The sequence below is a fragment of the Candidatus Cloacimonadota bacterium genome (genome assembly GCA_034722995.1).
Classification (GTDB): domain Bacteria; phylum Cloacimonadota; class Cloacimonadia; order JGIOTU-2; family JGIOTU-2; genus JAGMCF01.
In genome coordinates this window covers 1-98,301 of the sequence record JAYEOL010000075.1, presented here as the reverse complement: position 1 = coordinate 98,301, position 98,301 = coordinate 1, and the positions used below count along the sequence as shown (strand labels likewise).

The window sequence follows — 98,301 nt, the reverse complement described above, 5'->3', positions numbered from 1 at the left end:
TGTGATTATTGAATCTGTTGAAATTGTAAGTGAAGGATAATATTAATATACTGTGAAATGATATAATATTAAAAAACAGGAACTTTTTGTAGATTTTTTATTTTTTCTCTTGACATCATATATTTGTTTTGTAAGGAAATATATTAAATTTTCATTATAATGAAACAAATAAATTAGTAATGATGAAACAATGCGGTATTTTATACATTTGTATATTTTTATAACTTATTTTTTTTGTAGTAAAATGATAACTAATTATGATAAGAAAGTTAGACTGCAGGGTGTAGTCCAACTGAAGTGTATCCGTAATTGAGAGTTAGGGATATAACAATAAAATCTGATGGAAATTATTAGAAATGAGTGTAACCTAAAGTTGGGAATATATTTGTCTCAACTACGGATACACTCCTATATAATATAGTTAGCACCAATTCTTTGAAAGGACAGACATATGAAAAAAATATTGACAATCTTGCTTACGGTATTAACTGTAACCGTAACCACAACCTTCGGACAAATAACAACAACTAAAGTCGCACCAAAAGCTGAACAGGTGGACAACACACCATACGACAGTACCCAGAATTTTTTAGGGAAAGATGTTTACAAATATATTGGACAAGAACTTTACTTGAAAGGTAAAGCCGAAAGCAGTCGCAAATATGGTTATAGAGGCTTCTTAATTGACTACACAAAAAGCAGTTCGACAAACAAAACAAATGTTTATAAATGTTGCGATAGTTATAATTCAAAATATGATGAATTAGCTGGAAAATATTTTAAAGTTCTTGCTGTTCATAAACACCCAAAGGCTAAAGAGAGCTGGTATTTTGGTAAGAAATACTATCTGGAATTACAAGAAAAAGAAAGTGGAGACAAAGTATATTTTGAGTACGATAGCCAATATGAACATCTCTTTCCATTCATTGTGGTTGGATTTTTCGAAAAGCAGAAAAAACTTGTTGTTGGACAAGAATTTGTATTTAAGGATATAGTATTAAAAAGCAGCACTGACATTGAAACCGGAAAACCTATTACAACAAAAACAGGTCAAAAATGGAAATGCACAGATTTGACTATAGAAGAAGAATATTATAACCTCTCCCTTATAATTCAAAATTCATTTGGTGAAAAGACAGACATTTCCTACAATTGTGTTTTTAAGGCTGGTGCAATTAAAAGATGTACGTTTTCACCAGCAGAAGTTGATGAAAACAGAAAGAAATTTGGCGATGAAAACTTCGATAGAATACTTCAAGGAAAAGTAAAAATAGGTATGACCAAAAAAATGTGTCGACTTTCTTGGGGTGAGCCAAATAGCATTAATGAAACAATTACATCAGGAAAAAAGACAGAACAATGGGTTTACTCTGACAACTATTTGTATTTTGACAATGGAATATTGACTGCAATACAATAAGAAGAATTGGTGCTAACTATAGCTAAAATCAGGCGGGCTGAAAGTAGTAAAATGAAACGAATTAAAAAACACAAACTAAACGGAAAGCTGAAAGTTCAGTGCAGAAAAATGCCCGTCAGCTTTTAGCAAGAACATTGAGAATCATGATAAGAATACATAACAAATCGTTGTACCTGTCATTTTTCCACTACAATCCAAAAAGAAGGTGAACCAAATGTTAGGTACATTTTTATAAGTAGGTTAAAATGGATAACTTCCAAAAAATAATTTCTATTATCCTCTCAAAAGAGGACAAACCACATTCATTATATCATTATTCAAATCAAGCTGGATTAATGGGGATTTTAAAAAGTAAAAAAATATGGGCAACTAATATTCTTTATTTTAACGATTCAATGGAATTCAAATATGCATCACAACTAATCAGAAGGGAATTTAGACAAATATTTAGTTCAAATGATAAGAATAAAAATGCATTTTATGATTTGATTGATCGTTCTAATATCCTAAAAGAATATGAAGTTTACGTTAGCTCATTTTCCAGAGAAAAAGATTTATTAAGCCAATGGAGAGCATATTGCCCAAAAAATGATGGTTATAGTATTGGTTTTAAATTTGATGAACTATCAAAATACAGCACCCAATTAAGTCAATCAATTTTATTACCTTGCGTTTATAACCAAAAAGATAAAAAAAATATAATAGATAATTTAAAGCAATTTGTTTTATCAGAGCTTATAAATATTTTAGAATTGAATAAAAATTCTAAATCGCAAATTGAAGATAAGTTAGAATCACTATCAAATACATATACAAAAATGTTTTTATTGGTTGTCTCTGTATTAAAGGATGACTCTTTCTCTGAAGAAAAAGAATGGAGAATTATTTACTTTAAAAGCAAGAAGGAAGATTCTACATTAATAAATTTTCGTGCAGGTACATCAACTATAATTCCGTATGTTGAATTGGAACTAAAAACCAAATTCAGATTTTTCCCATTAAGCGAAATAATCATTGGACCTAACCAATACAAACAATTAGCAAGGGAATCCTTGAAAATATATTTAAATTCATTGAATCTAAAATGCAAGATAACTTCTTCAAGAGTGCCATACAGGGTAATTTAAATTTGCCTAACCAATCGCTTCAACGGAAATTAAACGTGTTCCGGTTTTTGCAATTGCATCAAACCGGGCGGGGTTGGTGGCAGGTCAAAATCAGTGGACGCAGTGTTTAATTACGCTGAGCTCGAACTTATTGCTACATTGTCAAATTAAATATCGTTGTGTAGTATTTTTGACTAAATGAAAGGTGAGAATAATGTTTAAAAACAAATTAATGTTTTCATTGGTTCTGTTGTTTCTTTTTTCAACTTTACTTTTTTCCCAACAAACTAAGGAAACTCAATTAATCACAACAACGATGGGGTATCATCCCGCCATTGGTGTAGAAAATTTTGGTATGTCACTAGCCATGCTGAATGGATTTAGCGGTTTTGGCTTTTATTTTAATATTTTCGGTATTGGAAATATTGCCTCCTCAAGTGCATATAGTTATGCATTTCTAGGAGATGAACTTATTAATACATATAATGATGAGTCTTGGGGGGCAATGTCCTACGGCATTACATACAAAATAAGTAAAAAACTGTATGCATATGCAGGTTATTGTAATGGAATGAAATGGATATTAGATGGAGCAACATATTATGACGAATTCCATATTTTAGATCCAACAGGCTATTATGATGTTGAATACTCTTACACAGAAAGCAAACCTGGAATTGACTTAGGAATTTATTATGAAGTAAAAAATTGGAGTGGATTTATACCTTTATTTATTGTAGGAGGGTTCAATACATCTATGTCTACAGTTGTAATTGGAGCTTCAATTGGTTTTAGTATTCCTATACCAAAATAAATGTAAAATGTTACCTAACCATATAATCAGTTCATATATTACGCAGTATTTCTTTACCATTGCTGGTTCAATTTTTTTTAAATTGAACCATATGTTTGTAATGAGTGGTTTACCCCGTTAGTCCCGTTTAGAGACAAAGTCTCTAACGGGATTAGATAAAAAATTATTAATCAAGCAACATCTGTAATATTTACTATTAACTAACGGGGTGAACCAGCAAAATATTTAATTTCCACCTTAATAATTCTCCACAAACAATTCAAAATATTCTCTCGGGTGGGCACAAACAGGACATTCTTCCGGTGCTTCAATAGATTCAACAATATGCCCACAATTCCTGCATTTCCAGAATACCTTACCGTCTTTTTTGAATACAGTATGTTCTTTTACATTCTTGAGTAACTTTCTATATCTTTCCTCGTGTCTTTTTTCAACAAGAGCAACTAATCGGAATGTATTTGCAATTTCAGTGAAACCCTCTTCTTCAGCAACTTTTGCAAAAGAAGGATATAAATCTGTCCATTCCTCATTTTCACCATTTGCTGCGTATTCTAAATTTTTCAAAGTATCAGAATATCCAACAGGATAACCTGCATTAATTTCAACTACATTTTCATTTAAACCATTTTTGATAAGTTGCTTCATGAAAAGCTTAGCGTGTTCTTTTTCATTATCAGCAGTTTCCATGAAAATTTCTTCAATCTGCCTGAATCCTTCTTTTCTTGCAACAGAAGCGTAATAGGTATAACGCATTCTTGCTTGGGATTCACCAGCAAAGGACTTCATTAAATTTTCTGCTGTTTTTGTTCCTTTTAGATTTTTCATATTTTTCTCCTACATTTTTTGCCACGAACAGGCACGAACGTACACGAACTTATCATTTTATTTTGAATCAAAATCTTTCTTCTATCTCAAAGAAATCTCGCAAAAAAATGTTCGTGTCTGTTCGTGTTAGTTTGTGGCTATTTAATTAACTTTTCCACAAACCGTGAATGTTACAATACTCTCTCGCTGAGATTTCTTTACCTTCAACATAAAATTCGGCTTCTGGCTTATCTCCGGGATTTAAGAACTGCTTGTAAGATTTTCCATCAACAAGTAGCTCAATCCATTCAATATAATGTTTTTCTTCCATTGGATGAGCAGTATTTTCACCAACTTTTACGATTACTTTTCCATCCTCTTTTTTTATGAATGGCACATGTTTTTCAACAGATGAATCTTCAGTTTTTTCTTCCATAAGTTTCATCGGTTTACCACAGCAGACGAGTTCTCCTTTACCACCGTGAAGCACTTCTACAATATTTCCACAAATTTCGCATTTGTACACTTCCATTCTTTTTGCCATCTTTACCTCCAATTATTTTAGCCACCCAGATTAAATAGCTTCGCATTTAACAGGGCAAGCAAAAAATACACGAAAATTCACAAAAAAATATAAGAATATTAATTTAATTCTTTATTTTAGTTATATCTGGACAAAGTCTCTTTTAGTAATCCCATAATATTCTTCTTTGAATATAATTTTTTTTCGTGTTTTTTCGTGCCTGCACTGTTAGATGCGTGCTATCTAATTTGGTGATTTCGTGGCTTATTTTAATTATTTCTTATTTAAAGTTTTTTATGACACAACCACCAGTCATAACATTCATACTGTTTTGGTCGTTCTTCAGCAGTTTTCATATCTGTTGCCGGTGAAATTATTACTCTATCTCCAATCAATTCATTTTCAGGCCAACCAGCAGGTAATGCAACTCCATTATTATCAGCAGTTTGGAGCGCCTTTACAGCCCTTACAATTTCATCCATATTTCTACCAATTTCTTGGGGATAATAGAGAATAAGTCTTACTTTACCATTGGGGTCGCCTATAAATACAGCACGAACTGTGTTAGTGCCTTTACCAGGATGTAGCATTCCAAACTTTGATGCTATTTCATCATTGGCAGCAATAATTGGAAATTCAATTTGAACATCAAGATTTTCTTTAATCCACTGTATCCATTTGATATGAGAAAAAACCTGGTCTATTGACATTCCGATTAGTTTGCAATCAAGTTTTTTAAACTCATCATATCTTTTTTGAAATGCAACAAATTCAGTTGTACAAACAGGTGTAAAATCAGCAGGATGACTGAATAAAACGAACCATTTATCTTTGAAATCTTCCGGGATATTCATTATCCCCTGAGTTGTTTGAACTTTAATTTTGGGGAAATCATCCCCAAGTAACGGCATACTACTTTTTACTTCTTCCATTTTTCCTCCAATTATTTTAGCCACAAAAACACCCAATTAGATAATGAATATCTAACAGAGCAGGCACGAAAATTCACAAAATAAATAGTCACAAGCTACTTCGTAGCGTCATTTGTAGTCAGTACCTAATGACCTAATGCCTTAATGACAGCGAACGAAGTGAGCATTATGACAGAGAAGCGTTATGACGGCTTTAGCCATTATGACAGCAAAGCGTTATGACTTCTGCTATGATGTGGCTCATTACAATCCTTTATATTTTTCAGAAATTTCATCTGCCAATTTTTCAAGCGACTTGAAAGCCTCTTCCTTAGGATATCCCTTTACTAATACTGTAGAAAGAAGTTCTACTTTAAGATTAGAAAGCATTCCAGTGATTTGTTCCACCATTCTTCCACCCCAACTGTAAGAACCGATTATTGATGCAAATTTTGTTTTTGGTCTAAGTGCATTTGCAAGATATGTTGCACTTACAATAGCAGGATGAGGACCAACTAAAACTGTGGGCGAAGCAATCACAATCGTTGCAGCATCAACAAGCGATATTGCTAGTTCCCCTATGTCAGTCTTTGTTAAATTGAAGGGCTTTACTGTTATCCCTTTTTCAATTAGAGAATTCACAAGATAATTTACCATTTTTTCTACACTTCCATGCATTGAGACATAAGGAATAATTACTTCATTTTTGACATCATCGGAAATCCAGTCCTTATATGCATCAATGATGAATTCCGGTTTATCATAAATTGGTCCGTGACTTGGAGCGACAGTTTCAATATCTAAATTGCTGATTTTTTCAATATGCTTTTTGATATTATTTCTGAAAGGCATCATAATTTCTGCATAATAGCGTTTTGCAGATTCATAAACTTTTTCTATATCTTTCACAAAGAGGTCGCTAACAGCAAGGTGCGAGCCAAAAAAATCACAGGTGAACAATATTTTATCTTCTATCAAATAAGTTAACATTGTTTCAGGCCAATGAACCCAAGGAGCAAGTATAAATTTAAGAGTTTTGTTACCAAGTGAAATAGTATCTCCATCATTTATCACAATAAACTTTTCTTCTGAAATTGTCAGTAAATCTATAAGCATATTTTTACATTTTTGATTGGTTACAACTTTTGCATTTGGATAAAGTTCCAATATTTTTGGTATTGTCCCAGAATGGTCTTGTTCTGCATGATTTGCAACTATATAATCAATGTTTTTTACATTCAATTTTTGAAGATTTTCTATAAGAATATTTTCTTTATAAGGGTCAACAGTATCAATCAATACAATCTTTTCCGAACCATTTATTAAATATGAATTATAACTTGTGCCATCTGGTAGAGGGATGAGTTCATCAAATACTCTTCTATCCCAGTCAATTGCACCGACAGAAAATATTTCCGACTTTACTTTTCTTACAGCCATTTTTACTCCTCCTGTAATTCAAACATATCTTTGCCAACTCCGCATATCGGACAAACCCAATCATCTGGAATATCTTCAAATGCTGTTCCCGGTTTTATTCCTGAATCAGGGTCTCCGACTTCTGGGTCATAAACATAACCACAAACTGTGCATACATACTTCTTCCCTCCCGATATATCGGGAGGATTTTCGCTTCGCTTCAACATTTTATTTTTCTCCTTATTAGTTTCTATTATTTTATGAGTTCTGCAAAATAACTCTTTTGACCTCACCCTTGCCCTCTCCTGCAGGAGAGGGAATTCCCCTTCTCCTTGTCGGTCTCGGCGCCCAGACGGATAGGAGAAGGGGTTAGGGGTTGAGGTTGCGAAAACAATTTCTGTAAAATTAACTGAAAAAACTCAAAAATGATCAATTTTGCAGATTTCTTGTTTCTATTATTTTATTATTAATATATGTTGGTGCTGTTTTTGGTGCCTTACCTTTTTTAACTTTATGATAATAATCATAAGTCATTGGTTTCTTATCATTGAGAATGTCAGCATCAATAACTTTTCCAATAAAAACTGTATGAGTTCCTATATCTAAATTATTTATAAGCTCACATTCTAAATAAGCAACTGTATAATCAATAACAATTGGAGAATTGGTGATACCGATCTTATAGTTCACATCTTTGAATTTGTCTATATCTTTGCCTGATTTAAATCCAAAATGTCCGATGAATTTCATTGTTGCATCTTCTGATAAAATTGAAATAGTAAAGACCTTGCTTTCATTGATAAATTTGTGAGTGAAATTTTGCTTGTTTATGCTAATGGCAAATGTAGGTGGCTCTGAAGTTATCTGAAAAACTGTATTTGCTATCTGACCGTTGAATTTATCATCTGATTTTGAACTAATTACATATAAGCCATAACTAATCTTGTGTAATGTCTTTTGGTTCATTTTACTTCTTCTCCTTTTTGCTTTCTTTTTGCAAACATTCTTTACATATCCCTTTAAAATAGCCATGCAATTCTGTTATTTTATGTCCGTCAATATATCCTTTTTTAAAATATGGGCATTCAATATCTATATCGTAAATTTTTCCACATTTTTCACACAAAAAATGATGATGCGGTTTTGTCTTTCTATCATATCTTATTTCTGTTCCTGTTATAACTAATGGCAAAACGAGACCTTTTTCAACAAATAAATTAAGAGCGTTGTAAACAGTTGTTTTCGATACAGTGGGTATATCCTTTACGACTTCATTATATATCATATTAATAGTTGGATGATTGTTATTTTCTTCAAGATATTTCAAGATTCTCAATCTTTCATAAGTTGGCTTAATTTCAGCCGACTCTAAAATATCCTTTCCGACAAAGGTGCCCGCCTGCCAAAGCGAAGCGGCGGGCAGGGATTCTTGCGATAATTTTTTCATATTTGAAACCATTACAGATTTATAATTAAAATATAAAAGGAATTAAAACAATGTCAAATTTTTTATTTGAAAACCTTACCTGTTTCTTTATACCACCAAACAAGGTCAAGATGGCTCATTGGAATTTTTACATCTTCAGAAAATTTTTTCATTCTTTCTTCAATTTCAAGATATTTTTTCTTTGATAACACTTTTGGAATTTCATCAATTAGTTTTAATAATTTCAAGTTTTTCAATATATGTCTATCAAGAATTGCTAAATCCTCTCCGAACCCGATATTTCTAAGAAAATGACTTGCTTCTTTGTAACCAAACCCTTTTATATTCCGAGCTAACCATTCTCTCCTAACCAAAGTATCAATATCACTTTTTAGAAATTTTAGTGATTTTATATATTTTTTTCTTGCTTCAATAATGTATCTTGATTTGTTATTTTGAAACCTGACTCCATTTAATTCTTTTGCAATTTGGTTTTTATCACCATTGAATAGCAGATTTTTTTCTATAAGACTTTTTACAGCCTTCCAGCAAGATTTTGCTTTTGATTGAGGAGTTAAAATACAAAAAACAAGTTCAGCAAAAATGTCTGCATCATTTCCATTTATCCACACTTCTGAAAATTCATTTAGTCGTGCTTCAATTTTGTCTTTTATTCCCCAATAGATTTGTTTTAGTTTTTCTAAATTATTATTCTTCATTTTTAATTATTTGAATTTCTTTGTCTTTTAAGAATCTCCATTTCCCTTCTTCTAAATTTCCTAATTGAATCTTTCCGACTTGAGTTCTTTTAAGGAATTTGACTTCGCTTCCAACCGCTTTTATCATTCTTCTGATTTGTCTATTTCTACCTTCATATATTGTTATTCGCAATTTGGTTAAATCGTTAGATTGATTGTAACTTTTGGTAAACACTTTTGCTGGTAAAGTCTTACTGTCTTCTAATATTATACCGGCTCGCAATTTATTTATCTGGGATTGCGACAGTTTGCCTTTTACTTTAACAAGATAAACTTTTGGGATTTTGTTTTTTGGGTGAATTATTTGATTTGCTAAATCACCATCATTAGTCAATATTAATAAGCCACACGATGATTTGTCTAATCTGCCAATAGAAAAGATTCTCACTGAAAATTTTGGAAGTAATTCAAAAATTGTCTTTCTTTTAAATGGGTCTGATGCTGTAACCAAGTATCCTTGAGGTTTATTCAACATAAGATAGATTTTCTGTTTTGATATTTTGAGCAATTCGTCTTTAAAAGTAACTCTGTCTTTCTGTATATCAATGTCAGTAGATAAGTCTTTGAGAATTTTTCCATTTAGTTTGATTCTACCATCAAGAACAAATTTTTCACATGCACGTCTTGAACCCAATCCTGCTTGAGCTAAGAATCTATTGATTCGCATTATGATTTTTGTTTACTTGGCTACCATTGTTCAACTGAGTTTCCTAAAATGATATCGCATAAATCATAGATAATCTCACGGCATGCATCTTCTTCAGTTAAATTTTCTGTACCACTTTCATTTTCTGGAATATTTTCAGGATTGCCGTAAATAGCACTTAAGGATAAATTTTTATTCTGCCAGATTGTTGAATTCTTCGTCATATCTTTAACCTCAATTGAAAAGTGAATTGTAATCTGCCATTCCGTGGGCTCTTCCTGTATATCATAGGAAAAAACAGCTTTATCATAAGATAAAACAGAACCATTTACATCCATATCAGCACCGTCAGCCATAACTTTTAGGCGGTTATCTGCGATGAATTTCTCAGTTAAATATGTAGTAATCAATTCAGGAAGGTCATATTGTTCCGAGTTATTTTCAAACTCTGAAATCATAACTGTTTTAAGATGAGGATTAGCACGAGTATAAAATGAATAATGACCGCATTCAGGTAAGTATAAAATTATTCCGATTAAAGGAATTAATAATAACTTTTTCATTTAAAATCTCCAAAATTAAAAAAGTGTTTGTTTATTTGTTTGTCAAGATTAGTAAAAATATTGACTAAAAAGATACTTATAATTTATTTGATTTTTTGTCTAGGCTTCCCGATCCGTTCAGGCTCGATGCCTGACCGAGACCAATGAAATCGGGGCGACTGATTGGAGGATAGATGGAACAAGATAAGATATTAACTATACAGGAAGTAGCCAGCATGCTGAAGGTATCTCCTGAAACCGTATTGAATTTGCTTTCTCAAAAAGAAATTAAAGGTATAAAGATTGGGAATCAATGGCGGTTTATGAGAAGTGATATTGAACAGTGGCAGACCGTCCAGGGAAAACCAAATATTGAAAAGATTGCACTTGAAAATGTAGTTAGTCGTTTCTTTTCTTTTATGAATAGTGATTTTATTTTGATGGACCTAAAGGCAGAGAACAGGTTTGAGGTTTTAGCCGAAATGGCTGAATTTGCTAAGAAAAACAAAGTTTGCACAAAACAAAGCTGGCTTTTTGATATGCTAAGTAAAAGGGAAAGATTGATTTCAACCGGTATTGGAAATGGTATTGCATTTCTTCATCCACGCAGAGTTTTTTCTGGAAAAATTAGTTTCTCTGGTGTTTTATTAGGAATATCCAGAAAAGGGGTTGACTTTAGAGCAATGGATAATTGTCCAGTTAATCTTTTTATACTTATATTAATGAAGTCTGAGCAGCAACATCTTTTTGTTCTTTCATATTTAAGCCAGTTGTTTCGGGAAGAGTCCCTTAGAGAAAAGATTATAAAAGCAAAAAACAAAAAGACAATTCTTGAGTTGTTAACATTAAAGAATAGATAATTCATTTTAGTTTTTACACTATTTTGAATTAAAAAGTAAAAATAATTACATAGATTTCTTTAATATTTGAAAAAATAGTTATATATTTTAAGCTAATTGAGTTATTAATTTCTAAACATAAAAATGGTGGGCCCAAGAGGGCTCGAACCTCTCACCGCCCGGTTATGAGCCGGGAGCTCTACCAGATGAGCTATGGGCCCTATCCTCCAACTTCGAGACGGAGTCCCCGACTATGTCGGAGTCTGGCGGATAAAGTTTTTAAAAACTTTTATTAGTTATCTCTGTCAAGTTTTAATAGAAAAAATGGATAAATTTAAATTAGTTTCTGACTATAAACCCAAAGGTGACCAATCTAATGCAATTTCTGAATTAACAGAAGGAATACTAAAGAACCGAAAACATCAAACTCTTTTGGGAGTTACCGGCTCGGGCAAAACTTTCACAATAGCGAATGTTATCAAGAATGTTAATCGTCCTACTTTAATCTTATCACATAACAAGACACTGGCAGCTCAACTCTATGGAGAGATGAAACAGCTTTTTCCTGAAAATGCTGTTGAATATTTTGTAAGCTATTATGATTACTACCAGCCCGAAGCCTATTTGCCAATAACTGATACTTATATTGAGAAAGATGCTGATATAAATGAACAGATAGATAAATTGCGTCTTCGTGCAACAATGTCTCTGATGGAACGAAGAGATGTAATTATCGTTGCAAGTGTTTCTTGTATATATGGATTGGGCATTCCGGAAGATTATCGCGAATCTTTAATAGATTTGTATGTAGGAGAGGATATTGAGAGGGATAATCTTCTACGAAAATTAGTAGATATTTACTATTCCCGTAATGATTTTGAGTTTCAAAGAGGAACTTTTAGAGTTCGTGGTGATGTTGTAGAAATATATCCTGCATATCTGGAAAATTCAATTCGGGTAGAATTCTCATATAATCGGATTAGTTCACTCAATCGTATAAATCCTCTTACTGGGGAAATTCTGGCAGAATTAGGAAAATATTCTGTTTATCCTGCAAAACATTTTATTACATCTCCTCAGAAACTTGAAACTGCTCTTGATAGCATAAAAAAAGAACTAAAAGAAAGAATCAAATGGTTTAAATCAAGAAATATGTTATTGGAGGCTCAGAGGATAGAGCAACGTACAAATTTTGATTTGGAAATGCTTAAGGAGGTAGGATATGTATCTGGAATAGAAAATTATTCCAGGCATCTTTCTGGTCGGAAACCCGGGCAAAGACCGTATTGCCTTCTTGATTATTTTCCTGATGATTATCTTATGATTATTGACGAATCCCATGCATCTATTCCGCAGATTCATGCAATGTATGGTGGAGATTATTCCAGAAAAAAAAGTCTGATAGATAATGGATTCCGCCTGCCATCTGCTTATGATAATCGTCCTTTAAAATTTGATGAGTTTGAGGAAATGATTGATCAAGTAATTTTTATGTCTGCAACTCCAGCCGAGTATGAATTGGAAAAATGCAATGGCGTATTTGTTGAGCAAGTTGTACGGCCTACCGGACTTATAGACCCAGAAGTGATTCTTAAAACTGCCCGATTCCAGGTTGATGACCTTATTGGTCAAATCCAGAAACTTGTCACAAAACATCAACGAGTATTAGTAACAACATTGACCAAAAAAATGGCGGAAGACCTAACTGAATATATTGCTCAAACCGGGCAGAAAGTAAAATATCTTCATAGTGATATTCAAACTTTAGATAGGACACAACTTATTCGGGAGCTAAGACTGGGCGAGATTGATGTGCTGGTTGGCGTTAATCTTTTACGAGAAGGACTTGACCTGCCAGAAGTTGCACTCGTAGCAATTTTAGATGCTGATAAAGCCGGTTTCTTGCGCTCCGAAAGGTCGCTTATTCAGACCGCTGGAAGGGCAGCCAGAAATATTGATGGTAAGGTTATTTTATATGCTGATGAGGTTTCTAAAGCTATGAAAAAAGCAATCTCAGAAACTAATCGTCGTAGAGATATACAAAAGAAATATAATGTTGAGCATAATATAACTCCTGCATCAATTCGGAAAACTATTGACAGTATTATGTTTTCTACCGCAGTTGCAAACCAAAAAAAGGAAGAGAAAATAAAAAAGCTTGATTTCAAGCAGTATATCAATATAAATAATCGTGATGATGCTATTAAATTGCTTACAAATGAGATGAAAAGATTGGCAAAAGAATTAAGGTTTGAAGAAGCTGCCGAGATACGGGATAGAATTTTGGAATTGAAAGAAATGTGAATAAAATGGCTGAAGCCGTCATAAATGGTCATTAGCTCCTGCGGAGCGTCATTAAATAGTATTATGTTAGAACCAAATATACCAAAAACAAAGTGAGCAAAAATGACACGAACAAAGCGTAATAAAAAGTCATAAGCTACTTCCCCGCGTCCGCTGGGATAGCATCATATAATTCGCCAATTGGCGAATCGTCATAAATTGTCATTATGAGTTAGTGCCGCACAGTAATGACCTTATGACAGCGAACGGAGTGAGCGAATGACAGCGACTCGTCTGGGCGCCTGTCTCCCGATACATCGGGAGCCAAGACTGGCCGTAGCCTGAAGCGTTATGACTAATGACTTTTTTAAAGGAGTTTTATGACTGATAGAATTACAACCCCAGAATTACTTGAAGAAGATATTAAGTATGACACTACACTTCGTCCCAAAAGTTTGAAAGATTTTGTTGGCCAGGATAAGATTAAAGAGATTCTTTCAATAACAATTGAAGCAGGTAAGTTGCGTGATGAAGCAATTGACCATGTCCTTTTTTATGGTCCACCTGGACTCGGTAAGACGACTTTATCATATATCATTGCTAATGAATTAAATACGGATATTAAAACAAGTTCAGGACCAGCTATAGATAGGCCAACTGATTTGGCAGGAATTCTTACAAATCTTGGTAAACAGGATGTTCTTTTTATAGACGAAATCCATCGTCTTAATCATATTGTTGAGGAGTATCTTTATCCTGCTATGGAGGACTTTAATTTAGAAATTATTATTGACCAGGGCCCGAGTGCGAGGTCTTTACGACTTAATTTAGAGCCATTTACATTAATTGGTGCAACAACTCGTGCTGGTTTAATAACTTCACCACTTAGAAGCAGGTTCGGACTTACACTTCGTCTGGATTATTATGATGTTGGAGATATTTATAAGATTGTTATACGTTCATCCCGAATTTTAAAAGTTGAAATTGATGAGAATGGAGCAATGGAAATTGCAAGACGCTCTCGGGGAACTCCTCGTATTGCGAACCGTCTTTTAAGAAGAGTCCGTGATTATGCTCAAATAAAAGCTGATGGAAAGGTTACAAAAGATATTGCTCACAAGGCTCTGAAAATGCTTGATGTAGATGAACTGGGACTGGATGATATGGATAAAAAATTGATTACAACTATTATTAGAAATTACAGTGGAGGTCCTGTTGGTTTAAAAACTCTGTCAATGGCAGTTGGGGAAGACCCGGGTACAATAGAGGAGATTTACGAGCCATATTTGGTACAACAAGGTTTTTTGAAACGAACATTACGAGGAAGAGAAGTTACTAATCTTGCATACAAACACTTTGGGTTGGAAAAATCTGGTAAAAATGTTACAAAACAAAGATCTTTTTTTGATGGTTAGCTTGGTCTATAAAAATAAATTTTACTCTTTTAGTTGTACTCGGTTCTATAATGAATTATTTTATCTTTTTCTCGTATAATCTATATTTTTTGTAAATATGCCCACCAACTTTTGTATCAAATTGATTTATCAAATCATTATCTTCCAAATTCCAGGATAGTTCGCACCATTTATATCCACGTTTTATTCCGGCTTGTTCGGTTTTGTAATAAAGCAAAGCAGGCAGTCCTAATCTGCGGTATTCTTTTTTAAAACCAAATACAAGTGCCCTCGTGCCTTTAACTTTTTTTTTGTAATATAAGAATTTGAGCATTCCTGTAATGCCAATTTTTCCATTTAATTTTTTTATAATATAATTAAAATCTGGAAGTGTTATTGCTATACCTGCTGGATTTCCTTTATAATATGCAAACCAGATTAAGTTTGGGTCAGCAATAGTTTTTAGTTCCTTTACCATTAAATCAAATTCCTTATCAGTCATAGGGGAGAAGCCCCAGTTTTTTATCCAGCATTCATTATATAATTTTTTTATTAATCCGGATTCTTCTTCAATATTTTTCATATTAAGACATCTTGTGGAGATATTCGGATTTTGCAACAATCTTTTAACAGTAATTTCAATTTGCCTGGAAGGTTTATCATCATTTGCTTTATAGAATGCTAACAAATCTTTTGCTTTTTTAAAGCCATATCTTTCTGCAAGCTCAATATAATAAGGAGGATTATACGGCATCATTAAAACAGGTGGAGAATCATAAGCGTCCAGAAGAAAACCGCATTCACCATTCTGGGAAGGGCTAAGGGGTCCACGCATATTGTTCATGCCATTATTTTTTAGCCAATTATATGCTGTGTCAAACAAAGTAGAAGCTACTTCATAATTGTTGATTACTTCAAAAAAGCCAAAAGCACCCATCTTTTCATTCCAAAGCTTGTTGTAGTTATTATCAATTATAGCAGCGATTCTTCCAGCTACCTGACTATCTTTTTCAGCTATAAAGACCTCACATTTCGCATGTTCCCAGAATGGATGTTGTTTATCATCTAACTTAAATAATATATCTTTTTTTAGCGGAGGCACCCAATTTTTGTTTTCTTTATATATTAAATAGAATGGGAGATTAACAAATTCTTTCCAATCTTTTTTTGTTTCTACTTTTTTTATATTAATCATTTTAATTCCCTTTTATTTCTATAGAATATAATACACCAATTATTTCTTCATTTATTATAATTGGCATGAATGTAAATTTTCCAATTCCACCTTCAATTAAAGGGGATGTTATTATTTTTTCTTCTTTGTCAATTAGAATTCTTTTTAAGGCATTATCAAAATCTATGTTTTTTTTCATCTTATATGAATAACCAGTAGTACTGTTTTCTAAGGGCCATCCATTTATTACATTACCATTTTTATCAGCGAGCTGTACAGCATAAACCTGAGGATTTAGCTGATAAATTTCTGTTAATATTTTTCTAATATTTTCCGAATTATTATCAAGAATTGCGTCAATCAATGTATCTTTTATAGTATAACTTCGTAAAGTAGAAAGCAAGTATACATCTGTTGATTTCTTTTTTGGACTTCTCCAAATATTTCTTGTTAATGTTATCCACCATTTTGTCCCTGCGAAAGCGGGGATTGAAATTGAGTACCATGTGGAAAGTTGTTCTATTTTGGCATATTTCTTTATAGAACTTGTAATATAATAGTCTACATCATTTTCCATCATTTTTTTAAAAAGTGTCTTCAACGCTATAATTGGATAAGATTTCTCACCATATGTAAAATCCCGACCAATTTTATTATAATCCGAATTATATAATATTGTCTTATTTTCATTAATTATACAAAGTGAATATGGTAAGGAGAAGAAAGATTTTTTTTCAATGGGTTTAAAAAGGCTTTTACTATCTAAAAATACAGAAATAATATTTGTAAGATTTTGGTTTTCATCGTTTAGAGGGATTAATAAACACAGATACTTATTCTTATTTTCTAAAATATTAGGTAGAATTTGAATATTTTTGTTTTTTCTAAATAATTTAATCATTTCGTTGTTGAGGTAGGCCTTATTTATCTCAGAGGTATCAAATTCTTCAGGAAGTGTTTTAATGACCTTGCCATCAATATCTTGTAATACAAGAGCAAATATTTCATTGTATTTTGATTTTAGATTTTCAAAGATGTTTTTGTTAACATTATCCTGATTTTTACAGCTGTTTGAAAGAACTTCAATAAGAGAACCTATGCGACTTTTTGTAAGTATTGCAGTTTTTTTAGTATAATCCTGTTGAACAACTCTTTGCTCTTTCTCAAATTTTGAAGCACAGGAAACAATTACTAAAAATATACAGATAATTAGTATATTAAAAAGTTTATTTATCATTGATTTCATATTTGCCAGATGATATTGTATTGTCAATTTTTCTACTACTAAGAAGCCGCATAATTTCAGTCGCCGCCTCTTCAATGGATTTAGCAGTAACATCAACTATATGCCATTTATTTTGAGTATACAACTTCATACAATTTTTAATTTCTAACCTAATTTTTTCTAAATCAGTGTATTCTGCGAGTTCAATATATGGATATCGTGAGGCACGGACTTTTCGGATAGTTTTTAAGCGATCAGGAGAAACATAAAGTCCAATTATGTTCTTTGGATTAATTTCAAAGAGTTCTTTTGGAGTTTCTATGCCGTGAATTATCGGAACATTGGCAACCAAATAATCTCTATATGCGAGGTAAATACTTATGGGAGTTTTTGATGTCCGACTGGGTCCTACCAGAACCAGTTCTGCACTGGAAATATCTTCAATTTTTCGTCCATCATCGTGTTTGACAGCAAAGTCAATACATTCAATCCGTTGAAAATAGTCTTTATCCAGATGTTTGAATAAACCGGGTATTGCCATTGGTGAAATTTCAAGATAATCAGTAAGGCGGTTCAATAAAGGACCTAAAACATCAATTGTAGGCACAGCAGATTTTCTCCCTTCATCATTAATAATATTGCACAACTCAGGTGAAACTAAAGTATATGCAATGATACCATTTACTGCCATTGCTTCAGATACTACATATTTAACCTCTGTTTCTGTACGAACATATCTTAATGTATGAAGAGTAACATCAGTAGTTTTAAATTGACTGAGAGCTGCTTTTACAACCATTTCGCAGGTAGAAGCAGTTGCATCTGAAACAACAAAAATATGCCTTTTCTTTCTGTTATGTTTATTATCAGTAGAAAACATTTTTAAATTTATCTATCTAATAAATTTTATAAATTGCTCATGTTTCACAGAGGTGTAAATTATTTGGCTACGGCTCCCGATAAATCGGGAGACGAGTTGAATAAATCATAATTAACTTTTTATAATATCTCATGCGAAGTTTGAGTAAGATTAATTTAATTTCTTCCCGACAAGTCGGGACTAATTAGGTATTCAAGTTTCATAGGAATGGAAGTTATCTGGCTACGGCTCCCGATAAATCGGGAGACGAGTTGAATAAATCATATCTAACTTTTTGTTATATCTTCTGCAAAATTTGAGTAACTTGAATTGTCATTGAAGTAGGTGCATTCACTTTTTAATGGGCATTGTAGACATAAAGGTTTTTTTTTACATATATCCTTGCCTAATTTTACTAATAAGGCATGAAATTCATTAAAAAGTTTTTCATCTTTACCAAGGGCGAAACCTGCGGATGGATTAAGATTCTCCATGAAAAAATTTTGTGAAGCTTTGTAGGATGCTTTCTTATCTAAAAATCCTAATCTATTAAATATTCTTTTTGTATAAGCATCAATCACAAATATCGGTCTGTCAAAAGCATATAACAAAATAGAATCAGCGGTTTCTGCACCAATTCCTTTAATATCAAGAAGCATTTCTCTGAACCTGTTGGTTGTAATATGTTGAGGAGTTAGCAAATGATTTTTTATGAAGAAATCAGCAATAGTTTTTAATCTTTTTGATTTTTGATTATAATATCCAGAAGAACGAATTATATTTGCTAATTTTTGATTATCAACTTTTATTATATTATTGAAATTAATCAGATTATTCGTTTTTAATCTATCTATAGATTTTTCAACATTTCTCCAATTTGTATTTTGAGTAAGAATTGCGCCGATAATTATCTCTTCTTTTGAATCACCTGGCCACCAATGCTGCTGTCCGAATTTTTTTAACAACAGATTATAAATAGTCAGAAGGTTGGGCGCAGGATTATCTTTCATTAAATATGTTTTTTAGAGTTTCAAGTGCTTCAATATAACCTTGAACACCCATTCCAGCAATTACTTTTTTACAAGCGAGTCCAGTTATACTTGAGCGACGAAATTCTTCTCTATGATAGATGTCTGAAAGATGCACCTCCATAGCAGGAATACTTATTGATTTTAGACAATCATAGATAGCAATACTGGTATGTGAATAAGCTGCTGGATTAATTACAATTCCATCTGCCCAGTCTGAATTTGCTTGAATAAAATTGATGATTTCTCCTTCGCTATTGTTCTGAAAGAATCTTCCAGCCCATCCCTGTTCAACAAGCCATTGATATATTATTGCAGTTAAATCAGCCAGACTCTCTTTGCCATAAATGCGCATCTCTTCTCTGCCTAAGAAATTGAGATTCGGACCATTCACAATCAAAATTTTTCTTTTCATAGTTATCTGGTTTGATGCAAGAAATTTTATGTCAAGATTTATAAAATTTCTTGACTTGCTTTTTACTTATTATGAAAAAAGTGAACCAATTTGTTATTTAAATAACATTTAATTTAAAGAGAGTGAGAAAGGCTATGATTAAGGTTCAAAATCTAACAAAAGATTATGGCCAGCTTAGAGCTGTGGATAATATTTCATTTACGATTCCAAAAGGTGAGATAGTTGGATTTTTAGGTCCCAATGGAGCGGGAAAAACAACTACTCTGAAAATTATGACTTGCTTTATGCCACCCAATTCTGGTAATGTTTATATTGATGATTTGAATATATATCAAAGTTCAATTGAGATAAGAAAGAAGATAGGTTATTTGCCCGAAGGCTGTCCATTGTATGGCGAAATGAATGTTGTTGACTTTCTCAAATTTGTAGCAGAATTGAGAGATATAGATAAAGATATTATTCTTAAAAGAGTAAGGGAAATGATTCAAACTTGTGGACTTCAAGATGTAGTGCATAAGGAGATAGGCGAACTATCAAAAGGATATAGGCAAAGGGTTGGTTTGGCTGCGGCAATGATTCATAACCCTAAAATCCTTATCTTAGATGAACCAACAACAGGACTGGATCCGAATCAAATTGTTGAGATTCGTGAACTTATAAAAAGATTGGGAAGAGAAAAAACAGTACTTATCTCTACTCATATTCTAAGAGAGGTTGAAGCTACTTGTGATAGAGTAATAATTATAGATAAAGGGAAGATTGTTGCTGATGGACCCCTTGCTGAAATTCAGAACTCTTTCCATAATCAGAATAGAGTGTATTTTGAGATTCAAGCAGATACGAAAATGCTCATTGATGAATTTGAATCATTGCCAAATATTGATAGTATTCAGCTTTATAGTAAAGAGGACAGTTTATACAAATTTTATGTAAATTTCTCAAAGGACATAGACATACGACCAGATTTGTATAATTTTATTAAGTCAAAGGATTGGACATTGTTTGAGATGAGAGTAGAACAGCGCAGTTTAGAAGATATCTTCAGACAGCTTACAGAAAAAGGGGAGGAGACTAATTAGTGTCCATCCGTAAAGTGCTGTTTCGAGTTGTAAGGAGCTTGCGACGACGACTCGAGATGGCTTGACTACACACTTTATTTCGACTCGTCGTTCCCCCGATATGGTCATTCTTCCCTACGGGGTAAACTTACGAGTCGAAAAATCCGAGTTTACGGACAGACTCTAAATAATAATAAAAAAGTTTGTGCGAGTTTGTGTTTGTTCGTGGCAAAATAATCCATAGGTGGAGGAAACAAATGAGTAATATATCAGCAATTTACAAAAAAGAGATAAGAGCATACTTTTATTCACCTGTTGCATATATATTGATTGCTTTGTTTCTTTTGATAACAGGTTGGTTTTTTGGAACGAATCTTTTTCTGGTAAATGAAGCTACAATGAGAAATATTTTTTCAGTAGTGCCTTTGATATTTATATTTTTTATTCCAGCAGTTACTATGAGAACCATCGCAGAAGAGAAACGGTCTGGAACAATTGAACTTCTTTGCACCACACCTGTAACAGAAACTCAAATTGTACTTGGTAAATTCTTTGCAGCAATAGTATTGTTATGTGCAGCAATTTTGTCTACATTAGTTTATGTTATTACTCTGGCAATACTTGGTTCTCCTGATGGAGGTATCATTTTAGCAGGATATATAGGACTTATACTAATGGGAGCTGCATATTCCGCTATTGGGATTTTTAGCAGCACTATTTCTCAAAACCAAATTGTTGCGTTTATTATTTCATTTTTTATTATAATAATTCTTTTTCTTTTAGATAAATTTTTATATTTTATTCCAATATGGTTGGGTTCTATTTTACAATATATAAGTATAGATTTTCATTTTCAGAATATTGCAAAGGGTGTAATTGATTCACGAGATATTATTTACTACCTGTCTGTAATTTTTATATTCTTATTTTTTGCTTGCAAATCACTATATAAAAGGAAATATCGTTAATGGAGACTGAGTATGACAAATATTAATAAAAATCGTGTTAAAGATTTTGCACAAGGCAAACCGGGAAGAATTATATTAATTATAGCAATAGTAGTTGTTTTGAATTTGATTGCTGTGCATCTTTTTACTCGTGTGGATATTACAAGAGATAAGAGATATTCAATTTCAGGTTATAGTAAAAATTTAGTAAAAAATTTGGATGACAAATTTACGATAAAAGCCTTTTTTACAAACAATATTCCTTACCCATATAACACATTAGCGAGAGATGTAAGAGATAAATTAGAAGAATATAAAGCTTTTTCAAATAGATATTTTCAATTTGAATTTGTTTCCGCTGGTGACAAAACGAAATTTGTTCAAGATGCAAGAAGTTTTGGCATTCCAGAGGTTCAAGTAAATGCTATTGAAAAAGATGAAATGGTTGTCAAAAGAGTTGTAATGGGTTTAGTTTTGCTTTATGAAGACAGAACAGAAGTTATCCCAGTTGTGCAAAGCACGGAAAATCTTGAATATGAAATTTCTTCAAAAATAAATAAACTGATACATAAAGAATTACCAATCATTGGATTTTTACAGGGACATGGTGAACTCTCTTTCGAGAATGAATTAAGAAATATTCAAAAACAACTTCAAGAGAATTATCAGCTTAAACCTATTAATTTAGATGAAGATGAGTATGCCCTAAACGATCTCTCTGTATTGGTTGTTCCTGGTCCAAAAGAAGTTATTGCTGATGGTGAAAAATATCTTATTGACCAGTTTATTATGCAAGGAAATCATGTAATTTTTCTTATTGACAATATTAATGCTGACCCAAATACTTCAAAAGCGGAATTTTATAATAATGATATGAACGAATGGTTCAAGGGCTATGGATTTAATGTTGAGAGAAATCTTGTTTTTGATTCAAGAGCTGCAAATATTCAGGTTAGACAGCAGTTTGGAAGAGGTTATCAAATAAGTTTTATGAAATACCCATTCCTTATTAATGTTGAAAATTTCAATAAAAATAATATGATAGTTAAAGATTTGAATGCGATAACGCTTATTTTTGCAAGTTCAATAAATACATCTTTTGCAGAAGAAGATAGTATAGAAGTGATTTCTCTTGCAAAATCATCTAAACGGGCGGGAATACAGAAAGGCAGATTAAATATTGCGATACAACCACCAATTCCTCAATCACAGTATAATAAGCAAGACATTCCTTTAGCTTCGTTATTATTAGGTAAGTTCAGAAGTTATTTCAGAAATCAAGAACTGCCTGACACCTTAGATACCTCATTGTATTTAGAAAAAGGTTTGGATAGCAGGATTTTAGTGGTTGGAGATGCAGATTTTATCAGAGATGATTATTTGAACAAAACCAATGCATTGTTCTTTACAAATTCAATAGACTGGTTGGCGCAAGAGTCAGGACTTATAGAAATTCGCTCAAAAAATATTATAACCCGTGAATTAAAAGAAATCTCTGGAGGTGCAAAAAATACTGTTAAATGGATAGCAGTCTTGTTGCCATCCATATTAGTAGTTCTTATTGGTTTTGTTGCCTGGAGGATTAAAAAGATTAGATATGCGAGAATAGGGAGATATTTCTAATGAAAAAACAGACGCTTTGGCTTATTTTCATTTTAATAATATTAGTACTAATTTATCTATTTGGCAAGGGATTTAGTCCAAAATTAGAAAAAGCAGAAAAAAGTGGATTTGCAGAATTTGACACACTGGGTATTACAAAAATTTGTATTAATTCTTCTGAGACAGAAAAAGATGTTACCTTAGAAAAAGTAGATGATAAATGGTTTGTAAAAAAACCTATTGATTATTTTGCTGATAAAAAAACGATGGAAAGAGTTATTGAACAAATTAATGATTTGAAATTTGAAGGTATAGTCTCAGTAAATCCGGAAAAACAAAGTAAATTTCAGGTAGATTCTACTGGAACACAAATTCAGATATTTAAAGATGATAATATAGTTTTAGATTTTATTATTGGCAAAACTGACCAGAATTATTCTCATACATTTTTACGGGAATCTGAATTTGATAAAGTATATTCTGTTGCAGGAAATCTATCTTACATTTTTAATAAAAAGGTTAATCAATGGCGAGATAAAGTTATTGTAGATATTCCCAAAAATGAGATAGATTATATTGAAGTAAGTTATAGTGATACAACCATTTATTTTACATTTGTTGATACAGTTTGGTATGTTAGACAAGATGATAAAGAGATTGAGGTTCAGCCTTCAAAGTTATCATCAATTGTAAATGCCTTCTCGCCAATGCGAACTACCAAATTTCAAGATGAGCCAGTTGAACTAAATTGGAATAAGCCAGATGAAACTGTTGTTGTTACTCTTGTTGATGGAACTGGATACAATATAAAATTCATCAAAAAGGACGATAGAGAAGTTTATATAAAGACAAGCAATAGGGATAATATCTTTATTTCATCTTCATATATGATGAGAAGATTTCATAAGAAGTTACAGGATTTCGAGTAATTTTAGTTTTGAAAATCCACCGATTAAATTGGGGGAAACCTTTGCAAAGATTGATAATATAGAAGACCTTCGAGGTTTACGACACCCCGAAGGTCTTATTTTTTGCTGTATAATAATTTAATTTTAATTCAACAACACCCCACCCCATTCAATGACTGTTGTTCCTTCTCGGACAAAATCGTTTATTTGAGGAGAAGGCAATTCTTCAAAATTTTTGCAACCTTGAAAGAAGAATCGCATTCTAAAAATTGTCTTTGGTTTAGGATTAATTTTTAGCTCTACATAATAATCAATTTGTTCATTAAAAAGTGGATAAATTTTATAATAGTTGTAATCTTTTAAGATATTTAACCAATAATCCAGAAATTCATTTATTTCTTTTTGGTTTAAACCGACTTTTAAGAGTAAACTATTCAGTTTATTCTTTAGATTTTTTTGTGAAATACACCAGCCAGAAGATAGTTCAGGCATTATCTTTATAGAAGCTTCATAAAAGAGATAATCATACTTGCTATCTATTCTACCAGATTTTTCTACAAACACATCCCAACCAGAATTGTATTCTGGAATGCTTTTAGTAATTCTTGTTCCATTTTTTAAAATCAGTTTAACCTGGAACTTGCGCTCCTCTTCTGGATAGATATATATTGCTGGTTTGCGGTCTTCCATCGGTTTCAAAAACAAAGTATCAAGATTACATGAATCTTTCCCATTGCAATAAAAACCAAGTGTGGCAACAATTTTATCTGGAAACCCTAAGCTTGTATCAATTTTGCTTGCATAAATTAAATGTGGACCAGTTCGTACATTCTCAAATGTATAATTTCCGCAAGTATCAGAAAAAACACTATCGATATTTTCATATTCTTTTCCATCAATCTTTTTTAATATAACAACTGCGCTGTCTGCTGGCACTTGGGTTTCAGATACAAAAACATTACCTATTATTGTACCATTTTCAAATACTTTATTAAGAAATATATCTTCAAGTTTGTATATACTTTCACCTTCATAAAAAAAATTATAAATGGGACTAATATATGATACATTAGATTCATCGGAATTAATATATTTGCAGGCATATATTCGCAAATAACCATTTTCTACATCATTAAAACAAAAATATCCTTTATTATTAGTATAGGTGCTTTTATAAACAATTGGTGCTGGAGGGCATACGATTTTTTTTAACCATACTTTTGCTCCCCCTGCAGGATTTCCAGAATCTGCACAGAAAACTCTACCAGTTATACTGGCTTTTTCACTACTTGTCGGACTGGTGCAACTTACAATAAAAACTGAAAAGATAAGAAATATTGCTAATGATATATTAGTATTTCTCATAATTGTTTGCCTTCCTTTTTGCTTTATTCTAATTCAGCAGCATCCCACCCCATTCAATTACAGTTGTTCCTTCTCGTTTAAAATTTTTGATTTGTGGGGAAGGTAACGCTTCAAACTTATCACAGCCTTGAAAGAAGAACCAAATTCTAAAGATTGTTTGGGGCTGAGGGGTTATATCTAATTCTACAAATTCATCTAACTGCTGATTAACAACAGGAAAGATTTTATAATATTTGTAAACTTGCAGTCTATTTAACCAATAATCTAAAAATTCATTCGTTTCATTTTGGGTTAAACCCGTTTTTGAGAGTAAATTATTCAGTTCATTCTTTAGATTTTTTTGAAGTATGCACCAGCCAGAAGATAGTTCAGGCATTATCTTTATAGAAGCTTCATAAAAGAGATAATCATACTTGCTATTTATTCTACCAGATTTTTCTACAAACACATCCCAACCAGAATTGTATTCTGGAATGCTTTTAGTAATTCTTGTTCCATTTTTTAAAATTAGTTTAACCTGAAATTGGGAATCTTCTTCTGGATAGATGTAGATGGCAGGTTTTTCTACAGCAACACATGTCAAAAACAATGTATCAAGATTACAGGTATCTTTCCCATTGGAAAAGCAGGGTTTAGAAGCACTAACGGGGAAGCCCCAACTTGTATCAATAGCACTTGCATAAATATGATAAGTTCCTGTTCTTACATTTTCAAATAAGAAATTTCCATTACTATTGGAGAGAACACTATCAATTTTTGTAAATGTACACTCTTCGAGTCTCCATAGGTTTACCAAAGCACTGTCTGCTGGCAATTGAATCGTATTTATTACCAAATTACCTTTTATCTTACCTTCATTAAGCATTGGAATTAGAAAAATATCTTCAACCGTATATGTTGTTTCCTCATCAGTAAGATTTATTAAATTAGAAAGTTGGCTGATATATGTTAAATTTTGCTCCCCAGAATTACTATACTTACACGCATAAAGTTCATAAAGTCCCTTTTCTATATTATTGAATGTAAAATATCCCAGGCTACTTGTATAAGTGCTATCATAAAAGGAAAAAACATTTGACATCCCGTGTCCAAAATTTTTTCTTAAAATAACTTTTGCACCAATAGCAGGATTTCCAGAATCTGTATAGAAAATTCTACCGGTTATACTGGCTTTTTCACTACTTGTCGGACTGGTGCAACTTACAATTAAGCATGAAAAGATAATTATTGCTAATAGTGATTTAATATATTTCATTATGTTCTCCCACATTAAACATTTCTATTGCACAATTAAATTAATCTCTTTTGGGAGTATTTTTATGTCAATGTTTTTTCTGTCCTTCAAATCAGGAATTTCACCATCCAAATAAACAGGTAAATCTTCATCTGATTTTACAATAATTTCTTTTCCTTTTAGCATAGTAACCATTGGATAATTTATATGTTTTGCTTTAACAGCTTTTGGAAGCAATTTTATAATTTCTTTTCTTGATATTTTATCTATAATACAGAAGTCAAAGAGACCATCATCAATTTTTGCATCAGGAGTGAGATGAAATTTGCCACCACAACATTTACCATTTCCAACAGAAACAAAAAGTTTATCACCTTTGATTGAAATGTCGTTTATTTGTATTTCCACGGGATAGCTTTTACATTTTATAAGGGTTTTCATTATTGCTTTCATATATCCAGCAGAACCATCAAAAGTTTTGCTTTCTGAGTAAGTTATCGCTACCTGAGCATCAAACCCAATTCCAAGTGTATTTATAAAATAGTAATCTTCAATTTGACCAATATCAACTTTCTTTGTAACTCGTCTTCTCAGTAGTTTTACCTGCTTTTCTATCTTTTTTGGATAATCAATATTTTTTATAAAGTCATTACCGCCGCCAACAGTGATAATTCCAGGTTTTATCTCTTCAGGATTATTTGATTTCATTATTCCATTTAATACTTCATTAATTGTGCCATCCCCTCCAGCAGCAACAATATATTCAAATCCTTTATTTGCGCTCTCTAAAGCGATGTTTATAGCTTGTTTTGGAGAATCAGTAATTGCCATTTCAAATTGCATTTTGTGTTTATTGAAAAATTTTTTAATTTTGCGGATGGAACGAAATGCCTTTCCTTTTCCTGCAAATGGATTTAGGATAATTTTATACATATTTTTCTAAAGTTCTAAATCCTAATTTCTAAATTCTAATGATCCGCCAGCTCCGAAACGGAGTAGCGATAAATCGGGACTGGCGTACAAATATCAAATGCAAAAACCTTTATTTTCTCTATAATAATCAAAAAAGTTGATTTTTGTCATTTAGAATTTGGCATTTATTTGACATTAGAAATTAGGATTTAGGATTTATTTGTATTATTCTTCATAAAATTTTATCTTACGGTATTTCTGATAGCGATGTTCAATTAGTTCTTCTGGATTAAATTTTAGCAGTTTCTCTAAATGCAGATGGATTGCAGTTTTCAATGAATTTGCAGTTTTTTCAATATCAGTATGTGCACCTTGTTCAGGTTCGGAAATTATTTCATCAATTAAGCCTAACTTTAACAAGTCAAATGCGGAAATTTTTAGAGCTTCAGCAGCTTCTCTGGATTTTTTAGGGTCTTTCCATAAAATTGACGCACAACCTTCTGGTGAAATTACAGAATATATTGCGTTTTCCAGCATTAAGATTTTATCTGCAACACCAATTCCCAATGCACCACCTGACCCGCCTTCTCCTGTAATAATACTAATAATAGGTACTTTTAAGTCAGACATTTCACGAAGATTTTTTGCAATGGCTTCTGCCTGTCCACGCTCTTCTGCTCCAATGCCCGGATATGCTCCTGGTGTATCAATCAAATTTATTATTGGGCGATTGAATTTTTCTGCCTGCTTCATCAAACGAAGTGCTTTTCTATAACCTTCTGGATGAGCCATACCAAAATGACGATAGATATTCTCTTTCGTATTTTTCCCTTTTTGCTGTCCAATTACTGTAACTGGAATTCCTTCAAAAAGGGCGATTCCACCTACCATTGCCTTGTCATCAGCAAAGAATCTGTCTCCGTGAAGTTCAATAAAATCGTCAAAAATCAGGTTGATAAAATCAAGTGTAGTAGGACGCTGAATATGTCTTGCCAATGTTACGGTCTCCATAATTGAATATCTTGGAGAAGAAGGCTTTATTACATCTTTAGAAATAGGTGAAAGTTTTGCCCCAGACGAGAGATGGATATTAAGAATTTTCTCAAGGATGCTTTTCAGACTAATCCGATTGCAGATAATATCTATCATTCCGTGCTTGAGTAAGAATTCTGAGCGCTGAAATCCTTCTGGCAATTTCTCTCCAATAGTTTGTTGAATTACACGAGGACCTGCAAATCCAATAAGTGCATTGGGTTCAGCAATGATAATATCACCCAAAAAGGCAAAGGAAGCACTTACACCCCCGGTAGTAGGATGAGTAAGTATAGAGATAAACAGTAAACCTGCATTATTTAGTCGTTTTAAAGCTGCACTTGTTTTTGCCATCTGCATTAGTGAGATAACCCCTTCCTGCATTCTTGCACCGCCAGATGCGGAGATAATTATTAACGGAATATTCTTATTTAATGCGAGCTCTACAGCTCGAGTGACCTTTTCACCAACAGCCGCTCCCATACTTCCCATCATAAAATTTTGGTCTAATACTGCGATTACTACAGAATATTTCCCAATTTTAGCCATTCCAACTTTTACAGCAGATTTAGATTTGCTTTTCTTATGGGCGATTTTTAACTTCTCTTGATAGCGCGCAAAATTCAACGGGTCTATGGTCCTAATTTTTTTAAAATATTCTTTGAAACTTCTACCTTTTATTAGAAATTTAATCCTTTCATTTGTAGTAAGGCTTAAGTGATAATTGCATTCTGGACATACAAATTGTTTTTTTGCATAAAAATTGATAAAATGAGTGGTTTTGCAATTCGGACATTTTATAAATAATTTTCGCATAATTTTACCTCAGATTAGTTGAATCAGTTGAATCGGTTGAATCGGTTCAACCAGTTCAACCAGTTCAACCAGTTCAACCAGTTCAACCAGTTTACCAATTCACTAATTCACTAAAAATATTCTCCAATAAAATTAGTTGTAATATTTGATTTAATAAATTCAGAATGATTCAGAATCATTTTATGAAAGTCAATAGTAGTATGTATTCCTTCTATTACAAATTCATGCAAAGCTCTTTTCATTCTTTCAATGGCATCAATTCTAGTATCTCCCCAGGTAATCAATTTAGCAATTAGAGAATCATAATACGGCAGAATTTCCCAGCCTGTATAGCAAGCAGAATCTACACGCACACCAAATCCACCTGGTGGGATATATTGTGTAATTCTACCGGGACTGGAGCGGAAATCGTTTTTCCAATCTTCTGCATTTATACGGCATTCAATCGCATGACCTTGATGTCTTATATCATTTTGACTTATTTCTAATTCCTGACCTCCAGAAATTGCAATTTGCTTTTTGACCAAGTCAATGTTTGTAATCATCTCTGTGACAGGATGCTCAACTTGAATTCTGGTGTTCATTTCCATAAAATAGAATTTATTTGTATCAACATCATAAAGAAATTCCACAGTACCGGCAGAATGGTAGCCTACGTTTTTAGCGGCTTTAACAGCTGTTTCGCAGATATGTCGTCTGGTTTTTTCAGTGAGAATTGGACAAGGTGATTCCTCCAGCAACTTCTGATGATTTCGTTGAATAGAGCATTCTCTTTCAAAAAGATGGACAGTATTTCCTTTTTTATCAGCCAGAATTTGCACTTCAATATGCCGAGCATTAGAAATGAATTTTTCAAGATAGAGCTCTCCAGAACCGAATGCTTTTTCTGATTCGTGAGCAGCGTTTTGGATACTTCGTTCAAGTTCATTTTCCTGATTTACAATTCTCATACCCCTGCCTCCGCCGCCAGCAGATGCTTTAATCATAACTGGATAACCAATCTTATCAGCCGTTTCTTTAGCGTTTGATATATTTTCCAGAATTCCTTTTGAACCGGGAGTAACTGGAACACCAGCTTTAGTCATCAGTTTTCTAGCAGTTGCTTTGTCACCCATTTTCCGCATTGAATCAGGACTTGGTCCAATAAAGATAAGGTCTAATGCCTGACAGGCTTCAGCAAAATCAGCATTTTCTGCAAGAAATCCGTATCCGGGATGAATAGCATCAGCACCACTGGCTTCTGCTGCACCGAGAATATTCTGATAGAAGAGATAACTTTTTTTTGAAGGTGCTTCACCTATACACACACTTTCATCAGCAAATTTTCTATGAAGACTATCCTTATCTGCTTTTGAATAGACTGCCACAGTTTTTATACCCATTTCTCTAGCAGCGCGGATAATGCGTAATGCAATCTCGCCGCGATTGGCAACTATTATTTTTTTAATCATAATTTTAATAGTGAATTAATAAATTAGTTTACCAGTTCAACCAGTTTAACCAGTTCAACCAGTTTAACCAGTTCAACCAGTTTAACCAGTTTAACTTACTTTAACTTTGAATAGAGTTTGGTCATACTCAACCATTTTACCGTTTTCTGCCAATATTTCTTCAATTATACCACCCACTTCAGATTCAATCTCGTTCATTGATTTCATTGCCTCAACAATGCAGAGCGTGTCACCCTTTTTTATCTGTGAACCAATATCTACAAACGGCTCACTATCTGGTGAAGGGGCACGGTAGAAAGTGCCTACAATAGGTGTTTTTATCTCAGCAATATTGTTCTCTTCTTTTTTCTTTTCCTGTGTTTTTTTTTCTTCTTTAATTTCTATTTCTTCCGGCTTTTTTTCAATTTGTGCAAGGGTCTCGGCTTCCTTCTCGCTTACAGTTTTAACGGTAGTCTCTTCTAAATTTTTTCCTCGTTGGATTTCATAACTCTCTCCACTCCGATTTATAATCAATTTAGTTATATCATACTTTTTCATCTCTTCAAAAATTTCTCTTAGATGCGAGACTGAAATAATGCTTTTATCTTTTGAACCTATCATTGAGCCTCCTGAATAAATCTTTTAAACACAAAGAGCACAAAGGAAATATTTTTCCTAATGAAAAATTCATTTCGCTTTCCTTTATATTTCTACCAACAAAAATTATCGTTTTTAGCAAAGCTATTTATACCTAATTACATCAAGACAGAGTTCAATATCTTACTTCGATAATTTGGATTGTTGCTGTCCATAAGGAATACCAGAAAATCATTTAACTTACCTTCATTGAAAACTGAAAGAATGATTTTCTTTTGACGCGGTAAGAATTCATTTCTGGCTAAACAACTTTTTATTTCTTGTTCAGACATTTTATTATGACAAAAGCCTTTAAATTTTGCTGATGTTAAACCAAGTATAGAAAAATGATTAACCACTCTATTTACAATTTTGGTTTCAGCTAGATTGACGAATAGCATCATTTTTACAATTCCATCCTTTATGTCGGAAATACTTGGAAATAAAGAATTTTTACTATGCTTCTTCTCAATTAAGAACAGCTTATCATTTTTAATTATCACTTCATCTACAGTAAGATAATATAAACCACCAAGATAATTTTTAATTATTATTTTTGCTTTCTTTCCTATTACTTTCTCTTTGGGTTGAGTAGTTTGAAATTCCCTATTTTGGGCTTCAGTTGCTAAACTACGGGATAGGTCTTTAAATTGTTTTACACCGCTTTTCAAAATTTTAATTCTTTTGTCAATTCCTTCGCTACTATGCATTTTTACTTTTAATCGTTTGGAAATGATTTTGTAATTATTTTTACATTTTTGAGCAATCTTTAATGAATTATCTAATTGGGATAAATTCCAATGTAATGCGCTTGATTTGTAATTAATGAGGGCATCTAATTGTTCTTTTAGATACTGATAATCTAATACTTGATTCGTAATTTTGTTCTCATAATTCAGGTTTTTCTCAGCCTTATGGTAATAGCCAAGAAGCACATATACATTAAGCAGACTCATTAAGGAAACAGTATCCCATTGGAGGAAATCTCTATCTCCATCAAATCCTTCATCTTTAATAAATGGGATTATTGTAACTCTGATTTGCTGACTCATTGTGTCATAAACTCTTCCATACGGATAACTACGAGTCCTTTTAGGTGAAACCCATTGGCTTATACCGAAACGGTTATCCCGATAATTTAATACAGCTGTTTTTGCCAATTTACCGTCTATAAAATCATCCATGTTAAATTCTTTTAATTTTGGTAAAAGAGTTGGTGTAAATTTCAAATTCTCAAGCCTTGCTATGATTTTCAAATATCCTCCAAATGTAACTGTTTTGCTTGATTATTAATTCTTCTTTCTGCATACTTAATGTATTTCTCTTGGGTATCTATTCCTATGTGCTTCCTACCCAAAAGTTCAGCTGCTAAATTAGTTTGGCCACTTCCTGTAAAAATATCAATCACGGTGTCCCATTTATATGAATAGTATTTTATAACTCGTTTGGCTAATTCTAAAGGGAAAGGACAGGGATGTATATTTTCTTGTGGAGCAACTGGTCTGATTCTCCAGATATTTTTACTCTTCTTATCTTGATAATCAGACAAATCTATTTTATTTTCTTCTTTTTCCTTTCTTGTCCGAAAGTAATAGATATTATTTTGTTCTTTCTTTTCTGCAGGCTTTTGGAAAACAAAAACATATTCTACAACTAAGCTGGGATAATAATATCCGGGATAGGGATGTTGCATTAAAACACCGCTTCGTCTGTCCCGAGCAATTTCTTTTTCCCATATAATATCTTCTTTAAATATCCAACCAATATTTTCCATCCAACTCACAAAATGAAACGGTAAGGCAATTCGTTTCCCATTCCATGCGATTGGTGAAATATTTACTACATTATGTCCACCAGGTTTAACAATACGATAAAGTTCCTTAAATCTATCAATAAGGAAATTTTTGTAGTATTCATAAGAAACTTCTTTTCGTTCCCAATACTTTATTTCCCCACTTAATTTTTTGATTTGGTCTTCATAATTTATAGCATTAAGATAAGGTGGAGAAGTAAAAGCTAATATTATTTCATTATCAGGCATAGTTTGCATTACATCAAGACAATCACCTATAATCAATTCTCCATTTCTTACTTTTTTAATCTGCATTTTTGTTTTATCTTTATAAAAACGCTTACCAATTTCTAATGCCGATACTATTTGTAACGCCTTTGCTTCTCCTATACCATTAAACTGAGTTAACTCACTTACTTTTATTTCTTTACCCATATTTTCCCTAAGAAATTTAATCACCTCTTTGCTTAAGTCAAAAACATTTTTCCCTTTACTGCCATGTCCCAAAATAATAGCCAACAAATCCTCAGTCCCAACCATTTTAGGACTATCGCTAGCTAATAACTTTTCTCTAGGTCTAATCCCGTTAGATCCACCAGCTGGCGGACTAACGGGACTAATATTTTTACTCATTTAACATCCAATAATTAGCTTTACTTCTTTTTATTGCCATTCGGATTTTGCCGTTTTACTTTGATATAGCCTTTATTCCTCTTTTGCCGTCACTAATTCTAACGGCATCCTTGCAAGGACATACAAATATTTTACCATCGCCCATAGAATGAGTGCCTACAGTCTTTAGAATCAGGTCTATTAGTGGCTTTACTATCTCATCTTTAACTATAAATTCCAGTTTGGTAAAAGGTAAGATTCTTATTTTTCTTGCCTTATCCACCCATTCCTGCTCTTTGTAATAGCCTTTTTGTTTACCACACCCTCTTACAGAGGTTTCGGTTACTCCCCACACATCAAAATTAAGTAATGCCTCATAAAGGGGTGCAACTTTTTTGGTTGGTATTATACACTCTAACTTTTTCATATCTACCTCCTTGGTTGTCACTTTAGTTATTACCAATTATTTTTTTAGATTTTCTGGGGAAAATATTTCGTCCTTAAAATCTTATTCCATCAAGCTTTTGAATAACTTATTTCCCTACTTTGAATCCAATATCTCGTTTGACTTTTTCCGGAGGTGTCATCATTTGTCTTATTGCTTCAAAAACAATCTTGAATTGGTAGTCATATTTTTTCTCCATTTCTTCAATTTTGGCTAAGATATCCTTGTGTGAAGAAATCAATTTGCGTAGTCTCACGAAAGTTCGCATTATCTGGATATTAACTTTAATAGCACGCTTACTTTTCAAAACGCTGGAAAGCATTGCAACACCCTGCTCTGTGAAAGCCATAGGAAAATAACGAGTTCCTCCCCAACTTGAGGTGCCAAAATTACACCTCAAGTTATTAAATTCTTCCTTAGTTAATACAAACATAAAATCTTTTGGGAAACGCTCTATGTTTCTGCGAACTGCTCTTTTCAGTTGTTTGGTTTCCACTTCATATAATTCCGCAAGGTCGCTATCCAGCATTACCTTCTTACCTCGTAAAAAGAATATTTTCTTCTCTATTATTTCAATGGGGATAATAGAATTTTGTGCTTCCATAATCTACACTTTATAAATTATTTTGACTTTAACCATAAATCTTATTCTGTTTTTTCTCTTTTTTGTAACTTCAAATATTTTTTACAATCTCTGGCAGTTTTGCAATAGCTTTATCAATTTTGAAACGCCCTTTTCCCAGGAATCTATGAAACGAGACCTCCCTAACCTTTTAATTAATCATCAACACGACCTTAGAGTAATGACCCAATCCATTTTCTTCTACAGTATTCCTAAAAGGAATCACGAACTATTTTCACCATGCTTACAATAATTACAAAGAATTCAAGTCTGCCAAGAAACATACCCAGTATCTCCGTCCAAAGCACCAAAGGCGGCGAATAAGCTGTTGTTACACCAACAGAAAGGCCCACGGTGCCTAATGCCGAAGCAAATTCGAACAGAGATTCCCTGAGCCCGTATCCATGCGCAGCAAGAATTCCTGAACCTACGATGAACACAGCAAGATAGAGAAATACAAAAGTGGCAACTCGCCGTATCCGTCCATCGTTGATAAAGTCTTTCCGTTCTCCTTGCCAGATATAGTTCTCAACGGCGGTCGTCCTGGGCAGAAACGGGCGGTGTATTTCCCACAAAAGTGATTTGAAGAGCAGATAGACGCGGTATTGTTTGATACCGCCGGCCGTCGAGCACGTTCCACCACCAATGAGCATAAGAACCATCAATACAAGGAATCCTATAGAGTTCCAGTTGCCGTAACCTGTAGTTGTAAACCCTGTGGTTGTTAATGCCGTGATGGTCTCAAAAATAGCTACACGAACGCTCTTACCCATTGAAGGATAGATCCCCCTACAAACCAGCAGAAACAAGCTAAGAGCACAAACAGGAATCAAAACGGTCATGAGGTGCACTTCGCCATTACGATAGACAGCCTTTAACTTCCCGTGCAGGAGCAGATAGGCCGTCAGGAAGTTCAGGTTACCGAGAAGCATTAATAGTATGGTCACAGATTCAATAGCAACCGAGTCCCAGTGACCAATGCTTTCAGCTTGGGTTGAAAAACCACCAGTGGAAAGCGCAGCAAACGCATGGTTGACTGCATCAAACGGAGCCATCCCAGCCAACCAGTATGCCAAGATGCCTACCAATACATATCCACTATAGATTGCTATAACGAGTTTGGCTGATTCGCGGACATGTGGGACGAGCTGCTCACTCCTGCCTTCAGCTGCTGAGAGTCCCGGACCTACTGGTCCAGCAATGGCAGCAAGCATAATGATAGCCAAACCAGCACCACCCGCAAGTTGCATAATGCTACGCCAAAGCAGAATTATGTGTGTTGTTCTGGTAACATCAACCACGGAAAGTCCGGTGGTTGTCCAGCCACTGACAGACTCAAAGACAGCTTGAGTGAAACTTAATCTATGAATAACTATAAAGGGCAAGGCTGAAAATAAGATTACCACAACCCAACTTAACAGTACTATGACGCCACCTTCCTGCACTGTCAGGATTACAGGTTTGGACTGCTGAAAGCTTTTCCACATCCCGATGCCAATCCCAATGAGTATAATGGCAGGAAGAATGAATCCCAAGCTGTGTGCCCACTCACCGGGATAGGCTAAAAGAGCCAGAAGAGGAGTAAGCATCAAAAAGCCACACAGGAGAAGAATTAGTCCTGTGTAAGAGAATATTGCCCGATAGCGTTGCTTCAGACTGACATTGGCTCGCAAGTTCATCTCTCCATTACTTCATATTCCCGGTAAGTGCCTTAAGCACCTGTCCGAGGTTTTCCGGCAATGAGATGACAATAAGGTGATCCCCATCCTGGAGCACAGTGGTTCCTCTGGGTATAATCGCTTGTCCCTCGCGCAGGATAGATGCTACAAGGGAATTCTCCGGCAATGCAATATCGATAAGTGGCTGTCCAACCACGGGGGAGGTCTCTTTCAGCACGACCTCCGTGATATTTACCTTCCCTTCGCTGGCAGGGATCAGGTTGGTGATTTCTTCAAAACCGGCTCTTTGTTCTATCAGGCTCGACAGAATGCGCGTCGTAGAAAAAGCGGCTGTAATTCCCAGCTGTCGGAAGACCTCTTCATTGTCAGGATCGTTGACCAATGCCAGCGTCCGCTGGACACGGAAGCGCAGGTCCGCCAGTTGGCAAATTTCGAGGTTATCCTGATCATTGGGGGTTACCGCCAGCACGGCATCCGCAGCGTCAGCTCCCGCTTCCTCCAGGATTTGAGAATCGCTCCCGTCACCATATACAACAGTTACCTTTAGACGCCGCGCCAGCCAGGTGCACTCATCCTGATCGCGGTTTATCACAGTGACTTTGTAACCTTTAGAAAGGAAGGTGCGGCAAAGGAAGTAAACCACCTTTCCTCCGCCTACAATGAGAATATTCATTGTCGGCCCCCTTTCTCCGTGATGACTGACAATTTCATAAGCGATTCCAAGAGTACATCGCCCGCAATCAACGTTGGGCAAATGGTCTCTATGCCGAAGTCTCGGTAAATCTTCTCTCGTTTCGTTTCAAACACTCGTGCCATAACCCGCGGTACACGGAAGAGCTTTTTAGCAACCTGGGCAACCATCAAGTTGATGTTGTCCTCCCGTGTTGCGGCAATGACCAGATCTGCTTTATCTATCTTAGCCTGCTTCAGCACGGCGAGTTCCGTGGCATCTCCTTCGACCCGAAATCCACTGTATTCGGCGGAAAGCGCATCAAAGGCAGACTCATTGATGTCAACGATCACTATACTGTGACCCTCACTACTCAGTCTGTTGGCAAGATATGAGCCCAAACGCCCACAACCCACAATGACTATGAAGAGCTTCTGATTAGGTGACATTTATCTCTCCTTCCTCTTTTCTTCTTTCCTTTTGTCTCCCCCGAGAATTATGTCTCCCTCTGGTTTCCAACTTGTGGAACGGTCAAGGTTTTTTATTGCAGGTTCGTATATGGGGTCGAGCGTTAGAGCTGTCCGATAGTTCTTCTGGGCTTCAAGAACATCCCCTTGAATCTCCATAAGTGCACCAAGCAGGTTGAATGCCTCTGGGCGCGCGGGGTCCAAGGAAATAGCCTCCCGCACATGCTCCGTGGCAGCATCAAAATGCCTGTCTCCAACGCACCTCTTGGCAAGTTCAATATGTGATGTATAATCGGACACTTTTTGCTCGTCGATTTTATCTCTGTCGAGCACTTGCGATACCAATTTCCGAATCTCCCTTGGAGCAAATGGCTTCTGTATAAAGTCCACCGCACCAAGTTTCATAGCCTCTACTGCTGATTCAATAGTGCCATAAGCGGTAATGATGATGACACGGATGTCAGGTCGAATCTCCCGGACATTGCGAAGCACTTCCATGCCATTCATCCCCGGCATTTTGAGATCCAAAAGAATCAATCCAAATTCCTTTTCCTTGAGCTTGGTAAGTGCTTCCTCTCCATTCACCGCGGTGTCTGTTTCCAGTTCCATAGATACAAGTGACTGTGCTATAGTCAGACGAATATTTTTTTCATCATCCACTATTAGAACTGATTTGTTTTTCATACAATCCTCCATTTTGATGTTATTTTGCAACCGGGAGCGTAAAGGTAAAGGTACTTCCTTCTCCTGGGATTGAGTCTACCCAAATGATACCTCCATGAGCGCGGACAATCTCTCTGCAAATAGCCAATCCAAGCCCACTGCCTTCAACTTCCCTGTCGCTTTTGACACGCACAAACTTATTAAAAATTTTGGATTGGTATTCATATGGAATACCAGAACCATCATCGTTGACCGAAATGTGAACATGGGGACCAATCTGTTCAGCGAAAAGTCGAATATGCCCTCCGCTATCAGTATAACGCAATGCATTAGAAATTAGATTGGTTAAAACCCATGTTATTTTGTTGGGATCTACCTTCACATAAGGCAACCCTTCCGGGACTTCAAAAGAAAGTTCAACCGATTTTTCGTCTGCCTGGGACTTCAAAACCGCAACAGCCTTTTCAAACAGTATAGGGACGAGAACACGGTTGAATTCTATATCCATCTTGCCTGCTTCAATTCTGGAGAGGTCCAATAGGTCGTTAACAAGGGCTTTAAGTCGCTGCAAATCCTCGTGGGCAGCCGAAAGAAGTTGTTGCTCTCTTTCGTTAATCTTCTCCATAGCGGTTTCCTGAAGGAGATCAATACTCATACCAATGCTCATCAAGGGGGTCCGCAGCTCATGAGATGCTGACATAACGAACTCGCTCTTAAGGCGGTCAAGCTCTTTGAGCCTGGTAACATCACGTAAGAGTAACACTACCCCCAGCATAGAGCCATCCTTTGCAAGCACAGGAGTAATTGAAAATTGGTAATGGTATTGTCTTTCACCTTGTTGCACTATGAAGACATTCTTGCCTTCCTCAATGGGAGGGGACTGGCCAGATTGGACCGTTTGCTTCACATAGTTAAAGAGTTGGTCACTCTTGACCACCTCCAGAAAATGCCCACCCTGCGCCTTATCAGGCTCGATACCAAAGACTTCAGCTGCTGTTGGATTGATGCCAGTTACCTTGAATTCGGCGTCCACAACTACGATGCCGTCATCTATGCTCTGGATGATAGCCTCACTCTTTCGCTTTTCCGCTACAATCTGTTTTATGTTTAGACGATGGTATGCCTTCAGTTTCCGCGCCATCGCATTAAACTCACCAGCAAGACGCCCAAGTTCGTCAGAGGAACTGGTAGAGATTTCAACATCGTAGTTGCCCTCAGCGATCTTTTGTGTCGCCTCCATAATCTGCCGAAGTGGTCTCACAAAAAGATTTGACAACAGCAGACTAAATCCCAATCCTATGCATAGGGCAACAATACCGATTATGACCATAGACAAGGTGGATGTCGTGGAAATGTTCCGCGCGTAGTCACTGGCTTTGAACATCGTCTCTTGGTTAATCTCCCGCAGGCGAACACACGCATCTCGGACCGACTTGAACGACGGGAGGACAGTTTCATGATAGAATGCAGATGTCCTTTCTGGAGTGGTTTGATAGACCCGTCTGAGCTCGGAGAAATTAACCAGATAGGACGAGTATACTCTTTCAATAGTGTTGATAATTTTGTCTTCATCCTCAATGGTAATATTATCTTTTGCCCGAGCAAACCACTGTAAAAACAGGCTTTCGTTTTTCCTGTACTGGTTCAACCCCTCATCTTCGTAACCGAGGCTAAAAAGGAGTACCCCGCTATCCTGCCGCTCAATAGCATCTATCATATTCTCAGCCGCCAGAATACTCTTATAGTTTTCCTTCAGGATGGCATCGCTGGCCCTGCCCAAACCGAGCAGATTGACAAACGCCCATATGAAAACCACAATCATCAGAACGAGAGTCATTCCATACCCGATGAGAATCTTTTTGCGAAGTGTCCAAAACATGGCTACCTATCCTTTAATTTCGTATTCAATTCCGTAATCCGCCTATTAGCAGATGATACCGTTATTCCCAAATATCCTTCATTTCTTCCCATTGTCTTTTGAAATATTCTATCCTACCCTTTATTTTTTGCAATCTCTTGTAAATCAATTTTGCTATGTCTTTTTTATCTTAAGAGTGAAAGAATTTTTTCAAATTCTTCTTTCGGTATTAAAATACCTCTGCTCAGAATTTTTTTTATGTATTGATAACATATTGGTTCTCCTTTTTTTTACTAAGGTGCTTTGTTGTTTCTAAAATTCTTTTATTATTTCTGGCGCTTTCGCAATTGCATTTTTAATCTTGCCTACATCTTTTCCACCAGCCATTGCCATATCTGGTCTACCGCCACCTTTGCCGCCAATCAGTTCTGCCACCTTATTCACAATTTTTCCTGCATGAAATTGCTTTTGTAAGTTTGGAGTTACTATGCAAATAAGGGATGCTTTATCGTCAATGTTTGCACCCAAAATGCCAATTCCTCGGTTGATTTTATCCTTTAAATAATCTGCTGATTGACGCAACAGCTGATTGTCTTTAACTTTTACTTCTCCAGCTACAATTTTTATTTTATCAATTAATTTCGCATTTTCAATAAGTTTGTCCACTGTTCTTTTTATGTGGTCCATTTCAAATTTCTCAAGTTGTTTTTTCAACTCTTTATTTTCCGAGGCCATTTTTTTGGTTTTTTTTATAATATCATTTATTGAACAATTAAATTGTGATTGAATTTCATTCAGTATTGTTTCTTCTTTTTTAGAATAATTGTATGCGTGTTTTCCGGTTAGAGCTTCTATTCGGCGTACACCGGCGGAGATAGAACTTTCAGATAAAATTCTGAATAATCCAATTTCTCCAGTATTTTTGCAATGAATTCCACCACAGAGTTCTATAGAATAATTGTCTATTTCAATTACTCTTACTCTTTTTTCATATTTCTCACCGAAAAGAGCCATTGCTCCTTGTTTCCTGGCATTTTCAATGGCATCATAATAGATATTTACAGGCAGACTTTCCCGAATTTTCTCATTAACAATTTTTTCTACCATATCAAGCTCATTTTTATCAATTGCTTTGAAGTGTGTAAAGTCAAAACGCAATCTGTCAGGAGGAACTAACGAGCCTTTTTGGTGAAGATGTGTTCCTAAAATTTCTCTTAAAGCAGCATGAAGAAGATGGGTGGCTGTATGATTTCTTGCAATGTCCTTTCTTCGTTTAACATCTATCTTTGCAGTAACTTCTTTGTCATTGATTTTCCCTGACACCAATCTACCAATATGAATAGAAATATCATTCTCTTTTTGCACATCATAGATTTCAATATTGCATTCATCGTTGAAAATTATGCCTATATCAGCAAGCTGTCCGCCTGATTCTGCATAAAATGGGGTTTGGCATAGAACTAATTTTATATTATTTTTGCTATCCAAAGAATATTTTGAAATATAGGTTTGGCATTCATTTTTTTCATACCCCACAAACTCTGTTTTTTCGGATGTGAAGAATTCGTTCCATTTGATATTATTAGTAACAAGATTGAATATAGCTGATTTTTGAGATTGCACTCGTTGTTTACCCATTTCAATGTTAAAACCTTTTTCCTCTATCAGAAGTCCCTTTTCGTCTGCCATAATTCTTGTTAAATCCATCGGGAAGCCATAAGTATCATACAATTTGAAAACATCTTTGCCAGAGATTATTTTCTTAGGTTTTAGCCTTTCTGTGATTTCATTGAATTTTATAATTCCATTGTCTAAAGTCAGATTAAAACGTTCCTCTTCAGATTTGATTACTAATATTATGTGCTCTCTTTTTTCAATCAGTTCTGGATAATGGTCTCCCATAGTTTCAATAATATCATCAACAAGTTGATAAAGGGAGGGTTTATGTAGATTTATCAGTCTGCCAAATCTTGCAGCTCTTCGTAAGATGCGACGAATAACATAACCTCTTCCTTCATTAGACGGAAGAACTCCATCAGCAATTGCAAAAGTAAGTGCCCTGATATGGTCAGCAATTACTTGAAATGCTGGTTTGTTCTCTTCAAATTTTGTATCAGATAGAGTTTCAAGATGTTTAATAATTGGCATAAAAAGGTCAGTTTCATAATTAGAGGATTTGTTTTGGAGGATAGCAACAAGTCGTTCAAATCCTGCGCCAGTATCCACATGCTTTTTGGGAAGCTCTACTAATTTGCCATTTTCAAGACGGTTATATTGGATAAAAACAAGATTCCAGATTTCAACAAATCTTCCACATCCACCATTTATCTTGCATTTATGATTTTCATCTTCAATTCTTTGGCAATGTTGTAAACCTCTGTCATAATGAATTTCTGAGCAAGGACCGCAAGGTCCAGTTTCTGCCATTTCCCAGAAATTGTACTTATCACCAAACTTTAAAATTTTATCTTTGTCAATATCAGTGACTTCCTGCCAGAGTTGGAATGATTCGTCATCGTTGTTATGCACTGTAGCATAAAGTTTATCTTTTGGAATCTGCCAGACTTCTGTAAGAAGTTCCCAAGCCCATTTGATAGCTTCAACTTTATAGTAGTCACCAAACGACCAATTGCCCAGCATTTCAAAAAATGTATGATGATAGTCATCTTTTCCCACTTCTTCCAGGTCATTATGCTTTCCTCCAGCACGCAGACATTTTTGACTATTCACTACGCGAACATAGTCCCTTTTTCCTTTTCCCAGAAACACATCCTTGAACTGATTCATACCAGCATTAGTAAAGAGCAAGGTAGGGTCATTAATAGGAATTAGTGGTGCTGATGGAACTACTTCGTGACCTTTATCTGCAAAAAATTTGATAAACTGCTTTCTAATTTCGTTACTTAAAAGCATATGCAATAATATCCTTTCTTTATAAAGAAGAACTAATTTAGCGTTTTTGATGTCAAGAAAAATGGAATTTTCCGGATATGTGTAAAAAGTTTGACAAGAAAAAAACAATAAAAGAAGTTATCCTGTTCTGGTTAACTTTGTTAAGTGGTGTTACCTTGACACTACATGCTTACTGAATAGTGTTTATCCTTAACGGGCCAGTAACTCAGTGGTAGAGTATCGCCCTTTTAAGGCGAGAGTCGAAGGTTCGAATCCTTCCTGGCTCACCATTTTGCGACCCCATCGTCTAGGGGTTAGGACTCAGGATTTTCATTCCTGCAACAGGGGTTCAATTCCCCTTGGGGTCGCCATCTTATTTTTAATATAAATCTAATTAAAACTTTATAAATGATTACTTAATTTTCACAATTTTTATAAATTTCTTGATTAAAATTTTCCACATCTTAAATCTTTAACCAAAAATAAAATAGTAAAAATGAGCAACAAAAATGCACGAAAAAAAGTTAAGATTTTTTTCTATTATGTATGAAGAAAGTATTTTCGTGTGGTCTTGTGCTAAATCTGCCAATAGGCAGATAAAGGAGGAGTAGTGAAAATGTCAAAACTGATCAATGTAATTTTTATAATAATTGTTGTCCTAATCTTATCTTGTTCGCAAAATGCGACTGCTAAAAGGAGTGAGGTTAAAGATATGGGAATAACAATCTCTGTCTGGGGATTTCATTACCTGGATAGAGAAAGCAAATCTATGTGTAAATATCTTAAAAATGATTTTCCCGAAGTGGCAGACAAACTTCCTAATGTTGTTGTAATTGGTTCAAAAGATGCTATGAAGGTACTTGGAAAAACTAAAATAGTAGAATTGGATAAAGAGATTGTTTTGAGTCTTGCTAAAAAGATTGGAGCGGACATTAGTATTTGGGGACAGATTTCTCAGATTGGGTCAACATTATTTAATGTTAATTTCTTTGTTTTAGATACGCAGACAGAAGATATTGAATTTGAAAGATTACAAGTTGAAAAGAAAAAACAGAAAAGACTTGAATCAGTAAATCTCATTCTGGACAAGGCAATTGAATTGAAAAAATCTGCTGAAACCAAGGCTATGGATATTGCTCTTAACTTCTACAATTCTGAACAATATGAAGATGCAAAAAAGGCATTTTTAGATGTTCTTAAACTTAATCCCAACGAAAAGACTGCATACGCCTATCTTGCACGAATATCAGCTATTAATGAAGATTATGACTCAGCAATATCTTATTACAAACAAGCATTAGATATTGAACCGGACTTTATTGAAGCCCTTGAAGGATTAGCATGGACTTATAAAACTAATGGTGATTGTGAAATGGCTTTAGAAACATATAGAAGATTGGCTGAAATTGATACTGAAAATATTGATTATATGTTTTATGCTGGTGAAATTTGTCAACCATTAGATGATTTTGAGGGAGCAGTTGAAGCCTTCAAAATTGTTCTGGAATGTGATTCTACTTGTATTAAGGCATGCCACGCCTTAGGAATTTTATATTTTGATAATAATCTTTACGATAAGGCAATTACTTATTTGAAGAGAGTATTAGATGCAGATGTAGAGGAAGGGGAGATTGAGAAAAAATTAGCTATTGCCTATCAAAAAACGGGGCGGATAGAAGAAAGCATACAGCAAAATTTAGAAATATTAGAAAAGGATTCTACTCGTACTGCACCATATCTAAATTTAGCAGCAGCTTATGTTACTCAACAAAGATTTGATGATGCTCTGGAATCATTAAAGAAATATATTGGTTTAGAACCAGATTCTCCAGTAGGATATAATAGAATATCAGACATTTATAGGCAAATAAAGGATTACGATAAAGCAATTGCAAATGCCCAAAAATCTGCTGAGATTGCTCCTGATAAACCAGAACCTTATATGCTCCTTGCTGAAATAGATAATGAAAGAGGTTATAGTCATTATCAAAAATTCATTGAGTACGACAAGAAAGCTAAGGATCCTGATTTGAGCTCTGAATATACTGAAAATAATAGATTAAGAAGCTTTCATAAAAAGCAGTCACAAGCATTCTTTGTTTTAGCAAAGGATTATTATGTCAAAGCCAACACATTAGCTACAAATTATTTTATGAAAGAGAGATTGAAGGAAAAATTAGCAACTGTTGAACTTCTTATTGAAGAAACCAAGATTGATACATTTTGGGAAGATTAATAGGTATATGAACCCAAACTTCAGCTTAATGCTGACTAAAAAGTTTCGTCTATTTTCCGTTCTTCCCGCCTTCCATAGTTCATCCTTCGCAGTAGCATTGCTACGGAGAATGGATGTTACGGCGGACAGGCGTAGTCCCGATGATCACCGATTTAATCGGGGAGGGACGAAGGATGAATATGATGCAAAATAAATTATCATTCCAACAAATCATATTCAGTTTACAAAGATTTTGGGCTGAAAATGGATGTATTATTCGTCAACCCCATGATGTTGAAATGGGTGCGGGAACATTTCATCCCGCCACTTTTTTTGCCTCTCTATCTAACAAACCCATAAGAGTCGCTTATGTTCAGCCTACTCGTCGTCCTAAAGATGGGCGCTATGGAGAGAATCCTAACAGATTACAATACTATTATCAGTTTCAGGTTCTGGTTAAGCCATCACCAGATGATATTCAGAAATTATACTTAAAAAGTTTAGAAGCTATTGGAACTCCAATTAAGGAACACGATATCCGCTTTGTGGAAGATGATTGGGAGTCGCCAACACTTGGTGCAGTAGGGCTCGGCTGGGAAGTCTGGCTGGATGGTATGGAGATCTCACAATTTACATATTTCCAGCAGATAGCAGGCATTGAATTAAAATCTATTCCTGTGGAACTAACTTATGGTCTGGAGCGACTGGCAATGTATATTCAACAGGTAGACAATTTCAAAGATATTGCCTGGAATGAAAATGTGAAATATGGCGAGATTTATACACAAAATGAAAAAGAATTCTCTGAGTTTAATTTCAATGCAGCAAATCTTGAGTTGCTTTTTACAAGTTTTGATAAATACGAAGATGAAGCTCAGCGTCAAATAGAGATTGGACTTATATATCCTGGATACGAGTATTTACTAAAATGTTCACATATTTTTAATTTATTAGACGCTCGTGGAGCAATTAGTGTTACTGAAAGAGCAATTTATATTAAAAGAATAAGAAATCTGGCAAAAAGGTGTGCGAAAGTGTTTCTGGAAAATGGAAATTTGAAATCCGTTGAAGCAAAGCGGAAATCACGACAAGTCGGGGAAACTTGATTTCCTACTTTCCATTATTCAGTTTCAAGTATCAAGCATTATTCAGCTTTTATATTATACAATAAATCAGAGAGGAAAAAAGAATGAAAATAAAAGACAAGCAAAAAATCTTCACTGAAATCGTAGAAAAATATAAGACAGTCTTCGGTGAAAAACTGGTTTCTATTCATATCTACGGAAGTGCTGTAACTCAAGATTTTAATCCGAAATTATCCGATATAAATGTTGCTATCATCTTAGAGAACTTGAGGTTAAGTAATCTTATTTTAGCAAAGGATGTTATTAAGAGACTTAGAAAAAAAGATGTTTACACTCCACTTTTCCTTTCAACACAATATATTGAAAGTTCTCTGGACACTTTCCCAATTGAATTTCTGAATATAAAATCTTCACACAAAACTGTCTATGGAGAAGATTATTTTGAAAAGCTGAAAATAAACTCTGAACATCTACGGCTGCAAGCAGAAAGAGAATTGAAAGGTAAGCTGCTTATTCTTCGTTTGGCTTTTCTGGAAAGCATTGGAAATTTAAGAGTGATAAGAAGTTTAATTTCCAGTTCATTTTCAAGTTTCATTCCTGTAATGAAAGCGATTATATCTATAAAGAATCAGGAAATTCCAGAGAGAACTATTAATGTAATAAAAAAAGCTTCTGATATTCTTAATATTGATTTCACAGTTTTCCTGCAAGCATTTGACATCAAGAATAGAAAAGTAAAAATGAAGGGCGAACAACTGGTAAAATTTTTTGAAAGATATATTCAAGTAGTTGACCAAGTTTCTGAGATTGTAGATAAACTATAAAATACCTACAACTTACCCCAAGATATTGAATGACTCCGAATTTTTTGGTAAAGGAACAGCCAAAGATTAAGAAAATATTAAAGATTTTACTTCTTATATTTTTGATTTACATCTTCTTTCTCAGTATTGCAATGATGGGGGAGGGATTCAAGGGATTTAAGGGTTTATCAGAAGGGTTGATACAAAATGTCAGTAATCCTATTATGGGATTAGTTGTGGGGATTTTGGCTACAAGTATCTTGCAAAGTTCATCAACCACAACTTCTATCGTGATAGGTTTAGTAGCAAGTGGTATTTTAGGTCCCCATTCAATCCGCATTGCTATTCCTATAATTATGGGAGCGAATATTGGCACAACCATCACAAATACTATAGTTTCTCTCGCCCATATTTCCCGTTCTGATGAATTTCAAAATGCCTTTAGAGCTGCAACTGTTCACGATTTTTTCAACATTATAGCAGTTGTTATCCTTTTACCTCTGGAAATATGCTTTCATATAATTGAAAAGAGTTCTGTGGCTCTTGCTAATTTTGTAGTTTCTGCAAATCTGAAAGGAGCAGAGTTCAAAAGTCCTGTAGCAACAATAACTAAACCTGTTGTCCATCTTTTGTTTAATTCCAAATATCCTGATGAAACAGCCGGGTTTTTCCAGAAGCTGTTTTCTCCACAATTTTCAAAATTTGTTGCTCTGGCAATTGCATTAGTCTGTCTGTTTATTGCTTTGAAATATCTGGTAAAACTAATGCGTCTGCTTGTGGTGGACAAAGTAGAACGGTTTTTCAGCCAAACTATCTTTCGTAATGGCCTTTTAGCATTGCTGTTAGGCTTGATATTAACTGCAATTGTGCAGAGCAGTTCTATAACAACTTCTTTGGTTGTGCCTCTTGCTGGGGCTGGAATGTTGACTATTTATCAGGTTTTGCCATATACGGTTGGAGCCAATATTGGAACTACGGTTACCACCTTATTGGCAGCATTGGCAACTGGCAGCATGCCGGCTTTGGTAGTTGCACTTTCTCATCTCTGTTTTAATGTATTTGGAATGGTAATTATTATGCCTGTCAAGCCAGTTCGTCACATTCCTATTAGGGCATCAGTAATGTTATCAAAAATAATTATAAAGAATAAACTGTATCCTATTCTTTTTATTTTGATTGTTTTTTTTGCAATTCCAATTTTTATTTTGTTAATAACTAAATAATGATAATAATGAGCAAGAAAATATTAATTATATCCCGATTAACCACCTTTGATAAATATGATGAGAAGTTTGATATTGAATTCTGGTCAAAATTAGGAGTTGAAAAAAAGTTTATAGCTGCTTGGAAAATGACCAGAGAGGTTAATTTAATAAGAGGTAAGAATGGAACACAATCCAGATTTCAAAGATCTTTTTCGCTTATTAGAAAAAGAGGAAGTTGAGTATCTTATTGGGATAATTTTATATTAATCAACTAAAAGTGTATATAATACAGGATATTACACTGTATTCTTTACATAAAGGGTAGAAAAAATGAATTCCTATAAAACTTTAGGCAAAGTAAGTGCCAATTTAATTTGTAAACTTTATGAAGAGAATAAGCCTATTTTTAAAATTGATGATGTGCAGAGGATTCTTGGTAAAGGATATAATGAAGTTACAGATTTATTAAGTGAATTAGTCAGAAGAGGTATAGTTACTCGCATGAAACCAGGTAAATTTTTGATTATTCCTCAAGAATTAGGGAACACAGTGCAATATATTGGCAATTGGTACGTGGCAGCCAAAGAGGTGGTTAATTCTCCTGACTATTATATTGCTTTTTACAGTGCTATGAATTATTGGGGGATGTTGACTCAACCATTAGTTAAAATATTTGTAGCTACTCCCCAGCGGCAGGTTGTTCCTCAAGAAATGAAGAATAAATTAATTCTCGTTTTTATTAAGAATAAGTTTAACTGGGGAGTTAAAGAGGTATGGGCTACCAGAGATAAAAAGGTGAGAATTTCTGATTTAGAAAAGACCATTATTGATGCTTTAGCTCATCCTCAATATTGTGGAGGAATTACTGAGATTGCCAAAGGAATCTGGCTAACTAAAAATAAAATTGATTATACCAAATTAAGCAACTATGTTAATAAATGTAATAAGAATGTAATAGCTAAACGACTGGGGTATATATTAGAAATTCTTGATATAGAACAACAGTATTTGAAAGATGAGTTAAAGAAATATGTAAAAAATCACTATGACTTATTTGATCCTATCTTACCAAAGAAAGGAATAGATAAGAATCATTGGCGATTAATCGATAATGTAGGTCAAAAACAAATACTTGATCTAATCTGGCATTAGTTAGTTTATGATAAATTATTCTCAAATTCAAAGATTAGCCTTAAAAAAAGGTGTTTCTGAAGAAATAATTGAAAAAGATTATTTCATAGAACTTGTGCTATTTTATATAGTTAGAAATGAGTATTTTAAAAGAAGACTTATTTTTCGTGGAGGTACCGCCTTAAAAAAAGTTTATTTTCGTGACTACAGATTTTCAGAAGATTTAGATTTTTTAGTGCAGGACAAAGGAAATCTTGCGGAGTATGAACAAAGACTTAAGCAACTTCTGACAAAAATTAGTTCCGATTATCCTTTTCATCTGACTATACATTCAGAGACAAGCAAAGATAGGCTGCAATTATATATTAGTTATGATATTGTTCCTGAAATTAAGGCAGTGAAGGAGTTAAAAATAGATATTTTAAGAGATGATTTTAGCCCCTCGTTTAAAAGAAAGAGAATTTTATTTACTTATCAAGAATTTAAGCAAGAAAAGGTAGCGCTTAATACTTATATTCTGGAATCTGTAGTAAGTGACAAAATATCCAGAATTTTAGATGTAACTAACGAACCGCGTGACATTTATGACCTATGGTATCTTTTGAAGTTGAATATTAATGTTGCGAAAATAAAAGAAGAGCTTAAAAGAAGATTTGGTTATGATATTTATCTCCCTAATCTTTTATATGAAATCAACAAGGTTGCTTATATAAAAAATTGGCAGATAAAATTAAAGAGACAAATTGGTAACTTACCAGATTATAAGAAGGTGATTAAAGAATTGGAAGGGTTGATTGAAAAAAAGTTAAAACGTCTTTGAAGAGATGAAGGCCTCTTTGTTAGAGTTGCATCAAGAGAAAAAGCGAGAACAACTTAAAACAATAAGAGCGTGCCTTCAGAGCAAGTGAAAAATATAAATATAATAATAGGAGTGAAAACATAAGTAAGAAGGTAAAAAATGCTTAAAGAAATATTACGACTTTTTAAAAAAAGCGATCTATTTATGGAAGCTCATCAGGATGCATCTAAGATGCTTAAAAGAGCTAATCAAATGTTTAATAATGCTTATGCAAGATTACGAGGTCGTCAAATTCCCCATCCAGATGTTAACATATTTGATGAAGAACAAAAGGTGGATAAAACCGAAAGAGCAATTCGCAAGAAAGTGCTTACACATCTCTCACTTTCAAGTACTGTGGACACGCCTGGTGGGATTATTCTTATTGGTATAGTTATAGATTTTGAACGAATTGGGGATTACACAACAAATATTGCAGAATTGGCACAGGCTATATCTAAAAAATTAGAAGTTGGAGAATTAGAAGAGGACTTACAGAATATAGAGAAAGAGGTAGCGAATGTTTTTGATATTGTGACTTACTCTTTTAATAATTATGATAAGGATTCTGCTAAAACCGTTGTAAGCAAAAAATTGACCCGACAATGTGATATTCTTCTTAATAGGTTGATGAAGGAGGATTTAGGGCTATCACCACAAACTGCTGTTATTTCCGCGTTATATATTCGTTATTTGAAAAGAATTGCTTCTCATCTTATTAATGTTGCAACAACTTTGGTTCAGCCTTTTGATAAAGTTCGCTTTATGCCAAATATGAAACCTAAAATAAGTTCAAAAGAGTAAATAGGTTTCTATATCTTACCTGAATGGCAAAGAAAGTTATTGTGATTGGCGGAGGTCCAGCTGGTATGATTGCTGCCGGTAGAGCTGCTGAATTGGGTGCGGATGTCATTCTTTTGGAAAAGATGAACAAATTAGGACTAAAACTCTCCTTAACAGGCAAGGGGAAATGCAATCTTACAAATACAGAACCGAATATCTTAACTTTTGTGGAACATTACGGTAAGAATGGAAGGTTTCTTATCAATGCTTTTAGAAAATTCTTTAATAAAGACTTGATTAAATTCTTTTCAACTTTAGATTTAAAACTTAAAGAAGAATCTGGCGGAAGGATTTATCCTTCTTCACATAATTCGTGGTTAGTAGTTGATGCTTTAAAAAAGTATCTTAAAATAAATCATGTCCAAATAAAATTAGAATATCCTGTTAAAGAATTGCTTCATTACAAAAATGAGATAGGTGGAATCATTTCTGATAAAGGGAATATTTTTGCAGATGCAGTCATAGTTGCAACAGGTGGTGCATCATATCCTCAAACAGGCTCAACTGGAGATGGATATAAACTTGCCCGAAAAACAGGTCATAAAGTTACATCAATATATCCATCATTGGTCCCACTTGAGATTAAATTCCCATTTATCCACGAGCAAATCGGGGAGGGAACAACAAAGGAATTATCGGGATTAAAATTGAAAAATGTATCTGTCTCTATTTTCAATAAAGAGAAAAAATCGGCAGAAGAATTCGGAGAGTTCTTTTTCACTGACTTTGGTGTTGACGGCTCAGTTGTTCTTAAACTAAGCAGAAAAATCAAAAAAGAAATAATTGCAAATGAACTAAAGTTATTTGTTGATTTCAAACCAGGTCTAACTTTTGAACAATTGCATAATCGTATCTTACGAGAGATTAAGAATAATGGGAGTGTATGTTTTAATGAGTTAATGAAATTACTTCTACCACAAAAATTTATAAAAACATTTATTAATTCATCAGAAATTGACAAAGATAAAAGGATAGCAGAAATTACAAAGAATGAACGGGAAAAGATAGTTAATCTTTTAAAAGGTTTTGAATTTACCGTAACTAAGACAAGACCTCTTTCTGAAGCCATTATTACATCTGGAGGAGTAGAATTAAATCAGATATATCAGAAGACAATGGAATCCAAAATTGTTTCTGGTCTATATTTTGCAGGTGAGGTATTGGATATTGATGGAGATACGGGTGGATATAATTTGCAAGCTGCTTTTTCAACAGGATATTTAGCTGGGGAATCAGCTGCAAAAGGAATAATTAATAAAGGGATGGGTAGATAAAACCATGAAGAAACAATTATCTAATAATGAAATTAAAAATTTATATAAGACTATATGTAAATATCACAGAAAATATTTAAACCAGTATGAAGTAAAACTTCCAAGATTAACCAATGCTCGAGGGAATTATACCAAAGATGCTCTTGTATTGGTTTATTTGGTTCAGGATTATCCAAATACACGAAAAGTATCAAAAGGAGAACTTACACAATTTATTCGTCAATACTATCCTGAAGTAAATGATGTTCAACAGGCAAGACACCTTGGCGCACAGAAAGGTTGGTTTATCGCAGCAGGTGGTAGAGACAATAGGGATGTAATTCTTTCAAGAGGAGAATATAAACTTATAACTTTAAAGAAACCTTATCCTGCTTTTCATGGGCATAGAATAGAACAAACAGAAGATTGGGAAGAATTAAAAAAACGGTATGGGTATAGATGTGCTACTTGTGGTTTAATTGAAGGCAAGCCCAATATCCATTGGCCAAACACTATTACAAGATTACAAAAAGCTCATATAAATCCAAATTTACCTTTAGAAGCGGGTAATATAATACCACAATGTCAAAAGTGTAATAGGGCAGATAGAAACAATTGGGTTTATGATGAAAGAGGTAGAGTAATAAAGTTATCTAATCCCAATATAATAAAAAGATCTGATAAGGAAATCAGATTGAAGGTTTATAAAATACTATATGAAGAATTTAAAGGGGTAAATCCAAATGAATAGTGAATTAATGAACAAGATTATATTGGGAGATGCTAAAAGTATATTACCAAAAATTGACGATAATTCAATAGACCTTGTTTTAACAGACCCTCCCTATTTCTTGGATAAAATGGATAATAAATGGGACAATGATAAGGTTTCAAAAATAACTGATTATTGTCATACTATCAAATCTCTCCCTCCAGGAATGAAGTTTAATAAAGAGCAAGGAAAAAGATTTTATAAGTGGTATTTTAAAATATCAAAAGATTTATATAGAGTTTTAAAACCCGGCGGATTCTTTTTTTCTTTTTCAAGCCCAAGACTTTATCATAGAATGGTTTCTGCAGTTGATGATGCTGGCTTTTTAATTAGAGATTGCTTTATCTGGCTTTATACGCAAAATCAGCCAAAAGCTATGTCGCTTAATCATTTCATTGATAAATTAGATTGGGATAAGAAAAGTAAAATTGAATTGAAAGAGAGATTAAATGGTTGGAAAACCCCACAAATAAAATCTTGCTTTGAGCCAATTGTAATGGCTCAAAAAAAATATGAGAGAACATTTCTAAACAATATGTTAAAATATAATGTTGGACTCTTAAATACGAATGTAAAAATCGGGAAAAATATGTTTCCCTCAAATGTTATGACTACGCAGAAAATTAGTAAAATCATTAATAAATGTTTCCTTCTACCCAAATCCAGTAAAGAAGAAAAGGGAGAATTCAATATACATAAAACTGTAAAACCATTGGCAATATGTGAGTATATAATCAAATTAACAACTTTTTCAGAAGATGCGGTAGTTTTAGATCCTTTCGTTGGAAGTGGTACAACTGCTGTTGCTGCTAAAAAGTTGTGTAGAAAATTTATTGGAATTGATACTAATCGTGAGTATGTAGAAATTGCATTAAAAAGATTAGAAAATATTGAGGGAGAGAAGGTTTCAACCTACGAAAGCAAAAAGGATAGAATACAGCTTAGCGTTCTTGAAGCAAAAAGTAAATATTTAAGAAAGAGGAAGCAGACCAGCGCACGGAGTGAAAAATAAAAAATGAAAAAAATTGACCTACATATTCATACGACCCATTCTGATGGGACATATACTCCAAAAGAGATAATAAAGGCTGTTAGAGATTTAGAATTTTCCACAATAGCCATAACCGATCATGATACCATTGATGGATATTTAGGAGCAAGAAAATATGCAAAAAAATATAATATTGAACTTATCCCTGCAGTAGAAATTAGTAGTTATTATAAAGGTTATGATATTCATATCTTGGCGTATTTTATTGATATTCATAATAAGAAGCTGAATAATATGCTGAGATTTGTGCAAGAGGGCAGAACAAAACGAGTCAGGCAGATATTAGAAAAATTAAAGAAGTTTGACATATTTTTAACTATGAAGCAGGTATATAAATTTGCTGGAAACAAAAATGTTATTGCCCGTCCGCACCTTGCCAATGCAATGTTTAAAAATGGTTTTACTGAAAGTTATGAAGAAGCATATTATAAATATATTGGAAATGATTGCCCCGCGTATGTATGCAAACCAACTTATACACCAGGAAATATTTTTCAGATTGTGAAAGGAGCCGGAGGACTATCAGTTCTGGCACATCCATGTGTTATTAAAAATGATTTTCTCATCCCGGACTTAGTGGAGTTAGGTTTAGATGGCCTTGAAGTTTTCTATCCTCTGCATACTATTTACCAGAAAAACATTTACTTAGAATTGGCTCATAGATATAATTTGCTTATAACCGGTGGTTCAGATTTTCACGGTAATAATAAAAAGAATAATGAATTAGGAAGAGTAACACTAAAAGAGGAATATTTGGAAAGACTTCGCTTTAAATGGCAAGAAATGAATAAAGATACAAACTAGAAAATTGAATTTATCCATAAGAAAAGATTAGAGGTTATCTTGGCAAAAAAATTACCAGAATTTTTAAGGAAATATTTTTGGGATGTAGATTTTGATAAACTTGATATGAATGCTTATCCAAAGTTTGTTCTTAGTCGGATACTTGAATATGGTAATGAAAAGGCAGTTAGATGGATGAAGAAAAATTATACCAAAGATGATATTGCCGATGTTTTATTTAGCCTTCGTATTGTTTCACCAAAGAGTGCAAACTTCTGGGCAGTTATTTTTGGTATTGACAAAAAGAAGGTTTTATGTTTACAGAAACATTATTTGGAAATACGAAAAAGGCATTGGCCATATTAGGCAACTCGCATTTATTAGATAATGCGTATTTAGCTGGAGGAACTGCCTGTGCTTTGCAATTAGGACATAGAATTTCCGTGGATATGGACTTTTTTACACAGAAAAAATTTGATTCTAAATGGCTAATAAACTCTCTAAAAAAAGTATGTAATTTTAAGATTGAACAGCAAAGTTGGGGAACTATTCTGGGCACTGTAGAAGGAATAAAGTTTAGCATCTTCGTGTATGAATATCCGAATCTGTTTTCTTATAAGACTATTTTTAATATTAATATTCTTGATTTAAGAGATATATCCGCAATGAAGGTAGATGCCATTGCCACAAGAGGGATAAAAAGGGATTTCATTGACCTTTATTTTATATGCCAGCAAGGTATTTCATTAAGAGATGCATTATCCTTTTATGACCGCAAATATGGAGAATTGTCCTCTAATATTGTTCATATTTTGAAAAGTTTGGTCTATTTTATTGATGCAGAAGTCTCAGAAATGCCAAAGATGCTAAAAGAAGTGCAATGGCAAAAAGTGAAAATATTTTTTGAAACAGAAGTTAGAAAATTAGAAAAATCCTTCTTTGGTATAATATAGAAAATAATGCAAATAAAAAAACTTAACCTGCTTGAAATTTTTGAAACAAACACTTATCTCCTCTGGGATAAAATCGAAAAAGTCGGTGCTGTTATTGACCCTGCAAACAAAGCCGAAATAATCTTTCAAGAATCGCAAAGACTTGGCTTTGAAATAAAATACATAATTAACACTCACGGTCATGCTGACCATATTGGTGCAAATGGCAAACTGAAGGAACTTACTAATGCAAAGATTTGCATTCACCAATTTGACAATGATAAACTAACAAATCCAGAATTGAATTTTAGTATATTTTTTGATTATTATGTGATATCTCCGCCAGCTGATAAATTTTTAGAAGATAATGAAATTGTTACCATTGGTTCAGAACAGTTAAAAGTTTTACATACTCCTGGTCATTCTATCGGTAGTATATGCTTATTGGGCAATAGTTTTTTAGTAAGTGGTGACACACTTTTCTTTGAAGGAGTTGGAAGAACAGATATACCAGGAAGCGACAAAGATAAACTCCGAAAGAGTATAAAAGAAAAATTGTTTATACTTCCTGAGCGAACAAAAGTTTTTCCGGGTCATGGAGTAGCCACAACCATTGGTCATGAAAAACATAACAATCCTTTTATTGATGGATATAAATGAAAAATCTCGTTTTAATTCTTGATTTTGGCTCAAAATTTACACATCTAATTGCAAAATCTGTTCGTTTGCAGAATGTCTACTATGAAGTTATACCTTATAACACTTCTGCACAGGAGATTAAAAAGAAATCTCCGTCTGGCTTAATCTTTTCTGGAAGTCCATATAGCATCATGGATAAAAATGCACCTGAATGTGATGAAAAGATTTTTGACTTGAGTATCCCAATTCTTGGTATCTGCTATGGCATGCAAGTAATTACAGATATGCTTGGCGGAGTAGTAAAACATGCCACAAAAAAGGAATACGGATATAATGAGATAAAAATTGTAAGAAAGAATATATTGTTACAAGGTTTTTCAAATAATGAAATAATATGGATGAGTCATTCAGATTTCGTTGAAAAAACTCCAGAAGGTTTTAAAGTTATTGCTTGTTCTAAAAATACACCTATTTCTGCTATGCAAAATGAGGATGCAAGAATTTATGCCGTCCAATTTCATCCTGAAGTAACGCATACTGAAAAAGTGCTTAAACTCTTTAGAAATTTTCTATTTAAAATTTGTATAATTAAGTCTGAGTGTATGCAAGATTAAAAGATGAAAAATTTAAAAATATCTCTTATCTTTTTTCTCCTACTTCTGATTTTATCAGTCAGGCTTTCTTTAGCGGATGAGATAGTTGCCTTAGTTGATGGAGAACCTATAACCTGGCTTGAGATGCAAAATAGGTATGAAATATTATGGAAAGGCTATTTAAAAGATAAAACAAAATATCCATCAGTTTCTGAGAAGATATTTCAAAAGGATTTAAAAAGAATTGCTTTAAATCAGTTGATAAACGAAAAATTGTATCTAATTTATGCTGAGGAAAATAATATAACTATAACTGACAGGGAATTGGAAACAATTTTTAAAGAGATTTACTCTAATAGTGATATTTTTTTGTCAGATGGAAGGTTTGATAACCAAAAGTTTCAAGATTTTAAAAGTCAACACCCTGATACATATCTGCAAATCATCAATAAAATCAGAGATGATATCCTGAATGAGAAAATAAGACAAATCATAGAGGAGCAGTTTCAATTGTCTGATAACCAATTGTTTGATATCTATCGCAAAGAAAACTCCAGAATAAAACTAAAATATATCATTATTCCAGATTCGTTAATGCCAGAGGTTTTTCCTGCCGCCCCAACTTACTTACAGAAATTCTATAATAAGAATAGAAAGTATTATATTTCTTCCAAAAAGGTAAGAATTAAATTTTTTATAATTGAAGATAAAAATTTCTATCCTGATATTTTAGTTAATATAAAGCAGGTAATAGACCTGGATAACTATGAGAATTATTATAAATATATCAAAGACTTAGCACATAAAAGAGCAAAAGAATATGCCGAGAAGCTTATTTCAAGATTAAGGTGGGGATTAGAAAATGAAAGAATATTAAGAGAAAAATATCATATATTTGAAACTGATTATATTCAGAATGGAGATAAAATTGGCATTTTAGAGAACAGCAAAAATATTGTGAAGTTTGCCTTACGACAAAAAAGGGGAAAGTTCTTTTCATATCCAATTGAGCAAAACGACGGTTGGCTTGTTTTTCAAACAGCGGATATACAGGACTCAGATTTTGCAGATTTTTCTGAAGCAGCACCTCAATCCTGGAATGATTATATTAAGTATGGAAGGAAGATATATTTTGATAATAAATCTGAAAATTATTATAAAGAGAATATTGAAAATCAGGACATTTTTAAAGTAAACATAAGTTATATTCTATTTAACAAAAAGGAGCTTATTTTTGATATTAATATCTCACCAGATTCTGTTGCAAGTTATTATGAAAAGAACATAGAAGACTTTATCACCGTAAGAGACACTCTGCCATTAGAAAAAGTTCAAGAAGATATTTTGGAAATTTTAACTAAAGATAAAGAGAAAATTTTGTTTGATTCATTAATTATTTCAATTTGCCAAAAAGTCAAATGTAATGATTTTAATTTTTCCATACATAATTCTCAAATTAAAAGAAATGTAGAATTTACCCAAAATATTCCTTATTATGAATCTCCATATCCTTTATTAGCAGATACAATTTTTACTACACCTGTTGACTCTATTTTTAAGATTCAAAAAAATGATAATATCTTAATTGGACGAGTCAACAAACGAAAAAGTATTAAGAAATCCCCAAAGCCTCAGTTGAAACAAGTTATAGAAACTCTTATGAAGGAAAAATGGGATAATTTCTGGAGTTTCCGTTTTCAAAAGTATTATAATGCCAATAAAGATAAATATTTTACAGATGACGAGTTTAAATTATTGTATCTGTTTTTTAAAAATGATTCCTCTTTTATTGATGCCTCAGAAGAGGAAGCTATCCAGTATTTTCAAAACAATATAGAAAAATTTACAGTTCCTAAAAAAGTAAAATTAGAGGCCATTTTTTTACCCTACTCACAAAGTCTTCAAGATAACATAAATAATATCCAATCGGCTATATCTGATTCTGTAGGTTTTAAAATTCTATCACAAATTTATTTCAATAATCATAAAATGACCAAGCAGCAAGATAACTTTGTAAATTATTATCAGTTGAATGAAGAAATCAGAGCAGTAATTGATGCATTAAAACTTGGTGGAATAAGTTCTCCAATTTATACAAGTGAAGGTTGTTTTATTATTAAGCTATTAGAAGAGCAGGAATCATTTCTGCAAGATTTTCAGGAAAAGAAAAAAGATATTTTATCTGAGATAAAATCGCAAAAAGCAAATAGTTTAAATTTTGATACTATTTCAGCAATCTTTGACTCAATAAATTCTGTGGACGACTCTTTATTACAAAAATATGAGATTCAATCACATCTATCTGATTATTTTATTCTTAAAAATGATTCAGTACTGATTGATAGTTTTTTATGTATAAAGCAAAGTAATTTTGGTTTGCTGAGAGATACCAGAATAGGTAGAAAAGTAGAGAAAATCTTTAAGGCAAAAGATGGCTATGCAATTCTTTTCTTGAAAGATAAAATTCCTGGAAAAAAAATTGTAGGTTATAAATCTTATGTTCTTGCTAAAAATGAATTTTCTGAAATTATAAAGTATGAAGAATGCAAGATATTTACTGATTATTTAGTTCAGCTAACGAAAAATGAAGAAGATAAAATTTTGTTATCTGTATTTGGTGGTATGAAGGAAACGGGTTGGCTTACATATTTTGATAAAATTAATAATCTAAAAAACAGTTCAATTATTTTACAAGATGCATTTTCTCATGATATTGGAACATATAGTCATCCAATTAGGTTTAGTGATAAAATATTTGGCTTCTATTTTATTGAGGACAAAGAAATTGTAACTCGCAAGGATTTTATTCCGCTAAAGGAACAATTTCGTAAAGAATATGTAAATAATAAATTTAATGAGTGGTTTGAAGATTATAAGATTAAGAAACAGGTAAAGATTTTTGGAGATTAATATTAAATCTTTTCAAATCGCAAAACTTGACAGTAATGATGATAGTCAGACAAAAAAGCATCGGATAAATTTTTACTTTTTCAAAATGCCGGGATAGCTCAGACGGTAGAGCAGGGGCCCGAAAAGCCCTGTGTCCGTGGTTCAATTCCGCGTCCCGGCACCATTCCTTCTATTTGCCACAGAGATTTATCCCGTGTAATAAATACTTCGTATTACACGGGACAGGCAAAGGAGAATGAAAATTGAGGGATGGAATGTACAGATTCCAATTGTTCCTAATAGTCCGCCAGACCCGACTTACCTGCCTATCGGCAGACAGGTCGGGACTCCGTCTCGGAGCTGGCGGATGTAATCCTGTTTATCAAAACACCATTATCCCGATACATCGGGAGTGTTAGGATCGTCTCACTGTAATTGTAATTCGTAATTTTACATTTACATTTGTGTCCCGCGTCCGCTGGGATTGCGTCCATTCTCCGTAGTCCCGATTTAATCGGGACTACGGATGAACCTTTGTGGTAAGGTATTTTTCAGATGAAAAAAATCGGCATAACACTTGGGGACCCAGCTGGTATCGGATCAGAAATTATATTAAAGGTAATCAATTCTTACTCAGGCAAAAATACAATAATAGTTTATGGTAGTTTTCCCATTGGTTCTAAAATTGATAATTTGATTAAAATTTCTGATATTAGTGAAATTCAAAACTTTCCCGAAAGTAATTTATTCTGGATTCCAATATTTCAAGATTATGGGTTTAAACCAGGAAAGCCCTCTAAATTTAGTGGACTTTCTGCTTACAATGTTATAAAAAGAGCAGGAGAAGATGCTTTACAAAAGAAGATAGATGCAATTGTAACCGGTCCACTAAGCAAACATTATATTCAATTAACTTATCCAGATTTTGTCGGTCATACTGAATTTTTTGCAAACCAGTCCTCAACCCAAAATTTTGTAATGGCATTTTTTAGTGAAAAGATAAATGTAGCTCTTCTTACAACTCATATAGCTTTAAAGAATGTTTCTAAAAATTTAGAAAAGAATAAAATTATAAATCAGATAAGATTAATAAACCAATCCTTAAAAAAGTATTTCAATATTAAGAATCCAAAATTAGCTTTGTTGGGATTGAACCCTCATAGTAGTGAACAAGGCAGTTTTGGTGATGAAGAGCGGAGAATTTTTAAACCAATCATAAAACAATTAAATGAGGAGGGTTTTTATATTGATGGACCATTTCCGGCAGACACATTTTTTGCTGGAAATTTCCAAAAATATGACATTATCATCGCAGCCTATCATGACCAGGGTTTAATCCCCTTCAAGATGCTGTCCTTTAACACTGGCGTAAATGTTACATTAGGTCTTCCTTATATTCGCACTTCTGTTGACCACGGAACGGCTTTTGATATAGCAGGCAAAAATATTGCATCTGAAGAAAGTATGATTGCAGCATTGAAACTCGCAGATAAAATGATAGAATGATTTCGGAATATAAAATATTTAGAAATTATAAAAGAATTATTGGCATTGATGAGGCTGGTAGGGGACCTATCGCTGGACCTGTTGTCGCTGCTGCTGTTATTCTGCCACAAAATATTATTATTCCTGGATTAAATGATTCTAAAAAATTATCATCAATCAAGAGAGAAGAACTTTATTTAAAAATCAAATTCCGTGCTATTGATTATGCGGTGGCAACTGTAGATTCAAAAGAAATTGATAAGATTAACATTTTGCAAGCTACTTTTTTAACTATGAGGAAAGTTTTAGATAAGATAAAGACATCTGCGGATTATTTTTTAGTTGACGGTCCATATCTGCCAAATAAATCCAATGATAAGAAAATTAGAATTAAAGGTAAAGCAATCATAAGGGGCGACCAGAAATTTTTTTGTATTGCAGCTGCTTCAATTCTTGCAAAGGTTACAAGAGATAATTTAATGTTGAAGTATCACAAAAAATATCCTCAGTATGACTTTCTGCATAATAAAGGTTACCCAACCAGGAAACATATAGAAATAATAAATAAGTTTGGTGTCACTTCAATTCATAGAAAAACTTTTTCGCCTATTGCAAAGAAGTTCAATTAATGCTTTTATAAAAAGATTGACATTATTTTTCTGAAATTCATTTTTATATAAATTTTGTGTTTAGAAATATATTAATGAGTTTACTCTAAAAAGGTCAAAACTAAAACATGTCAGAAAATCTTTCAAATATTTGGAAACCGATGAATCGGTTAATAGTTACTATCTTATTATTAACCACCAACTTAAGTTGGTGGTTAATGAAACAAAAAAATCATTAACCGTTTTAACGGTTTCTTATTTTACTAAATATGACTTTTTAGAGCGGACTCATTAATTCAAATAAATTAAATAATATTGGAGGTATCAATGAAAGAAGCTACAATTTTATGCGTTCTATTATTTTCAATTTTATTAACCACTTCTCTTCTCGCTCAGGGAAGTTGGCATCCGGAAAAAACTTATTGGCCTAGAACCTTAATTGATTCTAGCGACACAGCAATTAATCTTGTTCGTGATAGAATTACTGTTGAGCCTTACTACACGATTTATGCCAAGGTGGTTACAGCATCTGATATTCTTTATTCTTCTTGTAGTATGGAAAGAAATAAGGCTAGAGTCTGCCGATGTGCTGCATTTCGTTACTTGATGGAAGATAACATTGCCTATGCTGATAAGGCAAAGGAATATTTGTTAGTTGCACAAAGAGAGTATGCGGCTTCTGGTGACTGGATTCAAAAATACAAAAACATCCTCTGGGACTCTGAAATAATATCAATGATTTCTATTGCTTATGATTGTTTAAAAGGTAATGATTATGATTTTGGAGGAGATGAGCCTGCAATTCGTAATCAAATAAAAACTGTGGCATCATCACTTTATTATGATTTAATTTCAGACCCAAATCCTTGGGCTATGCTAAAACTTATGTGGGACAATGGGTTTGGAGAACAAATAAACTATGGTGTAAAATTTGCCTCTGCAATGGGTATGGCAGCAATAGTTTTGAATACTGAAACGAGTGGAGATGCTTGGGAACAACCTCAAACATGGATAAATTATAGTATGAACAAATTGCATGACCAGTTTCACGACTATTTAGTAGATGAAGATGGAGGTTGGGCAGAAGGTGCTCATTATCAAGGATTCTGTGCTTTCAATTTTATCCCTTTTGCAATCTCTCATTACAATTTTGTAAATGGTGAGACCGAACTATACGGTGGTATAAATTTACCCCCGCTACTTTTGGATGAGCAATTAGATAAGAATGCAGAATGGGGCATTAGAATTAGAATGCCTAATGGCGCTCGTCCTAATTTTGACGATTGTTTTCTAAATCCATATTACTTTAATGGCTTTTTAGCTGGATATTTAGATAATGACCTTTATGCGTGGGATTATATTGTATCAGGCCGTCCATATTTTGTTGAAGCAACCTCTGGAAATTTGGATGTTGAAATGATTTGTGCTTATGATAGTAGTTATACTGGAGCAACAGGACCGGATTTTTCTCCCACTCAATTTTTACCATGTTCAGGGCAAGCAATCTTTCGTAGCGGTTGGGACCAAGATGCAGTCTATATGTGTCTTTTAGGTGAGAATGGGCAAGCAAGAATAGGTGGGCATACTCATGAACATCCAGATAATACAAGTTTTATTATCTATGCTTATGGCCAACTACTATCAATGGATTGCGGTTATGTGGGTTGGGATTATAGAGATAGCGTTCGTTTTGCAGAGAATCATAGTCTGATTCTTGTTGATGGTGAGGGACCTCCAGCTGCAGGTCCAACTACTTCTGAAGGCACGGATGCATTTATTGAAAACTTCTTTGATACAGATAAATTTGATTATGCTGAAGTCTCTACTAATTATCAAGAAACGGATTTTAAAAGGTTTGTAGCTTTTATTGGTAATTCCTATTTTGTGATTTCTGATTTCGTTGATGGCTCTGAAAACCATACTTATGATTGGCTTTTGCATGGGAATGGCGGTGGCGATACTGGAAATAGTTTTGATTTGACCACTAATGGCTCAGTGTATTCAGCAAATGACGTAAATCTAAATTTCTTTATCAATTCTACAGAAGAAGAAACCTTATCAAATTATAACGACTATCACGATAATGGAACTTATGATTTTCTTACTGAACACACTGTTACCAAAACATCAGTTTCAGGGGAAGATGTTCTTTTTTCTTCATTCCTTATACCTTCGTTTGCGACTATAAAAGATATTACATACAATCCTATTAATTCTGGCACATGCATTGGTGGAACAATTTCAATGGAAGATGAAATGACCATTACTTTAGTAAAATCTAACAATGATACAGTTTCAACAGATTTCTTTGGGAAAGACATTTCTTTTGATGGAAAAATATTAGTAATTTCCAGAATTGATAATCAGGTGCCTAAAAATTTCTTTATAAAGGATGGGCAGAATATATTTTACGATGACACCACTGTTGTATATTGCTCTGAAGTAACTAATCTTGCACTAAATATTTCTTCGGATTTCGCAGATGGTTATATCAGTAACGGATGCGAAGTAGAATTTTATACCGGCAATGAACCAAATAGTATAATTGGAGGTTCCTTACTTAGTTTTGAAAATGGAATTTCAACAATATTATTCCCGGATGATACTAATTTCCAGATTGATGTTATCTGGACTTTACCAGGTTCCAGTGTTGATGAAGAACATATTGGAATTTTGTATAATTTTGAAGTTTACCCGAACCCTTTTAGTAAGAGTAATTATATCTCTTTTAGCTTAACCAAACCACAAGAAGTGATAATTGAAGTTTTCAATATCAAAGGACAAAAAATCATAGATATCATTAATTCTTATCTACAGATAGGCGATTATAAAGAAATTTGGAATGGTTTTGATAGTAATGGTAATCAAGTGGCAAGCGGTATCTATTTATACAAAATAAATTATGGCAATGGGAAATCATTCAACAAAAAAGTTAGTCTACTACGCTAAATGAAAGGAGTTGTTATGAAGAATTTATCATTTAAAATTTTCTTGTTTATAGCACTCGTGATTTTTTCGTCCTGTACTATAAAAGAATTTGAAGCACCGGAGTGGGATGTTGAGCTTACTGTGCCCCTTATTAATGAAACATACTATATGAAAGATATTGCAGATTCAACTGAAGATTATATTATTGCAGTGGTGAATGATACAATGGAGTTCTCAATATCTCAGGAGCTGGATACAACGAAAGTGGAAGATGAACTAAAAGTAGATGGAAAGACCGAAACTTTCGATGAGGAGATAGGGGATGAGTTGAAAATAGATGACCGAACTGAGAATTTCCAAATTGATGTTGGAGATAGTCTAAAAATTGCAGGTAGGAATGATTCATTTTCTACTAAAATTGGTGATGAATTGAAAATTGATGAACAAAGTCGTGAATTTAGCAGACAATTGGATAAGATTGATGTTGAAGAAACTGGTGAATCTCATGCTAGCGTTGGCGTGTTAGAATTTGCAAGGTCCGCAGTTCCAGGTATAGGTGAAATACATAATCAGCCATTACCACCTATTTATAGTTTCCCACCCATAGATACTAACTTTACAGTTTTTGAAAATGATAATCTTAAATATGTTATTATAGATTCCGGTTTTGCATACATTGAATTTATTGACTCTACAGAGATTCCTCTAAGTTCAGCTGATTCTTCACACTATATGACTGTGGAAATTTATGGAGAAGAGATAATCCCTGAAAATTTAATATTAACACATCATATAGACCATGTGATTCCAGGAGGTGCTACGGAAAATATTGTGCTTGATCTTTCAGGTTGTAAAGTATATAGATATAATTTCATGCGAGTTCTTCTTACAACCGATGGTACTGGAGCCACCCCAATTGATGTTCTGGAAGCAGATAAATTTATTGTAATATTGAGTGTAAGTGAGATGACAGTAAGTGAGGCAAGTGCAAAACTACCTTCAGAACATATCGGGCATTCGGATGAAATTTCAATTCAAGATGAAACAGGAGAACTTCAGATAGTTTCTGCAGTGATTGATAGTTGTAGGGGTAATATATTTATTGAGAATAATCTGCCAATTGATGCAAATGTAACTATTCTGTTTGAAGAGTTATATGATAATATGCACGTACCTCTTCAAATTAATCTAGAAAATATTTCTCATAATTCAACTTATAATTATCCATTAAATTTTGCAAATTATAGTATTGGGACGGGTAAACAGCAACCTTTGGATTCCTTACACTTTTCCTTCTATGTGGAGACTGCTCCAACTACTGATTTTGTCGGAATTAACGCAAGTCAAAGTGTGTTCACAAGAATAGATTTTGGAAAGATGAAATTCAATGAGGTTACAGGCACTCTTAATAATAAGACATTTAATGATAACCAGGCAATTTCAATTGAAGATGAAACTGGAGAAATCTCTCTTCAATATGCAAAAATTAAAAGTGCAGATAATAGTTATATCTTTTTCCATAATGATTTTCCTTTTGATATGAGTGGAACGGTTACTTTTCAGGAGTTGAAAGCCCCAGCCCCACCAGGTGGTCCATTTACATTTAGTTTCTTAATACCTGCTAATAGCACTTACCAAGAAGATTTAGATTTGGTAAACTGCACAATAGAAAGTGGTAAAAGCATAGATTCTCTCCAATATTCTTTTAATGTAACTCTTAGCGGAACCGGGTCAATTAATTATACAGATAGTGTTTATGCCGAATTCAATCTTGGCGAGATGTATTTTGATGAAGTCTACGGCTATATTAATAAGAGTTTCACTAAAGAAGGCTCAATTTCAGCAGAAGATTCTATAATTACATTAGAACAGGCGAAAATCAAAAGCGGTAATGTAAATGTTCAAATAAGTGGGTTAGCTCTTGATCCTTCTCAAAGCTCAATTCATTTAACTTTAAATAATATATTTACACCTTTGGGCAACCCTGTTGAAATTGACTTAGATAACTTCAATAGTTTCACTTACGATTTTACAAATCACACAATTATACCGGATGATTCTTTGAAAATCAATTATGTTGCAGATGTAGATATACATCAGGACCTTACAGTAACTTCAACCGACATAGTAAACGCAGATGTAACCCTTCAAAACCTTATTTTTGACTGGGTTAAAGGAACCTTTGAAAGTTTCACATTTGAAGATTCAGACGCATCTGAAGTAGACGAAACTGGAGAGTTTGGTTTATTTTACGCTGAGATAGACAGCTGCGATGTGCAAATAACGATAGAAGCACTGAAAGATTTTCCTCTTGAAGCGGATGTCAATATCAAATTTGATGAAATATTCAAAGATAATGGCGATACACTTAAACTTACAATACATTGCCCGGGTGATACCCTTCTGAGTTTTGCAGGATACACGATTGGCGATGATCCTGATTCACAAACTGAGATTGATTCGCTGCATTACTCCTATGATGTTGTTACCCTTGCGACAGATGATACCACCACTATCCGATATGAAGATAAGGTCAAAGCCACAATTACTCTTGGTGATATGGCATTCAACAAAGTTGTTGGTGTTATTAACAATAAGAGAATTGACCTTGATAATATTGAAGAAGATTTTGATATCAGCGATATGCCGGATAGTCTTGAAGATGTTCTGGAATTTCAAAATGCAGAATTTTTGATGACAATTAACAATGGTATTAATGTTGGATGTGAAATCAATGCCAGAATTACCGGAACGAATACGAACACCAGCGAAACAAGTATGATTCTCATAAACCATGAATATCTCGCACCAAACGCTGTAACCACTATCTGTAAGAATGTATCTGATTTCTTGAACATTCTCCCTGATAGCATATATGCAGATAGCATGTATGTGATTATGAATGGACAAGGAACTATTTGTAAGACAGATTCTGTATTCGGTTCTTATACAATCCGAACACCCTTTGAATTTATTATAGAGAATCACAATATAAAAATGGATTCGCTTCAACATATAGAAATTGATAAAGATGCCAGAGACAAAATAGATAACAATTTTAACAAGGTTCATGTTTGCCTGACTGCAGAAAATAAATTCCCCTTTGGGGCTACTGCACGACTATGTTTTGCTGCCGATTCCATTCAAGTTTGGGAAAATCCAGAATTAGTTATTGATTCGCTAACCTTTGAACCGGCAATGATTGATACTTTGCATCATGTATCCGGTGATAAAACCATAAGCCATCTTATTATTAATTTATCAGATGCTCAGGGAAATTTTGATGTATTTACAAATGAGGATGCTTTCCTTGGGATTGAGTTTAATATTATTGGCACAGATGAAGAGGTGGTTACGATCCGGGGTTCAGACAACATGAAAATTTATGGTAGTATAAAAGTAGGCGTTCATATTGATGAATCAATATGGGAAGAGGGGGAATAAGATGAAAAAGATAATAATCATAATAATTGCGATTTCATTATTCTCATTCAGTTTATATGCAGGTAATTTCGGAAATGCAAAAAGTATAGCTCTCGGTGATGCATATTTAACTCAGGCAACAGGATTTTATTCATTAGACTGGAATCCTGCAAATTTAGGTTTGGTAGATAATTATATTTCCATAAACCTGTTCCATTTCAATACTTCTTTGAGTAATAATTCCTTCAATATCAGCTTTTACAATAATTTGATGGGCAAAAAACTTTCGGAAGACGATAAGAAAGATATCTTAGATAGGATTCCGGATGACGGACTTGAGCTGATTGGAAATTCTGCTGTTAATATACCATTAGCAACATTTTCTGTCTGGAGAGTAGCCCTTTCACAGAATGTACACGTTTTAACTTCAGCGAATTTTTCCAAGGAATTATTTGATATTGCCCTGAATGGAAATGAAATCGGCAGAGTTTACGATTTTGCAGAAAGTGATGGAGAAGTTACCGGGTTCTTAGAAGCAAAAATCGGATATGGAGACCTTTTACCGCTTTCACGCATATCTTCGACTTTTAAAAATATTCCCCCAATCTATGGAGGAATTAGCTTTGGGTCTATTTTAGGGCTTGCTCATGCCGAAGTAGTTGAGGCCAAATCAAAAATTGCTGTTTACGACAGTGCAGGCACACTGGATGCAAGTGCTATTTTAAGAACGGCTGGATATAATTCCAAAGATGAAGAATTCTTAAACCCCCTTGAAGAAGGTGGTCACGGAACAGGTCACCGTATGAGTATTGGGTTCTATTCACCTATATCAAAAGAAATTTCTGTCGGGCTTACTTTTAATAACCTTTTTGGAAAAATCAATTGGAATGAAAATTGTGAGGAGCATATAGTTAGCATTTACACCGATACACTCACAATACAAAATATTGAAGATGTTGAAACGGAAAATGATACGAGTTATGCTATTGACGGTTTCACACAGAAAATTCCATTTGAGCTCCACCTTGGCGGTTCATATAGATATAATAAATTCCTCTTTATGCTTGACTATGTGCAGGGTTTTAAAGAAAGTGCGTTTACATCTTCCAAACCAAAGATTTCTCTCGGTGCAGAATATGTTGCTATCGGTTGGTTACCTGTCCGAACAGGATTTGGATTTGGTGGCGGAAAAGCAGCTCATTTCTCTCTTGGATCCGGTCTTGAATTTAATAATTTTGAATTCAATTGGGCAGTCAGAAACTATTATTCATTATTCAATTTCTCAAAAGGTGTAGATTTCGCTGTAGGAATGTTGCTGAAATTTAATTAATGGTTTGTATTACATAGGATATTTAAGGGAGCAAAATATGCTCCCTTTTTTAAAATAAATTACACTGATTAATTTTTATGGATTCCACAGTTAATCCAGTTGAACATAATATAAAAAAACTTGCCTAAAAAATTATTTAGAACCTGCATTTGTTCTAAGTGGAGGAATATTAATGAATAAAAGAAGTATTATTATATTATTGGTAATTTCTGTGATTTTAAATGTATTTATTACAAAACAAATTATTAATAAGTCAACTGTACCCAACTCGGCAGGTGTTTTGAAAAAGTTAGATGTTTCTTATGAAGATATAGATATTGATTCCAATAGGCTAATTACTGATAATAGAATTTTAAAGAATAAAAGTTTAGAATATACAAGAGAGAATGCTATAACAAAAGCGGTTGAACTTGTCCGTCCCTCAGTAGTTAGCGTTAATGTAATAAAAACTCAAGTCATCAGAAACAATCGTTTTCACTCATTCTTCTTTGATGATTTTTTCAGGGATTTCTTCCCGCGACAATATGAAAGAAAGGTACAAAATCTTGGTTCAGGAGTAATAATTAGTGAAGATGGTTATATTATTACAAATAGCCATGTAGTTGAAGGAGCTACAAAAATAAAAGTTATTCTTTCTGATGGGAGTAATCTTGAGGCAAAATTAGTTGGGAGTGATGATAAAAATGATATTGCTGTAATCAAGGTATCTGGAAGAAATTTGCCTTATGCGAAGCTTGGTAGGTCTGATGATATTATTATTGGTGAGTGGACCATAGCAATGGGTAATCCTTTTGGGTATCTTATAAAGGATTCCAAGACAACCGTAACCGTGGGTGTAGTTTCTGCTGTGGATAGAAATTTTCACATTAGTGATGATAATAGAGTTTATAAGAAAATGATACAAACAGACGCTGCAATTAATCCCGGGAATAGTGGTGGACCGCTTGTTAATATAAATGGAGAAGTGATTGGTATAAATACTTTTATTTTTACAAAAAGTGGTGGGAGTCTTGGTATTGGCTTTGCCATTCCTGTAGATAGAATAAAAAGTATTGCTCACGAAATTATAAAATACGGCAAGATCAGACCAATTTGGTTCGGCTTCAAAGTGCAAGATATAACTCCTGCAATTGCATATAATTTGGGATTGAAATCATCACAAGGTGTGCTTGTATCATATATTGAAAAAGATGGACCCGCAGAAGAAGCTGGATTGAAAAGAGGGGATATTATTACTAAAATTAATAATCAAATAATAAATAATGCTGATGATGCTGAGATTGCAGTTTCTGATGTGAGAGTTGGACAAGAACTGATGATAGAAATTTTGCGTAATGGTAAGAAAGAAAATATCAAGTTAATAACGAAAGAGTATAAAGACAAATCGGGTTCATTTTTTAAATTGTAAGGACTTAAAAAATCCATTTAGAATAGGATTTATTGCTTAATATTAGATGCAAGATAAAAAAGATAATTTAACCAAGAATGTTAGTAAGATATCCAGTGGCACTTTTCTAAGTCGTATTTCCGGGCTTTTCCGCGATATTGTCTTAACACATTTTTTAGGGACTACATGGATTGCGGACAGTTTTAGCGTTGCCTTTGTAATTCCCAATATGTTAAGAGGTCTTTTTGGTGAAGGTGCTCTTGCTGCGTCATTTATCCCCCTTTATACAGAAATAAAAGAAAAGCAATCTAAAGCGCAAGCAATTCAATTTGCTGTCAATCTGTTCTCAATTTTAGTAATTGTCCTTATAATATTTGTGGGAATTGGAATTGTTTTAGCTCCTTTAATAGTTAAAATCATTGCACCAGGATTTGAACTACAAGCAAAAATGTTAACCGCAAAACTAACACAAATTCTTTTCCCATACCTCTTTTTGATCGGCTTGACTTCAGTTATTATAGCCATTTTGAATGCACATTCTGTTTTTTTCTTACCTTCACTTTCTCCGATGATGCTAAATTTTGGGATTATAATTCCTGTAATTGTGTATGCTTTGGTAACTGAATCCAGTATCACCGACAAGGCTTATGTTTTTGCTCTTGGAGTTTTATTAGGTGGAGTTTGTCAGCTTATTGCTAATTATTCATTAATAAGAAAGATTGGATACAGAGCAAAGTTCTATATAAATCTCAAACAGAAAGAATTGAAAACCGTTTGGAAAAGGATGATTCCTTGCATTGTTGGTTTAGGAATTCGTGAGGTAAATGTTGTTGTAGATACAATTCTTGCATCATTATTAATCACCGGGAGTGTAGCTGCTTTGCAATATGGAAACAGGTTGATGCAATTGCCATTAGGTGTTTTCGGTATTGCCATTGGTGTAGCTGTTCTTCCTCTTTTTTCCAAACATACAGCTTATAATAATATATCAGAGTTGAAAAAGTCCATTCAAGATGCCTTTGATCTGATTTTGATTATTATGCTTCCAATAATTGCCTTGATTCTTGTAATGGGCAAAGATATGATTTCTTTTATTTACCTTCATGGTGCTTTTGATGAAACAGCCCTTAATATGACATTCTACGCACTTGCTTTCTATTCAATAGGTTTGATATCACACAGTTTAGTCAGGGTATTTGCATCTGCATTTTTTGCATTAAAAGATACAAAAACTCCTGTAAAAATTTCTATCATTGCAGTTATATGTAATATAATTTTAAATGTTATTTTAATGCAATTTCTTCAATTGCGTGGATTGGCTCTTGCGACTTCCATTGCAGCTACGATTCAAGCAACCATTTTATTCTTTACATTAGAAAAAAAAATTGGTCAAGTTGATTTTAAACAATTGTTTGTTAATTTTCTAAAAATTGCTTTAATATCAGTTATTATTGGATTTGTTGATTACTATCTTGTTCATTTACGAATTTCTATTGGGATGGCGGGTAGATTATATTTATTAATTAAAATAGTAATTATTCTTATAATTTCTTTTATAATTTATTTAATCGGTTTGAAGGTATTGAAAGTAGAATCCGCACGAAAGATATTGGATTCTTTTATTGGAAGGTTTGTCAAAGATTAAAGATAATATTGTTATGATTTTGAAAAGATTAAAATTTTTTTAATGTGGAGTTGTGTCCCCGAAACAGCCAAAATATGACGGTAATGTCAGGGACATAACCATTACAGATGTGATTTGTCTTGACCCGTGTAATAGCTCGGTGGAATATAAAACATTTCGCCTCCCAAGCGTTTTATATTACACAGGATAGAATATGTAATAAAGCAAAACAAGAAAATAAAGAGCAAAATTATGAAAGAAAACATAAAAAAAGCAGTCTCTGATTTAATTAACCGCTTTCACAGAAATAAAGAAATATACAAAAATCCAAAATATAACGAAACCCAACTCCGCAGAGAATTCCTTGACCCATTCTTTTCTGCACTTGGATGGGATGTGGAAAACAAACAAGGTTTTGCCGAACAATATAAAGAAGTTGTCCACGAAGATGCAATCAAAATCAGCGGAGCAACAAAAGCTCCCGATTACTCGTTCCGTATTGGTGGAATGCGTAAATTCTTTGTTGAAGCAAAAAAACCTGCCGTTGATATAAAATATGACATACATCCCTCATATCAATTGCGACGATATGCATGGAGTGCTAAACTGCCAATTTCTATTCTTACAGACTTTGAAGAATTCTCGGTTTATGATTGCAGAATAAAACCAAATCAGAATGATAAAGCAAGTGTTGCGTGTATCTATTACCAAACCTATGATAAGTATTTGAAGGATTTGGAGTTTATCAATAGTACCTTTTCCAAAGAAGCAATTCTAAAAGGAAGTTTTGACAAATACATTTCTTCTACAGCAAAAAAGAGAGGAACTTCTGAAGTTGACAAAGAATTTCTCAAAGAGATTGAAAGATGGCGTGATATACTTGCTCGTAATATCGCTTTGAGAAATAAAAACCTATCTATCTTTGAATTAAATTTCCTCGTTCAACTCACAATTGATAGAATTATTTTCTTAAGAATCGCTGAAGATAGAGGAGTTGAAGATTATCGCAATTTATACAAACTTGCCGAGAAAAAGCATATTTACAGAAATCTCTTTCATCTATTTAAAATTGCAGATGATAAATATAATAGTGGAATCTTTGATTTTCAGAAAGATAAAATTTCTCCCAATATCAATATTGATGACAAGGTCTTAAAATCCATTTTAATGTATCTTTATTATCCAGAAAGTCCGTATGAATTTTCTGTTCTACCCGCAGATATTCTTGGAAATATTTATGAGCAATTTCTTGGCAAAACTATACGGCTTACACCTTCACATTATGCAAAAGTTGAGGAAAAGCCAGAGGTTCGCAAAGCTGGGGGCGTTTATTATACACCAAAATACATTGTTGATTACATCGTGAAAAATACGGTTGGCAAAAAAATAAAAGGCAAGACACCACGACAAATCTCTAAAATTACAATCTGTGACCCTGCCTGTGGTTCTGGTAGTTTTCTTATCCAAGCATATCAATATCTGCTAAATTATCATTTAGAATTTTATCAAAAAGACCCGAAAAAATATAGAGATAAAATTATCCAAATTTCTGAGGATAGTTACCAATTGACAACACAAGAGAAAAAACGAATTCTACTGAACAATATTTATGGCGTGGACATTGACCCACAAGCAGTTGAAGTAACAAAATTATCTTTACTTCTAAAAGTTCTTCAAGGTGAGAATAAAGAAACTCTTGGTAAGACACTTCAATTATTTCACGAAAGAGCATTACCGAATTTGAGCAATAATATAAAATGCGGAAATAGTTTGATTGGCACTGATTATTACGATAATGTTGATATGCCCCTGTTTGGAAATGAAAAGATGAGAAAGATAAATGCTTTTGATTGGGAAAAGGAATTTCCACAAATATTCAAACCACAAAATAAAAAGCACCAGCACAAAATCCCCCTTAATAAAGGGGGAAAGTTGAGCGAAGCGAAACAGGGGGATGTTATCGGTTTTGATGTAGTGATTGGGAATCCACCTTATGTGTTATTGCAAAACATGGAAAATAAAACGGTTTTTGAATATACTTATAAGAGATATGAAAGTGCAATTTACAAAATAGATACCTATCAACTTTTTATTGAACATTCAATAAAATTATTAAAGAATAATGGATTTTTCGGTTACATAACACCTAATACCTACTTAAAAAATATACATTCTGAACCTTTGAGAAAATTTATTCTAAACACTACCGAAATCAAAGATATTCTTTTATTACATTATTCTGTTTTTCCATCAGCAAGTGTGGATGTATGCATTAGTATATTTAAAAAAGTAAAGAGTCCCTCTTCTAATAATTTAATTATTATTTCTGAGTCAAAAGAAGCATTTTATCCTGAAAAAATAAGAACAATTAAACAATCTACTTTTTGCCAAGATGAACATTATTTATTCAACATTGCTTTAGATCAAGAAGCAAATTTATTAATTAACAAAATTAAAAGAGGTGCTGAAAAATTAGAAACTTATTGTAAAGCATATTTTGGAATACAAACTTTTGATAGAAAAAAATATGTTTCAAATTCACAGATTGATAAAACTTATAAACCTGTTGTTGACGGTAAAAATATTGAGAAGTATTATTTAAGACCTTATCAAGAATTTGTAAAATTTATTTCAAGTGCGATTAAAAGCGGTGGAAACGAAAATGTATATAAACAAAAAAGAATCGGAATTAGACAAATAGGAACTGTACCAATTGCAACTATTATTCCTGATAATATTTTTGCACTAAATACAATTTATAACATTTATATAAAACCAAATATTGAATATTCCCTTTATTACTTTTTGGGAATTATTAATTCAAAATTAATAGAATATTACTGGTTAAAAAGCCATTTTGATGAGAAGAGAATTTTTCCAAAAATAAAAAAGAAAGCTATCCTTTCTATACCTATAAGAAGAATTGATTTTTCCAATCCATCAGAAAAGAAACTTCATGACACACTTGTTTCCCTTGTTGAACAGATGCTTTCTGCACAAAAGCAATTTCATTCAGCAAAGATAGAAAGAGACAAAAAGCTCTTCAAACAAAAGATAGATATTTTGGACAGGAAGATTGATAAGTTGGTTTATGAATTGTATGGATTGAGTAAGGAAGAGATAAGGATTGTGGAAAGCAGTGAATAACACACCAATGAACACACCCCGTCCTCCGATTTCATCGGAGTCCACCCCTCTTATTAGAGGGGAATTCAGGAAAAATCCCCTCTAATAAGAGGGGTACGGATTTATCCGTGGGGTGTGTAAAAAGACATAGAAAAAATGAAAGTATATTACAATTCCAAGCTAAAAGAACTTGCAAGAAAACTTCGTAAAAATATGCCTCTATCAGAAGTTCTTTTATGGAATCAGCTCAAGCAAAAGAAAATGAAAGACTACGATTTTCATCGTCAAAAACCTATTGATAATTATATTGTAGATTTCTTCTGCCCTAAATTGAAATTGATAATAGAAATTGACGGAGAAAGTCATATTTATAAAGGAAATAAAGATGTAAAAAGACAGGATAGATTGAAATCATTAGGATTTCATTTTTTACGGTTTAAAGATATTGATATAAAAAGGAATATGAAAGATGTTTTGGCTTCTATTGAAAATTGGATTGAGGAATATGAAAAAGATAGAATGTAACACACCCCGCCCTAAAGGGCACCCCTCTTGATAGAGGGGAATTCCAAAAATCCCCTCTGGAGAGGGGTGGCATTCCGATATTATCGGAATGACGGGGTGTGTAAAAATCCACTCCCAAAATATAAAAAATAAATTCATGAAAAAACAAATCTCTCCTAAAAAAGAATTAGATATTTCAACCAATACATTTATTACAGCAGGCGCAGGTGCTGGCAAAACAACTCTGCTTACAGACCGCTTCTGCGAAATTCTGGACTTTTTCGCAAAGAAAAAACTTTCGTATGGTATTGAAAATATTTTAGTAATCACATTTACACAGAAAGCTGCCGCAGAAATGAAACGAAGGATTTTTGATAAAATATCCGGGAATACAAATGAGGAACAGAAATATAATTTCAAAAATATAACCCTGGATGAAAAAGAAATAATACTTGAAGAGTTTCCAAAAAACTATATCTCCACCATAGATGCATTCTGCTCAAAAATTGTGCGTCAACATCCACTTAAAGCTAAAATAGACCCAAATTATGACATTCTTACTGAAAGTGAATCAACCCAAATCAAAAATGAAATAATAAACAAACTTTTAAAAGACATTGCCATTTCTCAAAATAATGAACTCAAAAATATTTTGCAATTCTGGGATGGAAACAAGATTAGATTATTTCTAAAATATGCTCTGAATAATTTTTACAAGTTTAAAGAATATTCTAAAAAACTGAAAAACAAATCTCTATCAGAAATTTCACAGGACTCGTTAAATAACAACTCTCCTGAAAATGTTGATTCCTTTATTGCTTTCCTCAAAAACAAAAGCGAATTCTTTGCAAAATATGCCTCTCTGAAGATAAATTCCCCTATTATAGATATCTGTAAAAATACTTTTAATGATTTAAAAAAAGTTACAGCCAATACTTTAAATTTAGAAAAACAAAGTATTCTTAAAAGAATTTTAAAAGAATTGGGAAATAAGGACAAATATTATACTTTTACAAGTTCTCACCAATTGGGTAAAAAAAGTGTCTGGGAAGAAGCAGGACTTTTAGGTCTATATAAGAATATTAAATTACAGAAAATAGCACAAAAATTAGAGGAAAATTTTCCTTATAAGAACATAAAATTGCTGCATTCTGAAACTGATAAACAGGCAAGTATTCTAATATCAAATCTTTGTCCAATCTTTGAAAAAGTAGCAAAAAAATCGTCAGATTGGAAGCAGATAAATCAAAAATTTGAGTATGAGGACATTCTCCAGAAAACCATCAGATTACTTAACCAAAAAGAAAATATTCGTAAAAAATTGGCTAACCAATTCCAATACATCTTAGTTGATGAATTTCAAGATACAAATTATCCGCAATGGGAATTGATAAAACTTCTTTCAACAGAAAAAAACGGACAATTGAGTAAGAAGAAAATTTTCTTAGTTTATGATGAAAAACAATCCATTTATCGTTTTCGTGGAAGTGATATAACTGTTATTCAAAAAGCAAAAAAAGAAACCAAAATTCCAAAAGAACAAATCTTTAACATCTCTGATAATTACCGCTCAAATACAAATCTTGTTAAATGCTTCAATTTTATGTTTAAAAAAGTATTCCCAACCAAGAAGGAATTTGATTTTGAAGCAGAACTTCAGATTGCAGAATCGAAAGCAGAGAACCAATTCCCGGGATTCGTTGATGTTGCTCTAATGAGAAAAGATGAATCTGCAACCGATTATGAAAATACATGCATAGAAGCTCAGTTAGTAGGAAGCAAAATACAAGAGTATCAAAAATTCAAGCCTGAAATACAAATGAAATGGTTGAATCGGTTAAATCAGTTGAATCAGTTAAACCAGTTGCCCAGTTCAACCAGTTCAACCAAAAAACCTTTCTTTGCTATTTTAGTTGACTCAAGGAGAAAATTTGTTATCTATCAACATATATTAAGGACAATTGGAATTGATTGTGAATTGATTGGGGGAACTGGATTCTTTCAAACCCAGGAAGTCTATGACATATTTAATCTCTTATCCTTTTTAGTTAATTCCAATGATGAGATTGCACTTGTGGGAATACTTCGCTCACCATTATTCTGCTTTTCTGATAATGATATTTTTAAGATTTCTCATCTGAATGGGGATGGATTTTTGCAAAAATTGAGAAACTTTGATAAATCTGTTCCTGATATCTTGAATAACTGGAGGAATCTCTGTTTTCAGATGCCTCTGGATAAATTCTTAGAATACATTGAAAGAGAAAGGTTTCTTGACTATACTTTTTTGGAAGAATCTTCAAAAGGGCAGAAACTCGCAAATTTTGAAAAACTCAAAAGTATTGCTTCAAGATTTTCAAAAGATGGAAAAGGGATTTATGTTTTTCTGAAATATCTTTCAGAAGAGATAGAAGTAAACACACGCGAACCTTATTCAGAAATTCCTGTAAAAAGTGAAGTAGTAATTATGACAATCCATCAAGCAAAAGGGCTTCAGTTCCCAGTTGTGATAATCCCTGATATTTCACACAAGCCAAAGTTTTCACTGGCGGAACCCTTTCTTATTGAAAAGATTAATGGTAAGATTGAACTTGGGGTGAGTATTTATGATAACTTTAATAAAGGAAAACGAACCGTTATTTTAAATAAAATAAAATCTGAAATTGATGCCCAAGAATCAGCAGAAAGAAAGCGACTTTTCTATGTTGCCTGCACTCGCTCACAATCTATACTCTGTTTTGTCTGTCAAACTGATGGAAAAATAAAGAAAAAAAATGTAATGGACTATTCTGCAAAGACCTGGTATGAATATTTGATTGATATCTTTGATATTGAAAATCTGGATTTCCCTGAAAATTCTCAGAACTCACCTTTGAAAATCTCATCTTCTGTAATTGACAAAAATAATCTGCCTGTCTTAATTAAGACTTATAATATTGAAAAAAAATTAGAAAAAAAAGTAATCTCCAATGTAAAAAAAATTAACTATGAGCCCCCAGAAGATAGATTTCTCCAATTTCCTAAAATAATAAAATTTTCTGTAACAGACATTATTAATGCAGGGGCAGCGGCAGCAGCAGTGGCAGAGGCAGCAGCAGTGGCAGACAACACTCGGTCAATAATTGATTCTGCGAAACTTGGCACTGCTTTTCATTATCTTTTACAACTCGGCATTCTTGAAATCAATCCAGAAAATGAAGACAAAATAAAAAACTATTTAAACTACTTATTGAAAGTAAAAAAGCCTGAGATATATATTTCTGAACTAAACCAACATTTACAAAATGTTCGTAATTCTGAACTGTTCAACATTCTTAATCAAAAAGAGAAATTTACAATACTACCTGAATTTGAAGTGCGTTATACCAATCAAACCAAAAATGGAATCTATTGGGAACTCTCTGCAAAGATTGACCTGCTATATCAGGATAACCAGTGCAAATGGCATCTTATTGACTATAAAACCAACAATGGAAATTCGCCAGAAGCAATTACAAAATTCCATAGATATGATATCCAGATTCAGTTTTATATCTACCTTTTGAAAAAAAGATTTGGTGTAAAAGTATCCTCTGCCAGAATTTATTATTCGTATTTTAACAAATTCCAAAACATTGAGCTAACCAAGGATGAAATATTAGAAGATTTAATTAAAAATTATATCGCTTCTTCATTTTCAAGTTTACCTGACTTTTCAAAAGAAATAGGAAAAGAGTATATTCAAGTAAAGAAAAAAACCTTGTGCCAATACTTGCCTCGTGGTAAAGCCTTAAGTGGTGACTCTGTGGCAGATTCATACTCGGGAAACAATCTTGTGATTCTTACTCCTAATCGTAGCATTGCAAGAGAAATAAATTCTATGACCAAAAGACCGTATATCAGAGCTTTTCGTGTGCAGGACTATCTTACTAATCTATTACAGGGTTCGCTTCCAAATCTTATTGATAACAAAACTAACCATTTAATACAAAAGAAAATAATTCAAGAAAATACAAAAATTAGCCTCAAAAATTTGCCGGGCATAACGGATTCTTTTGAGCAAGCAATGGAAATATTTTATCAAAATGACAAAGATTTGAACAAAACATCAAAACTTTTCAGGACTCTTTACAATTCCTATAATAATTATTTAGAAACACACAACCTGCAGAATGCTTATGACATTTACTATTTATTATTTTCAAATTCAGAATTAATATCAAAAACTGATTTTCATTTGTTAGGAAAATTTTATTTTGATGAATTTCCAATATGGGGAAGAATTTTGGACCTTATAAGAAGTAAGGCTAAATCATTCTCAGTAATCCCTGATTCAGATAATCTATCTGTGGAAATATCCTGTTGCAGTTGTATTAACCAACAGGATGAAATCATTCAGACAGCAGAAAAAGTTTTTCAACTGCTAAAAAAAGGAATAAATATAAACGAAATCAAAATCGTTCTTACTGACTACAAAAAATACTTTCCAATTTTAGAAAACATTTTCCCTCAATATGGAATTAGATATAAGACTGCGAAAGGGAAAAAATTGAAATCCAGTCCGATTTACACACTGCTTGACAATATTTTTAACCTTCTGTTTGAGCCTTACTCATTTGAAAATATTTTTAAATTGTTTAACAATTCATTTGCAAATTGCGAGACTGACATATCATTGATTGACCGCTTTGTCAGAAAAAATAATTTAGCAAGTTTGGAAGGCTTAATCAAAAATCCTAACAAAATTTCAGATTATTGTGCTGAGCAGAATGAGATTGATTCAATACATAAACTTGCAAATATAATTAATAGTTACTTTGTAATTAACATAAATAAAAAATGCGAACCTGAATATTTTCATGAAAAAATCAAAAATATACTGAATTACTTTTGTATTGATAAGTATTTTGAAAATGATAATACACAACAACCCTTCTATAAAGAAAATAAAAAATCCTATGAAATAATATTAGACCTATTTGAAAATTTAGTTAAAACTTATCAAAGATTGAAAATCAGTGATATTTCTGTTCATCAACTTTACGATGACTTCCGGGATTGGTCTGGAATTGTAGAATATAAGTTGTCGGATGAATACGAAGGAGTGAATATATTAGGCGCCTGGGAAAGCATAAATCATAAAGCTAAATATTGTTTTATCTTAGGTATGGCTGAAGAAGTATTTCCAGGAATCGTAAAAAAGAATTTCCTCATTCAAAATTTAGATATTAATAAACGAAAACTAAAACGAAATCTATTTATACACTGGCAGAAAAATTATAATGAAATAACTTTTCTATATCCTGAAAAAGATGTAGATGGGAATCAATTGCAAAAATCCTCTTTTATGTCTACCAGAGGCAGACCCTTCGGAAATGATATTCCAGAGATTAAAATTGATGAAACAGAAAAAATTATCAGCAGAAAGGAATATTTTCAGGATTTAATCAGGAATGAAGAAAGAATCGTATTTCAAAATAACAAAATATTAGAGAGGCTATCTAAGAGAAATATTGAGGTCAAAGAAAACTCCCTCTCTAAATTTGAGGGCAAGATAGATGGTTCTGATTTAAATATTAATCATTATAATGCAAGTGATATAAATCTATTGGCACGATGCCCGATGAGATACCTTTTCCAGAATATCCTTTCCCTTACAGAATTAAAAAGAATTGGAGTTGAATTTGAAAGACGAGATTGGGGGATATTTGTTCATAAGGTTCTTGAAAGTTTTGGTAAAGGTGGCGGATTTAACAAAAATCTACAACAAGCATTTACATTAATGAAACAAAAAGCCAACGAACAAATTGATGCTTTCCATTATGATATGAATAATATGTTTATAAGAAAAGAGTATGAAAAATATGTATCAGGGTTGGATAATAACAACAATTATGGCATTTTGCGAAATTTCTTGGAAACCGACTTTAAAGCATTTCCAGAATTCCGACCAATTGATTTTGAAAAATCTTTTGGAATAGATGATGAAAACTTTTTAATTCTTGATTGCAATGGTAAGAAAATTCATATTAGCGGTAGAATTGATAGGATAGATAAATTCAAGGATAATAAATCCCCTACAGGGGATAAATATATCATTTATGATTACAAAATAGGCAGAGAGAATACTTTTAAGCTCATAAAAGAAAATATAGAATTTCAGCTTCCAATCTATTATTTGAAATCCAAAGATGAATTTTCTGATGGTATCGTAATTTGTGCTTTCTGGAATTTAATTGATGGAAACCCATCTGCATTCTTAGGAGATATTTCTGAAATTGATTTAAAAAGTCGGAAAAGACATATATTGATTGTTGATAAATCCTCAATTATCCCTGTCCCCGCGGACGCGGGGATAATTGGGGAGGGGACTGATAAAAATGGAATTGCTATCAATAATATTATTTCTGCAATAAAGGAACTTGATAGAAAGGTAAATTCTGGCGAGTTTCATTATACGATATTAAAGCGTGATAAAGCACATTGCGACTCTTGTGGGTTTAGAAAGATTTGCAGGTATGATGAGAAGAAGGTAGGATTATTGAAAAGTATGAAAGTATAAATTACAAATAAAATATTCACATATTTTATAAATTACGAAATATAGAATAGCACTACTATTAACCTTTCACCCTAATTGGTTAAAATAATTTTTAAAATTTTTTTAATTTTTTTCATAAATTTCTTGACAACTCATATTACTTGATATTTTTAATATTTGATTCAATTAATTTTTTAATTTCATACATTCAATAAAAAATTTCCTTAGGAGAATTATATCAAAATTTTACAAATTTTAAAATAATTCATTTAATAAAATTTAATATTATTATGAATAACACACAAAAACCATATCAAATATTACTCCATTTAGGTTCTATTATTAACAAACAACTACCTGAAAAAGACAATTATCAGGAATCAAAGAAAAATCATACATCAGATTTTAATTCAGAAAAACACAAAAGATTGATAACAAAATTTACTAATCTCAAACAATTTCAAAATCTTCAACTAACAAATGAAGATACTTTGATTATCGCATTTGCTTGGTATAAATATATAGTTGAGCGAGAATTTCAAATCGACCCTCTTAAACTTTTGGAAGCAATATATCCAAATCCTTCTGAAAGAATAAAACAGCTCGATCGTATAGTTAGACTTTTGAAGTACAACATATTATATACAAAGAAAAAGCAAATTAAATTTCAAAGAACCAGGAAAAGTGATACCAAATCCCATATAAACTTTCAAAAGTATTCATTACTCGAAAATGATATAACTATTCATCGTTCATTCTCCAGACTGATATTAGGTGAAGAAATTGATGTAAACAATGATATAGATAAACCTTATCAATCAAATAAAGAATTTCTTTCAGATTGGTTTACATATATTGATAAACTTTATCGATTCAGTTTATGGGATTTTTCAATAAGAAAAACAAATTCTACTCTTGATGAAATGCCAGCAAATGATATGTTAGAAGCAATACAATGGAAAGAACGGATAGCACAAAGGCTAAATAAAACTAATATAACATTTCCGTTAATGGATATAGTAGATGAATATAAATTAGATGAAAATGAATCTATTATACTTATGTTTCTTGTTAAAGAAGATATGGAAGGAAATGATGGTGCAGATGTTGAAGATGTTCTAAAACTCATAAGCTGTGATCAACAGGAGATGTATCGCAATAGAGAATATGTTTCAATTGACTCAAGGCTTGTAAAAAATGGTCTTATTGAGACTTCGGAAAATGTTTTTTTCAGAACCAAAAGCAGTGATATACGAATTTCTTCAGACATTACCAGAAGAATAATTATGAAAACTTCAGTTAATGACGGTGAAAAATTATTGCAAATTTTAAAAGGAAATAATTTCTATACTTTATTTGAACCTGCTCAAACCTTAAATGATTTAATCTTACCAACTGAAATGAAAAACACAATAAGAACATCTCTAAACCAGTATATCAGTAATATTGATTATGTGCTTTCTCAATGGGGGCTTTATGAAGCAGGAATGCATGAATTTGGAAAGACCGATAAGAAAATTGAGCCAGGGATGTTAATGTTATTCTATGGACATCCCGGAACAGGCAAAACTTTTGCTGCAGGTGCTATTGCAAACTATTTGAGCAAGAAATTACTTGTTACTGATATGAGTCGTATTCAATCAAAATGGGTTGGTGATAGTGAGAAGAATATTCAACGAATGTTTTCATTATTTGAAAGGATTGTAAGAAGGACAGATAATCCTCCAGTGCTACTACTGAATGAAGCTGACCAATTTTTAAATAAAAGGTTAAATAATACAAACACATCAGTGGATATTATGTTTAATACACTTCAAAATCTTTTCCTTGAAGCATTTGAAAGATTACGGAGAATTTTGATCGCTACAACCAACCTAAGAGAAAATATAGATACAGCCTTTAGCCGCAGGTTTCACTTGAAACTTGAGTTTCCTTTGCCTGATTTTGAAGAAAGAATGAAGTTGTGGAAATTACATATCTCAGATATGATTCCAACCTCCAATGATATAGATATTCCGGCTTTGGCTAATTCTTATCAACTTACAGGAGGACAGATAAAGATTATTGTAAAAAATGCTTGCATTGAAGCAGCTTCAAGAGAAGGTAAAGGAAGAAAGTTGAAACAAAAAGATTTAATAAAATATTGTGATATTGAAGTTGAATCTTCCTTTTGTATGAAAAAGAATCCTATTGGGTTTATTAGGAAAATAAAAAATACATAATGAGATCTGCAAGATGGAAGGTTCTATTAAAATCCATAATAATTGGAATGTTTTATATTTTAACCTCATCCTCTAACTCCTTCTCCTACAAGGAGAAGGAGAACTAATACTTCCTCTCCTTTTAGGAGAGGATTGAGGTGAGGGAAAAAAACCCTATTTTGCAGAACTCATAAAAAATACATAATAAGAGAAGGAAAACAAATGGCAAGATTTATTGATAATAGTAGTGGCTCTATAAATAAAAGGATTAATATGTATACAACAGAAAGAATCAAAGATTGAAAAAAATGAAAATTATACTGAATTAATAGGAGGATAAAATGGAAAATCAAGAAAAAATAAAAGATTTATGTAGTATTCCTGGTATTGGTGATAAAATTGCACAACTATTGATTCATTCAGGTTTTGATTCAGTTTATAAATTAAATATTGAATTAAATCAAGATAATTTTGATGAAAAAAAATTTCAAAGAAGATTACAAAAAAACAACATTGGTAGTTGTCCTAGTATTGATTCTATAATGAAATGGCGAGAAAGTATTAGGAAAAAAGAACATCTTTATACTATTGCTGAAGAACGTTATAATTCGCTAATGGAAAGAAGTTTTGAAAAAGCACTTAGGATTTATCATTATAAATTTAAACTTCAAAAAGTAACCAATTGGTCTGAAAGTAAACCAAATGAAAGAAACAAACTTACTTGTGATGATGTTGAAGATTTCAAAAAAAGATTAGATAAAAAGGAGTTAAATTTATTTCCTGATGGATATAAGGAAGATTATGAAGATATGAAAAAAATCAGAAAACGAAATGAGTATTTTGATATCTGGTCAGGAAATAATAAAAAAATTAAAGCAGAAAAAAATATAAGCTCAGACATCATAAACAATAATAAAAAAATTGTAAAAAAGATGAAAATCGAATTTAAAAATTACTTTGAAAACGAACTGAATTTGGATGAATTTAAAAAAGAGATATTCTTTAAAGATAAAGAAAAAGATAAAAGAATATGTTATTACTGCGGAATCAGTGAAGCACAAATAGAAATGTTGGCAAACAACTCAAAGATCAAAACAAAACGATTTTATTCTCGTGGTAAAACTATGGAAATTGATCAAAAGAAATCTGAAAATGGGTATAAAAAGTGTAACATTGTCTTGGCGTGTTATTGGTGCAATAATGCAAAATCGGATGAATTTGATGAAGATGAATTTCAACCAATTGCTAATGGAATTAGAGAAACTTGGAATAAAAGGCTTAGTGAAATCAAAGAAAAAATTATTATAAAATCAAAAGATAAATAATACTGTACTCTGAATTTTTCTATATGCAATATATGAGTATAAATTAAAAATCAATAGGCAACCATGAAAATTAAGAAAATATGCAAAGACCTTCTCAAAATGGCAAATAATATTTATTCGGAACTTGGCGGTGGATTTAATGAAACTGTAAATCAAAATGCTCTGGCAATAGAATTAAGGGAAAATAAAATTAATTATCTTAAAGAAGTGAATATAGAAATTTTTTATAAAGGTAATTCAATTGGAGCTGACCGTCCCGATTTCGTTTTATTGGCTTCAAAAAAGAAAGATTGGAATTTAACAGAACCAATTGTTCTTGAAACAAAGGTTTCTTCAAAACTTACTAATGACAATCGGCAGCAATTGAAAAGTTATCTAAAATCATTTCCTCATAATAAAAATTCCTTGCTTAAAAGCATCAACAAGGGAATACTATTAAATTTCTTAAAAACTGAAGATTTTAAGAATAAAGATGTAGAAAGTGAGAAACCAGAAATTGAAATAGAATTTTGGAGTTTTAACCTAGATAGTAATAAAATGGAGTTGAGATTCAAATTACCAAATTCTGATGATTAGAATATTTATTTAGATTAACTTAATACACCTTCACAAATATCTCTTCCAGCAAATTGTCTTACAAACGGGAACTTGCGTTAAGTATAGTTATTCCAATAATTTTTCCTTTTTCGTATCTTACTATTATATCATCATCAGTAAGTTCAGAATTATCAGCATGACTTGGCTTTTTGAAGTTAATATACAAAACATCAGCTCCTTTATCATATGTTGTCCAAATCCTTGAATATGGTATATTTAAAACCTGTGGCACAAAGCTCAATATATTTTTTACCTTTATTTCTTCCATATTATCTTCCTTTTTTCAAGTTGTTTTTTTCGTCTTGTTAAAAATGCAGTAATCACAAATCCATCTTTCTTATTTAACTCACGATATATGACAACTAAATACTTTCCGTTTTCTATCTCCCTTAATGCTATACATTCTCCTGCATTACCTTCATATATTAGCTCAGGCTCCTCCACTGTTTCAAGAACATCAAAATAATATCCTGCCATCTCTGAATGCTCTTCAGTAATATGGAACCATCTTTCCTCGGTTAATCTTATTTGTATATTTTTTATTGATTTTACAATTTCCATACTTTATCCATTTTATATTAATACACCTTCACAAATATCTCTTTTCTTAAATCCTTGAGCCATTTTTCAAGAGCATTTTGCCGTTTCTGCTCTAATGCTAAATTTTCTATCTGTTGAGAAATCTCATCATATTCATAGGGTCTTGGTTCAACATATCCGAAATTTTTAAAGATATAATAACTACCATCAATCTCAACAACTTCAGAACAGTCATTCTCTTTCAGGGTTTTTATCACATCTCCGAAAGAAGGTATCTTTTCTAACTGACTAACTGGATATTCCTGAATGATTTTAAATTCTTTTCCAATTCCTGTTGTATCTGTATATTGTTCTGCAAGTTTGATAAAATCAGCACCATTTTTCAGCTTTTTATAAATAGCATTAATTTTCTGTTTTGCTTCTATCGTATCCTGCTTAGTTGCTTCCACTCTAATCAAAATATGATGAGCATGCACTTCTCCGTCTCTTTTATCATCAACACGAATTAAATGATAACCAAATTGTGTCTTAATAGGTTCACTGACCTCTCCAACATTTAAAGAAAATGCTGACTCTTCAAAAGGTTTAACCATATCTCCGCGAGCAAAGTATCCCAAATCTCCTCCATTATCAGCAGTGGGACATTCGGAATATTTTTTTGCTAACTCTTCAAAATCACCGTTTATATCTAATTGAGATTTAATATCTTGAATCTCATTTAATGCTTCGTCTAAACTCTTCTGGCTTACCTTTGGTTTGATAATAATCTGACCAATTTTTACCATTTCTGGACGAAGAGGTATGCTATCAATATGTGTCTGATAAAAATTTCTTTTTTCATATTCTGAAATAGAGATTTTAGAGAAAACCTCTTGATTTAAAATTGTTTCTTTTACAATCTGTTTAGAAATCTCTTCTCTATATTGTTCCTTTAGTTTTTCCAATGTCAAACCTTCATTTTGTAGAGCTAAAAAGAACTGTTCGGGTGAACTAAATTGTGCCTGAAGGTTATTGATAACCTGTTCTAATCGCATCTCAACTTCTGCATCTTGAGCAACGATTCCTTCTTGTTTTGCTTTTTCTAAAATCAACTTTTCGTTAATTAGCATTTGCAGAATATCGTCTTCCGTTATATTAATGGGTTGCTGGGAATTAGACATCCATTGCTCATAGAATTCTATCACTTCTGATTTGAGAATAGTCTCATTTCCTACAACTGCAGCGATCTCATCCACTTCTTCGGCTAATAAAGTGGTGCATAAAAGCACTAATAAAAGTGCAATATAAGTTTTTTTCCCCGATACATCGGGATTTCCACTTCGTTTCAACATTTTTCTCCTTTTAGTTTAGTTAAAATAGTTGAACTGGTTAACTGATTCAACCGATTCAACTGGTTCAACTGATTCAACTGGTTGAACTTGGTTTACTATTCATACAATTCTTAATATAATTAATGTATGCATTAAGTTGTTTTACAAAGGGTATTAAAAAATTCTCAATATTATCTTTTTCTTTTCCAATTATTAAATCCCTCGTATATGCTTTTCTTAACCAATCTTTTGTTTCTTCAAAAGAGCCTCTTGCATAATAGCAGAACTTCAAATTTTCCTTATAATGAAACCGACCATACCCCTCTGCAATATTTGCGGAGATTGAATCTGCTGCTCGTACTAACTGAATTCCAACTGTTCTTTTAGAAAAATTATCCCATCCTTTGCATATTTTCCATATAAGATTAGAAAAGTTTAATGCTTCAATATATACTTTCAAATCTCGTATATCTTCCATAATACCTCCGATTTGGTTGAACGAACTGGTTCAACCGATTCAACCGATTCAACTAAAATATCTTTGCTTTATATTTTATTTTCAAACTATCTAAGGCATTATCTAAAAAAGATTTTCGGTTATTTTCAATTAGTGTAGTTTTCAATGAATCTTTAATGTTTTGAAATGGGATGGGAACATTCTTCTTTTCTATATCTAACAATTGAACAATATTTAATTCTCCCTTTTCCTTAATAATACGAATATTCCATTTTTTCATACCCGAAAAGAAATTCCAAAATTTTTCATTGATATCTTCTTTCCCTACAAACCTTACAACATAATCTTTGCCAAGATTTTTTGCTACAGTATAGAATGCCTCACCGCCGTTAAATAACTTTATTGCAGAATCAGCAATAGTCCAGCTTTCTACAATAAATTTTTGAATTTTAAATATAGTAATCGGTTTAGTAAACTGAGCTCTATTCAGATTGTAATATGTGAAGATTTCATCATCAGTAACATGAATTTTATTTAACTCATCAGCTAAAATTTTATTTGCCAGAATAGTCTTTTTGCTGTATTTGATATTAAATTTTACATTAACTTCTTTATCTAATCCTCTTTTTTCAGCTTCATGAGAGAGAAGAGTAATCTCAATCCAATCTTTTATAATCTCATTCTTTTCATCAAGAGATGTATTTTGCCATTCCTGTTCAGTAAAAAGCGAACGAAATTCATTTTCATACAACTTTTCTCCACTCACCTCTGCAACGATTTTACCTTCTCTTTTGCTGCATTGGATACAAAGACTAACAAAAATAACTAAAAATAATAATGCTAAAACTTTATAGATATTTTTCATATTTCACAATCTTTATATTATAATCTTGCCTTACTTTTTCTAACCACTTATCCTGTTTTTCTCGTTTCAATTTCATATTTATTTTGTTACGCATCCTGGGTAGAGATTTCAATTTTCCATCTTGATAAAATTCGTCCTGATTATTTTGATAATAATTCTGAATCTCCTCATCTGAGACCTCAATTTCCTGGCTAATCACATTTTTGTATATTTCACCAAGAACAAAATCTTCCCATTTACTTTCAAACTCCTGTTCCTGAGCCTTCAACTGACTTATAAATGTTGATATAGTATCAGAATGTTCTTCAATTGCAACATTGTTCAGGAATTCTTGTAGAGCAATCTGTTTTATAATCTCTTTGGTGTTTACAAATTCCATATTATTCCTCTGCTCTTTTGTTAAGAAGTTATCAAGATACTTTTTAACAACATTATATTTTAATTTATAATCATCATAAGTTGCAATTAGAATATCAGATTCGGTTGATGGTTTATTTTCTGAAAGTACTTCCTTTAGATTTTTGTCATAAATGGTAATCCCTGACCTAATTTTATCAAGATAATTTGTTAGGAATGCACCCTCTTTTTTGCTTCTAACCTCATTTTTAATATGTTTTTTTATCTCCTCAAATTCTGGGTCATCATATCTTTTTATAATATAATATCCATAAGGTGATGCAATTGGTTTTGTATATTCTCCAATTGAAAGGTCTATTGACTCGTTAGGAAACATTCGTCTTAAAGTCTCGGATTTCACAATTTCAGGTTCATTATTTGTGCCCCTATAAATCTTATCAACAAATTTGTTTCTTACATTTTCAAACTTGGCACCGGATTTTAACTTATTGTATGCTTTGTAAATTTTTTTCTTTGCTTTTGTAGAATTCCCATCTTTTATCGGAATAACCACTGTCATTATCTTGATTAAAGGATGGTCATTTATGTATGCTTTACAATCTCGGTCAGAAATTTGGACATTTTGATTGGCTTTCTCTTCAAGCATTGTTTTTAATAGTAATTCAGTTTTTGCCATACTCTTTTGCCAGTTAAAATTTTCTCTTATTTCTGGATTTTCAAAGAAGTTATTCTTCTCTGCATAGACTTTTAGTATTTCTTTATTAATTAAATCTTGTAGTATAAGCCTTTTATCATTCTTTGACAAATCAGAACCATATTTTTCTGCCTCGGCTTGAAGGTCTGAAATATATATGACCTCATCATTAACCATTGCTAAAATTTTATTAGAATCAGTTTTCATAAAATTGTTTCTAATAATTAGAAATGCACAAATCACTACTAATACTACAGTAAAAATTTTGGTAGATTTTTTTATTTTCATTTATATTCTCCTAAACCATAATTAGAAATTCTCTTAAAAATGTGGACCTATAGTTTATTATAAAATAAATAATCATTCTCCAAATACTTTAATTATTTTAATACAAACATCAAAATTTGAATTGAATCTGTCAATTTTATTATACAAAGAATCCTTGAGATATGGAATATCTACTATAATAGAAAATCCCTTTATCTGTTTAAAATGTACAGCAAACTTGGTTGATTTTATAATCTTTTCAATTTTACTTTTTGAAATCATTGATTTAAATGGCTCAATAACAATCTTTCTTCTTCCAATAAAGACAGATTTTATTTTGCATTTTTCAGCCCAGAAATTTACTAAATAATATTTGAAAACATACTTTGCAACCTGTGGTAATTTCCCAAATCTGTCAACCATTTCATTTTGAAGCTTATAGAATTCCTTTTCATTTTCTAAGTTATTCAGCCTGCGATAGAAAACCAATCGCATTGCTTCATCTTCAATGTACTCTTTTGGAAAATAGAACGGAATTTCACATTGAATTTTTGCCTTTCTTCTCTCTATTTCAAATATATCTTTAGTTTCACCTTTGCTAATTTTTTCAATTGCTTTTTTCAAGATCTGGTTATAAAAACTTATCCCGACTGTATTCATCAAACCATGTTGTTTTTCACCAAGGATATTACCAGCTCCTCGTATCTCTAAATCACGCATTGCAATATTAAGTCCAGAGCCAAGAGCCTCGTTCTGTTCAATAGTTTTCAGCCTTTCTTTAGCTGCTTCAGTAGTCTTACCTGGCACAATAAGATAAGCATAAGCCTGACGGTCAGAACGACCAACTCGTCCTCGTAATTGATAAAGCTGCGCCAATCCGAACTTATCAGCATAGTTTATTATAATTGTATTAACATTTGGAATATCAATTCCAGATTCAATTATTGTGGTACATACGAGAACATCAAATTTACTATGATAGAAATTCCGCATAATTCTTTCCAGCTCTCTTTCTGGCATTTGAGCATGTGCAACGACAAAAGAGATATCAGGCATCTGGTGACTTAATCTCTGCTCCATAGTATAAATAGTTTCAACCCTATTATGCAGAAAGTAAACCTGTCCTTGTCTATCAATCTCTCTCTTTATTGCTAATTCAATTATGTCGTCATTATATGGAATGATGGCAGTACGAATCGGTAAGCGATTTTCCGGTGGGATATCCATAATAGTCATATCTTTAACACCTGAAAGAGTCATATTAAGGGTTCGCGGAATAGGAGTTGCAGAAAGAACAAGAATGTCTGCGGATGTCTTTAATGCCTTTAATTTCTCTTTGTGCTTTACGCCAAATCTTTGTTCCTCATCAATAATAATCAGACCCAAATCTTTAAATTTTACATCATCAGAAAGCAGTCTATGCGTGCCAATTACAATATCAACCTCGCCAAATTGCAGACCATCTATGATTCGCTTCTGGTTTTTGGGTGTAATAAATCTACTAAGCATCTCAACTCTTATCGGATAATCTTTCAACCTTTCTGAGAATGTGAGATAATGCTGTTCTGTAAGAATGGTTGTTGGAGCCAGAAAGGCAACCTGTTTGCTGTCCATAACAGATTTGAAAGCAGCACGGATTGCCACTTCTGTTTTTCCAAATCCAACATCACCACAAATCAATCGTTCCATTGGGATTGCAGATTCCATATCATTTTTGATATATTCGGTAGCTTTTATCTGGTCAGATGTATCCTCATAAATGAATGATGCTTCCAGATTTTTTTGCCATTCAGAATCTTTGGAAAATGCAAAGCCTTTTGCTAATTTTCTTTGTGCGTAAAGATATACAAGGTCAGCAGCAATTCTTTCTATTTCTTTCCTTACATTTCCTTTAACTCTTTCCCACTTTCTTCCACCAATCCTATAAATCTCTGGAGTAATACCTTCTTGAGCTGAAAATTTGGAAATAAGATTTAATTGCTCTGTTGGGACATAAATTTTGTCAGTATTTGCATACTGAATGGCAAGACAATCCATTTCAGAATCCTTGATTTTCAACTTTTCCAATCCTTGATAAATCCCGATGCCGTAATCTATATGAACAACATAATCACCATTTTTTAATGATTCATAATCTGCAAGTGCTTCTGCTTTTTTGAATCGCACAAAATGTCTTTTCTGTTTGTAACGATTAAATATTTCATGGTCTGTGAAAATTGCAAGATGAGCATCATCAAAAATAAAACCATTCTGAAAAACGCCAACATTCCCTCCTGAGGGGGAGTCTACGAAAAATCTTACTTTATCCTGAAATTCTGGCAGCATCTCTTGAAGCCTATCACTCTGACTTTTATTGTCAGATTGTATGAAAATGGTATAACCTTTTTGCAAAAGAGAATCTATTTCAGTATTTAAAAGAGTAAAGTTGCTATTGAAATTTACCCCGTTAGATAGCATCCCATCGGAAGGTGGGCATCTAACAGGACAAGAGCATCTAACGGGGTGAATCTGGGATTTAAATGGAATATAGAGTGAATATTCTGAAAGATGATAGTTACTACGATTAAAATAGAATGTAGAAAATTTTTTAAGGCTCAAACTACTGAATTTTGAAAATAGCTTATATGGTTTAGCAATAATATTTTCTAAAATAGTAATAATCTTATCTTTGTAATTTTTCTTTACCTCATCAAAAAGTAATTCCTCAATATTTGAAAAATTTTGAAATTCATCAAACACTAAAAATGTGTCTTGTGGATTGAAATATTCAGAAAAAGTTGCAGTTCTTTTCAGAAGTTTTGCCAAATCCTGTTCAATGCCATCATAAAAGCCTTTTGAAGAAATTCTTTCTAAAAGTTCATCCGGAGATGATGAAGAAAGATTATTAAGAGAAAATTCTCGGATTGGTTGGATGGTTATCTTAGTGTAGCTATCATCCATGGAGCACTGGGATTGGGCAGAAAACTCTCTTATAGACACAACCTCATTGCCAAAGAATTCTAATCTGAACGGATTCTGATATTGAGGAGAAAATATATCTAAAATTCCACCTCGTTTGCTTATCTCTCCTATTTGCGAAACCTGACTCGTATGACTATATCCGCAAGCGATTAAATCTGAAACAAGCTTTTCTAAATTATATTCCTTTCCTTTTGATAGAGAAATAATATTCGTTTTGTAATTTTCGTGATGATTAATATTACGAAGAAATTCTTTAATAGAAACAATAAAAATTCCAGATTCACCCAGGACTGCTTTGCTTAATGTATTACTTCGCTCAACAAGACAGCTCTGTTGTGGTGAAAATTCTTCATAGTGCAAAAGTTCATATTCTGGTAAAAAATGAACATTATCATTTCCAAGCAAAATCTTTAGGTCATCACAAGTGTTTCTTGCTATTACATCATTAGTGGTAACGAACAGCACATTTTGCTTTGCGGTATAAAAAAGATGAGCAAGTAAGAGAGATTTTGCCGAAGCATTTAGGCCGAAGACTTGCTTTGGCGTTTTTGTTTCCGCCAGATGATTGAACTGACTGATTAAACCCGACTTTGCTAAAAATGGTTTTAAGGTTTTGTAGAACATATATTTATCAAAATTTTAATTAATTTCTGACAATCAAAATATTTTTCAATATTAAAATGATACAAGTTTTTTATAAAATATTTGACAAACTTCTTTAAAAGATATTAGATTGATTTAAGGTAGGATTTAATATTTATGAATACACTAAAAACATTAGATGAAAGGAAAAAATAAAATGGATGCCAATTCAATAGAAAGTAAATTAAATTCATTGCCAGACAATTTGAAAAGGGAAGTATTAGATTTCATTAATTTCCTGATAACAAAAAAAATGCATGAGACTATTCCAGCTCAATTTGATTTTACCTGGGAAGGCGGCTTATCTGATATCAAAGACCAATATTCTTCGGTAGAATTACAACACCAATCAACGGAGTGGAGATAATGTATTTGTTTGATACTAATATCTTCCTGGAAATTTTATTATCACAAGAAAAATCAGCTGACTGCAAGAAAATTTTGAATAACAGTCTGGGCAACATATCAATTTCAAATTTTACATTACATTCTATCGGCGTGATACTCTTTAGGCAAAAGAAAGAAAGGATATTTACTCGCTTTGTATCAGATATTCTTTCAAAAATAGATATCGTTTCATTGTCAAGACAAGCATATTTGGCGTTATCTGAATTTAGAGATGAAAATGATTTAGATTTTGATGATTCATACCAATGTAAAATCGCTGAAGAGAAGGATTTGATAGTTGTAACAATGGATAAACATTTTGAACGCGTTAGAAAGAAAATCAAGGTCAAGTTTATTTAAGATAGCTAACAAATCGATAATAAAAGTTCATCCTAAAAGTGATTTTATTGTTTTGTAGAACATCGGAATTAAATTAGCCACCAGCCTTCGTTAAAACTTTGGCAAGGCAGGCGAACTATCACGGACAAATATTTTTAATTTAGCTATTTTGTATTTTCAGGAATGAGACTTGACTTAAGTCCGAAGGAATTGAGTTAAGTTGAATTGCCAAAGCAACTTAAGTCATCCCGATTTATCGGGATAACTCAAGTTACATAGTTTACTAATCCAGTGGACTTTTAACACCTAAACCGCCTTTATTTAAGACATGAGTATAAATCATAGTGGTGCGGACATCCTTATGACCTAAGAGTTCTTGAACTGTTCTGATGTCATAACCATTCTCTAATAAATGAGTAGCAAAACTGTGGCGAAAGGTATGGCAGCTTGCGGGTTTGGTTATACCAGTTTTTTTCACAGCTTTTTTTACAGCTCTTTGAAGAACGGTTTCAGAAATATGGTGGCGACGTATAATTCCAGATCTTGGGTCAATTGACCTTTTTGAAGCAGGGAAAATCCACTGCCAGCCGAACTCTTTGCTCGCATTTGGATACTTTCTTGATAGAGCATAAGGCAAAAATACATCTCCATAACCATCTCTTATATCTTCAGAGTGAATAATTTTTACTTTATCTATCTGATTTCTCAAATGCATTTTCAGAGATAACGGCAGCATTGTTTTTCTGTCTTTTTCACCCTTTCCACTTCTAACTATAATCTGATTATAGTCAAAATCAATATCTTGTATCCGCAGACGAATAGATTCCATTAATCTCAATCCGGAGCCGTAAAGCAAATTTGCAATAAGCCAGTTTGTCTCTTTTAAGTAATAGAAAATCTTTTCTATTTCTTCTCGTGAAAAAACAACTGGAATGTGTCTATGTCTTTTGGCTGAAACAGTATTTTTGATGAATTTCAACTCTTTTTTCAGAACATTTTTATACAAAAAAAGAAGAGCAGATAGTGCTTGATTTTGTGTAGATGCAGAGACCTTTTTATCAACTGCTAAGTAAGTAAGAAATTCTTTTACTTCTTCTTCACTCATATCTTTCGGATGTCTTTTATTATGAAAAAAGATAAATTTCTTAATCCAGATTACATAAGCTTCTTCTGTGCGGATGCTATAATGTTTTAATCTTATCTGATTTCTAACCATATCCAATAATTTTGGTTTTGGCATAATTTATCTCCAAGATTTTTTTTCTTGACAGCATGACTTTGTTTGACAATGAATTACACCTCTTTAGAAGGACAACTTCTAATGGGACAAATAAATTAGTAAGGGCAAATATAATGCAAGCTTTTTCTCATTTATATATTTTGGTAACTTGCATTATTATATTAAGTTGTTAACGAATAAGATAGGAATGTTAGACTGCAGGGTGCAGTATAATTAATAGTTAGGTGTAAATTATCTATATAGGTGAAATAATGGATAAATATGAAAGGATACTTCAAAATTCAAAAAGCCGTGGAACCTCTTATCACATTGGATATGGAAAGATTGTCGTTTCATTCTGGTCTTTTATTGCTAGTATTATTATCATATGGTTCTCTTTAAGAATTGCTCTTGCTTTATTTGCCATGTCTATATTTTTGTTCATTTGGGCTACGCTCCAGAAACGATTATTTAAGAAAAAATATATGAATCGAATCGTAAAAGAGAATCCATCAGACCCAAAAAAGAAAAACATGGATGATATCAAGCAGAAAAATCGAAACTATTATCGCTGGACAAAACTTCAAGGAACAACTTTATTTCTATTTCTCGTTCTTCTTATCATGTGCTTTGTTTGGAGCTGGTGGCTCTTAGTTCCTGCACTACTATTTCTTATTTTGAATGGAGTTGCATATTCAAAAAAGATGAAATCATTGGGAAGGTCTCCATCAACGAAAAATCTTGATGAAGTTGTATAAAAACACCTAACAATTCGCTGCACCTGACCGCAAAAACGCGCGGCGTTTTTGTTCCCTCGCTTCGCTCGGCGGCAGGTGAGCTCAAACGTTGTTAGAATGCCATAACTAAATAGTTGACAATATGATAAAATAAAAAAGAAAAAGAGAAACAGAGAAATTCCAACATAGTAACGGAAAGAAATTATTATG

Annotated in this window: 82 protein-coding genes and 4 tRNA genes; 46 read left to right on the top strand and 40 right to left on the bottom strand. The window is 32.9% G+C overall.

Annotation, left to right across the window (positions count from 1 at the left end; all coding sequences use genetic code 11):
• Positions 1-451: 451 nt before the first annotated feature.
• The 3 genes from U9R23_08890 (at position 452) to U9R23_08880 (ending at position 3,340) form a co-directional block, all read left to right on the top strand.
• A complete protein-coding gene (locus U9R23_08890) occupies positions 452-1,420 on the top strand; it encodes a hypothetical protein (protein ID MEA3476535.1) in 969 nt (322 codons plus the stop codon).
• A 245-nt stretch (positions 1,421-1,665) separates the two neighbouring features.
• Entirely contained in the window at positions 1,666-2,547 is an 882-nt protein-coding gene (locus U9R23_08885) for a DUF2971 domain-containing protein (protein MEA3476534.1), read from the top strand.
• A gap of 193 nt (positions 2,548-2,740) precedes the next feature.
• Complete coding sequence (locus U9R23_08880; GenBank protein ID MEA3476533.1) at positions 2,741-3,340, top strand: hypothetical protein; 600 nt, start codon at positions 2,741-2,743, stop codon at positions 3,338-3,340.
• A 237-nt stretch (positions 3,341-3,577) separates the two neighbouring features.
• Here U9R23_08880 and U9R23_08875 read toward each other — a convergent pair whose 3' ends face one another.
• The 10 genes from U9R23_08875 to lptE form a co-directional block, all read right to left on the bottom strand.
• Positions 3,578-4,165 carry a rubrerythrin family protein gene (locus tag U9R23_08875; protein ID MEA3476532.1) on the bottom strand — a complete coding sequence of 196 codons (588 nt, stop codon included), beginning with the start codon at positions 4,163-4,165 and terminating at the stop codon, positions 3,578-3,580.
• 145 nt (positions 4,166-4,310) lie between these two features.
• A complete protein-coding gene (locus U9R23_08870) occupies positions 4,311-4,688 on the bottom strand; it encodes a desulfoferrodoxin (GenBank protein MEA3476531.1) in 378 nt (125 codons plus the stop codon).
• A 263-nt stretch (positions 4,689-4,951) separates the two neighbouring features.
• Positions 4,952-5,599 (bottom strand): peroxiredoxin, encoded by a 648-nt coding sequence (locus U9R23_08865; protein MEA3476530.1) that lies wholly within the window; start codon positions 5,597-5,599, stop codon positions 4,952-4,954.
• Positions 5,600-5,842: 243 nt separating this feature from the next.
• The gene (locus U9R23_08860) at positions 5,843-7,018 is read right to left on the bottom strand and encodes an FprA family A-type flavoprotein (GenBank protein ID MEA3476529.1); all 1,176 of its coding nucleotides are present in this window, start codon (positions 7,016-7,018) and stop codon (positions 5,843-5,845) included.
• A gap of 2 nt (positions 7,019-7,020) precedes the next feature.
• Positions 7,021-7,224, bottom strand: a complete 204-nt coding sequence (locus U9R23_08855; GenBank protein MEA3476528.1) for a rubredoxin — start codon at positions 7,222-7,224, stop codon at positions 7,021-7,023.
• 202 nt (positions 7,225-7,426) lie between these two features.
• Positions 7,427-7,963: a flavin reductase family protein gene (locus tag U9R23_08850; GenBank protein ID MEA3476527.1), complete on the bottom strand. Its 537-nt coding sequence runs from the start codon at positions 7,961-7,963 to the stop codon at positions 7,427-7,429.
• 1 nt (position 7,964) lies between these two features.
• The gene (locus tag U9R23_08845; GenBank protein ID MEA3476526.1) at positions 7,965-8,444 is read right to left on the bottom strand and encodes a Fur family transcriptional regulator; all 480 of its coding nucleotides are present in this window, start codon (positions 8,442-8,444) and stop codon (positions 7,965-7,967) included.
• A gap of 62 nt (positions 8,445-8,506) precedes the next feature.
• Complete coding sequence (locus U9R23_08840; GenBank protein ID MEA3476525.1) at positions 8,507-9,142, bottom strand: N-glycosylase/DNA lyase; 636 nt, start codon at positions 9,140-9,142, stop codon at positions 8,507-8,509.
• Positions 9,132-9,848: a pseudouridine synthase gene (locus tag U9R23_08835; protein ID MEA3476524.1), complete on the bottom strand. Its 717-nt coding sequence runs from the start codon at positions 9,846-9,848 to the stop codon at positions 9,132-9,134. The genes U9R23_08840 and U9R23_08835 overlap by 11 nt, the downstream gene beginning before the upstream one ends.
• Positions 9,849-9,868: 20 nt before the next feature.
• Positions 9,869-10,390, bottom strand: coding sequence for an LPS assembly lipoprotein LptE (gene lptE / locus U9R23_08830; protein ID MEA3476523.1), 522 nt, complete (start codon positions 10,388-10,390; stop codon positions 9,869-9,871).
• A 173-nt stretch (positions 10,391-10,563) separates the two neighbouring features.
• On the opposite strand from lptE, the gene U9R23_08825 reads away from it, so the two are divergent.
• Complete coding sequence (locus U9R23_08825) at positions 10,564-11,229, top strand: PTS sugar transporter subunit IIA (protein ID MEA3476522.1); 666 nt, start codon at positions 10,564-10,566, stop codon at positions 11,227-11,229.
• Positions 11,230-11,353: 124 nt separating this feature from the next.
• Here U9R23_08825 and U9R23_08820 read toward each other — a convergent pair.
• Positions 11,354-11,429: transfer RNA gene (locus U9R23_08820), tRNA-Ile, on the bottom strand.
• A gap of 103 nt (positions 11,430-11,532) precedes the next feature.
• Here U9R23_08820 and uvrB point away from each other — a divergent pair.
• Positions 11,533-13,512 (top strand): excinuclease ABC subunit UvrB, encoded by a 1,980-nt coding sequence (uvrB, locus tag U9R23_08815; protein ID MEA3476521.1) that lies wholly within the window; start codon positions 11,533-11,535, stop codon positions 13,510-13,512.
• 359 nt (positions 13,513-13,871) lie between these two features.
• Positions 13,872-14,906 carry a Holliday junction branch migration DNA helicase RuvB gene (gene ruvB, locus U9R23_08810; protein ID MEA3476520.1) on the top strand — a complete coding sequence of 345 codons (1,035 nt, stop codon included), beginning with the start codon at positions 13,872-13,874 and terminating at the stop codon, positions 14,904-14,906.
• A gap of 55 nt (positions 14,907-14,961) precedes the next feature.
• Here ruvB and U9R23_08805 read toward each other — a convergent pair whose 3' ends face one another.
• The 5 genes from U9R23_08805 to U9R23_08785 form a co-directional block, all read right to left on the bottom strand.
• Positions 14,962-16,080 carry a hypothetical protein gene (locus U9R23_08805; protein ID MEA3476519.1) on the bottom strand — a complete coding sequence of 373 codons (1,119 nt, stop codon included), beginning with the start codon at positions 16,078-16,080 and terminating at the stop codon, positions 14,962-14,964.
• A 1-nt stretch (position 16,081) separates the two neighbouring features.
• Positions 16,082-17,296, bottom strand: a complete 1,215-nt coding sequence (locus U9R23_08800) for a PDC sensor domain-containing protein (GenBank protein MEA3476518.1) — start codon at positions 17,294-17,296, stop codon at positions 16,082-16,084.
• Positions 17,286-18,164, bottom strand: a complete 879-nt coding sequence (locus U9R23_08795; GenBank protein MEA3476517.1) for a pyruvate, water dikinase regulatory protein — start codon at positions 18,162-18,164, stop codon at positions 17,286-17,288. Before U9R23_08795 ends, U9R23_08800 begins: the two co-directional genes overlap by 11 nt.
• A 266-nt stretch (positions 18,165-18,430) precedes the next feature.
• Positions 18,431-19,153, bottom strand: a complete 723-nt coding sequence (locus tag U9R23_08790; protein ID MEA3476516.1) for a hypothetical protein — start codon at positions 19,151-19,153, stop codon at positions 18,431-18,433.
• Positions 19,143-19,586 carry a type II 3-dehydroquinate dehydratase gene (locus U9R23_08785; protein ID MEA3476515.1) on the bottom strand — a complete coding sequence of 148 codons (444 nt, stop codon included), beginning with the start codon at positions 19,584-19,586 and terminating at the stop codon, positions 19,143-19,145. Before U9R23_08785 ends, U9R23_08790 begins: the two co-directional genes overlap by 11 nt.
• A 134-nt stretch (positions 19,587-19,720) precedes the next feature.
• Between U9R23_08785 and U9R23_08780 the strand changes: the two genes are divergently transcribed.
• The 4 genes from U9R23_08780 (at position 19,721) to U9R23_08765 (ending at position 24,122) form a co-directional block, all read left to right on the top strand.
• Positions 19,721-20,665, top strand: coding sequence for an ATP-binding cassette domain-containing protein (locus tag U9R23_08780; GenBank protein MEA3476514.1), 945 nt, complete (start codon positions 19,721-19,723; stop codon positions 20,663-20,665).
• Between the two features lie 236 nt (positions 20,666-20,901).
• Complete coding sequence (locus U9R23_08775) at positions 20,902-21,612, top strand: ABC transporter permease subunit (protein MEA3476513.1); 711 nt, start codon at positions 20,902-20,904, stop codon at positions 21,610-21,612.
• Positions 21,613-21,624: 12 nt separating this feature from the next.
• Positions 21,625-23,214: a Gldg family protein gene (locus tag U9R23_08770; GenBank protein MEA3476512.1), complete on the top strand. Its 1,590-nt coding sequence runs from the start codon at positions 21,625-21,627 to the stop codon at positions 23,212-23,214.
• Positions 23,214-24,122, top strand: coding sequence for a DUF4340 domain-containing protein (locus tag U9R23_08765; GenBank protein MEA3476511.1), 909 nt, complete (start codon positions 23,214-23,216; stop codon positions 24,120-24,122). Before U9R23_08770 ends, U9R23_08765 begins: the two co-directional genes overlap by 1 nt.
• A 123-nt stretch (positions 24,123-24,245) precedes the next feature.
• Here U9R23_08765 and U9R23_08760 read toward each other — a convergent pair whose 3' ends face one another.
• The 16 genes from U9R23_08760 to alaS form a co-directional block, all read right to left on the bottom strand.
• Positions 24,246-25,466, bottom strand: a complete 1,221-nt coding sequence (locus U9R23_08760) for a hypothetical protein (protein MEA3476510.1) — start codon at positions 25,464-25,466, stop codon at positions 24,246-24,248.
• Positions 25,467-25,494: 28 nt separating this feature from the next.
• On the bottom strand, positions 25,495-26,721 hold the full coding sequence (locus U9R23_08755) for a carboxypeptidase-like regulatory domain-containing protein (GenBank protein MEA3476509.1): 1,227 nt from the start codon (positions 26,719-26,721) through the stop codon (positions 25,495-25,497).
• Positions 26,722-26,745: 24 nt separating this feature from the next.
• Positions 26,746-27,633 (bottom strand): diacylglycerol kinase family protein, encoded by an 888-nt coding sequence (locus tag U9R23_08750; GenBank protein ID MEA3476508.1) that lies wholly within the window; start codon positions 27,631-27,633, stop codon positions 26,746-26,748.
• 204 nt (positions 27,634-27,837) lie between these two features.
• Positions 27,838-29,460 carry an acetyl-CoA carboxylase carboxyltransferase subunit alpha gene (locus U9R23_08745; protein ID MEA3476507.1) on the bottom strand — a complete coding sequence of 541 codons (1,623 nt, stop codon included), beginning with the start codon at positions 29,458-29,460 and terminating at the stop codon, positions 27,838-27,840.
• A 110-nt stretch (positions 29,461-29,570) separates the two neighbouring features.
• On the bottom strand, positions 29,571-30,911 hold the full coding sequence (accC, locus tag U9R23_08740) for an acetyl-CoA carboxylase biotin carboxylase subunit (GenBank protein ID MEA3476506.1): 1,341 nt from the start codon (positions 30,909-30,911) through the stop codon (positions 29,571-29,573).
• 90 nt (positions 30,912-31,001) lie between these two features.
• Complete coding sequence (gene accB / locus U9R23_08735; GenBank protein ID MEA3476505.1) at positions 31,002-31,511, bottom strand: acetyl-CoA carboxylase biotin carboxyl carrier protein; 510 nt, start codon at positions 31,509-31,511, stop codon at positions 31,002-31,004.
• Positions 31,512-31,645: 134 nt separating this feature from the next.
• Entirely contained in the window at positions 31,646-32,782 is a 1,137-nt protein-coding gene (locus U9R23_08730) for a hypothetical protein (GenBank protein MEA3476504.1), read from the bottom strand.
• The gene (locus U9R23_08725; protein MEA3476503.1) at positions 32,779-33,951 is read right to left on the bottom strand and encodes a DNA methyltransferase; all 1,173 of its coding nucleotides are present in this window, start codon (positions 33,949-33,951) and stop codon (positions 32,779-32,781) included. Before U9R23_08725 ends, U9R23_08730 begins: the two co-directional genes overlap by 4 nt.
• 55 nt (positions 33,952-34,006) lie before the next feature.
• On the bottom strand, positions 34,007-34,357 hold the full coding sequence (locus U9R23_08720) for a P-II family nitrogen regulator (protein ID MEA3476502.1): 351 nt from the start codon (positions 34,355-34,357) through the stop codon (positions 34,007-34,009).
• 106 nt (positions 34,358-34,463) lie between these two features.
• Positions 34,464-34,979 (bottom strand): ORF6N domain-containing protein, encoded by a 516-nt coding sequence (locus U9R23_08715; GenBank protein MEA3476501.1) that lies wholly within the window; start codon positions 34,977-34,979, stop codon positions 34,464-34,466.
• Between the two features lie 230 nt (positions 34,980-35,209).
• A complete protein-coding gene (locus tag U9R23_08710; protein MEA3476500.1) occupies positions 35,210-36,676 on the bottom strand; it encodes a TrkH family potassium uptake protein in 1,467 nt (488 codons plus the stop codon).
• A 7-nt stretch (positions 36,677-36,683) separates the two neighbouring features.
• Positions 36,684-37,349, bottom strand: coding sequence for an NAD-binding protein (locus U9R23_08705; GenBank protein MEA3476499.1), 666 nt, complete (start codon positions 37,347-37,349; stop codon positions 36,684-36,686).
• The gene (locus tag U9R23_08700) at positions 37,346-37,795 is read right to left on the bottom strand and encodes a TrkA family potassium uptake protein (protein MEA3476498.1); all 450 of its coding nucleotides are present in this window, start codon (positions 37,793-37,795) and stop codon (positions 37,346-37,348) included. The genes U9R23_08705 and U9R23_08700 overlap by 4 nt, the downstream gene beginning before the upstream one ends.
• Entirely contained in the window at positions 37,796-38,497 is a 702-nt protein-coding gene (locus tag U9R23_08695) for a response regulator (protein ID MEA3476497.1), read from the bottom strand.
• A gap of 19 nt (positions 38,498-38,516) precedes the next feature.
• A complete protein-coding gene (locus tag U9R23_08690; GenBank protein ID MEA3476496.1) occupies positions 38,517-40,313 on the bottom strand; it encodes an ATP-binding protein in 1,797 nt (598 codons plus the stop codon).
• A 333-nt stretch (positions 40,314-40,646) separates the two neighbouring features.
• Entirely contained in the window at positions 40,647-43,247 is a 2,601-nt protein-coding gene (gene alaS, locus U9R23_08685) for an alanine--tRNA ligase (protein ID MEA3476495.1), read from the bottom strand.
• Positions 43,248-43,441: 194 nt separating this feature from the next.
• Between alaS and U9R23_08680 the strand changes: the two genes are divergently transcribed.
• The 33 genes from U9R23_08680 (at position 43,442) to U9R23_08520 (ending at position 87,295) form a co-directional block, all read left to right on the top strand.
• A tRNA-Lys gene (locus U9R23_08680) sits at positions 43,442-43,516 on the top strand.
• A 6-nt stretch (positions 43,517-43,522) separates the two neighbouring features.
• Positions 43,523-43,597 (top strand) — tRNA-Glu (locus tag U9R23_08675).
• Between the two features lie 245 nt (positions 43,598-43,842).
• Entirely contained in the window at positions 43,843-45,462 is a 1,620-nt protein-coding gene (locus tag U9R23_08670) for a tetratricopeptide repeat protein (GenBank protein ID MEA3476494.1), read from the top strand.
• A gap of 182 nt (positions 45,463-45,644) precedes the next feature.
• On the top strand, positions 45,645-46,547 hold the full coding sequence (locus U9R23_08665) for a glycine--tRNA ligase subunit alpha (protein ID MEA3476493.1): 903 nt from the start codon (positions 45,645-45,647) through the stop codon (positions 46,545-46,547).
• A gap of 83 nt (positions 46,548-46,630) precedes the next feature.
• Positions 46,631-47,350 carry a hypothetical protein gene (locus tag U9R23_08660; GenBank protein MEA3476492.1) on the top strand — a complete coding sequence of 240 codons (720 nt, stop codon included), beginning with the start codon at positions 46,631-46,633 and terminating at the stop codon, positions 47,348-47,350.
• 29 nt (positions 47,351-47,379) lie between these two features.
• Entirely contained in the window at positions 47,380-48,552 is a 1,173-nt protein-coding gene (locus tag U9R23_08655; GenBank protein ID MEA3476491.1) for a Na/Pi symporter, read from the top strand.
• 8 nt (positions 48,553-48,560) lie between these two features.
• A complete protein-coding gene (locus U9R23_08650; protein ID MEA3476490.1) occupies positions 48,561-48,773 on the top strand; it encodes a hypothetical protein in 213 nt (70 codons plus the stop codon).
• Positions 48,774-48,864: 91 nt separating this feature from the next.
• Positions 48,865-49,686 carry a type IV toxin-antitoxin system AbiEi family antitoxin gene (locus tag U9R23_08645; GenBank protein MEA3476489.1) on the top strand — a complete coding sequence of 274 codons (822 nt, stop codon included), beginning with the start codon at positions 48,865-48,867 and terminating at the stop codon, positions 49,684-49,686.
• A gap of 7 nt (positions 49,687-49,693) precedes the next feature.
• Complete coding sequence (locus U9R23_08640; protein MEA3476488.1) at positions 49,694-50,485, top strand: nucleotidyl transferase AbiEii/AbiGii toxin family protein; 792 nt, start codon at positions 49,694-49,696, stop codon at positions 50,483-50,485.
• A 138-nt stretch (positions 50,486-50,623) separates the two neighbouring features.
• On the top strand, positions 50,624-51,307 hold the full coding sequence (locus tag U9R23_08635) for a PhoU domain-containing protein (protein MEA3476487.1): 684 nt from the start codon (positions 50,624-50,626) through the stop codon (positions 51,305-51,307).
• A gap of 23 nt (positions 51,308-51,330) precedes the next feature.
• Entirely contained in the window at positions 51,331-52,620 is a 1,290-nt protein-coding gene (locus U9R23_08630) for an NAD(P)/FAD-dependent oxidoreductase (protein MEA3476486.1), read from the top strand.
• 4 nt (positions 52,621-52,624) lie between these two features.
• Positions 52,625-53,350 carry a hypothetical protein gene (locus U9R23_08625; GenBank protein ID MEA3476485.1) on the top strand — a complete coding sequence of 242 codons (726 nt, stop codon included), beginning with the start codon at positions 52,625-52,627 and terminating at the stop codon, positions 53,348-53,350.
• Complete coding sequence (locus U9R23_08620; GenBank protein ID MEA3476484.1) at positions 53,343-54,383, top strand: site-specific DNA-methyltransferase; 1,041 nt, start codon at positions 53,343-53,345, stop codon at positions 54,381-54,383. Before U9R23_08625 ends, U9R23_08620 begins: the two co-directional genes overlap by 8 nt.
• Before the next feature lie 3 nt (positions 54,384-54,386).
• A complete protein-coding gene (locus tag U9R23_08615) occupies positions 54,387-55,226 on the top strand; it encodes a PHP domain-containing protein (GenBank protein MEA3476483.1) in 840 nt (279 codons plus the stop codon).
• 39 nt (positions 55,227-55,265) lie between these two features.
• Positions 55,266-55,571 (top strand): hypothetical protein, encoded by a 306-nt coding sequence (locus tag U9R23_08610; GenBank protein MEA3476482.1) that lies wholly within the window; start codon positions 55,266-55,268, stop codon positions 55,569-55,571.
• Positions 55,520-56,158: a nucleotidyl transferase AbiEii/AbiGii toxin family protein gene (locus U9R23_08605; protein MEA3476481.1), complete on the top strand. Its 639-nt coding sequence runs from the start codon at positions 55,520-55,522 to the stop codon at positions 56,156-56,158. The genes U9R23_08610 and U9R23_08605 overlap by 52 nt, the downstream gene beginning before the upstream one ends.
• Before the next feature lie 6 nt (positions 56,159-56,164).
• Positions 56,165-56,797 (top strand): MBL fold metallo-hydrolase, encoded by a 633-nt coding sequence (locus tag U9R23_08600; protein ID MEA3476480.1) that lies wholly within the window; start codon positions 56,165-56,167, stop codon positions 56,795-56,797.
• A complete protein-coding gene (gene guaA / locus U9R23_08595; protein MEA3476479.1) occupies positions 56,794-57,390 on the top strand; it encodes a glutamine-hydrolyzing GMP synthase in 597 nt (198 codons plus the stop codon). The genes U9R23_08600 and guaA overlap by 4 nt, the downstream gene beginning before the upstream one ends.
• A gap of 3 nt (positions 57,391-57,393) precedes the next feature.
• Positions 57,394-60,279 carry a SurA N-terminal domain-containing protein gene (locus U9R23_08590; GenBank protein MEA3476478.1) on the top strand — a complete coding sequence of 962 codons (2,886 nt, stop codon included), beginning with the start codon at positions 57,394-57,396 and terminating at the stop codon, positions 60,277-60,279.
• 87 nt (positions 60,280-60,366) lie between these two features.
• A tRNA-Phe gene (locus tag U9R23_08585) sits at positions 60,367-60,442 on the top strand.
• 371 nt (positions 60,443-60,813) lie between these two features.
• Positions 60,814-61,764 carry a 4-hydroxythreonine-4-phosphate dehydrogenase PdxA gene (gene pdxA / locus U9R23_08580; GenBank protein ID MEA3476477.1) on the top strand — a complete coding sequence of 317 codons (951 nt, stop codon included), beginning with the start codon at positions 60,814-60,816 and terminating at the stop codon, positions 61,762-61,764.
• The gene (locus U9R23_08575; GenBank protein MEA3476476.1) at positions 61,761-62,372 is read left to right on the top strand and encodes a ribonuclease HII; all 612 of its coding nucleotides are present in this window, start codon (positions 61,761-61,763) and stop codon (positions 62,370-62,372) included. The genes pdxA and U9R23_08575 overlap by 4 nt, the downstream gene beginning before the upstream one ends.
• 306 nt (positions 62,373-62,678) lie before the next feature.
• Entirely contained in the window at positions 62,679-65,300 is a 2,622-nt protein-coding gene (locus U9R23_08570) for a heparinase II/III family protein (GenBank protein ID MEA3476475.1), read from the top strand.
• A 15-nt stretch (positions 65,301-65,315) separates the two neighbouring features.
• Entirely contained in the window at positions 65,316-68,723 is a 3,408-nt protein-coding gene (locus U9R23_08565; protein MEA3476474.1) for an MBL fold metallo-hydrolase, read from the top strand.
• A gap of 1 nt (position 68,724) precedes the next feature.
• Positions 68,725-70,032, top strand: a complete 1,308-nt coding sequence (locus U9R23_08560; protein ID MEA3476473.1) for a hypothetical protein — start codon at positions 68,725-68,727, stop codon at positions 70,030-70,032.
• A 172-nt stretch (positions 70,033-70,204) separates the two neighbouring features.
• Positions 70,205-71,440 carry a trypsin-like peptidase domain-containing protein gene (locus U9R23_08555; GenBank protein MEA3476472.1) on the top strand — a complete coding sequence of 412 codons (1,236 nt, stop codon included), beginning with the start codon at positions 70,205-70,207 and terminating at the stop codon, positions 71,438-71,440.
• 46 nt (positions 71,441-71,486) lie between these two features.
• Positions 71,487-73,064, top strand: a complete 1,578-nt coding sequence (gene murJ, locus U9R23_08550; protein MEA3476471.1) for a murein biosynthesis integral membrane protein MurJ — start codon at positions 71,487-71,489, stop codon at positions 73,062-73,064.
• A gap of 231 nt (positions 73,065-73,295) precedes the next feature.
• Positions 73,296-76,190 (top strand): N-6 DNA methylase, encoded by a 2,895-nt coding sequence (locus tag U9R23_08545; protein MEA3476470.1) that lies wholly within the window; start codon positions 73,296-73,298, stop codon positions 76,188-76,190.
• A gap of 135 nt (positions 76,191-76,325) precedes the next feature.
• Positions 76,326-76,694 carry a DUF559 domain-containing protein gene (locus tag U9R23_08540; protein ID MEA3476469.1) on the top strand — a complete coding sequence of 123 codons (369 nt, stop codon included), beginning with the start codon at positions 76,326-76,328 and terminating at the stop codon, positions 76,692-76,694.
• 136 nt (positions 76,695-76,830) lie between these two features.
• Positions 76,831-83,214, top strand: coding sequence for a UvrD-helicase domain-containing protein (locus U9R23_08535; protein ID MEA3476468.1), 6,384 nt, complete (start codon positions 76,831-76,833; stop codon positions 83,212-83,214).
• 269 nt (positions 83,215-83,483) lie between these two features.
• On the top strand, positions 83,484-85,415 hold the full coding sequence (locus U9R23_08530) for an ATP-binding protein (protein ID MEA3476467.1): 1,932 nt from the start codon (positions 83,484-83,486) through the stop codon (positions 85,413-85,415).
• 320 nt (positions 85,416-85,735) lie between these two features.
• Positions 85,736-86,719 carry a hypothetical protein gene (locus U9R23_08525; GenBank protein ID MEA3476466.1) on the top strand — a complete coding sequence of 328 codons (984 nt, stop codon included), beginning with the start codon at positions 85,736-85,738 and terminating at the stop codon, positions 86,717-86,719.
• Positions 86,720-86,782: 63 nt separating this feature from the next.
• Entirely contained in the window at positions 86,783-87,295 is a 513-nt protein-coding gene (locus tag U9R23_08520; GenBank protein MEA3476465.1) for a GxxExxY protein, read from the top strand.
• Between the two features lie 58 nt (positions 87,296-87,353).
• Here the strand turns inward: U9R23_08520 and U9R23_08515 are convergent, their stop codons facing one another.
• From U9R23_08515 to mfd, 7 genes are all read right to left on the bottom strand, one after another.
• Positions 87,354-87,584, bottom strand: coding sequence for a DUF2283 domain-containing protein (locus tag U9R23_08515; protein ID MEA3476464.1), 231 nt, complete (start codon positions 87,582-87,584; stop codon positions 87,354-87,356).
• Positions 87,572-87,877, bottom strand: coding sequence for a hypothetical protein (locus tag U9R23_08510; protein MEA3476463.1), 306 nt, complete (start codon positions 87,875-87,877; stop codon positions 87,572-87,574). The genes U9R23_08515 and U9R23_08510 overlap by 13 nt, the downstream gene beginning before the upstream one ends.
• A gap of 17 nt (positions 87,878-87,894) precedes the next feature.
• Entirely contained in the window at positions 87,895-89,187 is a 1,293-nt protein-coding gene (locus tag U9R23_08505; protein MEA3476462.1) for a peptidylprolyl isomerase, read from the bottom strand.
• A gap of 73 nt (positions 89,188-89,260) precedes the next feature.
• Positions 89,261-89,644, bottom strand: coding sequence for a four helix bundle protein (locus U9R23_08500; GenBank protein ID MEA3476461.1), 384 nt, complete (start codon positions 89,642-89,644; stop codon positions 89,261-89,263).
• A gap of 52 nt (positions 89,645-89,696) precedes the next feature.
• Positions 89,697-90,488, bottom strand: coding sequence for a hypothetical protein (locus U9R23_08495; protein ID MEA3476460.1), 792 nt, complete (start codon positions 90,486-90,488; stop codon positions 89,697-89,699).
• Positions 90,472-91,827, bottom strand: a complete 1,356-nt coding sequence (locus U9R23_08490) for a peptidylprolyl isomerase (protein ID MEA3476459.1) — start codon at positions 91,825-91,827, stop codon at positions 90,472-90,474. The genes U9R23_08495 and U9R23_08490 overlap by 17 nt, the downstream gene beginning before the upstream one ends.
• Before the next feature lie 72 nt (positions 91,828-91,899).
• Entirely contained in the window at positions 91,900-95,391 is a 3,492-nt protein-coding gene (gene mfd, locus U9R23_08485) for a transcription-repair coupling factor (GenBank protein ID MEA3476458.1), read from the bottom strand.
• Positions 95,392-95,548: 157 nt separating this feature from the next.
• Here mfd and U9R23_08480 point away from each other — a divergent pair, with 157 nt between their 5' ends.
• Both U9R23_08480 and U9R23_08475 read left to right on the top strand, forming a co-directional pair.
• Positions 95,549-95,776, top strand: a complete 228-nt coding sequence (locus U9R23_08480; protein MEA3476457.1) for a DUF2281 domain-containing protein — start codon at positions 95,549-95,551, stop codon at positions 95,774-95,776.
• Positions 95,776-96,156, top strand: coding sequence for a PIN domain-containing protein (locus tag U9R23_08475; protein ID MEA3476456.1), 381 nt, complete (start codon positions 95,776-95,778; stop codon positions 96,154-96,156). The genes U9R23_08480 and U9R23_08475 overlap by 1 nt, the downstream gene beginning before the upstream one ends.
• A gap of 262 nt (positions 96,157-96,418) precedes the next feature.
• Here U9R23_08475 and U9R23_08470 read toward each other — a convergent pair whose 3' ends face one another.
• Complete coding sequence (locus U9R23_08470; protein ID MEA3476455.1) at positions 96,419-97,375, bottom strand: integron integrase; 957 nt, start codon at positions 97,373-97,375, stop codon at positions 96,419-96,421.
• Positions 97,376-97,626: 251 nt separating this feature from the next.
• On the opposite strand from U9R23_08470, the gene U9R23_08465 reads away from it, so the two are divergent.
• Positions 97,627-98,112 carry a hypothetical protein gene (locus U9R23_08465; protein ID MEA3476454.1) on the top strand — a complete coding sequence of 162 codons (486 nt, stop codon included), beginning with the start codon at positions 97,627-97,629 and terminating at the stop codon, positions 98,110-98,112.
• Positions 98,113-98,301 lie beyond the last annotated feature (189 nt).

Excerpts from the sequence above, each read along its gene's own strand:
- U9R23_08890 (MEA3476535.1), top strand. The coding sequence starts at position 452 with ATGAAAAAAATATTGACAATCTTGCTTACGGTATTAACTGTAACCGTA.
- U9R23_08885 (MEA3476534.1), top strand. The coding sequence starts at position 1,666 with ATGGATAACTTCCAAAAAATAATTTCTATTATCCTCTCAAAAGAGGAC.
- U9R23_08880 (MEA3476533.1), top strand. The coding sequence starts at position 2,741 with ATGTTTAAAAACAAATTAATGTTTTCATTGGTTCTGTTGTTTCTTTTT.
- U9R23_08875 (MEA3476532.1), bottom strand. The coding sequence starts at position 4,165 with ATGAAAAATCTAAAAGGAACAAAAACAGCAGAAAATTTAATGAAGTCC.
- U9R23_08870 (MEA3476531.1), bottom strand. The coding sequence starts at position 4,688 with ATGGCAAAAAGAATGGAAGTGTACAAATGCGAAATTTGTGGAAATATT.
- U9R23_08865 (MEA3476530.1), bottom strand. The coding sequence starts at position 5,599 with ATGGAAGAAGTAAAAAGTAGTATGCCGTTACTTGGGGATGATTTCCCC.
- U9R23_08860 (MEA3476529.1), bottom strand. The coding sequence starts at position 7,018 with ATGGCTGTAAGAAAAGTAAAGTCGGAAATATTTTCTGTCGGTGCAATT.
- U9R23_08855 (MEA3476528.1), bottom strand. The coding sequence starts at position 7,224 with ATGTTGAAGCGAAGCGAAAATCCTCCCGATATATCGGGAGGGAAGAAG.
- U9R23_08850 (MEA3476527.1), bottom strand. The coding sequence starts at position 7,963 with ATGAACCAAAAGACATTACACAAGATTAGTTATGGCTTATATGTAATT.
- U9R23_08845 (MEA3476526.1), bottom strand. The coding sequence starts at position 8,444 with ATGAAAAAATTATCGCAAGAATCCCTGCCCGCCGCTTCGCTTTGGCAG.
- U9R23_08840 (MEA3476525.1), bottom strand. The coding sequence starts at position 9,142 with ATGAAGAATAATAATTTAGAAAAACTAAAACAAATCTATTGGGGAATA.
- U9R23_08835 (MEA3476524.1), bottom strand. The coding sequence starts at position 9,848 with ATGCGAATCAATAGATTCTTAGCTCAAGCAGGATTGGGTTCAAGACGT.
- lptE (MEA3476523.1), bottom strand. The coding sequence starts at position 10,390 with ATGAAAAAGTTATTATTAATTCCTTTAATCGGAATAATTTTATACTTA.
- U9R23_08825 (MEA3476522.1), top strand. The coding sequence starts at position 10,564 with ATGGAACAAGATAAGATATTAACTATACAGGAAGTAGCCAGCATGCTG.
- uvrB (MEA3476521.1), top strand. The coding sequence starts at position 11,533 with ATGGATAAATTTAAATTAGTTTCTGACTATAAACCCAAAGGTGACCAA.
- ruvB (MEA3476520.1), top strand. The coding sequence starts at position 13,872 with ATGACTGATAGAATTACAACCCCAGAATTACTTGAAGAAGATATTAAG.
- U9R23_08805 (MEA3476519.1), bottom strand. The coding sequence starts at position 16,080 with ATGATTAATATAAAAAAAGTAGAAACAAAAAAAGATTGGAAAGAATTT.
- U9R23_08800 (MEA3476518.1), bottom strand. The coding sequence starts at position 17,296 with ATGATAAATAAACTTTTTAATATACTAATTATCTGTATATTTTTAGTA.
- U9R23_08795 (MEA3476517.1), bottom strand. The coding sequence starts at position 18,164 with ATGTTTTCTACTGATAATAAACATAACAGAAAGAAAAGGCATATTTTT.
- U9R23_08790 (MEA3476516.1), bottom strand. The coding sequence starts at position 19,153 with ATGAAAGATAATCCTGCGCCCAACCTTCTGACTATTTATAATCTGTTG.
- U9R23_08785 (MEA3476515.1), bottom strand. The coding sequence starts at position 19,586 with ATGAAAAGAAAAATTTTGATTGTGAATGGTCCGAATCTCAATTTCTTA.
- U9R23_08780 (MEA3476514.1), top strand. The coding sequence starts at position 19,721 with ATGATTAAGGTTCAAAATCTAACAAAAGATTATGGCCAGCTTAGAGCT.
- U9R23_08775 (MEA3476513.1), top strand. The coding sequence starts at position 20,902 with ATGAGTAATATATCAGCAATTTACAAAAAAGAGATAAGAGCATACTTT.
- U9R23_08770 (MEA3476512.1), top strand. The coding sequence starts at position 21,625 with ATGACAAATATTAATAAAAATCGTGTTAAAGATTTTGCACAAGGCAAA.
- U9R23_08765 (MEA3476511.1), top strand. The coding sequence starts at position 23,214 with ATGAAAAAACAGACGCTTTGGCTTATTTTCATTTTAATAATATTAGTA.
- U9R23_08760 (MEA3476510.1), bottom strand. The coding sequence starts at position 25,466 with ATGAGAAATACTAATATATCATTAGCAATATTTCTTATCTTTTCAGTT.
- U9R23_08755 (MEA3476509.1), bottom strand. The coding sequence starts at position 26,721 with ATGAAATATATTAAATCACTATTAGCAATAATTATCTTTTCATGCTTA.
- U9R23_08750 (MEA3476508.1), bottom strand. The coding sequence starts at position 27,633 with ATGTATAAAATTATCCTAAATCCATTTGCAGGAAAAGGAAAGGCATTT.
- U9R23_08745 (MEA3476507.1), bottom strand. The coding sequence starts at position 29,460 with ATGCGAAAATTATTTATAAAATGTCCGAATTGCAAAACCACTCATTTT.
- accC (MEA3476506.1), bottom strand. The coding sequence starts at position 30,911 with ATGATTAAAAAAATAATAGTTGCCAATCGCGGCGAGATTGCATTACGC.
- accB (MEA3476505.1), bottom strand. The coding sequence starts at position 31,511 with ATGATAGGTTCAAAAGATAAAAGCATTATTTCAGTCTCGCATCTAAGA.
- U9R23_08725 (MEA3476503.1), bottom strand. The coding sequence starts at position 33,951 with ATGAGTAAAAATATTAGTCCCGTTAGTCCGCCAGCTGGTGGATCTAAC.
- U9R23_08720 (MEA3476502.1), bottom strand. The coding sequence starts at position 34,357 with ATGAAAAAGTTAGAGTGTATAATACCAACCAAAAAAGTTGCACCCCTT.
- U9R23_08715 (MEA3476501.1), bottom strand. The coding sequence starts at position 34,979 with ATGGAAGCACAAAATTCTATTATCCCCATTGAAATAATAGAGAAGAAA.
- U9R23_08710 (MEA3476500.1), bottom strand. The coding sequence starts at position 36,676 with ATGAACTTGCGAGCCAATGTCAGTCTGAAGCAACGCTATCGGGCAATA.
- U9R23_08705 (MEA3476499.1), bottom strand. The coding sequence starts at position 37,349 with ATGAATATTCTCATTGTAGGCGGAGGAAAGGTGGTTTACTTCCTTTGC.
- U9R23_08700 (MEA3476498.1), bottom strand. The coding sequence starts at position 37,795 with ATGTCACCTAATCAGAAGCTCTTCATAGTCATTGTGGGTTGTGGGCGT.
- U9R23_08695 (MEA3476497.1), bottom strand. The coding sequence starts at position 38,497 with ATGAAAAACAAATCAGTTCTAATAGTGGATGATGAAAAAAATATTCGT.
- U9R23_08690 (MEA3476496.1), bottom strand. The coding sequence starts at position 40,313 with ATGACTCTCGTTCTGATGATTGTGGTTTTCATATGGGCGTTTGTCAAT.
- alaS (MEA3476495.1), bottom strand. The coding sequence starts at position 43,247 with ATGCTTTTAAGTAACGAAATTAGAAAGCAGTTTATCAAATTTTTTGCA.
- U9R23_08670 (MEA3476494.1), top strand. The coding sequence starts at position 43,843 with ATGTCAAAACTGATCAATGTAATTTTTATAATAATTGTTGTCCTAATC.
- U9R23_08665 (MEA3476493.1), top strand. The coding sequence starts at position 45,645 with ATGCAAAATAAATTATCATTCCAACAAATCATATTCAGTTTACAAAGA.
- U9R23_08660 (MEA3476492.1), top strand. The coding sequence starts at position 46,631 with ATGAAAATAAAAGACAAGCAAAAAATCTTCACTGAAATCGTAGAAAAA.
- U9R23_08655 (MEA3476491.1), top strand. The coding sequence starts at position 47,380 with ATGACTCCGAATTTTTTGGTAAAGGAACAGCCAAAGATTAAGAAAATA.
- U9R23_08650 (MEA3476490.1), top strand. The coding sequence starts at position 48,561 with ATGAGCAAGAAAATATTAATTATATCCCGATTAACCACCTTTGATAAA.
- U9R23_08645 (MEA3476489.1), top strand. The coding sequence starts at position 48,865 with ATGAATTCCTATAAAACTTTAGGCAAAGTAAGTGCCAATTTAATTTGT.
- U9R23_08640 (MEA3476488.1), top strand. The coding sequence starts at position 49,694 with ATGATAAATTATTCTCAAATTCAAAGATTAGCCTTAAAAAAAGGTGTT.
- U9R23_08635 (MEA3476487.1), top strand. The coding sequence starts at position 50,624 with ATGCTTAAAGAAATATTACGACTTTTTAAAAAAAGCGATCTATTTATG.
- U9R23_08630 (MEA3476486.1), top strand. The coding sequence starts at position 51,331 with ATGGCAAAGAAAGTTATTGTGATTGGCGGAGGTCCAGCTGGTATGATT.
- U9R23_08625 (MEA3476485.1), top strand. The coding sequence starts at position 52,625 with ATGAAGAAACAATTATCTAATAATGAAATTAAAAATTTATATAAGACT.
- U9R23_08620 (MEA3476484.1), top strand. The coding sequence starts at position 53,343 with ATGAATAGTGAATTAATGAACAAGATTATATTGGGAGATGCTAAAAGT.
- U9R23_08615 (MEA3476483.1), top strand. The coding sequence starts at position 54,387 with ATGAAAAAAATTGACCTACATATTCATACGACCCATTCTGATGGGACA.
- U9R23_08605 (MEA3476481.1), top strand. The coding sequence starts at position 55,520 with ATGTTTACAGAAACATTATTTGGAAATACGAAAAAGGCATTGGCCATA.
- U9R23_08600 (MEA3476480.1), top strand. The coding sequence starts at position 56,165 with ATGCAAATAAAAAAACTTAACCTGCTTGAAATTTTTGAAACAAACACT.
- guaA (MEA3476479.1), top strand. The coding sequence starts at position 56,794 with ATGAAAAATCTCGTTTTAATTCTTGATTTTGGCTCAAAATTTACACAT.
- U9R23_08590 (MEA3476478.1), top strand. The coding sequence starts at position 57,394 with ATGAAAAATTTAAAAATATCTCTTATCTTTTTTCTCCTACTTCTGATT.
- pdxA (MEA3476477.1), top strand. The coding sequence starts at position 60,814 with ATGAAAAAAATCGGCATAACACTTGGGGACCCAGCTGGTATCGGATCA.
- U9R23_08575 (MEA3476476.1), top strand. The coding sequence starts at position 61,761 with ATGATTTCGGAATATAAAATATTTAGAAATTATAAAAGAATTATTGGC.
- U9R23_08570 (MEA3476475.1), top strand. The coding sequence starts at position 62,679 with ATGAAAGAAGCTACAATTTTATGCGTTCTATTATTTTCAATTTTATTA.
- U9R23_08565 (MEA3476474.1), top strand. The coding sequence starts at position 65,316 with ATGAAGAATTTATCATTTAAAATTTTCTTGTTTATAGCACTCGTGATT.
- U9R23_08560 (MEA3476473.1), top strand. The coding sequence starts at position 68,725 with ATGAAAAAGATAATAATCATAATAATTGCGATTTCATTATTCTCATTC.
- U9R23_08555 (MEA3476472.1), top strand. The coding sequence starts at position 70,205 with ATGAATAAAAGAAGTATTATTATATTATTGGTAATTTCTGTGATTTTA.
- murJ (MEA3476471.1), top strand. The coding sequence starts at position 71,487 with ATGCAAGATAAAAAAGATAATTTAACCAAGAATGTTAGTAAGATATCC.
- U9R23_08545 (MEA3476470.1), top strand. The coding sequence starts at position 73,296 with ATGAAAGAAAACATAAAAAAAGCAGTCTCTGATTTAATTAACCGCTTT.
- U9R23_08540 (MEA3476469.1), top strand. The coding sequence starts at position 76,326 with ATGAAAGTATATTACAATTCCAAGCTAAAAGAACTTGCAAGAAAACTT.
- U9R23_08535 (MEA3476468.1), top strand. The coding sequence starts at position 76,831 with ATGAAAAAACAAATCTCTCCTAAAAAAGAATTAGATATTTCAACCAAT.
- U9R23_08530 (MEA3476467.1), top strand. The coding sequence starts at position 83,484 with ATGAATAACACACAAAAACCATATCAAATATTACTCCATTTAGGTTCT.
- U9R23_08525 (MEA3476466.1), top strand. The coding sequence starts at position 85,736 with ATGGAAAATCAAGAAAAAATAAAAGATTTATGTAGTATTCCTGGTATT.
- U9R23_08520 (MEA3476465.1), top strand. The coding sequence starts at position 86,783 with ATGAAAATTAAGAAAATATGCAAAGACCTTCTCAAAATGGCAAATAAT.
- U9R23_08515 (MEA3476464.1), bottom strand. The coding sequence starts at position 87,584 with ATGGAAGAAATAAAGGTAAAAAATATATTGAGCTTTGTGCCACAGGTT.
- U9R23_08510 (MEA3476463.1), bottom strand. The coding sequence starts at position 87,877 with ATGGAAATTGTAAAATCAATAAAAAATATACAAATAAGATTAACCGAG.
- U9R23_08505 (MEA3476462.1), bottom strand. The coding sequence starts at position 89,187 with ATGTTGAAACGAAGTGGAAATCCCGATGTATCGGGGAAAAAAACTTAT.
- U9R23_08500 (MEA3476461.1), bottom strand. The coding sequence starts at position 89,644 with ATGGAAGATATACGAGATTTGAAAGTATATATTGAAGCATTAAACTTT.
- U9R23_08495 (MEA3476460.1), bottom strand. The coding sequence starts at position 90,488 with ATGAAAAATATCTATAAAGTTTTAGCATTATTATTTTTAGTTATTTTT.
- U9R23_08490 (MEA3476459.1), bottom strand. The coding sequence starts at position 91,827 with ATGAAAATAAAAAAATCTACCAAAATTTTTACTGTAGTATTAGTAGTG.
- mfd (MEA3476458.1), bottom strand. The coding sequence starts at position 95,391 with ATGTTCTACAAAACCTTAAAACCATTTTTAGCAAAGTCGGGTTTAATC.
- U9R23_08480 (MEA3476457.1), top strand. The coding sequence starts at position 95,549 with ATGAAAGGAAAAAATAAAATGGATGCCAATTCAATAGAAAGTAAATTA.
- U9R23_08475 (MEA3476456.1), top strand. The coding sequence starts at position 95,776 with ATGTATTTGTTTGATACTAATATCTTCCTGGAAATTTTATTATCACAA.
- U9R23_08470 (MEA3476455.1), bottom strand. The coding sequence starts at position 97,375 with ATGCCAAAACCAAAATTATTGGATATGGTTAGAAATCAGATAAGATTA.
- U9R23_08465 (MEA3476454.1), top strand. The coding sequence starts at position 97,627 with ATGGATAAATATGAAAGGATACTTCAAAATTCAAAAAGCCGTGGAACC.